Source organism: Azospirillum sp. TSO35-2 (genome assembly GCF_003116095.1).
Taxonomy (GTDB): domain Bacteria; phylum Pseudomonadota; class Alphaproteobacteria; order Azospirillales; family Azospirillaceae; genus Azospirillum.
On sequence record NZ_LGRA01000005.1, the window covers coordinates 1 to 99659 of the forward strand.

The window sequence follows — 99659 nt, forward strand, 5'->3', positions numbered from 1 at the left end:
GGCACCGACGTCGTCACGCTGGGTTCGGCCGGCAACACGGTGCTGCTGCGCGGCATCGAGACGCTGACCGGCACGGCCGGCACCGACGTCATCACGCTCGGCAACACGGCCAACTCGCTCCTCGTCAGCGGCCTTGAGACGTTGATCGGTGGCGTGGCTTCCGACATCGTCACGCTGGGCACGTCGGGCAACACCCTCCTGGTGTCGGCCCTGGAGACGATCACCGGCGGTGCGGGCACCGACGTCGTCACCATCGGCTCGGTTGGCGGCACGATCCTCGCCATCGGCATCGAGACGCTGATCGGCGGCACCGGCCTTGAGGTGATCTTCACCGGTTCCGCCGGTGCGACCCTCACCGTGGCGGGTGCGGACTTCGTGGTCGGCAACACCGGCACCGACGTCCTGACCCTGGGTTCGGCCGGCAACACCACCACGATCCGCGGCATCGAGACGCTGATCGGCGGTGCGGGGTCCGACCTGGTGATCCTGGGCGACACCGGCAACACGATGAGCCTGGACATCGGCATCGAAACGCTGGTTGGCGGTTCGGCGACCGACGTCCTGTCGATCGGCACGGCCGGCGCCACCCTGCTGACCCGTGCGATCGAAACCCTGATCGGTTCGACCGGCACCGACGTGATCACGCTCGGCGACACGCCGAACACGATCACGGTGACCGGCATCGACACCCTGACCGGCGGTGCCAACACCGACGTCGTCTTCACCGGTTCGGCCGGCGTGACGATGACGGCCTCGGGCGTCGAGTTCCTGGTCGGCGGCAGCGGCACCGACATCGTGACCCTGGGTTCGGCTGGCAACACCCTGTTCACCCGCGGCATCGACACCCTGTCGGGCGGCGCGGGCACCGATTGGGTGTTCCTGGGCGACACCGGCGTCACCATGGCGCTGGGCAGCGGCATCGAGCTGCTGATCGGTGGTGCGGCGACCGACGTCGTCAGCCTCGGCACCTCGGGCAGCACCCTGGTGACCCGTGCGGTCGAAACCCTGATCGGCTCGGCGGCCGGCACCGATGTGATCACGCTCGGCGATACGCCGAACACGATCACCGTGTCGGGTGTCGATACCCTGACCGGCGGCGCTTCCACCGACATCGTCTTCACCGGCGCGGCCGGCGTGACGATGCTGGCTTCGGGCGTCGAGTATCTGGTCGGCGGCACCGGTTCGGACGTCGTGACCCTGGGTGCGGCGGGCAACACCGTCATCACCCGTGGCATCGACACCATGACCGGTGGTGCGGGCAGCGACCTGGTGATCCTGGGCGACACCGGCGTCACCATGCGGGCCGAGAGCGGGATCGAGATCCTGGTCGGCGGTGCGGCCACCGACGTGGTCAGCCTCGGCGACGGCGGTTCGACGGTCCTGCTGCGCGGCATCGAGACGCTGTCGGGCGGCACCGGCAACGACGTGATCACCCTGGGTGACACCGGTGTGACCATGTCGGTCAGCGGCATCGAGACGCTGACGGGCGGCGCCGGCACCGACACGGTGTCGGTGACGAGCGGGTCGATCCGCTTCCTCGGCGGTTCGAACGACAGCCTCAGCCTGGCGTCGGGTGGCGGGACCGACACGGTCGTGTACTCGTCCTTCACCGACATCAGCGCTCTGGGGGCCAACACCGGGTTCATCTCGGTGACCAACTTCCAGACGGGCACCGACAAGGTGCAGCTGACCGGCACGGCCCGGACCACGGCGGACAAGAACGGCGACGCGGCTCTGACCACGGCGACCGCGGCGACCAACGGGGTGAACATCGCCGGCAACGAGCTGGTGAGCCTCTCCTCGGCGGTCAGCGGCAGCCTGACGGATGCCAACCTCGCCAACTTCCGCACGGCTCTGGGCACGCTGACCAACTCGTCGGCTGGTGCGAGCACCCTGGTTCTGGCCAACAACGGCACGAGCACGGGTCTCTACCAGGTGGTCGACACCAACGGCGACGGCCAGGTGGCCGCCTCCGAGGTGCGCCTGCTCGGCGTCTACAATGGCACGGTGCTCACGCTCTCCGACATCAACCTCGGCTGAGCCCAAGCATCTGGGTAAGAGGGAGGGGCGCCCGTCCGGGCGCCCCTTTCCTTTTGGTCCTGTCGTTTCCGCCGGCGCAAAGCGGTGGGAGCGCCGGCACGAAAAAAGGCGGCGGCCGGTTTCCCGGCCGCCGCCTTTTTTGTTCCGGCGCTGCGCGTGGGGTTGGGGAGGGATCAGTGCGCCGGCGGTGCCGACAGCCGGTCGGCCATCCGCAGGATGCCCTGGGCCAGCCGGACGATGGCGGGTGAGCCGATGAACAGCTCGCGCAACGCGCCCCCCTCGCCAAAGCGCAGCACGAAGCCATTCGGGTTGAAGATCACCGCGACCTTGGCGCTGTCTGAGAGGACATGCTGGGTGCGTCCCTGGAACACGGCGTCCAGGATCGACCGCGCCAGTTCGCGCGCGTCCTCGACGGCCAGGGAGGCTATCTCCGGTCCCAGGCGGCTTTCGTTGAACAGGTAGACGCCCTCCAGCCGCACGGCGTCGCTGTCCTGCCCGCCGGTGTCCGGCACGGCCCCTTCATGCAGAGCGATGTGGGAGAGGAATTTGCCGTCGGGGAACAGAACGGTGCGGTCGTCGACCTCGATGTTGATGACGAGCTTGCTCTTGGCCGACATGGGACGGGGCTTTCGGAAGGGCCGGGGTGATGGAACGGGGTGTCAGGCGGGATCGAGCCCGACAGCGATCCGGTGCGGCGAGGCGGCTCAGCCGGCGACCCGGAGCGCCATCTCGGCGTCAAGCAGTCCACCCACCACCTCGGCCATGCGCCGCTCGGCGCTCCAGCCCAGCAGACGCTTGGCCTTTTCGGGGTTGCCGACGCTGAGCAGGATGTCGGACGGGCGCAGCAGGGCCGTGTTGCTGCGGACATGCTGGCGCCAATCGAGGCCGAAATAGGCGAAGGCCTGCGCGACGAAGGCGTCCAGGCGGTGGGCTTCGCCGGTGGCGATGACGAAGTCCTCCGGCTCGTCATGGGCCAGCATGCGAGCCATGGCGTCAACATACTCCGGCGCCCAGCCCCAGTCGCGGGCGATGCTGAGGTCGCCCAACTCCAGGACCTCGGCCTTGCGCTCGGCGATGTCGGCGGCGCCGCGGATGATCTTCTGGGTGACGTAGCGGACCGGGCGCAGCGGCGATTCGTGGTTGAACAGGATGCCGGAGCAGGCGAACAGACCGTAGGCCTCACGGTAGTTGGCGACCGCCCAGAAGGCCGCGGCCTTGCCGACGCCGTAGGGGCTGCGCGGGTGGAAGGGCACCGCCTCGTCGGCCGGCGCGCTGGTGTTGCCGAAGCACTCGCTGGAGGACGCGTTGTAGAAGCGGGTGTCGAGGCCGAGGAAGCGGATCGCCTCCAGGATGTTGATGGTGCTGTTGATGGTGCTGTTGAGGGTCTCGACCGGCTGGTCGAAGGACAGCCCGACCGAGGCCTGGCTGGCGAGGTTGTAGATCTCGGCCGGGCGGACCCGGTTGATCACCTCGAGCACGCTGCGGAAGTCGGTTAGCCCGGCCGAGTGCAGGATCACCCGATCGACGATGCCGAGCCGCCGCAGGTTGGCGAAGCTCGACATCTCGCGGTCGCGCGAGGTGCCGTGAACGGTGCAGCCCTTGCCCAGCAGGTGCCGGGCAAGATAGGCACCATCCTGGCCCGACACGCCGAAGATCAGGGCGGTCTTTGCATGGCTTTTGGTCGTGCCGCCGATGTTCATGATGGGAGCCTCGCCGGCGCGGGTGGCGACAAGGGGTTTACCGGCGTTCGGTCCCTTCGGAGAGCAGGCGCAGGTCGGCCTCCATCATCTCCCGGACCAGGTCGCGGAAGGCGGTGGTGTGCTTCCAACCCAGCTTCGCGTGCGCCTTGCTGGGATCGCCCAGCAGCAGGTCGACCTCGGTCGGGCGGAAGTAACGGGGATCGATGCGGACCACGACCTTGCCGGTCTGCTGGCAGACCCCCTCCTCGTCCACGCCTTCGCCGCGCCACTCGATGCCGCGGCCGACATGGCCGAAGGCCAGCTCGACGAACTCGCGCACCGAATGGGTCTCGCCGGTGGCCAGCACGTAATCGTCCGCCTCGTCCTGCTGCAGGATGCGCCACATGCCCTCGACATAATCGCGCGCGTGGCCCCAGTCGCGCTTGGCGTCCAGGTTGCCGAGATACAGGCAGTCCTGCTGCCGGTTCTGGATGCTGGCGACGGCGCGGGTGATCTTGCGGGTGACGAAGGTCTCGCCGCGGGTCGGGCCCTCGTGGTTGAACAGGATGCCGTTGGAGGCGTGCATGCCATAGGCCTCGCGGTAGTTCACCGTGATCCAGTAGGCGTACAGCTTGGCGGCGGCGTAGGGGCTGCGCGGGTAAAACGGCGTGGTTTCGCGCTGCGGCGTCTCCTGCACCTTGCCGTACAGCTCGGAGGTGGAGGCCTGGTAGAAGCGGGCGGTCTTCTCCAGCCCCAGGATGCGGATCGCCTCCAGCAGGCGCAGCGTGCCGATGCCGTCGGCGTTGGCGGTGTATTCCGGCGTCTCGAAGCTCACATGAACGTGGCTCTGCGCCGCCAGATTGTAGATCTCGGTCGGCTGGATCTGCTGCACCAGCCGGATCAGGTTGGTTGAGTCGGTCAGGTCGCCGTAATGCATGAAGAAGTTGACGTCCTCCTCATGCGGGTCGCGGTAGAGGTGTTCCACCCGCCCCGTGTTGAAGGACGAGGACCGGCGCTTGACGCCATGGACGACATAGCCCTTCCCCAGCAGCAGCTCGGCAAGGTAGGCGCCATCCTGGCCCGTGGCACCGGTGATGAGGGCAACTTTGCGCAAAGGACCGACCCTTGATCTGTACGGCATTGATGATCGGGCACTATCCTCAAAGGTCCCCGGCAAGGCAAGGTTCTTGAGGTTTCGGTCCTAGAGAAGGCACGGGGGCTTCCGAGGTGGACGGTGGCGCACGAACGGAGTTGATGCGCCTATCCGGGGGGGATAGGGTGCGCGCCGAATGGGCCGACCGTTCCCTGCGGGATTCCCAGACCGCCGGGCCTTCCCGGTCGGGGCATGTCGACGGACCACGAGATCGGGGCCGGGGCCGGAACCAGGGGCCCGGCGCCGCACTGCACGGATCATCATGACCACGGTTGCCGAAGCATTGCAGATCGCCGTCGGGCTCCACCGCACCGACCGCCTCGACGAGGCGCGCGCGCTGTATCTGCGCATCCTGGAGGTCGACCCGCGCAACGCCGCCACCCTGCACCTGCTGGGGTTGGTCGAACGCCGGCACGGGCGCCGGGACAAGGCGCTGGAGCTGATCCGTGCCGCGCTGGAGATCGCGCCGGACATGGCCGACGCCTGCTGCAACCTCGGCAGCACGCTGTCGGACCTCGGCCGGGTCGACGCCGCCGCCGCCGCTCACCGCCGGGCGCTGGTCCTCGACCCCGCGCTGGAGGCCGCCCACAACGGCCTCGCCACCCTGCTGTGCAGCCGCGGCGGTCCACGCGACTGGGCGGCGGCGGCGGCCTCCTTCCGCCGTGTCCTGCGGCTGCAGCCGGACCGTCCCCATGTGTACCACGACCTCGGCATCGCCTTGCGCCAGGACGCGGCGGTCGAGGCGGCGTTGGGCAGCCAGCGGAACGCGCTGTCCCTGCGGCCGGACTTCGCCGCCGCGCACATGAACCTGGGCAACCTGCTGGTCGAACTTGGCCGGCTGGACGAGGCGCTGACCTGCTTCCGCCGCTCGCTCACGATCGAGCCGGAGCAGGGTGGCGCCCTCTACAACCAGGGCAACGCCCAACATGCCGCCGGCCTCGCCGATGCGGCGGTCGACAGCTATGCCCGGGCGGCGCGGGCCGGGGTCGCTCTGGCGCTCACCCGGCTGGCCGATGTCCTCACCGGGCTGGGTCGGCTGGCCGAGGCGGAGCAGGTGCTGCGGCTGGCGCTGACCAGTCCAGACAGCGACGTTCCCGGGGCCATCGACATGCTGTCGGCCCTGCTGGTGCGCCAGGGACGTTACGAGGAATCGCGGCGCTTCTTCGCCGACTACCGCTATCCCCACCTCGCCGATCCCAACGCCTTCCGCATCGAATGCCTGACCGCCATCGCCGAAAGCTGGCTGGCGGCCGGCGAGGTCGACCATGCGGTGGAGGTGCTGGCCAACGTGCACGGCCATGGCAGCCGCTTCTTCACCGTGAAGTCGATCGCCGGTCTGCAACAGACCCTGGCCCGGCAGGGGACGCGGCTGGAGCGGCCGGTCAACCCCGACCCGGGGCAGCCGCGCATCTGCTCCTCCACGCTGGCCACGCACGGGCGCTTTGCCCACAATGTGCTGGAATATGTGCTGCTGCGGCTCTACGCCGAGATGTTCGGTTATCGGATGGAGACGCCGGACTGGGTCGGCGGTCATTACTTCGATCTCGATGATCCCAAGCCCAGCGGCGGGCTGAAGCCGATGCATTTTGCCCGGCGCATCCTGAATGATCTGGTGACCGGGCGGCGCGACGACCCCAGGGCCGACGTCGACATCCTGTCGCCGCTGTTCCTGTTCGAGCATCGCGAGGAATGGCGCGAGCGGGTGCAGTCCTGGCTGCGGCCGCGCCCCGCATGGCTGCCGCGGCTCGACCCGGTGATGCAGGCGCTCAAACGCCGCGGCAACACGGTGGTGGCGCTGCACATCCGGCGCGGCGACTTCGTCTGGTTCCGCTACACCATCACCGAGACCTCCTGGTACGTCGACTGGCTGAGGGCGCTGTGGCCGACGCTGGACCGGCCGGTGCTCTACATCGCCACCGACGACCCGGCGACCATCGACGACTTCGCGGCCTTCGCGCCGGTCTCGCTCGGCGACCTTGCGCGGGACGGGCTGGTGGAGCCGTGGACGGGGCTGGAGTTTCTGCAGGATTTCCACGTGCTGATGAACGCCGACGTGCTGGGCGTCAGCGCCCAGAGCGGCTACAGCCAGTTGGCGGCGCTTCTGAACCGCAACGCCTGCCTGTTCGTCGAGCCGGATGCGGCGGCGCGGCAGATCAGGCCCTATTCCCCCTGGACGAGTCCGTCCGGCACCCCTTAAGACCACCACCATCACGACCAATACGACGCCCTCAGCGGGCGGGAGGGCAGCCCCATGGATCTCGCGACCAAGGAATTCTACGACGACTTCTGGCCTCGTTACGTGCCGATCTACGAGGAAACCAAGAAGTACATGCTGGAGACGCTGACGGAGCGCAGCATCGGCCGGGCGCTCGACGCCGGCTGCGGCCACGGCATCTGCTCCGTCATCCTGTCGGAAATGGCGGAACAGGTGGTGTCGGTCGATGTCTCCTCCGACAGCCTCGCCACCGCGCGCCAGCAGGCCCAGCGCTTCGGCCGCGAGAACATCGCGTTCCATCACCAGGACCTCCAGGAGCTGGACCGTGGCCTGGGGCCGTTCGATCTGGTCTGGTGCTGGGGCGTGGCGATGATGGCGCCCGACCCGATGAAGGTCATGCACAACCTGATGGCCGTCACCAAGCCGGGCGGCACCGTCTATCTCGGCCTCTACCTGAAGACCTGGCTATCGCCGGTGCATGAGGCGGTGCGCCATTTCTGCCGCGCCTACATGGACACGCCGGCCCGCCGCAAGCTGGTCGGCGGCTTCTTCACCGGCCTGACCAAGCTCGCCTGCGTCCTCAAGGGGCAGGAGATCAACCGCCGCGCCGACAACGTGTCGATCCAGGCCCAGGTCGAGGACTGGTACTACCCGCCCTACAAGACCTTCTATTCGATCGAGGAGATCGTCGCGCTGTTCGAGCGCAACGGCTTCAAGGCCGAGTGCATCCAGGACCGGCTGGGCCGCATGAAGAGCGCCACGATCTTCGTGATCCGGGCGACCAAGAATGGCTGAGGCGGCAGCGGGGCAGGAGCAGCCAGCCGACGCCCGCGACCGGGCTCCGCCCGATTGGGCGGAACTGGGCCGGCTGTTGTCCCGCGGCTACATCGACAGCGGCTTCATCGGCGGCGTCACCCGCGTGCCGGTGGAAGATGTCGTGCGCGACATGCTGTCGGAGGCGCGCGCCGACGAGCAGGTCGCCGAACTGCGGCGCTGCGCCGCGGCGGCCGGCGTCGATGCCGGCAAGGCTCGCATCCTGGAGGTCGGGTCGGGCTGCGGCATGACCGTGGTGCGCGGGCGCATGGCGCACGGGCTGGACATCCACGGCATCGAGCCCAGCATGGGCGAATACAGCTCGACGCTCGACGTCTGCCGCCGGCTGATGGAGCATTACGGCCTGCCGGTCGACGCGGTGCGCGACGCCACCGGCGAGGCGATCCCCTTCGCCGACGCCAGTTTCGACATCGTCTATTCCTCCAACGTGCTGGAGCATGTCGGCGACCCGGCCGCCGTGCTGGACGAGGCGCTGCGCGTGCTGAAGCCGGGCGGGCTGCTGCTGGTCGTGGTGCCCAACTACGGCTCCTGGTGGGAGGGGCATTACGGCATCCTGTGGCTGCCCGGCCTGTCGGCGCGGCTGGCCAAGCTGTATGTCCGGCTGTTCGGCCGCGACCCGGCCTACGTCGACACGCTCAACCTGATCGACCGCCAGTGGTTCGACCGCTGGCGCGCCCGCCATGGCGCGGGGCTGGAGGTGCTGGACTGGGGCTGGGACCTGTTCGAGACGCGGCTGCGCACGCTGGGATTCGGCGATTGGGCGGCGTTGTCGGTGGCCAAGCGCATTGTCACGCTGGTCCACCGCTCCGGCCTGTTGGAGCCGGCGATCTGGCTCGCGCGGCGCCTGCACTGGGAAACCCCGATCATCTTCGCGGCGCGCAAGCGCTGAGCGGAGGGTGAGACCCGCCGGCAGCACGATCAGCGGGCAGGGCTGTGCAGGCCGATCAAGGATTTCCACTCCAGCACCCGGTTCTCCCACCGGTAGTTGGCGGTGAACACGCGCCGCTGGTGCCGGAGCGCGGTGGCCAGACCATCGGCGCCGTCGCGCCAAGCCTTGATCTCGCGGACCAGAGCGGCGGTGAAGGCCTCCTCGAAGGCGGCCATGTCATCGCCATAGGGGATGATGGTCGCAAAGCCGGCCGTGCTCTCCGGCAGCGCGCCGCGGTCCGTGCACAGCAGGCTGCACCCGGCGGCGAGCGCCTCGATGGGGGCGATGCCCGAGGTTTCCTCGAAGCCGGTGGGGTAGGCGACGATGGCCGTGTTCAGCAGCCTGTCCGACAGGCGGGAGTGATGGAGCGGGCCGCGATACTCCGCGCCCTCGACATCCATGCCGCTGAGGAGGCGGTTGTAAGGGTCGTTCTCCTGCGAGACGCCGTAGATCGACTGCCCGGAATACACGGCCAGCGTCGCGGTCGGGCATTCGGACCGCACCCTTGGCCAAATCTTCAGCAGGGTTTCCAGACCGCGCGTCGGTGCCGAGACGTAGGCGACCTCCAGAGCCGCCCGCTTGGCGTCGAACAGGCCCGCCTCATCCCCGGTTTCCCGGATGACGAACGGGTTGCAAGCGTTTCGGATGACATGGCAGCGCTCCGGAGGGATGGTGTCCTTGAACAGCCTCATGAAGACCAACCTCTGCCATTCGCTGACGAAGACGATGCCGTCGGCGGAGCGCGCGTGATCGGTATCCAGATAATGAGCCAGGCAGTTCAGATCGTGGAACCGCACGTTGTGCTGAATGTGGACCCAGAGAAAGACAGGGGTGTTCTTGAGCACCGCCTTCACCGCGGTCACGTTGTCGGCGTTGTTGCTGATGATGACGGCGTCGAGGTCGGCCAAATCGGCGACCGACACTTGGCCGCAGTCAAGGATCCTGACACCGCTCCGGCGGATCCCGGTCTTGCCGGCGATCGCCAGAAGGACCTGATGATTCTCCGCGGCGAGGCAATCGCACAGATAGAGGACCGACGACGCGATGCCCCCCATCCCTTCCGTGTCTGAATACTCATCGCCCGCCTTCGTCAGCCGGGAGTCGATAACGAGGATCTTCATGGGTCGGAGGCCTTTCCGGAAGGGCGTGTCGCAACTCCCGCGTCGGATCGCGGATCAATGCTGTGCCGGTCGCTTTCTGCCGATCGCTTTTGCCACGACTCCGGGGTGTGCGGAAGAGCGGAGGCGCCCGGACGCTGCCGTCAGGGCGCCTCCGCTGGGGGGAGGGGCCTCAATTGACCGGTGGAACTGGCCCGTGCTATGCCGCCAACCGATGGGAAATCGGGCGGGAAGTCCGGTTTTCCCAGCCTTTCCGTCGCGTGCAGACGTCTCGCCCGCGGTGCCAACCCTTTTTTCAAGAACACGCCATGGCACAAGACACCACGCGCGCCATCGAGCATTACCGGGCTGGCCGCCGCGACGACGCCCTGGCCGAGGCCGAGGCGGTGCTGCAGGGCGCGCCCGATGATTGCCGCGCGCTGAATCTGGCCGGGGCCATCCTGTTCGAGCTTGGGCGCCTGGACGAGGCGCAGGACCGGTTGTCGCGGCTGGTGGCGCTCGATCCGCTGTTCGCTCAGGGCCGCATCAATCTGGGGGTGGTGCAGCAGATGCGCGGCGCCCCGGCCGAGGCGGTCGCCCAGCTCCGCGTCGCCGCCCTGCTGATGCCCGACCGGCTGGAGGTGCAGAGCCGGCTGGGCAGCCTTTTGCATGGTGTGGGCGACCATGACGCGGCGGGGCGCCACCTGGGCCGGGCCGCCCGGCTCGCCCCGGCCGACCCCGACCATCTGGTGCTGCTGGCGGTGTCGCTGCTGTCGAGCGGCGCCCACGCCGAAGCGATCGCGGCGCTGACCACCGTGCTGGCGCTGCGGCCCGACCATGGTGACGCCCGCAGCCATCTGGCCGCGGCCTGGCTGTCGCTCGGCCGGCCGGACCGGGCGGAGGCGGCGCTTCAGGCGCCCAGCACCGGAGTTCCGGAGGGGGACGCCGCGCACACGCTGGCCCGTGCCCAACTCTATCGGCGGATCGCCGGGGATGCCGCCGCTCCGCAGGTGCCGGACGGGCTGGTGGTCCGCGCGCCCTTCTCGGTGCTGTCGGGCTATGGCGACTTCGCCCAGCATTTCGTGCGCAGCCTGATGGAGCGCGGGACGACGCTGCGGCTGGTCGGGCTGAAGGCCGACGAGAGCTGGCGGCCAAGTTTCGGCGATCCGATCCTGCGGGCGGCGTCGGCCCGGCTGGGCGACCCGGTGCGGCCGCGGCTGGCGCTGAGCGTCCTCACCCCGCCGCTGGTCGAGCCGATCCCCGGCGTGCCGACGGTCAACTATACCATGTTCGAGGGGCCGCGCATCCCGGCGAGCTGGGTCGCCTGCAACCGGGCGCATGATCTGGTGATCGTGCCGACCGAGTCCTCGCGGCTGGCCTGGATCGCCTCCGGCCACCCGGAGGACCGCATCCGCGTCTGCCCGCCCGGCATCGCCCCCAACCCGGCCGACGCGGTGCCGGAGATGCCGGTGATCCCCGGCCCGCGCGGCCGGGCGGTGATGGACCACCGGGTGCGCGTCCTCAACATCTCCGACTTCATCGCGCGCAAGAACCTGGATGGGCTGTTGCGGGTCTGGCTGCGGGCCACCCGGGCCGACGACGACGCGATCCTGGTCCTGAAGGTGGGCAAGGGCGGTCGGACGCTGGCCCGCGACGTTGGCCGGCTGGTCGAGCAGAGTGCCCGCGCCACCGGCCGCCGGCTGGAGGAGGCCGCACCCATCGTCCTGCTCCCCCATCGCTACGACGAACGCAGCATCGCCGCCCTCTACGCCATGGCCACCCATTACCTCAGCCTCTCGCACGGCGAGGGTTGGGACCTGCCGATCACCCGGGCGGGCTGTCTGGGGGCTGGGCTGATCGCGCCCTGCCACAGCGCCTACACCACCTATCTGGACGACCGCGTCGCCCACCTGATCCCCTGTACCACCGGCCCGGCGCTGATGCCCTACAGCGATGTCCACTACCCGCCCTTCCACGGGCTGGACTGGTGGCATCCGGACGAGGACGCGGCGGCCGACATCCTGTCCCGCGTCATCCGCGACCCCGACGGTGAGCGACGCGACGCCGCCCGCCACCTGATGGACAACTTCACCTGGGACGCCGCGGCGCGCCGCCTGCTCGACGCGCTGGATGGGGTGGGGCGCTAATCTTCTCATCGAGGACGACGCGGTGGCCGTGCAGGGTCAGGTGCGGGCGGATGCCGTCGGTCCGCACGCTGCGCAGGCGGGGACAGCAGGACCAATCATGCCGGCACCGCTCCCTCTTCCGTCCCGGTGCCGGCTGGCCGCCTCATTGCGTGGCGTCGACGAAAGACTCCGCGAAGGCGCGCCAGGTCCGCTCGGTGCGGATGAAGGTCTTCGCGCGGGCGGCGCGGGCCTGGGCGGCGCTGCGGTCGGCGTGGAGGCGCTCCAGCGCCTCCACCAGCTCGTCGACCGAGGACTCGCCCCAGCCGAAGCGGCTGCCGTCGCGGTCGGCCACCGGCATCTGGTGATCGAGCGTCAGGCACAGATCGTCGCCCTGGGTCGGGCTCTTCAGCAGATCGCGGTGGCCGGTGTTGTTGGACAGCACCACCGGCACGCCGCAGGCCATCGCCTCCATGGCGACCAGGTTGGTGGCGCCCTCGCAGCGGTTGGGGAAGAGCGCGGCGTCGCAGTCGGCCAGCACCCCGGCGATCTGGTTGCGGCCGAGGAAGCCGAGGTCGAGGAAGCCCTCCTCGTCGGCGCCGTTCTCCAGCGCCCAGGTCTTCACGTCGACCATCCGGTTGGGCAGGATGCGCGGCGGCTTCGGCGCCAGCGGCGATTCCGCCATGGTCATGCCGACCTCCGGCCAGGCGTTCTGCCAGGCGGTGACCAGCAGCGCGTCGGGATGGCGTTGGCGGAAGCGCAGGAAGGCGGCCAGCACGATGTCCTGGCCCTTGCGGAACTCCAGCTTGCCGCCGGAGAAGACGACGAAGCGGTCGCCGAAGCGCCCACTGGGGGCGGCCTCCACCATCTCGGTCAGATCGATGCCCTGGAAGGCGAGGCCGACATTGTCGAAGCCCCAGATCTCCAGCAGCTGCTTGTTGTAGGTGGAATGCACGACGATGCGGTCGTACTGGCGGGCGCGGGCCATCACCTCGGGCGTGAAGCGGGTGTCCTCGTAGGCGATGACGCCGACGTTGCGGCGGCCGCGGAAGCGGGACGACGGGTCGCCGGCGGCGAAGCCGTTGCCGAGAGCGTGCAGCACGTCGAATTCCTTCAGCAGCAGCATGTGGCCCTTGGCGTTGTCCGCCATGGCGATGATCTGCTGGCAGGGGCCTTCCAGCGACTGGAGCTTGGCGCGGTTCTCCGGGCGCAGGGTCCCCATCAGCGGCCGTTCCAGCAGCAGGGGCGGCTTGCCCTGATCGGCGAGGTACAGCGCGGTGTGGACGCCCACCAGTCCCCAGCCGTGGACCTCGGTGAGCTGCCAAGTGAAAGCCAAGTTCGGAAGCATATCGAAAACCCTGTTCTGGCGGGCCGGTCCGACCGGGTGGCGGGCGCGGGTGGACGATCCCGCGCCGGTGGCCGGTTTGTCAAGTTGGGCCGCCGGCTTGTCACGCCGCTCCGCCGGCCCGGCCCGGCCGGGCGGAGCGGACTGGATTTGCCGAAACCCAGATGCTAGGACAGGACGGCTTTTCATTTGAGATGGTGCGGCAGGTGCGGACGGAAGCGCTTTTCCCCGTGGAGGGCAAACGGGTCTGGGTGGCCGGACATCGCGGGATGGCCGGCGCCGCCGTCGTGCGGCGGCTGGAGCGCGAGCCCTGCGAGCTGATCACCGTCGGCCGCGACCGCGTTGACCTGCGCCGCCAATCGCACGTCGAGGACTGGATGGCCGAGGCGAAGCCCGATCTGGTCTTCGTCGCCGCCGCCACCGTGGGCGGCATCCTCGCCAACTCCACCCGGCCGGCCGAGTTCCTTTACGACAACCTGGCGATCGAGACCAACATCATCCACGGCGCCTACCGGGCGGGCGTGAGCAAGCTGGTCTTCCTGGGCTCGTCCTGCATCTACCCGCGTCTGGCCGAGCAGCCGATGCGCGAGGACGCGCTGCTGACCGGCCCGCTGGAGCCGACCAACGAGTGGTACGCGATCGCCAAGATCGCCGGCATCAAGCTGTGCCAGGCCTACCGCCGCCAGTATGGCTGCGACTTCATCGCGGCGATGCCGACCAACCTCTACGGCCTGAACGACAATTTCGATCTCCAAGGCGGCCATGTCGCCGCGGCCCTGCTGGCCAAGATCCACCGCGCCAAGACCGAGGGGCTGCCCTTCGTCGAGCTGTGGGGCACCGGCGCGCCCAAGCGCGAGTTCCTGTTCGCCGACGATCTGGCCGACGGGCTGGTCTTCCTGGCCCGGCATTACTCGGACGAGCCGCACGTCAATGTCGGCACCGGGATCGAGGTGTCGATCCGGGAACTGGCCGAGCTGATCCGCGACGTCGTCGGCTATGAGGGCGACTTCCGTTACGATACCTCCAAGCCGGACGGCAGCCCGCGCAAGCTGATGGACGTCAGCCGGATGAGCGCGATGGGCTGGACCGCGCCCACCAGCCTGCGCGACGGCTTCGCCGCCACCTACCGCTGGTTCCTGGAGACGGCCGACCGTGGGGGGCTGCGCGGGCTGTAAGGCGCGGGGCCTTATGGCGGCTGTAAGGTGGGGCCTTGCGGCCCCCGGGCTCACAGGACGGGTTCGTGGTGTTCCGTCGGCCAGCCGGCGCTCACGTCCTCCGGCGTGCTGAACAGCAGGTTCAGGAAATAGCGCGACTGGATCGACGTGCCGGGCGGGATCAGCTTGGGCAGCGACCCGTCACGCTGCAGCAGGAAGGCCGAATAGCCGCACCCTTCCATGAGGGACCGCAGGCTGGCCTGTGAGCACCCCATCCGCTCCAGCCCGAACTCATGCAGCTCGGCGATGACGTAGGGCACCGTGTGGTCCCGGATCAGGGCGCCGGCGCCTTCCAGGATGCGCTGCTCGGCCCCTTCGGTGTCGATCTTGATCAGCCGGGGCGTGGGGAGGCCGGCCTCGGCGACGGCCTTTTCCAGGGTGGTCGCCTGCAGCGTGTGGGCGACCGGGTTTTCGCGCGACCGCCGGTTGGACGGATAGTGCCCGGGATCCCACAGGGCGTTGCCGCCGCTGTCGTCGCTGTTGATGAAGAAGCTGACCGGCCCCTCGCGGTCGGTGGCGGGGCGGTCGGAGACCGTCACATGGTCGAAGCGGTTGAGCGCGACGTTGGCCCTCAGCCGGGGCAGGTTGTTGGCCCCCGGCTCAATGCCGAGCACCCGTCCCGACGGCCCGGTGAGGGCGCCGAGCAGGACTGTGAAGAAGCCCGCGTTCGCGCCGACGTCGACCGCGCAGTCGCCGTCCCGGACCAGACGGATCAGCGCCAGCGACACGTCGGGCTCGTAGAAGCGGCCGTTGCGAACGCAGTCGCCGATCGTCCTCTCGTTGCTGAATCGCTCGTCGAGGTCGAGGGCGATCCGCAGCACCCGGTCGCCGGTCGGTCGATCCGGCAGATCCAGCGTGATGGTGATGACCGGCATGGACGGCGCTCCTGCGGGGATGGCGGGCGGTCGCCCGCCCACCTCTTCATACAGGGCGGTCTCCGCATCGGTAAATGCATCTTCTAGGTTTCCGGAGACGCCATCCGTCGCGCTCAGATGGTGGAGCGTGCCGTCCAATCGCGCCACATGGTGCGGTAGGCCGCCTCGACGCCGCGGGCGAAGCCCTGGTAGTCGGTCAGCGGGGCGGCGTCCAGCCGGTCGCGCATGCTCCGCCGCAGGGCGGACAGCCGCTCCGGATCGCCGGCGAGATCCACCGCCGTGGCGATGTAGCCGGCCTCGTCGGCGGCGATCAGGTCGGTCAGGCCGCAATGGGTCAGCAGGCTGGCGCCGACGCGGGAGACGTGGGTGTTCCCCGCCACCGTCACCACCGGCACGCCCATCCACAGCGCCTCGCAGGTGGTGGTGGTGCCGTTGTAGGGGAAGGGATCGAGGGCGATGTCGATGCGGTCGTAGGCGCGCAGATGCCCGTCGGCGGCGTGGATGCGGGCCAGCAGGTCGATGCGGCCGGCGGCGATGCCGTGCTGGACGAAGCTGTTGCGGTAGCGGTTGCGCGTCTCCTTGTCGCCCATCTGGGCGCTCTTGATGATCAGACGCGATCCCGGCACGCGCGTCAGGATCTCCGACCAGACGCGGACCACCTCCGCCGTCACCTTGGAGGTGTTGTTGAAGGAGCCGAAGGTGATGTGGCCGTTGGCGCGCGACGGCGGCTCGGCCGGCGGCGCCACGTCGACCGGTGGCCGGTAGCTGTGGAAGCCATGGGGCAGGCGGACGATGCGCTCCACGCTCAGCCGGTCGGCGACGCCCTCAGGATCGGCGATGGCATCGCTCAGCCGCCAGTCGATCGCCCGCATGCCAGTGGTGTCGGGGTATCCCAGCCAAGTGACCTGGACCGGGGCCGGCTTGCGGGCGAACAGCGTCAGCCGGTTGCCCGCGGTGTGGCCGGTCAGGTCGACCAGGATGTCGATGCCGTCCTGTTCGATCAAGGCGGCGGCGCGGGCGTCGTCCACCCCGACCAGCGAGCGCCAGCCGCTCGCCAGCCCCTTCAGCCGTTCGGTGACGACGTCGGTGCGGGTGGCGGCGTGGTAGCAGAAGACCTCGAAGCCGCTGCGGTCGTGCGCGCGGATCAGCGGCTCGGCGAAGAAGGCGACGGAATGGGCGCAGAAGTCGGGCGAGACGTAGCCGACGCGCAGCCGCCGGTCCGGGTCGCGCGGGTTCGCGTGCGGCTTGCCGGCGGGCAGCAGCGGGTCGGTGTGGCGCTGCCCCCAGACCGCGTGCGCCTTGAAGATGGTCTCGGCTGGGACCGCCGGGGTGTAGTGCAGCGCCAGCAGCAGGTTGGAGTGCATCAGGGCGTGGTTGGGATGGGCCTCCAGCCCCTTCTGGAAGACGGCGATCGCCTCCTCGATGCGGCCCATCTCCTTCAGCGTCTCGCCCAGATTGTTCCAGGCCTCGGCCGAGGCCGGGTTGGCCTTCAGCGCGGCGACGAAGCATTCGCCCGCCCGGCTGAGCTCGACGGCGCCCTTGTGCAGGTCGCCCAGGTTGCACAGCGCCTCCGCCATGTTGGGCTTGAGGCGCAGCGCCTCGCCGTAGCCAGCCTTGGCGCCGTCGCGGTCACCGCGGTTGCGCAGGATGTTGGCGAGGTTGAAGTGGGCTTCGGCGTAGTCGGGCTTGAGCGTGATAGCGGTGCGCAACGCCGCCTCCGCCTCCGCCGCGCGGCCCATGTCGAGCAGCAGGCAGCCGTGGTTGCTGTGGACAAAGGGGTCGGTGGCGTTGCGGGTCAGCGCCCGGCGGTAGCAGCCCAGCGCCTCCTCCCAGTCGCCGCGGGCGCGCAGGATGATGGCGAGGTTGTTGTTGGCGTTGGGGTGTCCCGGATCGGCGGTCAGCACGGCGCGGTAGCCGGCCTCCGCCTCGGCGGTCCGGCCGGCCCGGTGCAGGGTCAGCGCCTGGCCGAACGCGGCCTCGGCCGACGCCGCGCCCGGCACCGGCCGGACGGGAAGGGCCGGGGCTGCCGGGCGCTTGGCTTTGGTCGGCTTGCGTGAAGACTTTTTCATCGGGACCGCCCGCTTGGCTTTGTGCCGTTCCGTCGAGGAGTTCGTCGAAGGGGTCGATAGCAACGACCGTGCCGTGTCCGCAAGCGGCATATCGCCCACCGGGCCGATTCGGGACAGATGACTTGCCGCTGTCACGCCACTTCTGCTATTTCAGCGGTACCGCGTGAGTAGGCATCGTCCGCCGGATCGTACACACACGCCCCGTCGCGCACCCGGTATGGAGCGCATGGTCGATCGAGACCGGGTGACCGAACGGTATGCAGACCTTGCTTTCGCGACGCTTTTTTCATCCTCTACGGCGGATCCCATGACCCTTGCTGCGGAAGTTCCGTGCGCCCACACCGGGCTGCATTCCCTGGCCGCGGTCGCGCGTCAGCGTGGCCTCGACGTTTCGGCCGAGCGGCTTCAGCACAGCAACGTGATCGGGAATGAAGAGCTCGACACGGCGCGGCTTCTGCGCGTGGCCAAGTCGATCGGCCTGAAGGCCGAGGCGACGACGCTGGACTGGGAGGATTTGGGCAAGCTGCAGGACGCCTTCCCCGCCATCCTGCGCCTGCGCAACGGCAACTCGATGGTGGTCGTCGGCTTCGGCAAGCAGGGCGACACCGATGTGGCGATCCTCCAGGATCCGCTGGCCGGCCAGGAAAGCATCCTGCCGGTCGACCGCATCCGGCTGAGCCAGGCCTGGGCCGGCGAGATCGTGCTGCTGAAGCGCGACTACGCGCTGACCGACGCCGAGCAGCCCTTCGGCCTAAAATGGTTCGTGGTGGAGATCCTGCGCCACAAGCGCATCTTCCGCGACATCGGCATCGCGGCGATCCTGATGAGCCTGTTCGCGCTCGCGGTGCCAATCTTCTTTCAGCTGGTGGTCGACCGCGTGCTGGTCCACCGCAGCCTGGGCACTCTGACGGTGTTGATGGTCGGCATGGTCGGCGTCATCCTGTTCGAGACGGCCTTCTCCTATCTGCGCCAGTACCTGATGCTCTACGCGACGAAGAAGATCGACGCGAAGATGAACGTGCAGGTCTTCAACAAGCTCATCAGCCTGCCGATGCATTATTTCGAGCGGACGCCGTCCGGTGGCATCGTCAAGGGTATCCAGCAGGCCGAGCGGATCCGCAATTTCCTGACCGGCCAGCTCTTCATGACGCTGCTGGACACGGTGTCGCTGATCATTTTCCTGCCGATCATGTTCATGTACAGCGTGTCGCTGACCTTCCTGGTTCTGGTCTTTTCGCTGCTGATGGCGCTCAACATCGGCATCATGATCCCGCTGATCAAAGGCCGGATGACGGAGCTGTACGAAGCCGAAGTGCGCCAGCAGTCCTTCCTGATCGAGAACATCCACGGCATGCGCACGGTGAAGTCGCTGGCGCTCGATGCCCGTCAGAAGCAGGAGTGGGACCACCGCGTCGCCCGCGCCGCCGAGCAGCGCTTCGATGTCGGCCGCATCATGATCATCGGCCAGTCGGTCGCCATGCCGCTCAACCAGCTGATGATGGCCTGCCTGCTCGGGCTTGGCACCTATCTGGCGCTGAACGGTTCGCTGATGATGGGGGCGCTGATCGCCTTCTACATGCTGGCCGGCCGCGTCACCCAGCCGCTGATGCAGATGGCCCAGCTGGTGCAGCAGTTCCAGGAAGTGTCACTCTCGATCAAGATGCTGAGCGGGATCATGAACCACCCGCCCGAAGAAGGGCGCACCGGCCGCGGCCTGCGCGCGCCACTGCGCGGCACGGTCGAGTTCCAGGACGTCCGCTTCCGCTACGCCGCCTCGGCGCCGCCGGCGCTCGACGGCGTGAACTTTACCGCGGCGGAGGGCACAATCCTCGGCGTGATGGGGCGCAGCGGCTCGGGCAAGACGACGCTGACCCGCCTGCTGCAGGGGCTGCACCGGGCACAGGAAGGGCTGATCCGCATCGACGGCCGCGACATCCGCGAATACGACCTCGACCATCTGCGCGCCTCGATCGGCGTGGTTCTGCAGGACAATTTCCTGTTCACCGGCACCATCCGGGAGAATGTCTCCGCCGCCAAGCCGGGGGCGACCACCGAGGAGATCCTGAAGGTGATCCAACTCGCCGGCGCCGACGAGTTCGTCGAACGGCTGCCCAAGGGGCTGGACACCATGCTGGAGGAAGGCTCGGCCAACCTGTCGGGCGGTCAGCGCCAGCGTCTGGCCATCGCCCGGGCGCTGCTGACCAACCCGAAAGTCCTGATCATGGACGAGGCGACCTCGGCCCTCGACGCCGAGAGCGAGGCGATCGTCCAGGCCAACCTGATGGGCATCGCCCGCGGCCGCACCGTGATCATGATTTCGCACCGCCTGTCGTCGCTGGTCCCGTCGGACACCATCCTGGTGATGGACCGCGGCAAGGTGGTCGACAGCGGCCGCCACGACGAACTGCTGGGCCGTTGCGACATCTACCAGCATCTCTGGCACCAGCAGAACCGGCACATCTAGGAGAGCGCCCCCGTGACCGCCCAGAAGCTCGCCTCCATCCAGCCGGTGCGCGTGCCCGCCAACGATGCCGGTTCGCAAAACCGTGACGTGCCCCAGAGCAAGCGCGACAAGGCGCGCGGCAAGGCGCTGGTCGGCGCGTTCCAGAAGGACACGGAGGCGATCCAGAACGCCCCCGATCCCTTCCTGGCGCGCGTCACGCTCCACCTGCTCGGCCTGTTCGTCATCGGGCTGATCGCCTGGGCCACGCTGTCCTACCTGGACAAGATCGTCGTCGCCCAGGGCAAGATCGTCTCGACCGAGGCCAACGTGATGGTCCAGCCGCTGGAAATGGCGGTGATCAAGAAGATGCTGGTCCGCGAAGGCGACGTCGTCCGCAAGGGCCAAACCCTGGCGACGCTGGACCCGACCTTCACCCAGGCCGACGTGCAGCAGCTGGAATCCCGTCTCGCCGCCGCCGACGCGCAGATCGCCCGGCTGCGGGCAGAGCATGACGGCAAACCCTACACCGTGACCGAGGACCGCTACGGCTACGGCACGCTCCAGCACGCCCTGTGGCGGGAGCGGCAGGCGCAGTACACCTCGCAGATGCAGAACTTCGAGGAGAAGCTCGCGCGCCTGCAGTCCAACGTCGCCAAGTACGAGATGGACCGCCAGCATCTGAACGAGCGGCTGAAGGTGGTTCGCGAGATCGAGACGATGCGTTCCACCCTGCTGGCCAGCCAGGTCGGCAGCCGGTTGAACCTGTTGCAGGCGACCAGCGACCGCATCGACATCGAGCGCAACCTCGTTCTCAACCAGAATGAACTGCAGGGCAACCGCCATGACCTGCAGGCGCTGCTGGCCGAGCGCGACGTCTTCATCCAGCAGTGGAACGGCAAGATCATCGAGGAGCTGACCACCCAGAGCAACGAGCGCGAGGCCTTGCGCGAGCAGCTGATCAAGGCGCGCAAGCGCCAGTCGCTGGTCCAGCTCGACGCACCGACCGACGCAATCGTGCTGGAGGTGTCGCCCAAGGCCGCCGTCGGCTCGATCGCCAAGGAGGCCGAGCCGCTGTTCACCCTAGTGCCGGTCGGCGCCACGATGGAGGTCGAGGCCAGCATCGACGCCCGCGACCTCGCCTTCGTCCAGGTCGGCGACAAGGTGCGGGTCAAGCTTGAGGCTTACCCCTATCTTCAGCACGGCGCGCTCGACGGCGAGGTGGCGACGATCAGCGAGGACTCCTTCACCAGCAAGGATGACCAAGCCAGGTCGCTCTTCTACCGGGTGCGGGTCAAGCTGCTGACCACGTCGCTGGAGAATGTGCCGTCGAACTTCCGTCTGATCCCCGGCATGCCGCTGGCGGCCGACATCAAGGTCGGCGAGCGCCGCATCATCACCTATTTCCTCCGGCCCATTCTACGCGGGGTCGATGAAAGCCTGCGGGAGCCTTAAATCGTGTTCGGCAAGCGGAAACGCACCACATCTATGACCTCCAAGAAGCCGGACTTCCAGCGCGGGCTTGCCGCCTTCGAGGCGGAGGACTACGCCGGCGCCGTGGCCGACTGGCTGCCGCTGGCCGAGCGCGGCGACGCCGAGGCGCAGTACCGCATGGGCCAGCTCTACGCCCGCGGCCAGGGGGTGGTGCGCGACTTCGGCGACGCCGCCCACTGGTTCCGCAAGGCGGCTGAGCAGGGCCACACCGAGGCGCAATTCTCGCTCGGCCTGTGCTACGCCAACGGCGAGGGGGCGGCGCAGGACAACGCCTTGCCGGTGCGCTGGTACAAGACCGTGGCCAAGGTCAGCCCGTCCGCCGCCGAGGCCAACCTGGCGCTGCTCTACCCCAACGGGCTGGGCATCGGGCCGGACATCGCCCAGGCTCTGCATTGGTGCCGGCTCGCGGCCGAGGGCGGCCACGCCGAGGCCCAGCACCATGTCGGGCTGTTCCACGCCTTCGGCCAGGGCGTGCCGCAGGACCTCGCCGCCGCCGCTGACTGGTACCGCAAGGCCGCCGAGCAGGGCTACGCCGTGGCCCAGCACGCGCTCGCCTCGCTCTACGCCAACGGCCAGGGGGTGGAGCGCGACCTCGACCAGGCGGTCGCCTGGTACGGCCGCGCCGCCGGCCAGGGCTACGTCAACTCCCAGTTGGCGCTTGCCATCATGCACGAACATGGCACCGGCGTGGAGGTCGACCCGGCCAGGGCGGCGGATCTGTACCGTCAGGCGGCCGAGCAGGGCCATCCGGTGGCTCAGGTCAATCTGGGCCTGCTGTACGCCCGCGGTCACGGGGTGCCCAAGGATTACAGCGAAACCCTCAAATGGTGCCGCCGGTCGGCCGAGCAGGGCAACGTCAACGCCCAGTTCAACCTCGGCCTGATCCATTCCAACGGGCTGGCCGGCCCGCCCGACTACACCGAGGCGGCGGTCTGGTACCGCAAGGCGGCGGCGCAGGGCAATGTTGGCGCCCAGGTCAACCTGGGTTTGATGCTGGCGCACGGCTGGGGCGGCCGACCGGATCTGGTCGAAGGGGTGGACTGGCTGCGCAAGGCGGCGGCGCAGGGGCACAGCGGTGCCATGACCAACCTGGGGGCGCTGTACGCCAGCCGCGACAGCAAGGCCTACAACCCGGTCCAGGCCTATGTCTGGACCATCATGGCCGCCGCCGCCACCCAGCCCGGCCCCGAGCGCGAGGGGCTGGAGGCCAAGGCCCATGAACTGGGGGCCGACCTCAGCAGCGAGGATCGGCACAAGGCCCAAGTCGTCATGGAAGAGTGGAAGAAGAACCCAAAGTCGGTGGCGATGGCCTGACCGGCCCGGAAAAGCCGATCCCGATGGCCCGGGGCAATGGCCAGGACCGTCGATATTACCCTCCCTCTTCCCGTTGCAACCGCTCCACGACCTCCATGATCAGGCGTTGGGCCTCGACCATGCGGCGCCGGCCGGATGTCATTTCCTGTTCGGCCAGTTCGGAGAAGGACGGATCGTCGCGGGGAGCATAGTCCGGCATGCGACCCTCGGCCATGCCGTATTGCACGAAATGGCTGTAGCCATCGGGAAAATTCCCAGCCAGGACGGCGCTGCGGACATCCGGATTGGCGGTCAGGTAGGCCTCCTCGTCGAACGGCAGACGGCGCCCCGCTTCCTGGTGGATCTGCCGGTAGGTCAGCACTCCGTCGAGTGGGGCGGGGGTCGGTAGTCCGATCCGTTTCAGCAGCGTGAGCAGGCAGAGATCGGCAATGCGGTCGGTCGACCGCTCCGCCCGAATCGCGTCGACGTCCGGCATGCCAGCCACGTCCGTTCCGCCATGCAGGCGCCCAATGGCATCCAGCCAGGCGGCCTCGCTGTTCTGCACCAGCAGTCCGGCCGGCAGCGTGCTGGAGGCATGGGCGGAGCAGGCGGAGTAAATCCCGCGATGGCCGGACGCGCCGAACAGCATCATCCTTTCGTCGCCTGGAAGCGTGCCGTTGCACTCGACCCCGTCATCCACCGGAGCCAGGGCGATCAGCGGCCCGCACTGCAACAGCGAGTTCAGGATCGCCGACGGTGTCGTCGCCGCCTGGACCCGGATATCCGGAATGAAGCGGAAGAAATCCGGGTCGGGTGGACCAAACCACAATATCGGCAGTCCATAGCGTGCGGACGCCTTGGCAATCGCGGTCAGGACCGGTCCCTTCGACGCGGCGAGAGGCAATCCGGCGGTGGCGTCCATCACCATGGCGACGGGCCGTCCGATTGGCGGTGGTGGTGCGCTCGGCAGATCGAGGGCGGGCGGCAGCAAGACGCCCCGCCGATCCGGATCCATCCGGTCCAAGAGCCCGAAGAACGACGCGCACAGGGTCGTTTGCTCTCCCAGCAGGCGGCGTAGCGTGTTCCCGACCTCGCCCGGCGCGCCGCCCACGGCTCCCTCCAGATGCAACCCCCGCCGTTCGGTCGTCAGCAGAAGTGCTTCCGCCATGGATCGGCTGGGCGTGCCGCAGACCAACACGGCATCATAGAGGTTCCCGGATGACGGTCTGCCGTAAAGCTCGGCCACTGGAGGGGCGACCGCTGTAGTTTCCCGCAGCACCGTCAGGCCATCCAACCGTCCACGGCGGATCAGTGAAGCGAACAGGGGAAGAAGCGCGTCCACCCGCCGGCGGCCCGCTTCGCCCCCGGCCACCAGCAGAACACTTTCCACAGCCGGCCCGGTGGAGAGGCCGGAGAGACGGAGGGGAGCCGGTCTGGTCAACGCGCGCAGGGCGAGCGTGGCACTCGGCGGTCCTGCCGGGATCGACAGGGACACCTGCCGGGCGGTCAGATCGCGCAGGATGGCCGCTCCGTCCTCCTCGCCGTTCCAACTCAGCAGCCCGATGCCGTTCCGGGCACAGATGGCGCGCCGCATCGCGGTGGCCAGGAAAGGCTCGCCGCAGACGGGAAAGGGGTCAAGCATCACGGCGGTGTCGCACAGCAACGTCCTGAGCGTCTCCGGGATGGGATCCGCCAGAAGAGACGTGTGCGCCGGCAGCGACTGGGGCAACGGAGTGACGGAGCGGAAGGGCAGATGCACCAGAGCGATGGAAAGCCCGGCCTGCATCAACGCGCCGGTGAGTTCTCCGAGAGCCTGTGCCTGGGGAGCCAGAAGGGCAAGATCGCCCATCAGGAGAACCGTGCGGGCCTTTGGCGAGCGGTCGACCCGCAACGCCGCCGGGCAGTCGGCCGGCAGGCGGTGCAGGGGGGTGCCGGCGGGCAGGATGACATGGGCCAGGTCGGCCTGCCCGGCGTTCAGGATGAAGCCGCCGGCGGCATCCGCCGTCTTCCAGGCGGCTCGCGCCGCGTCCATCCCGCCGCCTGCGGTGTCCAACCCCGCCACGTCGCAGAATTTGCGGACCAGGGGATGGGCATAAGGCGGCAGGGCGAACTGTTCGGGCGTCAGCCACACCGCCGCGCCAGGGCGGTGGTCGCGCAGAAGAGCGGTTTGCGTTCCGCCCGCGTCGGTCCTTTGGCAAGCGTCCGGCAGGGTGGATATGGTCGCGTTCAGCTTCAGGGCCAGGAGCGCTTCCGCGATCTGGCTGCTGCGGCAGGACGCGACGGTGACGGTCTGGCCGTCCTTCAGGCGCAAGCCGCTGGCGAAGACATGGACGGTCGGCATAGCTTTCCTTCGACGGCAAAACGGCGGGCCGATCTCCGGATCGGTGCCGGCGACGTCAGGCCCTTCTGTCAGACAAGGCAGGGAGAGTCCACATTCGGCTGCGGTTCGTCCTGCGGATATCGGAACGGCGTCCGGCGCGGTGGGAAGGCCAAGGCGGCATCCGTCGTCTCCAGCGTCAGGTTGGGATTGTAGTAGGGGTCCTCGGCCAAGGCATCGCCCCAGCGCGCCCGCAGGGCCTCAGCCTCTGCTTCAGGCGTCGGTGGGGCGGCATCTCGGCAGACCATCTGGGCGAGCGGCGTGTATAGGCAGCGGAAACCCAGGACCGCCAGACGCAGGCAGAGGTCGACGTCGTGCAGCGCCTGCGGCAGATTTTCGTCGAAGCCGCGGGCCTCCATGAAGCGATCCCGCCGCATCGCCATGCAGGAGACCGACACGGACGACACCGTCTGACGCAGCACGGCCCGCCCGCCGGGTCCGACCATACCGATATACTGGCCCGCATAGGCCGCGGTTCCGTGGCTCTCACCGCCGAGCCGGTAGCCGGCATAGCGGACAAGGCCGTTCGCCGTGACCATCCGTGCACCGACGGCGCCGATCCCCGGTGCCATGGATTGACGCACCAGTTCGGGCAGCCAGATGCGGTGCATCGGCTTGATGTCCTCGTCGAGGAAAACCAGAACCTCGCCGGTCGCCGCCCTGGCTGCGGCGTTGCGCAGGCTGGCCGGTCCCCCATCCAGCGGGAGCAGCCGCAGGTTCCGCCACCCCTTTGCCGCCTTGGCCAGGGCGGAGGACGAGGCGACGGGGCAGGTCACAATCACCTCGGCGAAGGACCGGGCGGTGGATCGGCGCAGGGATGCGAGGGTATCGGAGAGCTTGGCCGGTTCACCGCGAGAGGAAAGAATCAGCGTGACCTTCGGCCATGCCTCCAGCCTGGGCCGCAGGTGCAGGAAGGGCGGCTGCAGGCTGGGACAGGCGCGGGCCTTCAGCCCCCGCCGCTTCAGCGATGCTTCCAGGCCCTTGCGCATGGCGTCGGCCGCATAGTCCTTCTCGTCGATCCTCAGGGCGGTGGAACCCGGAACGGCCCGCCAATGGTAAAGGACATGCGGGATGTGGCGCACCGACGTCGGCGGGCTGTGTTCGATCACCCGCAAAGCGAGGTCGTAATCCTGCGACCCTTCCAGCCCGATGGTGAAGCCGCCGAGACGGCGCATCAGGTCGATGCGGTAGACCCCGAGATGGCTGATGCAGTTCTGCGCGGCCAGGAGATCCGGGTTGAAGCCACCCTTGAAATAGGGTTCGAACCGCTCGCCGGTCTCGTCGATCTTGTCCTCGTCGCTGAAGATCAGAGTCGCTTCGGGGTTTGCCAGGATCTCCTCGGCCACCAGAAGCAGGGCGTGCTCCCTCAGCAGGTCGTCATGGTCGAGCAGGACCGCGAACTCGCCCGTCGCCAGTTCCAGCGCGCTGTTGCTGGCGGCGGAGATGTGGCCGTTGACGGGGCGGCGGACGATGCGGATGCGGTGGTCGGCGCGGCTTTCCTCCTCCAGCACCGCGGCGACCGTCGGATCGGTGGAGGCGTCGTCGGCGATGCACAGCTCCCAATCCGGGTAGATCTGCCGGCGAACCGAGGCGATGGCTTCGCGCAGCAGGGGCTCCGGCGTGTTGTAGACCGGCATCAACACCGACAGCAGCGGCCGGCGGGGCAGGGCGTCGCGGCGCGCCCGCAGGGCCTCCCGGTCGGACGGCGTCAGGGTGTCGTAGCGCTCGACCCAGGCGCGGTAGGTCCGGCACAGGTCGACTTTCATCGGGCTGCCCGGCAGCTCCTGGCCGGTGCCGGCGATCCGGACCCGGATTTCCGCCACCGCGGACTCCGTCCCGGGCGGCGGCGGCGGCGGCCGGCAGCGGAAGCCGCTGGCAAGGCGCACCGCATTGATCGCTTCCAGGTCGGGGCGGTGGACGTCGGCCGTGAGAGTCCTGTAGGGACGCCTGTCCACCAGGATGTCGACACGGACCGGTGTGTCGGGGGTCCTCTCGTCGTAGGCCCAGCCGACGATGTCGCCATCCGCCGCGAACGTCACATGCCCGCGCCAGGACGGCCCTGCTTCCGGCTGGATGGACAGCGGCGACCCCGGCACATGCTGGCCGGTGGCGGCGACGACGAAGGCGATCCGATGCGGCTTGCCGTCGCACAGGGCGTCGGGGATCGGCCAGGAGAACCCGTGCCGCTCGGACCCGATGCCGACCAGCTTCAGGCCGGATCGCAGCCGGTCGGCGGTCACCATGGCCCAGACCTCGCCGTCCACCAGCACCGCCAGCTCGACCGGCCGGGCGGCCCGCGCGGTGTTGCAGCACCAGCCCGAAATGGTCCGCCCATTCACCCCGTCCATCTGGCCGATGCAATGGCCGGCCGGATCGGGCTGTTGGAAGCGCAGGGGCTTGGCGTTCAGCATCATGCCGCCGTCGGCGATGGCCAGATCGATGCGATGCGGCTTGCCGTCGCACAGCTCGGCCGGCAGGGTCAGGCAGAAGCCGCCGCGACGGGGTTCCCCCGCCCCGGCCTTCGGCCGCTCCAGGTTCGCGGCGAGCCGGTAGCGTGGACGACCGTCGACCAGAACAACCACCCGCTGCGCCTCGTCCGGCCGGGTGGGATCGAACGCCCAGCCGGAGATCTGGTTCTGGACCATCCAGTCCACCCCACCCTGGGGACGCGGAGTGGCTGCGGACACGGGCGTGCCAACGGGGACAGGGGCCGCCGCGGGCGCGCTTGTGGAAGCCGAAACGGGAGCCGGAACAGGGGTGGCAATGGGAGAGGGGGCGGGAGTCGAAGCGGGCTGCGCCGTCTGCGGAACCGCCGCCGGCGCGTCCTGGGGCGCCTCTTCCGCTTCCGCCGCCCTCTCCTTGGCGGAGGATGCCGCTGGGGATGGCGCGGGAGCCGGCGCCGGCGTTTCCACGGCCTTCCGGGCGACCGTGCTGGCGGATGCGGCGGTGCGCACCGGCTTGCTCCGTTCCAGCGTCTCGTCGAGGAGGGCGCTCCAGGCCGCCAGATAGCGGTCGTGGTTGAACAGGTCGAGGGCGGTCAGCCGCGCCCGTTCACCGATCCGCCGGGCCGCATCGCGGTTGCGGCAGAGATGAACCAGGTAATCCGCCAGCTCCTCCGGCGACTCCCCGCAGAAGCCGTTGACGCCGTGGCGGATGAACAGGTCCACGTCGTCGCTGCGCAGGCACACCGGGACGACGCCGCACAGCATCGCTTCGGCGCGCGACCGCGGCATCGGCGAGCGCCGCGTGGTGTCGAGATAGGCGGTGAAGCTGCGGATGCGGTCGATGTAGCCGCGGAACTTGGATCGGGCGTAGTCGTTCGTTTGCCGCGGCCACAGGCCGCCGTCCTGGTTGGCCGCGGTTTCCACCTGGATGTCGGCCGGCAGGCGGCCCATGACCCGCTCATGCTCGTAGGCGCCCCGGTAATGAGGGCGCTCCCACATCGACGCCCCCAGGGCCAACACGTCCCGCTCGTAGACGGCGGCGGGATATTCCTGAGGGTCGAAGCCGTGCCAGATCACCCGGCTGTCCGCAAACCCCCATTCCGCCTTCGCCTGCCAGGCATTGAGCACGACCGGGATGCTCCGTTCCGCCAGCAGGTCGACCAGTGCCTGCCGTTCGGTCTCGTGGATGCGGAAACGGTCGATCGGGCCGCGCGCCCTGCCATACTGTCCGACGAAAGCCGGGGTGCCGTGGCAAAGGGCGATCTTGGGCAGCGGCACGTTGGCCAGGAACCAGCGGAAGGCGTTCCCCCAATCGTCGGGAAGGGCGCCGGCCCCCAGTTGCGGAGCCAGGACATTCTCGTCGAAATGCAGGATGGCGACGTCGTATTTCGACGGGTCGAGCTCCTCCATGTCGATGAAGTGGACATTCGGGTGCAGGGGGCGCTGCTCGTAATCCCAGCGGTCGGTCAGGCCTGGTCCCAGGCCGCGCACCAGGGTGAACTCGTGCGGCAGCTTGTACAGCTCGTACTGGTGCCCGCAATGCCAGCGGTAGGACAGCACGCGCAGGGGCTTGTGCGCCGCCCGGCGCAGGGCCGGGGAGGCGACGGCCACGCCGAAGCGCGACTTCAGCTCCGCATAGGCAGGCGTGTGCAGGCAGTCTCCCTGGCGGTCTTCCGCGCGGATGGCTTCCAGGATGCTGCCGGCTTCGGCCACCGCCCAGCGCCGTGCGACCAGCGCCAGTTCGGGATAGGGCCGGAACAGGCTGTTGAAGCCCTCCATCCGGCGCTCTTGCGGGGTGAACCCGTCGGCGGGGGTTTCATCCGCGGCCTTGGCGCCGTCCGCCGCCCCTTCGCCTGTCGTCGACCGGACGGCGAAGGCATGTTCCGTCCGGCCGAAGCGTGCACCGGCCCGGTAGAGCAGGTAACCCAGGACCAGATCGCCGAAGCGGTTTCGGCTGTCCCAGTCCTGGCCTTCCACCGCGGTGGGGGCGCCGTCCTCCTGCGGAACGGCGAGGCTGCGCAGCAGGGCCGACTTGACCGACAGGGTCCCGGCGGCGACGTTGAGGAAGCCGTCCGGCTGCACCGGATCCTGCATTCTGATGCGGTCGCGGGCGTGGTTGGCGTCGGCCTCCAACTCCTCCAGCAGGCGGGCGGGGTTGCGGCCCTCCGCCGCCACCGGCGGGGCTCCCATCACGGCGTCGAAATCGGGATGGCGGTGCGCGAAGGCGTGGGCCGCCAGGAAGTCGCGGTTGATCTGGAGACCGGCATCAAGGACGAGGCAGACGTCCGCGCCCGTCAGGACGGCGGCCTGGATCAGGCGCCGGCCCCGCGACGCCCCGCCGCCGGCCGGTGCGGTGTCGTCCACCGCCCGGTCCACCACCCGGATGTCCAGCCGGGTGTGGCGGTCGCGCTGACCCCACAGCTGGGTCCGGATGCGGAAATCCTCCGACGAGCCGGGATCGCTCAGCAGGAGCAGGCTGACCGGGCCGCCATAGCTCTGGCCGGTCACGGTGTTGAGAACCGTCTCGAACGCATCCTCGTCACCGGGCAGGTCGCAGACCACCGCGATGTGCGGCAGGGCGGCGGCAAGCGCCGCGTTGCGGAGGCTGCGCAGATCCGGCACCGGGTCGGGGCGGCCGTCCGCCCAGGTGGCCCGGCCGTCCGATCCGGCGACGAAGGCGTGGCGGCAGCGTCGGGCGGTCTGGAGCGGTGCGGTCAGCGCCCGCTGCAGCCCTCCGTCCAGCCGCAACCGGGCCGCAGGCTGGCCGCCGCCGGTGCCGAGATGACCGGTGTCGATATGGATGGTGCAGACCAGTCCGGCATCCAGCAGGGCAACCGTCTCGTCATAAAGGCGGGTGGCTTCGCCCGCCTGCGGATGCAGGTCGACGAACAGGACGACATCCTGCGCGGACAGCCGCGGCAGGAGCCTGGCCCAGCCCCCGTCCGGCAGGGTCTGCAGATCGATGGTATGATCGGGAAAGGCGCGGCCGAGAAAGGCCGTCACTGATCCCGGTCGGGGATGGTCGTCCGGCAGCAGCGCGCAGATCCGCAGATACCCTTGCCCATGCGGGGTCATGCCCCGGGCGGCACGCGACCGCTCCACATATTGCGCCAAGCCGGTTTCCGCGCCCCGAAGCCCCAGGACGGGGGTGGGTGGACGGGCGGGAAGGCCCTCGCGGTTGACCAGCACGCAGTTGCAGTCGTCCGCCGCCGCCGTGGGCGAGGTCAGGCTGACGCGATAGGTCTCCCCGACCTGGAGCGGGATTCCCGAAAGATCGAAATCGACATACTGAGCCACCGGCCGGGGCATCGGCCGGATCGAGCGCATCAGCAGAAGATTGCCGTCCTTGTCGTGCAGCTCGAGCTGCAGCGGCACAGTGCCGCGTGCCATCCGCGGGGCGACGCGGATGCCCAGCGCATCGACGCCGACGGCCGGAGCCTCGAAACCGAACTCCAGGCTGGAATGGGAATAGACGGGCAGCGGAATCAGGCCGAAGCGCTTCTCCAGCCACTCTTCGGTCGTGACCTGCATGTGGGCGCCATGCTCGAGCCATTGCAGGCGCCACATCGGCTCCCGGCGGACGGCCGGGGTGACTTCGATGGACGGTTCCGGGCAGGCGGCGGCGGTCAGGCAGCCCCAGACGCCGAAGCCGCCCTGCGGGGCGTCTCCGTCCGGCCGCAGCATGACGCGATAAAGGCGCTTTTCCCGCAACGGCGCACCGATCAGGTCGAACAGGGCGGCTCCGTTGCCCTTGGATGGCGGCACGGTCAGCTGGGCGGTGTGGAGGATCTGTTCGGCGATCCCGTCGCCCGACGGCTCGAAGGAGCTGATCGTCAGGGTCAGCCCGCATGGATCGGCCAGCCCCCGGCTGTCCAGCTCCAGCGCCAGGGCGTGAATCCCGCTCTGCCCGCGGATGGTGAAGGCCAGCCCGTCCGCGCCCAGGGGCTGCTGGACGGGGGCGCTCATTCCCGCCGCCACTCCCGCGGTCGCCGCGTTGACGACATACCGGATGACTTGGCCATCCTCGTGGCGGATCAACTGATGGAGGGGAAGGAACTCTGCGCGCTTCGCGACGTGGGACACCGGAGGAAACACCAGGGAAGAGGCGGGGATGGGAGCGTCGTTCATGTCCGGGCGGCTTTCGGTCATCGCCTGCGCTTTTTCCGTTGGGGCGGGCGCTGGGCTGCCGGAATGGATGCGGGGCGTGCCTTGTGCTGCGGAGCGGACGGAACGGCCCTGACCACGGCTGCCTCCGGGGGCTTGGCGAGGGCAGGGGCAGGGCCGGCGGCGGCCGGTGGGGGAAGCGCCAGGGCGTCCAGGGTCCGCTCGACGAGCGCCTCCACCGTGAAGCGGCGGTGGACATCGGCCTGCGCCTCCGCCGCCAGCCGGCGGCGTTCCTCATGGTTGCGCAGCATGAACAGGCAGGAGCGCGTCAGCCCGTCGAGATCGTCGATCTCATGCATGTAGGGCTGCAGGCTGGGGCTGAGGGCGGACGGGGTGCCGCCCGCGCGGGTGCAGACCACCGGCAGCGCCTGCCACTGCGCCTCCATGATGACGTTCGGCAATCCCTCGGCCTTGGCCGTGTGGAGAAGCAGGTCGGCGGCCCCCAGCAGGACGTTCACGGACTGGCTGCGACCCAGGAAATGGATGGCGTCCTCGATGCCGAGTGCCCGCAGCCGCCGTTCCATCGCCTCGCGAAGAGGCCCAATGCCGGCGACCACCGCCTTGACGTGCGGGATCTCCCGGCGGATGCGGGCGATCACCTCGACGAACAGAAGGGGCTGCTTTTCCGGGGCGAGCCGGAAGACGCCGGCGATCAGCGGGCGGGAGGAGCCGACCCCGACCGACAGGCGCGTCTCGACCCGCTGCGCCAGCGTCGGCTGCGGCAGGTCCTCCACGGCGATGCCGTTGACGATGACTTTGACCGTCTCCGGCTTCAGCATCAGCCAGGTGGCGTAGGATCGGGCACCGGCCTCGGCATTGGCGCTCATCACCACGCGCGGGGACCGCAGGAGCATGCGGTACAGGCCGTAGAACCAGGGGCGGTAGAGGTTGGGGAAATGGGTCGGGTTGACGTTGCGGCCGGACAGAAGGATGCGGGGCACCCCGACCAGAAGGGCGGCGAGCCCGCCGACCACGTTGACCATGTCGAGATAGCAGATCACGGCGGCCGGCCGCAGCCGGTGCATCCGGATCATCGCCTCGATCACCGGCAGCCGGACTTCTTCCGGCAGGCGCCGCAGGGTCGGGGCCGCCGCCCACAGGATGCGGCGGAACTCCTCGTCCCCGGTCGCCTGGACGAAATCGCCGTGGGTCATCACGTCGAGCGACAGGATGGGGATGTCGCTGCTGTGCAGCAGCATGTCGGCGTAATGCCGCCCCTCGTCGCGGATCGGCGACATGGTCATCAGGGACGGCGCGTATCCCTGCGTCAGCAGGCCGCGCGCCAGATTGCAGATCTGCCGTTCCGCGCCGCCGGGGCCGAGATAGCCGATCATCAGCAAGATGCGCTGTTCCGACGGCTCGGGAGGCAGCAGCCGGCCGCCGTCCCGTTTCAGCCACTCCTCGAACACCCGCTCGGCCGGGCGCAGGCTGGGCAGCCGGCGCGCCCACCCGCGATCCTCGGCCTCCAGGTCGGCCGGGCTCCAGGCGGATTCTCCGGACGGCAGGACGCCGCTGATCCGGGCTAGACGGCGCTCCATCCCCGTCGGCTGCTCCGGCAGTTCGATCCAGGAATAGGTGCGGCCGTTCTCGTTGGGATTGCTGTTGTCCGAACTGGAGAAGAAGACCCGGCTCTCCCAATGCGAATAAAGTCCGCGCCCCACACCGCGCAGCGCCGTGTGCAGCGCATGCGCCGAGCCCAGCGGCCGGCCGTCCTCCAGCAACACCAGCCGCGAACGGCTCTCCTTGCCGTTGGCGTCGGCGCGGGCGGCAAGGTTGGGGCAGTAGGCGCTGAAGCCGTGTCCCCCTTCGGGGTGATAGCCGCCGGGCTTGCCCAGCGGGTGCTTGCGCGCGCTGTCGACGCAGAAGCGCTGGACCGCCTCGTCGACCATCCGCCGCCGCCGCGCCCGGTTTTCGTCGCAGCGCACCACGACGGGAGCCCCGCCGACGATGGCCGTGACCGTCTTATGGCCGAGCAGGGCCAGCCGCAGGATGGCGGTCGACGGGATGGCGCTCTGCCGGCAGAGGAAAAGCAGCTCGACCCGCTCCCCTTCGGCCAGAAGCTGGGGAAGCGGAGTCCGGTCGGATTCTGCCGCCCACAGAGCATCGCTCCAGGTCTCGTCGGTCAGCCAGGGAAAGGGGATGGCATCATCGGCGGCCGGATGCTCGCCGTGCACGACGCAGGTGCGCAGGTTGGGCAGTCCCCGGAGCTGGGCCAGATCCTCGGGATGGCAGAAGGCCACGACGCCGCCCGGTGCGCGGCAGCCTGCGGCTTCCACATACAGCAGAAGGCTGATCGACAGAGTCACTGAAGCACCATGGAGGCTTGGGGCCGAACGGAGGCGGCTGTGCCCGGGGCCTGTGCGGGATAGCCCGGACGGGCGCGCAGCCAGCTTTCCAGGATGAAGAGCAGCCAGAGCTGATAGGCGCTGTACGACTGTTCCTGATGGTCGAGGAAGGCGGCGATCCGTTCGACCGGGATCCAGTCCTGCAGGCGGCTTCCGGCATCGAGCGTGAGCGCCCGGGTCCGGGGCAGCAGCTGGTCCTTCCCCCACAGCGCCATGGGCAGGCCGAAGCCGCGCTTGGGCCGTTCCAGCCACTCGCGGGGAACGTAGCGGGCGGCGATCTGCTTCAGGACGCGCTTGCCCTGTCCTGCGGCATAGCACTCCTCGGGGCGAAGGCCGCTGGCGAAGCGGGCGACCTCCAGGCCGAGCAGAGGCGCGCGCACCTCCAGGCTGTTCTGCATGCTCATCCGGTCGACCTTCGGCAGGACGGCGCCCGGCATGTAGTGGGCCGCGTCCAATTCACGCAGGCGGTGGATCAGCGGCTTTCCGCTACGGCTGATGGTGGAGCGCAGGTGGCGCAGGAGGCTGGCGTTCTCCGGCGGCATCCGGCCCAGCAGGCGGGTCACGTCGCTGTCGGCGTAAACCAGGATCCGGTACGAATAATAGGCATCGCCCGGATCCCAGCCCGCCATGCCGGCGGGATCGCGCTCCAGGCGGGCGGCGTCCTCCAGAGTGGAGAAATAGCGCCCGTAACCGCCGAACAGCTCATCCCCGCCGTCGCCCGACAGGGCGACCGTGACATGCTCGCGGGCGAACTGGGTCAGCAGGAAGGTCGGCAGGCAGGAGGTGTCGCCGTTGGGTTCGTCCAGCACCGCTCCGACATGTTCGCCGAGCGCAAGCATGTCGGGTGAGATGATGCGGTCGCGGTGATCCGTCCCCAGATGGCGGGCCATGGCCCGCGCGTCTTCATGCTCGGATTCCGGCGTGTCCGCGAAACCGATCGAGAAGGTCATCAGGTTGCGGTTCAGCCGCTTGGTGGCGATGGCCGCCACCAGGGTGGAGTCGACGCCGCCCGACAGGAAGGCTCCCAGCGGCACATCGCTGATCAGCTTGCGCCTGACGGAGCGGACGAGGATCTCTTCCAGCTCGTCGGCTAGCTCGTCGATGCTGCGGTTCTTCCCCTGGTACGGCTCCGCCTCGAAGGCGAAATGGCGGCATACGGTCGCATGACCGTCCGCGCTCAGCCGCAGATAACAGCCAGGCGGCAGGCGGCGGACGTCGCGGTAGATGGTGCGGGTGCCCGGTACATACTGGAAGCTGAGATAGCCGGCGATGCTTTCCAGGTCGATCGCCGCGTCGAACCCCGGCAGCACGGTCAGCGCCTGAAGCTCCGAAGCGAAGGCGAACAGGCCGTTCCCCTGCCAGTAATAGAGCGGCTTTTCCCCGAACGGGTCGCGGGCGAGCAGCATCGACTGGTTGTCATGGTCGAACAGGGCGAAGGCGTACATCGCATCGATGCGCGACAGCAGCGCCGTGCCGTACTCGCACAGCCCGTACAGCAGGACCTCGGTGTCGGAGCGGGTGCGGAACCGGTAGCCGCGGGCCTCCAGATCTTCCTTCAGCTCCAGAAAGCTGTAAAGCTCGCCGTTGAAGCAGATGGAGTGGCGGCCATCGGGGGGCTGCATCGGCTGATGCCCGCCCGAGGACGTGTCGATGATGCTGAGGCGCCGGTGCGAAAAGGCACAGAAATTGGTGTCGTCAACCCAGACACCGCCATCGTCCGGGCCACGATGGATCATGGTATTTGCCATCGCCTCGGCGATGTTCGCCAGTTCCTCCCTGCTGAACCGGCCGCCGAAATTCACCAATCCTGCAATGCCGCACATAATCGACGTTATGCCTCCTAATAACCTGTCCAATAACCTGGGACGATCCGGATCGGGCCTTGCCTAGTCACCGGTGAGGGCGGATGGCTTGCCGGAGCCGTTCGGACAGAAAGGCGACCAGCCCCTTCAGGCTCTCGATCATCGCCGACTGGGCCCGGATCTGGATCAGCATCGCCGCGCGCTCACGCAATCCGTTCTCCTCCCCCTCCTTCAGCCGGCCGATCGCCTGCCGGATGTCCCATCCGGAGGCGGGGGCGTCGGTTGTCGAGGAGCCTGCGGGCAGGGCGGTCTGTTCTCTCATGCGTTGAATCATGGTGTGGCAAGCACTTCCCAGACGCGCAGCCAGCGGGTTGCCGCTTTGATCGAGCGCAACTCTGAGCCTGCCGATTCGTTGTGATGCTTCGTCATGGTTGTTTAAAGCAATGGCCACCTCCACGAGTCCAACCTGGGCCGACAAATCGTCCGAATTAACTCGTAAGGCTTCTTCGTATGCAAAACCCGCCGCAACGATGTTGCCACGCGCCATCTCTGCATGCGCAAGCTTCTTCAAAACTTCAGGTCGCCTTTTTGATGCTTTCTCCGCCTTTGAGTAAAATTCTACGGCTTCATCAAAGCGCCCGCCGGCAGCAAAGAAATCGCCTGATTTCTCATAATCATCGCTATATGATATTTGGCGTATTACCGTGGAGCTTTGCTCATCTCTCTGAATTAATGATGAGTAGTCAGAGTGGTTTTCTGAATATACGCTCATCACTTCATCCAAAGAAAATTGAAACTTCGTTCCACGGGAAGAATATATCCAATTGACGTGAAAGCTTTCTTAATGTTTCTTGATGCGTATCTCTTTCAAAGAAGCCCGTTAATCGTACTCCAGAGATCATGTGGGATACAATGCCAAAAGGGCATAACATCGCGGAACGCGCGTCCTCCCAAGCCCAGCCGTATCGCCTGGAGGGGCCGTTCAAGGATGATGGGGGATATGGCTGGCATGCCTCGCTGCCGGAGTTGAGTGTTTACGGGGCCACGCCGGAAATGCCTCGTTCGTCCTTGTCATTGCTGGAAAACGGCCGCCCCCTGGGGCCGCCGGACCAGCTTCACGATGATGTCCGTCAGAAGGGTGGCGGCCGCTACAGCCATTGGGGAGACGGATTGTGGTTCTCCGCCTCCGACAACAGCGACCCGAACACGAACGGCCGTGATTACACGATTATTATCGACAAAGACATTAATTCTAGCGCAAGCAAAGTCGAGGAACCCGAAGGGGGATCTCCGTCCGCAGTCGTTCTGCTGCCCTTCGAGTCCGATATTCAACCACAGGTGGGAGCGGTTTATCCGCTGCCGAAGCCCTTCGCGGCCGACAACGGCTTCGCCTGGCTTGTGAAGCTGCCCCAATTCGAAGCCTGGGGAAAAGGCGGGACAGGTTTCAGGCTGCAGTTCATGGAGGACGGCCGTCCCCTGGGACCGCCGGACCAGCTTCACGACGATGTCCGTCAGGAAGGCAATGGTCGCTACAGCCATTGGAGCGACGGGTTGTGGTTCTCCACCTCCGACAACAGCGATCCGAACACCAACGGCCGCGATTACACGATTTCCGTCGTGCCGGTCGAACAGGCCGTGCCGGCAGCCCCTGTCAAGGAAGGCTACGCGCGCCTGTTGTTCGAGGAGGGGGTCTATACCGTCGATCTGCCGGGGCGGTACGGCAATGCCGGCGGCTTCGCCTGGACCGCCTACATCCCGGAACTCGCCCCCCTGGCATCCGATGGGCAAAGCCGCTACTCGGAGCTTTTCCTGATCGAGGACGGCGTGTTCCTGCCGCGGGCGGACATGCTCCACGACGACATCCGCCAGAAAGGCGAGGGCCGCTACAGCCACTGGGGGAACGAGCTATGGTTCGCCACCAGCGACAACAGCGATCCGAACACCAACGGCCGCCACTACCAGATCGGATACAAGCTCCACAAGACGCTGGACGACGGGTCGATCGTCTACCACGCCGCCCGGGGTGCCTATGTTCTGTACCGCAACGGCAGCCGCTTCGCTTTGCCGCAGTACTGCAACATCGGCCTGACCAACAAATGCAACCTGCGCTGCGAGATCTGCGGCAGCCAGAAGTTTCTCGACAACGAGAAGATTCCCCGCCGCTTCATGGATATCGGGCTGTTCCGCAAGGTGGCGGACACCATCCTGCCCTTCATGACCGAAGTGGAGCTGAGCAGCTACGGCGAACCATCCCTGCATCCCGACTTCGAAGAGGTGCTGAGGGCGATCCGCGACCATGATTGCGTATTCAAGCTTCAGACCAACGCCACCCTGCTGACCGACCGGCTGGTCAATCTGCTGGCCGGCATGGTGGGCACCGTCTGGATGTCCATCGATGCGACCGGCCCGCTGTTCAACGACGTCCGCCGGAACGGCAAATGGGAGAATGTCGAGCGTGGCGTCCGCCGGCTGAACGAACTGCGCGATCCTGAAAAACTGAAGCTGTGCGTCAACCCCACGGTCACCCGCCGCACCCTGCCGGCGATGATGGACGTTCTGGAGTGGGCCTATGCGAATCAGGTCGATTCGGTGAATTTCCGCCAGTACGATCCGATCGCGGATTCGTTCGAGGAGCAGCCGAGCCCCGAGGAGCTGGCTCCCCAGATCGCCGCACTGGGTGAATGGGCGGCGGCGCATCCGGACGGCCCCGACATACGGTTCGAGCCGAACTGGATCCGCTTCACCAACAAGGAAGTCGTGGACACCGTCCATTACAAGGCGCGATCCGGCCACGCCAACTACCCGATCCTGTCGGGCCGGCCCGATGCCCATCCCGTCTACGCCTGTATGGCGCCGTTGCAGTATGTGGACATCGGGCTGGACGGCGAGATCTACGCCTGCTGCCGCACCCAGCGGACGGTTCTCGGCTTCGCCACCAGCCTGGACGCGTTCCTGGAGACCTGGTGCGGCAAGCGCTATGAAAGCCTGCGCCGCTCCCTGCGCCATGACGGCCTGAATCCCGTCGTGCTGCCGGAATGCGCGGGCTGCGTTAAAAGCTACGGCGGAAGCTGACGCCGGGCGCCTCTCATCGGCAGGATCGGACCCGCCGCCCCGGATCGTGAAGACCGGGACGGCGAGCCGTCCGAGCAGCGGGCCAGAATCAGCGGGGCCGGGATTGGTGGCGAGGGTTCAGTCGGGAAGCCCGAACTCCTCGCGGATGCCGCAGACGAACTGCGGCTCGGGAACCGGTGGTGCCGGCGGAATGACGAGATCCACGGGAAGGTCGAGGCGCATCGACGCGGGCGGCCCGTAGGCATGCGGCCCCGTCACCGCCCGGACGCGCCAGAAGATGTCGGGGATGCTCGCCAAATGCCTCAACGGTACCGTCAGGCTGGCCGTGTCGACGATGCGCATGTATTGGGGCAGGACCGGCTCGATGAAGCGTTCGTCGCAACAGAGCATGATTTCATACGTGAAGGCCGGATCGCCCTCCCAGCTCAGTTCAACGCTGCCGTCCTGTCCGGGCTCTTCGCCGGGCCGACGGATCACTGGCGGATGCAGGGTCAGCGCCGGCACCGGCTCGCCGTCGACGGCCCTCGCCGAGCCTTCGACCGTCAGTTCCAGCGTCTCGAATTCGCCGAGAACCTCGATCGTGCTGTCCCCATGGCAAAGCTGGGGGATCGCTGCGGCTAGGACGGAGCCGATGACCGTCAGCTTCGCCTCGACGGCGAGCGGGTCCAGGAATTGCGGCAGAACCACCTGCAAATCCATGAAGGGTTCGTGCGCACGGCCCGGAGCGACGGCTTCCCCTAGCGGGACCTCGAAGTGATTGGGGCCGATGAAGTGGCGTTCCTCGACGACCAGCGAGCCGATCTCCTGCCCGGATGCGGCCAGCCCGATCCTGAAGGTCTCGGGCCATTCGAAATCCGAGAGGAGGGAAACCTCCAGCATGGCGTCCAGGATCGGAAACGGAACCGCCACCGTCAGGTCGAGGGGAGCGTCCGCTTCTTTCTCCATCCGCCGGATCAGCCGGTAGCTGGCCTGCGACGGCGCATTCAGGGTTTCGCCATCGCAGAAGAAGGGAGGCGACATGCCGTTGAGATCGGCATGGAAGCTGAGATCGTCGCCGGCTGCCAAGCACAGGGACAATTCGTGCCACGCCGGTTCCTCGGGCTGGGCCAGGGAGAAGCGCCGCGTCGCGAAGATGGCGTTGTAGTGTTTCCACTGGTGGGACAGCAGCGGGGTATCCGCGTTCTCCAGGGTGGCGACGGGATAGCCGTAGCGACTTTCCTCCAGCCGCTCCCTGGTGACGCCATCGGCGCCATCCAGCAGCCCGGTGCGCGGATCACGCGTGAACGTCACCAGGTTCGGGTCGAGGATGACCCATCGCCCGTCGATACAGACCTCCGGTGCGCCATGCCCGGCATAGACGGCGATACGCGCCTCCAGCCCGCAGGCCCGGGCGATGGTGCAATAGACCGTTGCGAAGTCGTTGCAGTCCCCGCCGTAAAGGCACAGGAACGGGATCGGGTCCCGCCGGTGCTTCTGTCCGATGCTCGGTGATCCGCGCACGCCCGAACGGGCGACATACTGCCAGATCACGAAGGCGGCCAGATGTTGGGACAGCCCGTCTGTGCCAATGCTTTCCAGCAGTTGGCGGCGTGTCCAAGGGGTGGTCCAGCCGCCGGATCGGAATCCCGTGATTGTGGCCGTGCAGGTGGACAGGTTGCGCAATCGAACGGTGAGCAGGCGGGGCGTGGGGTCGGCGATGGCGATGGGAAGGCCCGGCTCCGCCGCCGTCACCACCCGCGTCCAGTTGCGGAGGCCGGCATGGGGAGGGGGTGGTTGATGCCGGATTTGCTGCCGGCCGCCGCGCAGCAGGTGCTGGCGGGCCTGGAGGCTGAGCAGGAAAGCGATCGCCTGGACGATCTGATGATCGTCTGGGTCGTGGTTCTCCTCAGGATGGAACTCTGCGAAGTTATGCTGGATCGCAAGACTCCGCCGGATGATGCCAAGCACGAACGAGGCCGAGGTTTCGCCCTTGTCCAGGATCAGACATTGATAAGTGCGCCCGTTGTGCCGGGGGTCGGAGCCGTCACTGCTGCTGAACAGCAGACGTCCGCTCCAGTGGGAATAGCGCCCGCCACCCTGTTCCCGAATGTCCTGGTGAAGGCAATGGCGGGGTCCCAGAACGCTGTGATCCTCGAGCAGGATCAGGCGGCTGCGGCGTGGGAAGGTACCGTCATCCGAAATCAAATCGGGGTTCAGGTGAACCTCATACGCCAATCCGGACTCGTGCGATATGGAGGACGGAGCGACGATGCAATCGAACATAATCTGGACCCGATATCCTTTTTCAAGGTCTGTCCAGCCAATCCAGCCGTCATCCGGCATTTGAAGGCCAGCACCTAGCCGGTCGCTGCGACGCGACGACCACGACACCCCGTGGAACTCCGCGGGAAGTTTCAACTCTAAATCAGAGGCGATGCGTTCGCCATTTGACAATCGTGCGTCAAAAGGCCAAATGCACCTTCAGCATATTGCCATCCCCGCCCCAACACGAAACCACCTTAGCGGGGGCATATGAGCTTGGGATTAACCTTGATGGTTTAGAGCAAAATCGCTATGGTTTTCCTGCCGAAGGCGAAATGAAACCAGTTCGTCGTTCTTCGCAACAATAGAAAACGAAAGCAAGAATATTAGTTATCGGAGTCGTTGGAAATGAGTAAAACTCTTCCGGTTCATGCGGAGCCTCTTGATGAGCTTGGACTGGAAAATGTATCAATAGATGGATTTTTCTCTCCATCTGGTAAAAATAGCCGTTTTGATTTCTTGAAGCCGGAACCGGTTAGCTTCAAGGAAGGATATTTTTTAGAAGATTATCTTCCCGATACGGATTCTCCCGGAGCTCAATGGGCCAGAAAGGGAAAATCTTATCTCAGCTCCGAGCTCTTTTTCATCAGACTGAAGAATGTTTTTGTGTTCCCGAACCGCAGCGCGATCATGCTGGAGCCGGGTGTTTTTTTAAAGGAATCCCTGAACAGCGTTTGTTACGGCGATCAGGATAGAAATTTCGATTATTTGGCCCGTTTTCTGCCGAACATTACGAAGACGGATGATGGTCTGAGCTTTGATCCGGAAATCTGCGACCGTGCAGAAGTGATCGAAGATACGGTCATGCTGGTCAACACCGTCCAGGACAATTACGGCCACTGGCATCTTGACAGCTTGTTGTCAGCTTACGGGATCCGTGACTGGATCCTGGAAAAGGACGTCAAGTTCCTGATGCCCAGCACCAAGAACGAACCCCGCCGCTATCGCAACCGGGGCTGGATCCATGATAGCCTGACGGTGCTGGGGATGGGGGGCCGGCTGCTCGGCACGCCCGAACCGATCGTGTTCTGCCGCGACCTGATCTATTCGAGCCGGATGTTCACGCTCGGCACCAACCAGCCGCCGCCGCTCTTCGACACCATGACGTCGGAGATCGCGCAGCGGGTAGCCCGCGACAGCTCGGTTCAAATCCGCCAGCCCGAATACATCTTCCTGATGCGCAAGGGTGGTGGCGCCGGACGCTACATGGTCAACGAGGAGTCTCTCTCCGCCGGCCTCCAGAGCTATGGCTTCGACTGCCTTGTACCCGATAATTTCGGCTTCGCCGACGAGGTGAAGTTCTTCGGCCAAGCCAAGATTCTCATCTGCCAGACCGGCTCGGCGATCCTGAACGCCGCCTATGCGCCGGAAGGCTGCATCATCTGCGAAATCGGAACGGGCGATGTCCTCTTCTCCGCCTTCGTGCATGTGCCGGGAGTCACCGGGAAGCGTTACGTCATGTACCATGTGCCGGAACTGGTCCGGAAGGATCCAAGCCGGGCGGTGGAGGCGGCCAACCGCGACCAGTGTTCCTTCGAGGTCCCACTCGACAGCTTCCTGCCCTTCGTCGCGCGGTTGATGGAACTGACGGGCGTCACCGTTAACCCAGAGACCGCCCTGATCCGCGCCATGGCCGAGACGAAGCCAGAGATCGAGCGGGGAGCCTGCTATCAGGTTCTCACCCCCCCCTTCGCACGCGATCAGGTTGGGGCATCCGCCTACGCCTACCATTGCCCGGAACTGGCCCGTTACGCGGATGGCATCGGAACGGGTCCGCGGTCGCCACTCCGCCTGCTGGAGAACGGCCAGCCGCTCGGCCAGCCGCACAGCGCGCATCACGACATCCGGACCATCGGCGGTGGGCGCTATTCCCACTGGAACAACCACATCCTCTTCGCGACCAGCGACAACTCGGATCCGAACACCAACGGCCGAACCTATTCGATCTACCTCGACCGCTGATCGACCACCCCCTTCCCGGCCCCCACCGGGCCTGCGCCGTGCCCGCTCACGCGGGGGCGGCGCGGGACGGCGCATACGCCAAAGCCGCTGTTCGGCTCATTTTTTCAGGCAAGGAACGCCGCATGGACAGACAGGATCTCCTCGACGCTGCGGGACGCTGGTGGGAAGACCAGGCGAAGCCCGCCTTCGTTCCGGGGGAAAGCTATGTGCCCGTCACCGGCAAGGTGGTGGACGGTGATGACCTGCGGCATCTGATCGATGCGTCCCTGGACATGTGGCTGACCGAGGGGCGCTTCGCCGACGGCTTCCGCAAGCGGCTGGCCGAGCGTTTCGGGGTCAAGTACGCCAGCCTCACCTGTTCCGGGTCCGCCTCCAACCTGGTGGCGGTGAGCGCCCTCACCTCCCCGTCGCTGGGGGAGCGGCGGCTGGCGCCGGGCAGCGAGGTCATCACCGTGGCGGCCGGTTTCCCCACCACCGTCGCCCCGATCGTCCAGAACGGCTGTGTTCCGGTCTTCGTCGACGTCGATCTGGCCACCGCCAACATCACGCCCGCCCGGGTCGAGGCGGCGCTGACCGACAAGACGCGGGCCATCGTCGTCGCCCACACGCTGGGCAACCCGTTCGACGCCGCGGCGCTCGCCGACATCGCCGAGCGCCACAACCTGTTCCTGGTGGAGGACTGCTGCGACGCTTTCGGCGCCACGCTGAACGGCAAGGGAGTCGGCACCTTCGGAACGCTGGCCACCGTCAGCTTCTATCCGGCCCACCACATCACCACCGGTGAGGGCGGCGCCGTCTTCAGCAACCGCAAGGCCTACGAGCGGCTGGTGAACTCCTTCCGCGACTGGGGGCGCGACTGCTGGTGCCCGCCGGGCCGCGACAACACCTGCGGCCGCCGGTTCGACTGGTCGTTCGACGGGTTGCCGCCGGGCTACGATCACAAATACGTCTACTCCCATCTCGGCTACAACGTGAAGATGACGGACATGCAGGCCGCCATCGGGTTGAGCCAGCTGGACAAGCTGGACGGCTTCGTCGCCCGCCGGCGGGAGAATTTCCGCTTCCTGCGCGACGGTATGATCGCCCTGGGGCTCGACCGCTGTTTCGTGCTGCCCGAGGCCATTCCGGGGGCGGAGCCGAGCTGGTTCGGCTTCCTGCTGACGGTGCGCGACGACGTGTCCCTGGACCGCGGCGTCCTGGTCCGCCGGCTGGAGGAGCGCAGGATCGGCACCCGCCTGCTGTTCGGCGGCAACCTGACCTGCCAGCCGGCCTTCCGCGGCGTGGACTATCGCACGGTCGGCGATCTCACCAACACCGACACCATCATGCGCCGCTCCTTCTGGCTGGGCGTCTGGCCGGGCCTGACCGAACGGCACCTGTCCTATGTGCTCGACACCCTCAAGAGCATCGTTACGGAGGAACTGGGATGAAGGCGGTCATTCTTGCTGGCGGACTTGGATCGCGTCTCAGCGAGGAGACGGATCGCGTTCCCAAGCCCATGGTCCGCATCGGCCGCATGCCGATCCTCTGGCACATCATGAAGATCTACAGCCATCACGGCATCAACGACTTCGTGATCTGCCTCGGCTACAAGGGCGAGGTCATCAAGCAGTTCTTCCTGGAAATGCGCAGCACCCTGTCGGACTTCACGATCGACATCGGGAGCGGGGCCATCAGCTACCACGACAAATCGCACGACGACTGGCGTGTGACGCTGATCGACACCGGGGATGCGACGATGACGGGCGGCCGCGTCAAGCGGATCGCCCCCTATCTCGACAACGAGGCCTTCTGCCTGACCTATGGTGACGGTGTCGCCGACGTCGATGTGCAGAAGGTGATCGCCTTCCATCACGAGCAGAAGCGCCTGGCCACGGTGACGGCGGTGGAGCCGCCGGGCCGTTTCGGCGCGCTCGAGCTGACGGGCGACCGGGTGGGCAGCTTCTCGGAAAAGATCGACAACAAGAACGCCTATGTGAACGGCGGCTTCTTCGTGCTGGAGCCGGGCTGCCTGGACTACATCACCAACGATGCCACCGTCTGGGAGCAGGAACCGCTGGAGCGCCTCGCCGCCGCGGAGCAGCTGGCCGCCTATCGGCACAAGGGCTTCTGGAAGCCGATGGACACCATCAACGACAAGCGCTTCCTGGAGGATCTCTGGGTGAAGGGCAATGCCCCCTGGAAGGTCTGGCCGTGATCCCGCAGGCGCACGGCTTCTGGCGGGGCCGGCGGGTCTTCCTGACCGGCCACACCGGGTTCAAGGGGGCATGGCTGTCGCTGATGCTGCGCCGGCTGGGCGCGGAGGTCACCGGTTATTCCCTGCCGCCCCACACCACTCCCAGCCTGTTCGAGCTGGCCGGCGTCGCCGATGGCATGGCCTCCATCATCGGCGACATCCTGGACGCTTCCTCCCTTGCGGGCGCCATCGCCGACTGCCAGCCGGAGGTCGTCCTGCATCTGGCGGCCCAGCCGATCGTCCGGCTGGCCTACACGGATCCGGCCGGCACCTACGCCACCAACGTCATGGGCACGCTGAACCTGCTGGAGGGCACACGCCGGGTTCCTTCGGTGCGATCCGTCGTGGTCGTGACCACCGACAAATGCTACCTCAACCGCGGCTGGGTCTGGGGATATCGCGAGAACGATCCGCTCGGCGGCAACGATCTCTACAGCAGCAGCAAGGCTTGCACGGAGATCCTGACCGCCTCCTTCCGCCATTCCTTCTTCCCGCCCGAACGTCATGCCCAGCATGGCGTCGGCATCGCCACCGCCCGTGCCGGCAACGTGATCGGCGGTGGCGACTGGGCGCCCGACCGGCTGGTTCCCGACGCCATCCGGGCCTTCACCCGCGGCGACGCGCTGCGGCTGCGCTATCCCGGCGCGATCCGTCCCTGGCAGCATGTGCTGGAGCCGCTGGAAGGCTATCTCCGGCTGGCGATGCACCTGTGGCAGGATGGCGCCACCCATGCCGATGCCTGGAACTTCGCGCCGCTTCCCAGCGGGGAACGCCCGGTGGGCTGGATGGCCGACCGTCTGGCTGCCCTGTGGGGCGATGGCCGGGTGGAGGTCGAGCAGGCCGACCACCCGCACGAGGATACCGTCCTGCGGCTGGATGCGACCAAGGCCCGCGTATCCCTGGGTTGGGAGCCGCTGTTCGATCTGAACGAGACGCTGGAGCAGACGGTGGCCTGGTATCGGGCGCAGGCTGACGGCGCCGACGCCGGCACCCTTACCCGTGACCAGATCGATGCCTATCTGGTCCGCGGGGCCGCCAAGGCGGCGGTGTTCCTGTGACGGAGATCATCGGGCTGGACCTTCCCGGCGCCTTCGAGATCCGTCCGCCCGTGCACCGGGATCCGCGGGGGACCTTCCGCAAGATCATGCACCGCCCGACCTTCGAGCGGCATGGGCTGTCCACCGATTTCGCCGAGGAGTATTTCACGGAGTCAAAGGATCGGGTGCTGCGCGGCCTGCATTTCCAGCTGCCGCCGCATGACCATGTGAAGCTGGTCTATTGCGTGACGGGCACCGTGCTGGATGTGGCGGTCGACCTGCGCCGCGATTCCTCCACCTTCGGGCGGCACGTCATGGTGGAACTGTCGGCGGAACTCGGCAACGGCGTCTATCTGCCGCCGGGACTGGCGCATGGATTCTATGTGCGGCGGGGGCCGGCCATTCTGGTCTACAAGACCAGCACGGTCCATGCCGCGTCCGCGGACAGCGGCATCCGCTGGGACAGCGCCGGCATCGCCTGGCCCGATCAGGCCCCGATCCTGTCGGATCGTGACCGGAACCTGCCGGTCCTGGAAGCCTTCGACAGCCCGTTCCGGATGACCGGCTGCGGAGAGGCGGAATGACCTGCGCGTTGCTGTCCGGTGCCTCCGGCTATCTCGGCGGCATCTGTGCCGACTGGCTGAAGCGCCGGGGCTGGTCGGTGCTGACGGCTGGGCGCTCGGCCGGAAGCGACTGCCCGTTCGATTTCGACCGGCCCTATCCGGTGCCCGCCGCTCCCGCCGGCCAGCCGAAGATCGACCTGTTCGTGCATTTCGCCGCTGCCAACGAGGTGATCTGCCGCGAGGATCCGCTGCGCGCCTACCGCATCAACGTGTTGGGGACGCAGGCGGCGCTGGAGTTCTGCCGGAACAACGGCATCGGCACCTTCATCTACGTCTCGACCCGCCATGTCTTCGGTGCAGCCGGCGGCACGGTGACCGAGGAGGACGTGCCGGACCCGATCGGCCATTACGGTCTCAGCCACCTGCTGGCCGAAAAGGCGGTGCAGGCCGTGCCCGGCCTGCGTGGCCGGGTCCTGCGTCCCGGAAACATCTACGGCATGCCGGTGGACGTCGACCGCTGCGACCGCTGGTCGCTGGTCCCCCTCGGCTTCTGCCGGGAGGCGGTCACCACCGGCCGGATCCGGTTGAACACGCCGGGAACCCAGCCGATCAACTTCGTCTCCGGCGCCTCCGTGGCCCATCTGATCGAAGGGTTCGAGGCGTTGCCCCCGGTGATGCACGCGGTCGGGCCGACGACCCTGTCGGTGCGGGAGTTCGCGGGGCTGGTGCGCGACGTGATGCGCGACCGGTTCGGCCGCACAATCACCGTGGAAGCGCCTCCGGTGCCGGATACCGCCGGGCCGTATCCGCTGCTGTTCGCCAGCCGTTATGGGACGGTGGAGATCGACGGGCCGCTGGAGGATTACGTCGCTTCCATGTGTTCGGTGTTGTGTTCGGCATCGAGCGACGCGGGCGACAGTCCGGCCATTTGAGCGCCGCGCAGGGTGCAGTCGTCGGACCACAGATATTTCCACTGGGCAAAACGGCCGCCGAGCAGGAGGGGGCCTGACAGGGGGCGTGCACGCTCCCAGTCGACCACCGGGTCCAGATCACCCTCCTCCCGCTCCAGCCCATAGCCGGACAGCCAGTCGAGGATGCTGTCCAGCGCCGCTTCGCGGGCATGGTCGAACAGCACGTTGGCGTAGGGCTGCGACACCAGCGTGGCCCGGATGCTTTCCCGGTCGGTGCCCGGCGCGATCAGTCCCATCGCCGTCAGTTCCTCCACCACGCGGTTGACCAGCGCTTGGCCGTCCAGCGGCAGCGGCCGGGTGGGGCCGGCATACACCTCGACCTGCAGGCCGCAACTGCCGGGGGGCGTGACCTCCGGCGACAGGTTGGTGGTCAGGGTGATGCGGGTGGACAGGCAGTCCTCGTCATAGACATACAGCCAGCTCTCCGGGCGGGTGGGCGGATGGGGAACCAGGACGTTGATCAGCGACAGGTCGGTGCGGGCCAGCCGCCTTGCCGCCGCACGAACCTTGTCGCCGGCCTGCAGCGTTGCCTCCACGAAGCGGTCGAGCGGAATGGTGCTGACCAGCCGGCTGTAGGGGTGGACCGATCCGTCGGCGGTGGTCACCTCCCGCCGCTCCAGGTCGATCCGCTCGACGCGGGCGCCGTAGCGGATGTTCGCCCCCTTCGCCAGATGGGCGAAATAGCTGGCATAGCCGCCCACCTGGGGATAGCGGATGCTGGTGATGTAGTGGGTATCGTAGGGCAGGGGGCCTTCCGCTCCCCGTTCGATCTGTTCCAGATCGGGATAGAAGATGCGGCGCCCGATCCAGGACACCGTCATCTCTTCCGGTTCGACCGTCCAGTATTTGCGGGTGTAGGCCGCCGCGAAGACCCGGGTGAATTCGGGACCGAACGCGCGCTCCAGCCAGTCGCCGTAATGCGCCGGCTCCTTGGCCGGCAGGGCGCGGATCGCCTGGACCGACGACAGGCAGGCCTGACGCAGATCCGGGTCCAGCTGGTAGAGGTGGCTCTGTGCCGGATGGGAGATCCAGCTGCCCCGGTAATGGTTGCTGATCAGGGCCTGGAAGCTGCGCTGCCGCCCGGCGCAGCCGGCCTGCTGGAGATGGCGGACATAGGCGTGCTTCGTGAAGGACACGTGGGGGCCGATGTCCCAGAAGGCGCCGTCCGCCCGTTCGGTTCGGACCAGCCCCAGGGGGCGTGTGCTTTCCTCGAGCACCAGACAGCGGTCATGGCCCGCATGGTGGCTGAACGACAGGCCGGTCAGGCCTGCTCCCAGAACGACGATCATGACTGGTCCACGCAAGAACGGTGAGAATGGAGAGGAGATCGGGTTCGGCCCGTCTTCCGAATGGACTATACCCATTGCCCGGACGGAAACCAGCGGCGTTGCCGCCCCCGCCGTCACCCGGACGGGTTGTCCAAACAGGGATTGACATAAAGGAAAATTTTCCTCTATTGTCAGCTCCATCAACACCTGCACTGCGCCCACGCCGGTTCCCGCCGGCGTGGGCTTTTTCGTGTCCGGACCATGGAGGTGCTGCCGATGAACCCTGTTGTCATGATCCCCGATGCCTATGGGCACAAGACCAACATCCTGACGCCGCCATCCCACCGCCAAGTCCATTCGCTGACGCCGGCCACCGCCGTCACCATTTCCATTCCCGCTGGCGCCCAGACCGTCCTGATGGCGGCCACCACCGATTACTGGGTCCAGTATGAAGGAGATGCCGTCCTGCCGACGGCGTCGGTCACCGGAGGAAAGGCGCCGGAGTTCAATCCGATGGCCCGTTCGGTGGCCGGGTTGGCGGCGCTCTCCTTCGTCTCGGAAAAGGCCGGGTTCCTCAGCCTCGGATTCTATGGGTGACGCAATGAATGGACGGTATTCCTACGCCCCCCAGCCTGATCTGAGCGGCCTCGCTCCCGCCGCCCATGGCCATGGGATGGAGGCGGTGGCCGGGCTGACCCCGGCGCTGAACGGCAAGGCGCCGCTGGCGTCTCCCTCCTTCACCGGTGCCGTCGCGTTGGCCTCCGGATCGGCTGCCGCTCCGGCCCTCACCTTCACCGGCGACACCAACACCGGCCTGCACCGGCCCGCTCCCGATACGCTGGGCTTCGCCACCGGCGGGGTGCAGCGCACCACCCTGGACAGCGGCGGCACCCTGGTGCACGGCCACACCGCCGGGGTGAGCATCGGTGGTGCCGGTGGGGCCTCGCCGGTCGTCCAGGCGCATGGAACATCCTGGTCGTCCGGGATCGGCGCCTGCCGCTGGGATGGCGCCAGCGTCTATGGCGCCCAACTCTCCATCGCCAAAAGCCGCGGGACCGCCGTCGGAACGCGCGGGGCGGTCCAGAGTGGTGACGAATGCGGCCGGGTGTGGTTCACGGCCGACGACGGCAGCGCGTTCCTTCCGGCGGCCGATATCCGGTGCTGGGTCGACGGCACGCCGGCAGCCGGCAGCGTGCCGGGCATGCTGGCCTTCGGCACCACTCCCTCCGGTGGAACCACGCCGGTGGAGCGGCTGCGCATCGGCAATGACGGCACGGTGACGCACCGGTCCAACGCGACCGTCGTCATCGACGCCAACAGCCATCTCGGACTGCGCAGCTACACGGTGGCGACGCTGCCGAGTGCCGCCGCGGCGGGACGCCTGATCTGCGTCAGCAACGGCACCGGCAATAAGAGGCTGGCGGTCAGCGACGGGACCGGCTGGCGGTGGCCGGACGGCGCCCTGGTTTCCTGATTTGGCCCCCAACTGGGAGAGAACGATGCAGACGATGAAGCTTCCTTATGAATTCCTGGTGCGCTGGGACCAGCAGGGCAATCTCGCGGGTGCCCATGCCCAGTTCCGCTATGTCACCACCGACGAAGCCGGAACCGTGATCGGCGAGTTCGTCGGGCCGGCGGAACCGGTGGTGGTGGCCGGGGCGAACGGCTTTCCCCTGGCCGCCGTCCTGACGCAGGAGCAGATCGCCGCCTTTGCCGGTGCGGAGCCGGAGCCGGTGGAGGGGAGCGGGCAGCCGCTCTGATCCGAGGCCGGGACAGCCTACCGGACGATCAGGAAGGTTCCGCCCAGGGTGGACAGCAGAGCCGGGTCGATGTCCCGGAAGGGGCTGTCTGTCGCGGCGCGCAGGCGCGGCAGGAATTCGGTGAAATAGTTCTGATCGACGGTGGCTTCCCGCAGGAAATCGACCGAGGCGAAGTCGATCGCGCGGAAGAGGGCCTCCATGACGCTCGCCCGCATCCGGTTGCCATGCTGGTACTTGGCATCCCCGCTCAGTTCATCGTAGCTGGCCTGGCTGAGCAGGAGGAATTCCAGCGGGCGGGCGAAATTGCGGTGGTCGCGGAAATCGACCCGATGCACGCCCCGCCCCCCCGGCTTCATGCAGCGGGCCAGCGACAGCAGCGCTGGCTTCATCGCATAAAAATGCTCGAACGCGGCGTGGGAGACCGTCAGGTCAGCCAGTTCGCCCCCCGTTCCGAGGTCGGCGGCCGTCACATCCTCCAGGGAGAGCGGCACCGGCCGGATCCGCTCGGGATCGAACGCCTGGGCCGCCAGCGAGCGCTCGACCGGCTGCGGATCGACCGGCCAGCCGCGCTTGCGCATCTCCTCGATCAGCACGGGCAGATACTTGTCGTGCCATCCCGCCCGCCAGCTGGCCAGATAGCGGTCCACCACGCAGACCCGCGCGCCCAGGCACGCCATTGCCAGCACGCTGCCCATGTCCGGACCGGGGCCGATTTCCAGAACCAGGCGATCACGGAAGCCGTTCAGTCCGCCCTGCACATGCGTCGCGTAAAACTCGACGATGCTGAGGGCGTAGTTCACGCGCTCCGAGAAATAAACGGTCTCCGACGGCTCGACCATATAGACGCGCCCGTTGGTGTTCGGGTCGCTGTTGTCGCTCGTGGAGAAGTACAGGACGTTGCGCCAATGCGAATAGCGCCCGCTGCCCCGGGTCCGGATTTCGTCATGCGAGGCATGGCCGGGACCGAGCAGGCGGTCATCCTCCCGCAGCGCCAGGATCGAGCGTGTGACGAAGCCGACATCGTCGGTCAGCGGAAAAAGAGTGGAGTCTATCGAAACCGTCCATGCGGCTCCACTTTCCTTCCGGAAAGGCGGAGACAGTATGACGGGAACGGAGGTCTGCTCGTCACCGCCGAACATGGCTGCCCTTAACTCTGATTGCCCTGCGGCTAGCTATTGAATAGCTCTGCTAGAAAGTCAATGAATTGCTATGATAAACGGCATGCGCTTCTCCTGAACGCAGCCTTGCATGCGAACGGATGCCTTGCGGTATTGCTATAAGGCGAGGGGGAAATTCTCACAGCGTGCCTATGAAGCACGAGGTGCGCGAAGCGGCACCATAGAGTGTGAATGTGGCCGGCTTGTGAGGCGGCCTTGAATAGCTTGTCGAAGTTGCTTCCGACGTGCAAATGTTCAACCCGTGTTGTCAGGCGGTCCGATGACGCCTTGCAAGCCAGCCAGTGCCATCACCAAGATCGGGTTCGGACTCCATGAGCTTCATCGCAGGATGCCTCCACACGTCTCCCTCAGTGGACAAGGCGGCGCGGTCGATCGTGTCCACCGCCGCGGCCAAGGCGGAAGCACGGGGGCTGTTGCGCTTCGGTTTTGAGGTGGGTCCGCGGATCAGCGTTGCCGTTGCGCAGCCCGATGGTCCGGACGATCCGTTTCAACCCTTCGTTACCGGCGATGGGAGATGTGGCCTCGTTCTGCTCGGCGACAGCCGATCCGGTGGCGTGGGGGCCTGCGCCGCCTCGCAGGAGGGGCGACGGCTGCTGGAACGGTACCGAACCGATGGCGAGGCGGCCCTGATCGGGCTGCCGGGCGACCATCTGCTTTGCCTGTGGGATGAAGACCGCGACCTTTGCGTCGTGTCGCAAGGCTTGGCGGGCACCCGGCCCCTGTTCGTCAGGATGCACGGCACCGACATCGCGTTCGCGTCCGAGGCCCGGCTGCTGGCAGACATGGATGGATGTCCGCTGTCCCCGGATGCGGCCCTGCAATTCCTGCTCACCGGCATCGCTGTTCCCGGCCTGGACCAGAGCCGTCCGAACGATGGCGTGCGGCGCCTTGATCCGGGGATGACCTTGCGCTGCCAGGGTGGCGTTCTGTCCCGCTGGCTGCCCGATGCGCCGGCAGGGACGGAGGATGGAAGCCTTCTGGACCGGCTTGCCGATATTGCCGCTCCCGGATCGGGCCGCAAGGTCCTTCTGCTGAGCGGCGGGCTGCACGCGGGCATCCTGGCGGCGGCACTGGGCAAGGCCGCCACCGGAGATGGGGCGCCGTCAGTTGCCTGGACTTTCGGCTTCCCCGGATTGAACGAGTTCCCCCTTGCTGGCGCCATCGCCGACCGGTTCGGCCTGAAGCTGGAAACCTGCGAACTGTCGCCCGAAGCCGTTTTCGACGCGGTGGATGGCGGGCTGGCCAGCCACGGGCTGCCGGTTGACGATCTGCTGCTTTTCCTGTTGTGCGCCGGGATCGGACAGCTGGGCGATGGGGCCGGCCAGATCCTGGCGGGACTCGGCGGTCGCGCCCTGTTCGGCGAAGCCGGCACTGCGGCGATGCTCGACGCCGCAGCCTGTGTCGGGCTGGTGCGCGGAGCGAACATCGTCGGAACCGTGCATCGGATCGCTTTGTCGATGCGCGGCTGGGACCCTACGGGCCCGCTACCGGCTTCGGACGAAAGCACCCGCCTTGCCGCGGGGACGGCTCCGCTGCTGGCCAGTGTGCTGGGCGAACGCGGTTGGGATCTGAGGGTGCCTTTCCTCGGCGGCGGCGAACTGGCCGGCTGGGCGGAAACCCTGCGTCGGCGCGCCCGTGCCGATGGGGTGCCGGTGCGGCGCCGACTCCTGGCCGAGGTGCCGGTGTCGCTGGCCGAGGCGATGGGACAGCGGGAACCGGGTGCGGAGCTGGTGACGCCCGGCATCCTGCTCGACGGTCAGCGCGATCGTGTTCTCGACCGTCTGGCGGCCGCTCGTGGCGGCTCGCTTGCCGGAATCCTCGATCTGGATGCGGCAGAGCGGCGGATTGTTGCCCATTATGATGGAACACCCGATCCGCTGCTGGTCTGGCGGCTGTTCCTTCTCTCCACATGGTCCGCTTCGGCGTAAAGCCGAAGCGGATCCGGTTAGGGCATTACTCAGCAGAAGCCGGCGTCGGCCGACCGATGGAGCTGTAGGTGAATCCGACCTTTGCCATGTCCTCGGGGTTGTAGATGTTGCGCAGGTCGACCATCACCGGCCGCTTGAGCATCGTCTTCACCCGACGCAGGTCGAGGGCGCGGAACTCGTTCCACTCCGTCAGGATAGCGACGCAGTCGGCGCCCTCCAAGGTGCCATAGACGTCCTTGGACCATTCCACGCCGGGAAGCAGCTTTTCGGCCTCGTGCATCGCCGCCGGGTCGAAGGCGCGCACCGTGGCGCCGGCCGCCTGCAGGGCGGGAACGATGTCCAGCGACGGGCTGTCGCGCATGTCGTCGGTGTTCGGCTTGAAGGCGACGCCCAGCACGGCGACGATCTTGCCGTCCACCGTTCCGCCGCAGGCGGCGATGATGCGCTCCGCCATCTGCTTCTTGCGCTTGTCGTTGATGTCCACCACCGTCTCGATGATGCGCAGCGGGCTGCCGACCTGCTGGGCGGTGCGGACCAGCGCCAGCGTGTCCTTCGGGAAGCAGGACCCGCCATAGCCGGGGCCGGGGTGCAGGAACTTGCGGCCGATGCGGCCGTCCAGCCCGATGCCGCGCGCCACGTCGTGGACGTTGGCGCCGACCTTCTCGCACAGGTCGGCGATCTCGTTGATGAAGGTGATCTTGGCGGCCAGGAAGGTGTTGGCGGCGTATTTCGTCAGCTCCGCCGTCTCCAGCGAGGTGATGACGATCGGCGTCTCGATCAGGTAGAGCGGCCGGTACAGCCGGCGCATCACATCGCCCGCGCGGTCCGAGGTGGCGCCGATGACGACGCGGTCGGGCCGCATGAAGTCGCCGATGGCCGAGCCTTCGCGCAGGAATTCCGGGTTGGAGGCGACGTCGAACTCGGCGTCGGGCCGCACGCGGCGGATGATCGCCTCGACCTCGCGGCCGGTGCCGACCGGGACGGTCGATTTGGTGACGACCACGGTGTAGTGGTCGAGATGCTGGGCGATCTCTTCCGCCGCGCCATAGACGTAGGACAGGTCGGCGTGGCCGTCGCCGCGGCGCGACGGGGTGCCCACCGCGATGAACACGGCGTCGACGCCCTGCATCGCTTCCCGCAGGTCCATGGTGAAGGACAGCCGGCCGGCGGCGACGTTGCGGGCGACCAGATCGTCGAGGCCGGGTTCATAGATCGGAATCTCGCCGCGCTTCAGCCGCTCGATCTTGCCGGCGTCCTTGTCGACGCACGTGACGTGCACGCCAAATTCCGAAAAGCAGGCGCCGGAGACCAGGCCGACATAGCCCGTGCCGATCATCGCTATGCGCATAACATCAAAACTCCAAACCTTCGTCCAAGCCCGCCGGGAGGCTGTTCTAGCACCCGGAACTTCATCTCTCTACGACGCGATTACAGCGCGATCCTTCTGAAGGGTTCGTCCAAGCGATTGAAAGCCGGGCTGTAGAAGGGGTCGTCGAGTGCCGCCCCCCAAGCCGCCACGATCCTGTTCAGGTTGTTCCGGTGGCTGTCGAGCCCGGCCTGACCGGACAAGTAACCGCGGGTTTTCGATTCCAGATGGTACAGGCAGACCGCGGGGTCGTAGGCCACCCGCCAGCCGGCACGCCGCACCGTCAGGCAATAAACGATGTCGTTCCAGTCGACCGGCCAAGCCGGATCAAAGCCTTTCACGCCCTCGAACACTGACCGGCGGGTGACCATGCAGGCGCCGGTCACAGCGGCGGCGGTGCGCAGCACAAGGTTGCGGCCGAGATAGCCGCCCTCCTCCCCGCGCATCCCGCGCCCGTCATGGACCGCCCCCTGCTCAAGGCTGGTGATCACGCCGGCGTGCTGGATGCTGCCGTCGCCGTAAAGCAGGCGCGCGCCGACGACTCCGACCTCGGGCAGCTCGAGCGTCGTGACCGCCTGGGTCAGCCAGCGGGGATCGGCGGCCATGGTGTCGTCGTTGAGGAAGACCAGCACCTCGCCGCTCGCCTGTTCAGCGGCGAGATTGTTCATCTGCGCCCAGTTGAAGGGACCGCGGTAGGGCAGGACGTCGACGCCGCGCTGGGCCTGCATGGCGGCGATCAGGGCGACGCTGTCGGGATCCTCATTCTCATGATCGATCACCAGGATCTGCATTGGTCCCGGATAGGCTTGGCGCGTGCGCAGCAGCGAGTCCAGGCAGTTGCGCAGCAGGATCGGCGCGTTTCGGGTCGGCACGATGACGCTGACTGCGGGAAAGTGGACCGGACGGAACGCGATCTCGCAAGGCTCGACCAGCGTCTGGCCGGTTTCCTCATGCTCGCTGGCCACCCGCGTCCGCCGCACCTCGGCCGCCAGCCCCCACCGCTCGGCCCAGGCCTCCACCGCCTCGGAGTCACCCACCAGCAGCCGGGGCAGACCGTCAATGTCGCGCAGGTCGACCGGTTGCTCCAGGCTGTAGAGCACGGACGGGATGTGGCGGATGGCGCCCGCCACGGCGCAGTCGGACAGACGGAGCATCAGGTCGTGCAGCCCAGTCAGGGGTGCCCCGTCGACCAGCGCGTAGGCCTTCAGCAGCGCGTCCGCCGTCACCATGACCATCGGGCCGGCATAATCATAGGCCAGCAGCATCACCGGGTCGAAGCCGGGCTTGAACACCGGAAGAAGCTGCGCCGGCTTGCCGTTGTGCGGGGCGAGCCTGACGTCATGGTCGCTGTAGGCGACCGAGCCCGGACTGGCGGACGTCGGCTCCGGGGTCGGCTCCAGGGCTGCCAGAAAGGCGGCCAGGGCATCCGACCGCAGGGTGCCGGCACGGCCGACCACCAGATGGGCAGCGGCGGCGCGGGCAGGATGACCGGCGAGGAGACGCGGCACGGAGGCCGGTGCGGCCATCGTCAACCGGCCTTCGGCCTCCAGCGGGCGGAGCAGCACGCGCACCTCGTCGCCGAGACGGTCCTCGTCGGCCAGCACGGTCAGCGTCCAGCGATCGTGCGACTGCCCCTCCAGCGAGGCGAGCAGGCGGCGCAAGGGAGCCGGAGCAAGAGCCGTCTCCAACAGGATCACGTTGACGGTGACGTCCGCGGCGGCGCGGGCCGCCGGCCCGGCCAGCGGGCGATGGCAGGCGAGAATCCCTTGAGCCGCCAAGGTTCCATAGGCCGACAGCGGCGGACTGATGTGCCGGAGCGTGTACGGCATCTGCCGTTCGAGATTGGTGAGCAGCTCCTTCACCGACTGGATGGCGGTCAGCATCCGGCTGAGATCGTCGAGGGCCGCCGGCAGGTTGGTCTTGACGTAGATCTCCGAGCCGAAGGGCGCTTTGGACTGGGCGTCGCACAGCCGCAGCATCGCGCCGCGGGCGGCGAGCTCGGCGTAGGCGGCGGAAATGTTGAAGGCAAAGCCGCAGTCGCCGCTGCCGCCGATGCGGTCGCCCAGGCCGGAGACAAAGCGGTCGCAGCGCACCGCCCCGATGAAGCGGCCGCCAAGATGCAGCTCCAGCACGACGCGCTCGGAGGCATCGCTAGCGTTAGCGCACCAGCCCGACACGGTACCAGCACCGTCGTGGGAGGCTTCGCCGATCAGCTGGCGGGTGGGGGCCAGCGCCAGGGCGGTGAGCCGGCCCTGCAGGCCGGAGCGCGCCAGCCACTCGGCTACCGCTGCGGGCAGGCCGCTGCGGAAGGCCTCGTCGCGCAGGATGGTCAGCAGCCAGAAGCGCCAGGAGCGGCTGCTGGCAAGCTGCTCTTGGGATGCCGCCGACAACGGCAGGCGCTCCAGCGCCCAGCGCGCCAAGGCGTCGTCCGGCGCCGGCGCCAGGGCGACGTGCGGCAGCATGCGGTTGCCGGACAGGCTCTCGACGACCCCGGTCAGGAACTCCCCACGCATCAGGTAGCTGGCGAGGAATTCGGCCGGCATGCAGTCGGTGGCAGCCGTCAACTCCTGGATGCTGTGCGGGTGGCGGCCCAGGAACAGGCGGTAGCCGTTGAAGGCGTCCTCAAGGTTGGTGGGTGCCGGGACGTCCGGCGTTCGTGAACGCGCCGCGCCATCCGGGACGAGAGTGAGACCGCCATCCATATCCGTGCCCCCAGCCATCCGCCCACTGACGCGCCATCAACCGCCACGCGGCTGTGCCGGTGCTTGCCTGTGCCCCGCACCCGCCTTTCGAACGCGGCTCCCCTCGTCCCCACTGTGCCGCGATCCCGGTACGGCGGACGGCATCCTTCAAAAGTCTGAAGTTAGCCCGCCAAATCTATATCGAAAACAATTAAACAAAATCAACCCTCATGTGTGCGTGCGCAGACGATGTCATAGCCTGGGAGGGGCATGTTCTGGTTGGTTGTCTGGAAGCAACTATGGAATTTCATTCCGCATCTTGGAGTATGCTTGTTCAGCGCCAAGCGCAACCAAAGAGTGGGCGCATGAAACATCCCGTAGGTCTTAAAAGGAAATTTCTTAGGATTTTTTGACATTACTCAAAGTTCATATGCGTTGTTGTTAGGACGGCTGCAAACTCGCCAACCACAACTCAATGACCGGGTGCTTTAAATGGTGCCGCCTAAGATTGCGTTTAATCGGTCGGCGTAAAGCCCCTGCAGCGCCGTGCGGCCAAAGCGGCGGCGCACGAAGGCCGCTCCGGCGGCAGCCCGCCTGTCGGCCTCGCCGCGGTCCTCCCACACCCGCCGCATAGCATCCGCCGCCGCCGCAATGTCGGGCTCGAACCATTTGGCGCCGGGCGTCACGTTGATGTATTCGTCGATCTCCAGGTAGCGCTCCCGGCCGTCTACCAGAAAGGCGGTCTCGTCGGTCATGTAGTCGAGGTTGGCCGAATAGCGCGACGCGATCACTGGCTTGCCCATCATCATCGCCTCGGCCATCGTGTAGCCGAAGCCCTCGGCCCGGTGCAATGAGACGTAGCAGTCGCACACGCGCATCTCGGCCAGGGAGGCGGCGTAGGCCAGCTCGCGGTCGTGCACCACGATGCGGCGGTCGCCGCGGACGAGATGGTCAAGGGCGAGCTTGTGCGCCTGGTCGGCGACGCTCCGGTTGGTCTGGCGGTGGCGGATGTGCAGGACCAGCCGAACCCCACGGTCGCGGGGGAAGGCGCGCTGGAAGGCCCGGGCCACCGCCAGCGGATTCTTGCGTGTGTACCAGCTGCGGGCGTCGAAGCAGAAATAGAAGGTGAAGGGCACGTCCGTCGGTCGTTTCCCGGCCGGCTTTCCCGGCGCCAGTCCTCTCAGTACCCGCTCATCGACACAGTTGGGCAGGACGTGGATCGGCCCGTCGAATTGGGCCGCCAGGGCCCGGGCGCAGAACTCCGACATCGTCCACACCTCGTCCACCATCTCCAGCGCCAGCCGGGCCGAACAGGGCAGGGCGCTGGTCTCCCACAGGAAGAAGCCGATGTTGTAGGCGCCGGAAAAGCGCTCCAACCCATGGTTGACCATGTCGCTCGGCACGCCGAGCAGGCCGAAATGGATCAGGTTGACCGGATAGAGCTCCTCACCAGCATGGCGGCCGGGCAGCGTCATCATCGGCATCGTCACGCCGAAGCCGGCGTCCTGCAGGATGTCACGGGAGAACAGGGCGTTGCGGCTGATGCCGGTGCCGCCGTCGAAATAGCCGAACAGGTTGACGCCTTTTGCCTGCGGCGAGCGCGGCAACTGCCGCACCAACGGCGCGCGCTGGCGCTGGCACAGCGCGCCAAGGCTCAGTGTCTCCGCCGCCGGCACCCCCAGGCGGGCGTAGAAATAGGCGAGCCCGGTCAGGAACCGGCCTTCATGACGGACCGGGGCGTCAAGCAGGGCGCGCACCGGCTCGGTCAGGAACAGGTCGTCGAGATTCCAGCGGATCAGCCACAGCGAGATCGCCAGCAGCAGCGGGAACAGCGCCCGCTCGTCGCGCGCATCGAAGGCGGCGGCCAGCGCGGCGTCCTGGGCGTGCATCCCGGCATAAAAGCGCGACAGCAGCCCAAGGCGGTCGATCATCGCCGGCGCGTTCAGCTCCTCCACATGGCGGGGGGCGAGCGCGTCCTTGGGCAGGCGGGCCTTGCCGAACATCCAGTGGGTCAGATCGCACAGGGCGTCGATCTCGTTTCCTGCCGTTCCGCCCGCCCGTGTCTGGTAGGCCGAGGAGAGACGCGAGCGGAAGACGCCGACGGCGTCCTCCTCGCCTGACGCCAGATGGGCCCGGACATCGGCCGGCAGCGGGCACCAAGCATGGTCGGCGAGGTTGAAGCGGTCGGCACACTGCACCAGGAAGCGGGTCAGGTCGGCGGCGGTGCGCAGGTGGAAATTGCGCGATTCCTGCAGCCGGTGAAGCTGGTGCGCTACGAAGGCGCCGACGGTCAGTTCGGCATCCTCGAAACCGTCGGCGGAGCGGATCAGCCGCGCGTCCTCCAGACGATCACGGCCGCGCCTGGTCTGGCCCGTGGTTTTGGCGAGCGCGCTCAAGCACAGGGCTTTGCGCTCGGGCGTCATGCCGGACAGCGCGGTGTCGATCACCGCCCGATGGCGGCTGGTGACAAGGGGGGCGCCCGGGATCGACGTCGTCGTCCCATGGATCCGGACGTCGACGATGCAATTTTCCGCCGACAGCAGGCCGCCGGGCAGGGGAATGTTGAACGCCAGAAAGCCGTTGCGCTCCGGCAGTCCGGCCAGGGCCTCGTGATGCTCGTCGCAGGCATGGGTGCCGAGAAACCGTCCGTCGACATAGAGGTCGACCAGGCACTCCGCCGCCGGGGCGGTCTGGTTGTGCAGCCAGCCATAGACCGCGCTGGTGCTCACGAGTTCCAACCGGCCCTGATAAGTGGTGATCGCATCGGTGGCGGCTGTAATCGGGCTGATCGCGTTCACCGCACTTCTCCCAATTCAGCCAGCATGCTGTGCATCGCACGACATCCGGTTGGAGCCGGTCCATAAGCATGCAACCCAAGGAAAATCAAAGGGGGGTAAATGGTCTCAAAAAGGTTAGATCTCGAATTAAAGGTCGCCATATGATCAGCCGCGTCAACAAAGAAACACCTTTAAGGACAAATGTTACCAAAATTATTGAAGGGCGAGTTAGCCCTTTTGCGCTCTGCTACAATCCTGAAATAGAAAGTGCGGCGGATCGGCGCGTCATAAGGATGGATGGAAACGGCGCCGGAGGTGCTTCGGCCTCCGGCGCCGCTCCTCATACGGCCGGCAGGATGAAACCCTGTGGCGGCTGGCCGGCGCAGTGCAGAGACCACATGACCTGATAGGCGCGCTCCAGGTTGCGGGTGAAGCGGCGGCTGTCGAACAGCGGCGCCGTCATCCGCCCGTCCTCCAGCCGGCGGCGCAAGCCGGTGCGGCGCTCCGGGTCGCCGGCGAGCGCCACCGCCACCTCCTCGTACTCAGCCAGCGACCGCGTCACCGTGTCGGGCAGGCCGGCGGCGTTCAGCAGGCTGGCCGCCACCCGCGAGGCGAAGCTGTCGCCCAGGCAGGTCACCACCGGACAGCCGGCCCACAACGCGTCGCTGGTGGTGGTGTGACCGGTGTAGGGCAGGGTGTCGAGGCCGAGGTCGGCAACGCGGTAGCGGGCGATGTGCTCGGCCAGTGGGCGTCCGGGGGCGAAGACCAACCGCGCTGGATCGACGCCGTGGCTGGCGGCGGCCCGCTTCAGGTTGGCGGCGGCCAGCGGGTTGGCCTCGAACAGCCACAACACGGCTCCGGGGACGCGCTTCAGGATGCGCATCCACACCGCGAACATCGCCGGGCTGATCTTGTAGGCGGTGTTGAAGGCGCTGAACACCACGCCGGTCTCGGGCAGGCCGCAGTCGGCGCGGCTGGGGATGCGGTCGGGCAGCGGGCGGTGGCGGTCGTTGATCTGGTAGGCGTCGGGCATCAGCACCAGCCGCTCGGCGTAGAAGGGCTGGTGTTCCGGCGGGGTGACGAAGCGGTCGCCGATCACATAATCCATGTGCGGGCAGCCGATGGTGCCGGGATATCCGAGATAGCTGACCTCGATCGGCGCCAGCCGGCGTGACAGCAGGTCCAGCCGGGTCTGCTTCGTGTAGCCCTTCAGGTCGACCATGATGTCGACGCCGTCGTCGGCCATGCGGTGGGCGACGGCGTCCAGCGGCACGCTGCGGATGTCGCGGAAGCGGTCGAAGGCCTGGACCAGCCGCCGTCGCATCGGGCTGCCGTCGTCGGGGCCGTAGGAATAGGCCAGCACCTCGAAGCGCTCGCGGTCGTGCAGTTCGAACAGCTCGGCCGCCAGATAGGCGGTGGCGTGCTCGTGGAGGTCGGCCGAGACGTAGGCGACGCGCAGCCGGCCGGCGGAGGCGGCCGCGCGCGCCGGCATCGGCGGGGATGCGGCGCGCTTGACCAGCCGGTCGAAGAACAAACGGGCGGAGCGGTGCTGCTGGGCCGGCGTGGTGTCGATCGACAGGGTGGCGAGCGGGATAACGACACCGGCGTCGCGGTCGATGGTCTCGCGCACCCGGGCGCACAGCCGGTCGTAATCGTCCCAGGCGCAGAGCGTCTGCTGGAGATAGAGGTGGTAGCACAGCGCCTCGGTCTTGACCGGATCAAGCGCCACCGCGCGGGTGTAGGCCGTCTGCGCCTCGTCCAGCCGCCCCAGCTCGCGCAGGACGTGGGCATGGCCGAGCAGCGCCTCGCCGTGGGCGGGAGCGGCGATGAGCGCCCGGCGCAGGGCGCGGGCCGCCTCGGCCACCCGGTGCCCCTCGCGCAAGGCGACGCCGAGGTTGGCGGCGGCAAGCGCGTCGACGGGCCGCAGCCGCAGCGCGCGGGCGAAGTCGGTCGCCGCCCCGTCGCGGTCGCCCAGCGCCAGCCGGGCCGAGCCGCGGTTGACGTAGCCCTCCGGCGTGGCGGGGCCTAGCTGGACACAGCGGTCGTGCGCTTCCAGGGCTTGCGGGATGCGGCCGAGATGCTGGAGCACGGTGCCCAGGCTGCCGTGGCTGTCGGCCAGATCCGGCCGGGCGGCGATCGACCGCCGCAGGATGGCTTCGGCCTCCTCCGGGCGGTTCTGCTGCATCACCACCACGCCCAGCAGCTGGGTGACCTCGCCCTGATGGGGGAGCGTGTCCAGGATCGCCCGGCACACCCGCTCGGTCTCGGCCAGCCGGCCGGCCCGATAATGCTCCAGGGCCAGACGCACGGCTTCGTTGAGCGTGATCATCGCGCCCCCCCAGCCAGCGCCGCGACGTCCGCCGTCACCCGCCCCATCGCCTCGGCCCAGTCGCCGGGACGCGCCTGCCGGAACAGCCGCATGGTCGGGTACCAGGGGCTGTCGAGCCGGTCCCGCATCCAGCGCCAGTCGGCGAACCATTTCAGCACCACCCACACCGGGCGGCCCATGGCGCCGGCGAGGTGGCAGACCGAGGTGTCGCAGGTCACCACCAGATCCATGTTGGCCATCACCGCGGCGGTGTCGAGGAAGGCATCGGGACCGGCGTCGAAATCGGCACCCAGCTCGGTCACCCGCACGCGGTCGCGCAGCCGCTCCAGATGGTCGAGCCCCGACACCTTCTGCAGGCTGTAGAGCCTCACGCCAGGCAGCCGGCTCATCGCCTCGAAGCATTCCAGCGGGATCGACTTGCCGGTTTCGTTGCCGTGCCAGTTGATGCCGATGCGCAGGGCGGCGGGCTCGTCGCCGTCCAGCCGGTCCAGCCGGGCTTTCCAGGACGCCGCCAGTTCCGGCTCGGCCCGCAGGTAGGGGACGCCGCCCGGCACGTTGTCCGGCGTGGTGCCCAGCCGGTGCATCAGGCTCATCAGCGAGACGTGGTAATCGTAGGCCGGCAGCGGTTCACCGAAGGCGACCAGCCCGTCCAGGTCGGGGGCGGTCGACAGCACGCGCTTCAGCACCGGCTGGCATTCGTAGACGACGCGGGCGCCCATGCCCTTCAGCACGGTGGCGTAGCGGATGAACTGGAAGGAATCGCCCAGCCCCTGCTCGAAATGCACCAGCAGGGTCTTGCCCGCCAGCGGCTGGCCCTGCCACAGGGTGCCGGGCATGTTGCGCTTGCGCCAGACCGGCTGTTCCAGCCGCCCTTCGTAGGCGACGGTGCCGTTGGGGTAGTCGCCGGCCATCAGCAGGCAGGTGCCCAGGTTCTTGCGGTATTCCGGCTTGCCGACGTCGATGGTCAGGGCGCGGCGGTAATGGCCCGCCGCTTCCGCCGGGCGGCCCAGACTGAGGCTGACGGCGCCCAGGTTGTTGTGGTTGGTGGCGACATCGGGTTCGACCAGGATCGACAGCCGGTAGGCGGCCCGGGCCCGTTCGCCGTCGCCGGTGAACATGAAGACGTTGCCCAGCATCAGCAGCGCGCCGGGATAATCCGGCTTCAGGCGGGCCAGTTCCTTGTAGGCCAGCAGCGCATGGTCGAGCTGGCGGCGGTCGAGCAGGATGTTCGCGAAGGCGTTCAGCGCGTCCGGATAGTCGGGCCGCAGCCGCAGCGCCTGGCGCAACGCCTCCAGCGCCTCGTCGGTGCGGCCGGCGGAGCGCAGGCACAGGCCGAGGTTGCCGTGCAGGTTGGCGAGGTCGGGGCGCTCGTCGATCAGGCGGCGGAAGATGGCGGCCGCTTCCTCGAAGCGGCCGGCCTGGAACTGGGTCGCCCCGGCGTTGAAGGCCTCGATGAAGGCCGGTGAGAACTCGGAAATGACAACCCCCAACGCTTCGCCGCGCGGATGAACCCGTCGCACGGAACCGCGGCTTCTTACCCCAAGACGCCGTCCGTCAGCAATGGACCGTTGCCCGCGGCCGGCCGGGAAGCGCCGGCGTCTCAGCCCTGCGGCCGGGTGCCGATGGCGGCCCAGGAGATCTCGTTGACCCAGGCCAGCCGCACCTCCTGCAGCCCGGCGCCTTTCATCAGCGCCTCGACCTCCGCGCGCGTCCAGTAGTTGGCGATCTTCGGCAGCATCTGGTCGAAAACGATGGAGCGCAGGTGGGCGAAGTCGAAGCGGCGGATCAGGCGGAAATACTCCAGCCGGTCCAGCCCGAGCCGCAGCGCCAGCCACAGCACGGCGGTCGGCGCCAGCGACAGCGCGTGAACCAGCCCGATCGGCAGGCGGCTGAACAGCGCCTTGCGCAGCGGGTCGGCAAAGCGGACGATCCAGCCGTTGTTCTCGCGGCCATAGACCCAGACCATCACCCGCCCGCCCGGCTTCACCGCGCGGACCATGTTGGCGAGCGCCAGGTCGGGATGGGCCAGATGGTGGATGACGCCGATCGAGAAGGCGAGGTCGAAGCGCTCCACCTCGTCCAGCTCGTAGGCGCTCTGCCGGCGCACCTCCATCGTCGGATGGGGCGCCAGCGTCGCCCGCGCCGAGGCGAGGCTGCGCTCGTCGATGTCGATGGCCAGCCCGCCGGCGGCGCCGTAGCTCATCGGCCAATGGCTGTTGCGCCCCATGCCGCAGCCGACGTCGACGAAGCTCATGCCGCGCCAGTCCTGCGGCGCCATGAAGGGCGTCCAGCGGCGGAACTGTTCCTCGTAGATGCCCTTCAGCTCGGCGTAGCGGCCCCATTCGTAGCCGAAGCGGTCGGCCGACCCGCTGTGCACCGCGGAGACGGTGTCGGGGGCGGCGGAAGGGGGCGGCGCTTCGCTCATCGCGGCGGTCCGGTGTCGTGGTGGGGAGGGGGCGGGCGGGAACGAGTCGCTATCGGTAGAAGCCACAGGGCGGGCTTGTCAAGCAAGGCGGCTGCGAGACAGGCGGCGACGGGGCGGGTTCCTCCCGCCGCCGGGGGCGGCTACCATGCAGTCCCTTTTGCGAGATGAAGCGGCCCCCATGCTCGTACACGCTGCCCGACAAGTTCGGTATTCCCGCCAAGCAACGGGCTGGGAGGAAAGTAAGGGGGGAGCAGCAGGCACCATTTGAATTGAACGAATCATGAACAAAATGTAGACTTCTGGCATGGTCCAGCGGAGCTACACATACCGGCTTTATCCGAGCAAGATCCAGAGCGCGGCCCTGACGGAGATGCTGGGCGTCTTCTGCGATCTCGACAACGCCGCCCTCCAGCAGCGCATCGAAGCCTGCAGGCGTCAGCACAAGACGCTGCGCTATCTCAACCAAGCCAGCGAGCTGAAGGCGGTGCGCGCCGTCGACGAGCGCTTGGCTCAATTCAGCTATTCCGCCGCACAGCAGGTGCTCCGCCGCCTGGACAAGGCCTTCACGGCCTTCGCCGTCTGAAAGCCAAGGCCAAGGCTGGCTTCCCGCGGTTTCGCGCCAAGAGCAGCTTCGACAGCGCCGAGTTCCGCGTCGGCGACGGGCTGACGATCCGGAAGAGCAAACGCCGCGGCGTCACCGGCATTTCCGGTGAGATCAAGGTGAAGTGGCACCGTGACCTTCCGGCCTCCGCCAAGATCCGCTCCCTGTCCTGTTGCGCTCCATCAGGTCGACATCCGGCGCTACACCGGGTCCTACGCCCGCTTCGGCGCGGTCTACGAGCATATTTTGGTGAACCAAGAGGGCTAAGAGGCGATGTGCTACGGGTGCGCGCGACTTTGCTGTGCGGCACGGGCTTGGGCCATTCTGCGTGTTCGACAGCGACGTGATGCTCCACCGGCCGGCGGAGCGGTTCGCCAACGCCTTTGCCGGGCGCATCGCCGGAAACTGGAGCTGGGCCAATTGGTTTGCCGGACCGGAGGTGCTGGAGGAGCTGTGCGACCGCTTCATCGCCACCTTCGCCGACAAGCCGCGGCTGCACGCCCCTGGCCGACCGCTTCCGGATCAACGGCCGGCCCCACCTCAGCAGACATGCATCTGCTGCTGGAGATCGCCGCCGGCGATCCGCGCTTCCTCGACCAGGGCACGCGGGTCGACGATGGCTTCGACCACAACATCCGGGTGTCAAACAACCGCTTTGTCCTGCGCGACGGGATCAAGGGCGTCCGCTTTGGGCCGGACGGCGTGCCGTCTGCGCGCGCACCGACGGGGTACCCGCCCCCCTTATCACCTTCCTGCATTTCCAGGGGTCGGCGAAGGAGCGGATGCGGGATCACGCCTGGCCGGTGGCCGGGGCGGTGTCAGGGCCAGTGACAGGGGCAGTCATGGGGCCGGCGGCGGCACCGGCGTCCGCCCGAGCGCACCAGCGCCGCCACAGCAGCCGGTAGGCGGTCTCCAGGTTGCGCATGAAGCGGGCCTCGTCGCAGAGCGCCGACGCCGTCACCCGCGCCCGCATCCCCATGCGCAGCCGCATCAGCCGGGTGAGGTCGCCGGCGAGACCGGCGGCGATGGCGGCGTAGCCATCGGGGGTGGTGGCGACCAGCTCGGGCAGGCCGACGGCGGTCATCAGGCTGGCGCCGACGCGGGCGGCGTGCCGGCCACCGGCCAGCGTGACCAGCGGCGCCCCCATCCACAGCGTGTCGCAGGTGGTGATGGTGCCGTTGTAGGGGTGCGGGTCGAGCGCGATGTCGATGCGGTTGTAGGCGGCGAGATGGCCGGCTGCATCCTGGATGTGGCCGACCAGCTCGAGCCGATCCGGCTCAATTCCGGCGGCGGCGAAGCGGGCGCGCAGCGCCTTGGCGGTGCCGGCATCGGACAGCGGCCGGTCCTTCAGCAGGAGGCGCGAGTCCGGCACCCGCCGCAGCACCTCGGCCCACAGGGCGACGGTACCGTCGGTGATCTTGGAGAGCTTGTTGAAGGAGCCGAAGGTGACCGATCCGGTGGCGCCGGCCGGCAGCGGCACCACGGCCGGGGCATTGGCCGGCGGGCGGAAGCACAGGAAGGGCACCGGCAGCCGGACCAGCGTCTCCGCCGCGTGGGCGTCGGTCGGGCCCGGCGGATCGCTGATCGCGTCGACGATGCGGTAGCCGACCGCCTCCATGCCGGTGCCGTTGGGATAGCCCAGCCAAGTCACCTGCACCGGCGCCGGACGGTGGGCCAGCATCGGCAGCCGGTTCAGCCCGGAATGGCCGGCGAGGTCGACCAGGATGTCGATGCCGTCGGCGCGGATCTGGGCGGCGAGCGCGGTGTCGTCGAGATCGCCCACCGTGCGCCAGCCGTCGGCCTGCGCCTTGAAACGGGCGGTGAAGGCGTCGGCGTGGCTGTCGGGCAGGATCGAGTAGCAGACGATTTCGAAACCCTGCCGGTCGGCGGCCTCGAACAGGGGCGTCAGGAAATAGGCCCCCAGATGCTCGCGGAACTCCACCGACAGATAGCCGATGCGCAGCCGCTTGTCCGGATCGCGGCGGTTGGCATGCGGCGCCGGGGCCGGCACCGGCGGCTGGCCGAAGCGCTCATCGAAGCGGCGGTGCTCGGTCAGCAGCCGCTCGCCAGGCAACTCGAGGTAGTTGAGACACAGCAGACGCTGGCTGGCGACGCGTGGGTTGTCGGGCATCAGCGCCTCGGCCTGGCCGAAGGCGGCGGCGGCAGCGGCGGCCTCGCCGCGCATCTGCTGGGTGACGCCCAGGTTGAACCAGACGCTGGCGCTTTGCTGTGGCTGGAGGCGGATCGCCCGGATCCAGTTCTGCACCGCCTCGGCCAGCCGGCTGCCGCCGCAAGCGCTGCTGCCCAACCCGACCCACGGCTTGTCATAGTCCGGCCGCAGGGCGAGCGCGGCCCGGAAGGCGGCGGCCGCCTCGGCCGGACGGTCCCGGTCGCTCAAGACAAAGCCCAGGTTGTTCCACAGCTCGGCGGCCAAGCCGTCCAGCGCCAGCAAGTCGCGGTAGAGCGCCTCGGCCTCCTCCAGCCGCCCGGCGTTCAGGGCCTCCAGGGCGCGGCGCTTCAGCGCATCGTGCATGGAAGGCGCCTCAGGCCAGCCGGGCTTCGACCTGCTCGCACAGGTAATGGTAGAGGCAGATGTGGACCTGCTGGATCAGCGGGGTGGAACGCGACGGCACGTCGAGCAGGATGTCGCTCAAGCCGGCCATCGTGCCGCCGCCCTCGCCGGTCATGGCGATGGTGGTCATGCCCAGCCTCCGGGCGACCTCGAAGGCGGCGATGACGTTGCGCGAATTGCCGCTGGTCGAGAGGCCGAGGATGACGCCGCCCGGCTCGCCATAGGCTTCGGTCTGGCGTGCGAAGACGCTGTCGTAGGAATAGTCGTTGCTCCAGGCGGTCAGCACCGCCGGATTGGAGCTGAGGCAGATCGCCTTCAGCCCCCGGCGCTCCTTCAGGAAGCGGCCGACCAGCTCGCCGGTGATGTGCTGGGCGTCCGACGCCGAGCCGCCGTTGCCGCAGACCAGCAGCGCCCGGTTGGCCCCCAGCGCCGCGGTGACCGCCGCGACCGCCGCCTCGACCCGGGCGGGATCCAGCGTGTCGACGGTGCGCCGCAGGACCTCGATGGCGCTGTCGAGATGGCCGCGCAGCGAGGCAGCGGCGGGGGCTTGAGAGTCCATGGACGGAGCACCTTGTGCGTGAACGACGGGGGCGTGCCGGGGAAGGCCGGTCGCGCGGGGAACCGTGTGGCGCGCAGTGCATCCTATGGAACGCGGGGGTCTGTCAACTCCGAGCCGCGCAATCACCGCTTTCCCGCACCATGCGGAAGCCGTATTTTCGATGCACTCTCCGAAATCCGGGGTTTGAGAAGGCAGGGCTGGTCATGACACCGCGAACGGTCCGACTGGGCCCCCTCAGTGTGAAGATGTACTGCGCGATCGGCATGATCGCGGTGTCCTGGGCCCAGCTGGAGGACATGGTGTCGCTGTGCATCTCGCGGCTGCTGGGCACCGAGCACACCGATTTCCTCCCCATCGCCTCCAACATGCAGATCAAGGCCCGTTTCGACGCACTGAAGACCCTCGCCACCCTGCGCTTGGCGCCCGACGAGGCGAAGGCGCTGGTCGCCCAGTGCGACGAGGCGCTGGAACTGGGGCGGGAGCGCAACAAGATCCTGCACGGCTCCTGGATCCAGGGCGAGACCGACGACGTCGCCATCCGCCTGAACTACCGCGCCCACGGCCGCGTCTCGGCCAACGCCCCCGTGATCTCGGCCCGTGAGATCGCCGAGATCAGCGACCGCATCGCCATGCTGACCGAAGGTTTCGCCCAGACCTTGCAGCGCCTCGGCCTGCTCGACCCCAAGAACCCGATGCGCAACCCGACGCGCTCCCCGGGCAAGCCGCCGGAAACGGCCGCCGGCTGACGCGGTCCTCCCAACTTTTGCCCCGCTTCCGACTCCCGCTTGCGGCAAGGATGCACCCTCTGGAAGGCATGGCCGCCATCGGGCGGGACAGGATGCCTTGTTGCAAGCCTGTGGGAGTTCACCGATCTTCCACGCGTTCCCGGCATCCCGTCCGGCGTTTCCTCTCCGGTTCCCCCTGGCTTCAAGACAGCGACGCTTCATGACCTCGATCCACGACATCCTGACGCAGGCCGTCGGCCTGCATCAGGCCGGCAAATCCGATCAAGCGGCCACGCTCTACCGCAGCGTCCTGGCTATCGAGCCGGCCCAATCGGACGCCTTGCATCTGCTGGGGCTGCTGACACGCCGTGGCGACCGCCCGCAGGATGGGGTGGCCTTGATGGCGCGCGCGCTGGTGCTCGACCCGACGCTCACCGCCGCCCTGTTCAACCAGGGCTGCGCCTTGCGGGATCTGGGGCGGTTGGACGAGGCGGCGGCGCATTTCCGCCGCAAGCTGGAGGTCGAGCCGGATTGCGGCATCAGTCTGTTCCGGCTGGGCACCGAGGCCCTGGCCTGCGGGCGGATCGACGAAGCCGAGCGGCGGCTGCGTTGGACCGCGGCCGTCGACACGACCAACCCTCGGCTGCGCAACGCGCTGGAACGCTGCGCCACAGCGCGCGCCTTGCGCGACGACGCCGCCGATCCGTCCCTGCCGCCGGGGCTGGTGGTACGCGGCGTGTTCCGCGACAGCAGCGGCTATGCCTACAAGGTCCGTCGGCTCGTCCGGCATCTGGTGGAGGCCGGGGTCCGGGTCCGGCTGATCGACCTGAACTATGGTGACACCGACAACCTGCCCGACGAGCAGATTGATCCGCTGCTGCGCACGCTCGACCGGCCGGTGCGGGCCAAGGCCGTGCTGACCATCACCACCCCTCCGGCGGTGGAGGCCATTCCGGGGCTGAAGACGATCAATTTCACCATGTTCGAGGCGGTCGGCATCCCCGCCCTGTGGGCGGGGCACAGCCGGCGTCACGACCATGTCATCGTGGCGACCGAATCCTCGCGTCAGGCGTGGCTGGGCGCCGGCCATCCGGCCGGCCGCGTCCATGTTTGCCCCGAAGGGGTGGAGACGGTGGAGGTGTCCGGCGTGGCGCCCGCCGTCATCCTCGACAGCGCCGGGCGGCGGCTGTCCGACCACCGTGTCCGCGTCCTCAACATCTCCGACCTCAACAGCCGCAAAAACCTGTCCGGGTTGCTGCGGGTCTGGCTGCGCACGACGCGGACGGAGGACTCGGCGGCTCTGGTTCTAAAGGTCGGCAAGAGTGGCGGCATCACCGACAGCATCCGCGAGATGCTGGCCCAGGTGTCGACGGAGACCGGCCGGACCCTCGCCCAGGCGGCACCGGTCTTCCTGGTGGAGGGCAAGCTGTCGGATGCGGAGATGATGTCGCTCCACGCCGCCTCCACCCACTATTGGAGCATGTCGCACGGCGAGGGCTGGGACCTGCCGATGGCACAGGCCGGCGCCATGGGGCTGACCCTGCTGGCCCCCGATCACAGCGCCTACCGCGCCTATCTGGACCACCGGGTGGCGCACATGATCCCCAGCCGTGTCACCCCCGCCTCCGACAGCTATCGCGGCCAGGATTGGTGGACTCCCGACGAGGACATCGCCGCCCAACTGCTGCGCGCGGTGATCGACGATCCGGACGGCACCCGCCGGTCGGCGCAACGGCATCTGCTGGACCATTTCAGCTGGACCCAGGCGGCGCAGCGCCTGATCGCCCTGCTGACGGAGCTGGATGCTCTGTGACCCGCCGCTCGCACCCTCCGTCCTTCGGAGCCTGTGTCAATCTTCATCGTGCATCGGTCATGGCCCTGCCTTAAGAAGGCTTGTGCCATGCTCTTGCGCTTTTCATCCTGGACGTTCCTGCGGGTCTCCCATGCCAACCGTCGAAGAAGCTTTCCAGATCGCCGTCGACCACCACCAAGCCGGCCGGCTGGCCGAGGCGGAGGACATCTACGGCCGCATTCTGGCTGTCGCGCCCGAGCGGGTGGAGGCGATCTACAACCGGGGCTATGCCCAGCAGATGCAGGGCAAGCTGGTTGCGGCGATCGCGTCCTATCGTGCGCTTCTGGAAAAGGCACCGGATTGGGCGAAGGCGCATGTCCGGCTGGGCGAGATCATGCTGTGGATCGGGCGCGTGGGCACCGCCCTCGACCATTATGAGACGGCGGTGGCGCTCGCGCCTTCGGACGACACGCTGCGCGAGCCGTTGAACCGCGCCCTCGACATCCAGGCCCGCCGCCGCCCTTTGCTCGACACGCTGCACCGGGGTGGAAAGCTGGACCTGCGCGACGTCACCTTCATGGTGCCCTGCCGGATCGAATCCCCGGATCGCCGCCGCAACCTGCGCATTCTGGTGTCCTACCTGCGCCGGTACCTGGACACCAACATCCTGATCTGCGAGGACAACCCGGAGCGGCAGGACGTTCCGGGCCTGATGACGGAGCTGGGCCTGTCGCCGGCGGACTATGGCTACACCCATCTGACCGGAAACGACAGCCCCTACACGCACAAGGCGAAGCAGATCAACATCATGGCCGCCGCCGCGACGACGCCGATCCTGGTGGTGCAGGACACGGACGTGGTGGTGGAGCCGACCCAGTATGTCTTCGCCCAGCAGGCCGTTCATGACGGCGCGGCGTTTTCCTGTCCATTCAACGGATTGTTCTTCGACATATCGTCCAAATACATCCCAAGCATCGAGCGGGGGTTGTCGGTCACCCAGGTCGACCTTTTGGACCCGCTCAACGAAATGCTCTATAAGAATTCTTACGGCGGCACGGTCTTTTTCGACCGGTCCGTGTTCGATCGGCTTGGCGGCTTCAATGAGAATTTCATTTCCTGGGGCTGGGAGGATTTCGAGATCCGCAAGCGGTTGGAACGGCTCGGCGAGCGGGTGGAACGCCTGTGGGGGCCCGTGCTGCATCTCAGCCACGCACGGGCAACCAACTCGCTCCGGAAGAATCCCTGGTATGCCCACAACACCGTCGAGTATGACCGGGTGATTCATATGAGCCGCGAGCGGATTCTGGCGGAGATCGCCCAAGGCGGCTTTCGCCGTCCGCTCGTCAACGCGCAGGCCGTCCCGAGCTGCGTGGAGGAGTCCGCCCCCGTCCCGGATCAGGCGTGATCCGGTCTGCCGTCGCACGCAACAAAGCCCAGGCTCCGAAGGGGCGCCCGGGTACCCCTTCGGAGCCCGTATGCCGTCCTTCCTGCCCAGCCCGCGCACGCTGTTCTGCTGTCTGGCGCCGCCCGACTATTACCGTCGGCCGCTGTTCTCCGAGCGGGAGGTCTTCTGCGGCCCCGACTGCCCGACGGTGGAGACCGGCGACGGCTTTTCCTCGCTGGCCACCCCGGCCGGTGAGTTCGACCTGCCCGCCATCGTTGCCCGGCTGCCGGCCCACCAGCGGCCCGAGATGATCGTCGTCAAGGCCGACGCCACCCGGCGCAACCTCGCCCGCGGCCTCGACCGGCTGCCCGGCACCAAGGTGCTGCTGGTCGGCGACACCCACCATTTCGCCAGCCCGCTGCGCACGCTGCTGGCCTACGGCGCAATGGAGCGGTTCGACGCGGTGATGCTGGACCACACCCGCCAGCACGCCCACCTCTTCCTGGAAGCCGGCTTCGAGCGGGTCTACTGGATCCCGGCGGTCGACTACGCGCTGCGCCGGCGCGACATCCCGGCTGCCGCCACCCACCCGCTGACCTTCGTCGGCCAGATCGGCCCTTTCCACCCCTGGCGCCGCCACGCGCTGGGCGCGCTGACTGCGGCCGGGCTGCCGTTGCAGGCGTTGCGGGCCTCGCCGGAGCAGGCGGCCGACGTCTACGCCTCCTCCGCCATCACGTTGAACGTCTCGCTCAACGGCGACCTCAACCTGCGCGTCTTCGAGGCGCTGGGCGCCGGCGGTTTCCTGATCACCGACGCGCTGTCGCCCGAGGCCGGGCTGGAGCGCTGCTTCACCCCCGGCACCCACCTCGTCACCCAGCGCTCGCCGGCGGAGCTGGTAGAACTGGTCCGCCACTACCTCGACCACCCGGCGGAGGCGATGGCGATCCGCCGCGCCGGGCAGGCCCATCTGCTGGAATTCCACAGCCCGGAGGTCAAGCGCGCCCAGTTCTTCGACGCGGTGTTCGACGACCGCGTCAACCCGGCGTTGGAGGTGCGCGGCGAGCGGCGCGGCCTGCCGCCGTTGCCGGCGCACGGCACCGGCCTGCGCCGCCGCATCGAGGCCTACGAGGCGGTGCAGCGCCTGCACCTGAAGGCGGAGCGGCTGACCGTCCACACCGACGCCGGGGACAGCCTGAACCTGCGCGCCCTGCTCCGCGACCTGCCGCGCGCGGCGGTGGTCGGGCCGGCCGAGGGGGTGGACGACCCGGTCGCCCTGCCGCTGCCGCCGCCCGCCGACGCGGTGCGGGTGGAGGCGGCGCTGCTGCTGCCCTGGCCGGGGCTCGTGCCGGCGGAGGTCGACCGCCGGATGGCGACGCTGCCCGGCGCCTCCGTGCTCTGCCCGGTCGCGTCGGCGCGCGACCACGCCGCGGCATCCGCCCATCTGGCCGGCTGGGGCTTCGCCCCGACCGAGCCCGGCGGCGCCCTGTTCCAGTGCGCGGATCCGTTCCGCTATGCCGAGCGGTCGCTCGCCGCGCCGGATCCGGCGGCGGCGTTGAAGCGCGCCCGCGTCGCGGCGCTGGAGCCGCTGGTCCGCACCGCCGATCAGGCGATGGCCGCCGCCCGGCTGGCCGGGGCGCTGGGCGATGCCGGGCTGGCGGAGCGCTTCCTCCAGCGTTGTGTGGGGCTCGACCGCCAGCGGGCGGACGCGCTCGCCGGGCTCGCCCGCCTGTGCGCGGCGACCGGCCGCCCGGTCGAGGCTGCCATCTACGCCAACGAGGCCAACCGTGCCGTGCCCGGAGCGGCAGCGGACCTCGACGGGGACGCGCTCGCCGCCGCTGCCGCCGGCAACCCGGGGCTGGAGCGCTACCGCTCGCTGTTCCGGCAGGCCACCGCGCCCGCGACCGGGCGGCGCCGTCGCATCCTGGTGATCACCAACCTGTTCCCGCCGCAGGAGTTCGGCGGCTACGGCCGCAAGCTGTGGGAGTTCTCGGCCGAGTTGATCCGCCGCGGCCACGAGGTCCGGGTGCTGACCGCCGACCTGCCCGAGCTGGCGCGGCCGGGCATGGCCGGCACCGAGGACATCGAGGGGCGGGTCGACCGCTCGCTGGCCCTCTACGGCCGTTGGAAGGACGGGCGCGGCGTCGCCTTCGACGACCCGGAGCGCTGCGCCGCGCTGGTCCGCGCCAACATCCGCCGCGTGCTGGAGACCGCCGAAACCTTCCGCGCCGAGGCCTGTCTGGTCGGCAACCTCGATTTCGTCGGGACCGAGTTCCTTGACCCGCTGACCCGGCGGATGGGCGTGCCGGTGCTGCACTGCCTGGGCAACCAGCACCCCGGCTACGGCCGAGAGGCGGCGCCGCGCTCGCCGCTGTACCGCGCCGGCCCGGCGAGCGGCTGGGTGGCGGAGCGGTTGGTCGAGGGTGGCTATGGCCTGCCCGCCACTGTGATCCACCCCGGCGCCCGCGTCGATTACTTCCACCGCGCGGTGATGCCGGTGCCCGACCGGCTGCGCATCGCCTTCGCCAGCCTGATCACGCTGTACAAGGGGCCGCAGACGCTGATCAACGCGCTGGGCGTCCTGCACCGCCAGGGCATCGACTTCGACTGCACCATCGCCGGCGAGGCGCCGGACGCCGACCTGCTGGCCCGCTGCCGCGAGTTCATCGAGCACCAGGGCATGGCGGACAAGGTGCGCTTCACCGGTTTCCTCGACCGCCGCGGCCTGTCCGACCTGTTCGCCCGCTCCAACGTGCTGGTCTTCCCCAGCGTCTTCCAGGAGCCCTTCGGCATCACCCATGTCGAGGCGATGGCCGCCGGTCTGGCCGTGATCAGCAGCGGCACCGGCGGCAGTGCCGAGATCCTGCGCGACGGCGTCGACGGGCTGCTGTTCCCGGCCGAGGACCACGAGGCGCTTGCCGCCCGGCTGCGCCGCTTGGTCGAGGACCGCGCCGCCTGGGCCCGCCTGGCGCTGTCGGGCCGCGACCGCGCCCGCGACTTCACGGTCGCCCGCTCGGTCGACCGCATCGAAGCGGTGTTCGAGGAACTGGCCGCCCTCAAAGTCGCGTCCCTGCGCGACGCGACCGCGCTCGACGCACCATGAACGGGCAGACCCGCAGCTTGCGCGGCCGGATGCTGTCGTCAAGCCTTCGCACCACATCGTCCGATGAGCGTGTTCCATGGTGACTCTCACTCGGCTTCGGCCGGTCATCGACGGCATCATCGCCGCCTCCTCCTGCATCGACGTCCCCCTGGTTGACAAGGAATTGTCGGCCGCGGAGGCGGGCGGGGATTGGTATCGGCTCTACAGCATCCTGGCGGCGCTGATCTCCCGTCTTGCCGACGGGCCGGAAAAGACGCGTCTGACAGAGGTCATGATCGCGGGCGATCCGGAATGCGAAGGCCTGTATCTGGCCTTGGCCGAGAGGCTTTCCTTTGCCGGCATGGGGATTCTCGAACGCGACGAAGCGATCCCGCGCCAGGGCATCGCCCTTCTGAGCCGTGCGCTGGAGCGCGCGCCGGCATCCCCCCTGCGGCCGCAGATCCACGCCAACCTTGCGTTCCTGTTCAACGAGATCGGGCAGCACGGTATGGCCGAGGCGCATGGCCGCGCCGCCGCCGGCTATCGCAACGCCATCTTCCATCTCTGGCTTGTCGAGGCCCTGTTCCATCAGGGCAAATACCGCCGCGACGCGCTGTGCGTGGTCGACCTGTCGTCCCTGGCCATTCGCCGCGTCACCGCGGCCTTGGCGCAGGCGGACGCGCTGGAGGCCGGAACGCCGGACGGGGCAGGGCCTTTCGCGCCAACCGGGTCGCACGTCGTCCTCGTCTCGGTGGACGGCGCTTATTTCAAGCGCTACGCGCCGGCGCAGATCCTCAACCTCCACGCTCTGCACTCTTCGGCAACGGTGCACTACCACATCATAAACGGCGACGACGAGGTTGACCGGCTGATCGGTCGTCTTCGCGACACCGTCGGGGATATGCCGGTCTTCTTTTCCCGTGAAGAGAGGGCGCTGCAGGGCGACGCTATCGACAAGCCCTATTACGCCTCCTCACGGTTCATCATCGCCCACGAGGTGATGATGCGGCACAAGGCGAACGTGATCGTGTGCGACGCCGACATCCTTTTCCAGGACAAGCCGGAAGACATCGTCACTTTCGCTTCGGACCATGACATCGCCCACACCGACTACCGCGGCGAGCCCCTGTGCAGCCGCTACAACGCTTCGTTCGTCTATTTCCGGCAGAGCAAGGGCGGGTATCTGACGCTTCTGATGATGGCCGACTTCCTGAGGACGAACTTTGAACGCTACTACCTCTGGATGATCGATCAGGTCGCGCTGTTCGCCTGCGTTGAGCGGGCGCGGCAGATCCTGGGAAGCGAGTTGACGCATGTCGCGTGGCCCGACACCATCCTGCCGCCGCGGCCTGGGGCCTCCCTTCCGCTCGTGCTGACTGGGGCATTGTCCGGGAAACACGGCAACAGCCCCTACAGCGTGAAGAGGGACGACATCCTGCGCGCCTACGGCTTTTGACGGAGGCTTCTGATGGGAGAGGGCCGGCGACGGAAGACGACGCGGTGAGAAAAAAGGTACGGGCCGGCCTCCCCTTTCGATCGGGGGATGGAAGGTTGTAAGCTGCGGGGGCCGCATTCCGCGCCGCGACGCCCCTGACCATGACGATCCCAAGCCTCGACCCCCTGGACGCCCCGGCCGTCACCCCGACCGACGCCGTGCCCTCCTGTTCCTGCCTGCTGTGCAGCGCCGCCGGCTGGAGCACCGCGCCGCTCGCCGGCGGCCTCGACGCGGCGGCGGCCCCGCTCGGCACGGTGTCCAGCACCGTGGCCGCCCTGCTGCCGTCGGGGACGCCGCGCTGGGGCAGCGGCGGCGTCGGCGGCGGGGCGTCCGTCAGCTACAGCTTCATGGAGCAGGCACCGTCCTACGCCTCCACGTCGGACGCCAGCGGCTTCGCGGCGCTGTCCACGGTCCAGCGCAACGCGGTGCGCCAGGCGCTCGCCGCCTGGAGCCTGGTCGCCAACGTCTCGTTCGTCGAAACCTCCGACAGCGCCAACAGCGGGCAGGGCGGCTCGATCCGTTTCGGCACCAACCGGCAAAGCTCCAGCGCCGCCTACGCCTACTACCCGACCGGGTCGCTCTACGGCAGCGGCGGCGACGTCTATCTCGCCAACAACGTCTCCAGCAACAGCAGCCCGACCGCCGGCAGCTACGGCTACCTCACCATCCTGCACGAGATCGGCCACGCCATCGGGCTGAAGCACCCCGGCAACTACAACGCCGGCGGCGGCGGCAGCGAGGGGCCCTACCTGTCCAGCGCCGAGGACAATTACCGCTACACGATCATGTCCTACAACCAGCACCCCAGCCTGGGCCTGAACGGTCTGGCAACGGGGCCGGCGCTGTACGACATCGCGGCGGTCCAGTACCTCTACGGCGCCAACGGCCAGACCCGCACCGGCGACGACCGCTACGTCTTCGCCAGCACGGCCACCGCGGTCAGCCAAGCCATCTGGGACGCCGGCGGCACCGACACCATCGACGCCAGCGGCCAGACCGGCGCGGTGTCGATCAACCTGACACCCGGGTCCTTCAGCTCGATCGGTCCCAACGGGTCGGGCGGGGCGGCGGTCGACAACATCGCGATCGCCGACGGCGTCACCATCGAGAACGCCAGCGGCGGCGGCGGCAACGACATCCTGATCGGCAACGACGCCGCCAACGTCCTGATCGGCGGCGCCGGCAACGACACGCTGACCGGCGGCGGCGGCAACGACACCCTGATCGGCGGCGGCGGCATCGACACCGCGGTCTTTTCCGGCAGCCGGTCGTCCTACACCGTCACCATCACCGGCGACAACGCCACCATCGCCCACAGCGGCAGCGACGGCACCGACAGCCTGACCGACGTCGAATACGCCCTGTTCGCCGACATCCGCATCAGCCTGCAGCCGGCAACGCTCACCGTCCGCTCCGGCCGGGTCGACATCGGCTCGACGGTCGGCATCGCCAGCCTGGTGTCGGCGAGCGACCCGGCCGGCGGCGCCGTCACCCAGTACGAGCTGGTCGACAACACCAACGGCGCCGGCCGCATCCTGGTCGGCGGCGTGGCGCAAGCCGACGGCGCGGTGGTCCCGCTGACCGCCGCCGCCTTTGCTGCGACGACCTACGCCGCCTCCAGCCTGCCGGGGATCGACGAGCTGTCGGTGCGCGCCTACAACGGCGTGACCTGGAGCCGCTGGCTCGGCTTCACCATCGCCTCCCGCCCGGCCAACCGGGCGCCGATCGTCCAGGGCGACAAGACCGTGGTCGCGCAGGATGGCGGGCCGGCGGTGCCGCTCGGCGTCGACCGGCCGCAGGACCTCGACGAGGGCGACGTCATCGCCGTGACGCTGACCCGGCTGCCCGACCGCGGCACCGTCCGGCTGGCGAACGGCAGCGCGGTCACCGCCGGCACCGTGCTCGGCGTGGCCGACCTCGCCGGGCTGACCTACAGCGCGGCCTCCGGTACGTCCGGGTCGGCGGGGGCCTTCGCCTACACCGTCACCGACGCCCAGGGGGCGGTGACCAGCCAGACGGTGACGCTGCGGGTGACCGGGCTCAGCGACACGCTGTCGGGGTTCGACCCGCTGGTCTACCTCGCCTCCAACCCCGACCTCGCCGCCGCCTTCGGCACCGACGAGGCCGCCGCGCGCCAGCATTACCTGAGCGCCGGCCGTGGCGAGGGACGGACGATCGCGTCCTTCGACCCGATGGCCTATCTGGCGGCCAATCCCGATCTGGTCGCCGCCTTCGGCTTCGACCGCGCCCAGGCCACCCGGCATTACCTGACCTTCGGCCGGCGGGAAGGACGGACGACCACCGGTTTCGACCCGCTGGCCTATCTGGCGGCGAACCCCGATCTGGCCGCCGCCTTCGGCACCGACACCGCGCAGGCGACCCGCCACTACCTCACCTACGCCGGCAGGGAGGGGCGCAGCGCCCGCTTCGACGGCTACGCCTATCTGGCGGCGAACCCGGATGTGGCCGCCGCCTTCGGCTTCGACCCGGCGGCGGCGACCCGGCATTACATCACCAGCGGCCGTGCCGAGCCGCGCAGCGCCGGCCTCGACCTGCTGGGCTACCTCGCCGCCAACCCGGATCTGGCCGCCGGCTTCGGCACCGACACCGCCCAGGCGGCCCGGCACTACATGCTCTACGGCCGGCGGGAGGGGCGCAGCACCAGCTTCGACACGCTCTCCTATCTGGCGGCGAACCCCGATCTGGCCGCCGCCTTCGGCAACAACCCGGCGGCGGCGGAGGAGCATTACATCCGCTTCGGCCGGACGGAGAACCGCCAGACCGTCTTCAACACCCACGACTACCTGATGGCCCACCCCGACGTGCTGAGCGCCTTCGGCACCGACGACGGGCGGGTGAAGCGGTATGTCGTCCTCTACGGCAACACGCCGCGGCGCGACGCCGGCGGCTTCGACGCGCTGAGCTATCTGGCCGCCAACCCGGATCTGGCGGCGCTCTACGGCACCGACACCGCGGCGGCCACCGCGCATTACCAGAGCCGGGGGCAGTCGGAGGGGCGGTCGACCCGCTTCAACGCCCTGGCCTACCTGATGGCCAACGCCGACCTGTCCGCCGCCTTCGGCACCGACCAGCAGCAGGCCCTGGTCCATTTCATCCAATACGGCCGCAACGAGCCGCGCCCCAACCCGATCGGCTACGTCCGCCCCGCCGCGTCGGGCGGATTGGTCGCGGCGAACGCCGGGATGCTCGCCGCCGCTCCGGTGTGAGTGGCGGCTCCGCCGGCCTCAGAACCCCGTCTCGCGGATCAGCACCGAGGCGGCGACGCGCCAGAAGCGTTCGGCGACGCTGCGCGCCTCGCCGGCCACCCGGACGATGCCGCGCGTGACATGCGCCGGCCCGTCCCCGGTCCTGGCGTCCCCGGCCTCGGCGTCTGGGGACGGCACTCCGGCCGGATCGACGTCGAGGGCGATGCGGTAGACCGCCTCCACCGGGGCGAGCGCGCTGCGCCCGTTGGGACCGCCTCCGGGGCCGCCGTGCGGGCCGGCCGGACCGGCCTGCCCCTCGACCGCCACCGGGCCGCCGTTGATCGAGGCGAGCGCCGGCACGTCCAGCACCGACACGGCGACCGGGTCGACCGCGCGCACCCGGGCCTCGCGCCGCGGGGCGAGCGGGTCGTCGGGGTGGAAGCGCGCCGGCGCCCCCGGCCGCAGGCGGTCGAAGTCGCCCTCGCCGACATAGCCGACCAGCTCGCCGTTGCCGGGCGCCACCAGCATGGCCAGCGGCAGCTTCGGCCCGATCCAGCGGCCGGGCAACAAGGCCTCCTCCATGTCGCGCACGGTGCCCGACAGGGGGGCGCGCACCACCAGCCGGTCGCGGCTGTCGAGCAGCCCCTGCCGTTCGGCGAGCGCGGCGGCCAGATCCTCCTCCATCGCCCGCACCCGGTCGAGTTGCTCGCGGCTGGACGACAGGCGGGCGATCTGGTCCTGCATCCAGTCGATGCGCAGCTCGGTCTGGCGCAGCTTGCCGTCCAGGTCGGGGGCGGTCAGGCGGAACAGCGGCTCGCCCTCCACCACGCCCTGGCCGCGCTGGACCAGCACCTCCTCCAGCCGGGCGGGGAAGGGGGCGTAGACGGTGGCGAAGCCGGACGCCCGCCACACCACCGGCACCGACACGGTGGTGGTCACCGGCAGCAGCGTCAGCCCGACCGCCGCCGCCAGCCCGGCCAGCGTCAGCCCGGTGCGCAGGTTGGGGCGGAAGCGTTCGCGCAAGGACCACCACGCCGTCGCCTCGCCGATGAAGGGGCGGGCGACGAACCAGCCGATCTCGATGGCGAACAGCAGGATGCCCAGCACCTTGATCGCGACGTGATAGACCAGCAGCGCGATGCCGAGGAACAGCACCAGCCGGTAGACCCAGGTGACGTAGGAATAGGCCAGCAGGATGCGGCGGCGGTGGGCCGGCATCTGCTCCGGCGGGGCGATGCCCAACCCGAACAGCCACTCCCGCAGCTTCCAGCGCGCCATGGCGAAGGCGCGCTCCTGCAGGTTCGGCACGTCCAGCGCGTCGGACAGCAGGTAATAGCCGTCGAAGCGCATGAAGGGGCTGAGGTTGATCGCCAGCGTCGTCACCCAGCTGACCGTCGCCAGGAAATAGGCGGCGCTGCGCAGCGGCCCGTCGGGCAGGAAGCTCCAGGCCAGCGTGGCGAAGACCGCGATCATCAGCTCGGTCAGCATGCCGGCGGCGCCCACCGCCAGCCGCTGCCGGCGCGACACCAGCCGCCACGCGTCGGTGGTGTCGGTGTAGAGCACCGGCCACATCACCAGGAAGGCCACCCCCATCGTCGGCACCCGGCAGCCGAAGCGCTTGGCGGTGTAGGCGTGGCCCAGCTCGTGGCAGATCTTGGTGCCCAGCAGGGTGACGCCGTAGAGCGCCAGCCCCTCCGGCGAGAAGAAATGCTGGAAGGTGTTGAGGAAGGCGTCCCACTGCCGCGCCACCAAGAGCCCGCCGGCCACCGCCGCCAGCAGCACCACCCCCAGCCACACCCGGCCGTAGAGCGGCGCCACCCAGCCCAGCGTCGCCGCCAGGAAGCGGTCGGGCCGCACCAGCGGGATGCGGAAGAACAGGTAGTTGTGGACCAGCCACCAGAACCAGCCGGTGCGCCGCGCCGCCGCCTGACGCGCCAGATAGGCGGTGTCGACGGTGACGGTCAGGTTGTTGGCGGCCAGGAACTGGTAGAAGCCCATGACGTCGTCGACCGTCGGCTCGAACAGGCTCTCCTCCGCCACCGCCGCAGCGATGACGCGCGGGTTGGCGAGGTGCCAGTGGGCGATCAGCGCGAAGGCTTCCGGTCCGATGCGGAAATAGCGGTTGCGCACCGGGTCGTGGATCGTCCAGCCCGGCGCCCCGTCCTGCCCCGCCGGCGCCGGCAGCAGCGCCAGATCGTCGCGCAAACCCGGCAGCCGCAGGGCCGCCAGCGGATCCTGCGCGGGGCCCTGGCCGGCGGTTCGTTGGGCGGCGGCCGGACCGGCCCCGGCGGGGGTGAGGGCGATGGACAAGAGGGCGTCCCCTACGGAGCGGTGATCAAACCCCCAGCCCCTGGCGCAGCAGGGCCAGCGGGCGGCGGAAGAGGTAGAGGGCCAGCGGCACGCGGTCGCCCAGGATCTTGGCGGTGCCGCGCAGGCCGATGCGCGGCGGCGGTCCCGGCTCCTGCCCGGCCTGGGCGGCCGGCTCCAGCGTCGCCTTCACCCGGTAGGACAGCACCCCGGCGGGCGACAGGCCGGCCTCGTAGCTGGCGCGGGTCAGCCGGGCCTGCAGCGGGTGCAGCGGGTCGACGTTCAGGAACAGCTCGACCGGCGATCCCGATTCCAGCACCAGCGCGTCACCGACCGGCACCATGATGTCGATCTCCGGCGCCTGCGGGTCGGCGATGGTCAGCACCCGCTCGCCCACCGCCACCGGCTTGCCCAGCCAGTCGTTGACGTCGGTGAAGACGGCGATGCCGGCGCGGTCGGCCTTCACCGTCACCCGCTCCAGCAGGTCGCGGGCAAGCGCCAGCTCGGCGCGGCGCAGCTCGACCTGGGCGCGCAGCTGGGCGACGCGCGCCTTGGTCTGCGGGTCGGCAAAGGCGGCCTGGGAGGCGGTCAGCAGCTCCGCCTCGGCCTGGGTCAGCCCCTTGCGCGCCACCTCGAAGCGGCTGCGCAGGACGGTGGCGTCGAAGCTGAACAGCGGCTGCCCCGCCGTCACCACCGCGTTGGGTTGGACGTGGAAGCGCTCGATCACGCCGTCCAGCGGGGCGGCGACGATGACCGGGTCGCTGGTCTGGATCTCGGCCGGGGCCAGGGTCGACATCGGCACCGGGATGGCCAGCCCGCCGCCGGCCAGCAGCAGGAGGACCAGCGGCAGCGCCGCGCGCCGCAGCCCGTGCCGGCGCGGGCGTTTCCCGGCCAACGCCCACCAGGCGTGGCCGTAGCCCTCGGCCAGATGGCCCAGCAGCAGGATCTCTCCGTCGGTCCACGGCTCGTCGCGGCCCAGCCACAGGCCGGCCGGCGGCGGGGCGGCGGGGGTCGCCGGCGCCCGGGCGCCGGGCAGGGGCTCCGGGGTCGATTCCGGCTTGCGCAGCGGGCACCACAGCACCTGCGCCGGCCCCCATTCGCCCCATTCGGCGCGCACGGCGGCGGGCAGGGCGGCGGGATCGACGACGTGGACGCTGTTGCCCTCGGGCCCGGCGGCGACGGCGCGCACCGCGTCCGCCAGCCATTGGCCGAAGGGGGTGTTGGGCTCCAGCACGGCGATGTTCGACACCGCCTCCAGAACCGGGCGGCCGCGGCCGGGCAGGGTCAGGAAGGCGGCCTGCCGGTACTGGATCATCCGGCGGGTCTGGTTGACGATGTGGTAGCGCAGTTCCGCCGCCGTCGCCATCCGCCAGGCCTGCCGCTGCAGCTCCAGCAGCATCAGCAGGCCGTTGACCGGCTGGGGAGCGGGGTGGGGCGGGTTGGGCGGCGGGTTGGAGGGCGTGTTGGTCTGGGCCATGGCCGCGCTCATGGCGCGGCGCCGGGTTTGGATCCGCCGGTTCCCCCGGTGGGGGACGGCAGCGACGACAGCGTCGGCGCCGGGAAGATCGCGGTGCCGCTCATCCCGGCGATCATGCCGGGGGGAACGCCGTCGCCGGTCAGCTTGGCGGTGACCTTCACCGACTGGCTGGCCGGGTCGACCTTGGCGCCGGGCAGCAGCACCTCGCCGGGCAGGGTGGCCCCGGTCTCGTCGACGCGCAGGTCGAAGCGCTGCCCCGGCCTCAGCCACACCAGCCACGAGGACGGGACGATCAACTCCACCTTCAGGTCGCGGTCGGACAGGATCTCCAGCAGGGGCGCGCCGGCGGGGACCGACTCATGCTCCTGGATGCGGCGTTCGACCACCCGGCCGTCGAAGGGCGCCTTGATGTCGCAGCGGCGGGCCTGGACCTCGGCCTTGCGGACCTCGGCGCGGCCGACTTGGGCCTTCGCCTCGGCCAACTGCACCTCCGCCTCGCCGATCGAGCGCAGGCTGTTCAGGCGGCGGTTGACCCGCGCCGTCACCTCCGCCGCGTTCAACTGGGCGCGGGCGGCGTCCAGCTCGGCCTGATAGCTGGCGCAGTCGAAGGCGACCAGCAGGTCGCCGGCCTTGAAGCTCTGGCCGGCATCGACGCTCATGCGGGCGATGCGGCCGGGGATCTCGGCGGACAGCACGGCGTGCCGCCGCGCCTCGATCAGGGCGCGGACCTGCCCCTGGGCGGCGTCCTGGGCCAGCGCGGGGGAGAGGGCGGCCCCTCCCCCCAGCAGGCCGAGGAGGACGGCGACCAGGGCGGTGGCGCGGACCGCCGGGGCGGGGCGGGTCACAGCGACGCGAGCCTGCCGGACGACAGGGCGTCCTGGGCTGAAACGGTACGGACGGTGCATTCCCGCTGCTTATCCTTCACTTGCCGGCAGAAGCGCTCCGCCGCGGCGTGATCGGTGAAACCACCGGCGCGCAACTGGACGATCATCTTGCCATCACCGCTGCGCCGGGTGGTGACGTACAGCGCATCGGTGCCGGCCGCCGCCGTTCCCAGGCGCGTCGCGATGCTATCCCATTCCCGCTGCGCCAACCTGTGGCTTGCGTAGGCCCCGAGATCCGCCTGGATGACGGGAGAGAAGGACGCCGTCGCAACCGGGGCGGTCGGGGCCGGGGCGGTGGGCGTCGGCGCGGGGGTGGCCGTCTTCACCGGCTCCTTCGCCGGCTCGCTTTTCATCGGCTCGTTTTTCATCGGCTCCGGGGCGGGAACCGGGGTGGGGGCGACGCTCGATGCCAGAACGAACGGCGTCGACGCCGGGGTGTCCACGATGGCGACGGCCTTCGGCTCTGCCGGGGCCAGGGCAGCAACCGGGGCCGCGGCGCCGGGCGGGGTGGGCGCGTCCACCGGCTTGGCCGCCGCGACCGGAGCCGGCACGGCGGCCGGGGTGGGGGCCGGGGCGGGCTTGACCGCCTCCGGCTTGGCGGCCTCGGTCTTGGGCGCCTCCTTGGCGACGAGGTCGCGGACGCGGAGCGCGCTGTTGGCGCGCTCCTGCCAAGTGGACAGGCCCTTGCCCACCGCCTGGGTCAGCGTCTTCAGGTCGGTGTCGGGCACCGTGTCGGGCAGCGGGTCGACGCCGGCCGACACCATGACGCGGGCGTAGGCGTTGTGCAGGTCGGCGAAGACCAGGTCGCGCCGCAGGTCCGACAGCAGCGCCGTCACCTCCGACTGGATCACCCCCAGCTCGCCCACCTGCCCGGCGTCGCCGACGTTGGCGTACTGGGTGCGGATGCGGCCGTCGAGGTCGGCCTGCTCGGCGGTCAGCGCGAACTCCTGCTTCAGCTCGCGGAACTGCAGCATCGCCACCTGCACCTGGCTCAGCACCGCCATGCTCAGCGCCTGACGGCGGAAGGCGACCAGATCCTCCTGGGCGTCGAGGTAGGACTTGGTGGCGGGGGCGGAGACCAGGTTGATCAGGTTCCAGCTGACCCGCGCGCCATAGTCGGCCCAGCGCTGGTTCAGCAGGAAGCTGTTGCTGTCGTAGCGCAGCCCGGCGTTGAGGTCGATGCCCGGCAGCAGCTTCAGCAGCGACCGCCAGGTCTCGTCGGCGGTGATGCGCTGGTTGTAGCTCTCCTCCAGCAGCTCCGGCCGGTTCAGCAGCGCGTAGGTCTCCAGCGCCTCGGCCGCCACCTCCAGCTTGGGCGGCGCCGTCATCGCCGCCGCCGTCGGCATCTCGAGCTGGAACGGCTCGCCCGGCGGCAGGCCCATCAGCGCGCCCAGCTGCGACTTCGCCGCCGCCAGCTCACGCCGCAGCGATTGCAGCTGGCGCAGCGTCTCCACCAGGGTGCGGGTGTAGGTCAGCGCCTGCAGCGGCGCCTGGACGCGCAGCGCCTCCAGCGTGCGGGCGTCGCGCCGGGCGCCCTCCACCCGCTTCTCCAGGGGCGCGATCCGCGCCAGCAGCCGTTCGGCCGCCACCGCGCGCCAATAGGCGGTGCGCACGTCCTGCATGATGCCCTGGACGACGCGGCGGCGGCGCTCCTCGGAGATCAGCACCAGGTTGGCGTTCTGCCGCGCCCGCAGATAGCTGACGCCGAAGTCCAGCACGTTCCAGGTGAAGGCGAGGTCGCCGGTCCGGCGGTGGCGGTCGGTGGCGGTGGTGCTCTCGCCGGTGCGCCGGCCGGTGGCGAGGTTCAGGCTTTCCGACCCGGCGTCGTTGTTGCGCCCGGTGTAGCCGGCGGCCGCGACGACGCGCGGCAGCATGTCGTAGTGCGACAGGTCGAGCTGGTCGCTGGCGACCGCCGTCTCCATCACCTTCACGCGTTCGTCGAGGTTGTACTTGATGGCGCGCGCCATCGCCTCGTCCATCGACAGCGGCTTGGTCAGCGGTTCCTGCGGGGCAAGCACGACGCTCAGGTCCTTGCGCACGCGGGCCAGATTGTCCTCCGCCGACATCGGCTCGGGTTTGACCGCGCAGCCCGCGGCCAGCAGGGACGCCGTCAGCGCGGCGACGGAAACCACCGAAGAGAGCAAGCGGCGGCGGAGTGGGGCGGTCGAGGTCATCATGGGGTGAGCGATTCCGTTCGGCGGAAAAGGATTGGGACGGTTGGGAACGGCCGGTGGCCGCCTGGAAGGGTGGTCGGTCGCAGCGGGCCGCCGTCAGGCGGCCCGGCTGTCGGGCAGGATGTGGTTGGCAAGCGCCGCCAGCAGGGCCGACGCGCCGGCCGGGCCGCCATGGGCGCGGGCGACCTGACGGGCGAAGCCGGGCGACGCCGGGACGACCTCGGCGCGGGTGTCCGCCCCGTCCGGCGGCGCGCCGCCGCCATCCTGGGGAGCACCCTGGGGCTGGCCCTGCTGGTCGTCGCCCTGCGACGGCTGGCCCTGACCCTGGCTGCCCTGGTTCTGCTGGCCCTGGTTCGGAGAGCCCTGGGTCTGGGATCCTTGGGTCTGCGGTCCCTGCGGCCCGGTCGCCGGACCGCGGGTCTGGCCGTTCAGCAGGCCGTTGCCCGGGCCGTTGCCCGGGCCATTGTTCAGGCCGTTGCCCTGGTTGGGGCTGCCCTGGCCCTGCTGACCCTGCTGGCCGGAGGTGGAGCCGCGCGTCTGGCCGCCGGTGCCCTGGCTGCCGGTGCCGCCGGTCGTGGTGCCGCCGGTGCCGGTGGCGGGTCCGCTGCCGCTTCCCGTGCCGGTGCCCGGTGTGCCGCCCAGACCACTGCCCAGGTTGCCGTTGCCCAGGCCGCCACCGGCCAGACCACCGCCCAGACCACCACCAAGGCCGCCGCCCAGCCCGCTTCCCACACCGCCGCCGAGGCCGCCGCCCAGCCCGCCGCCGAGCGCGCTGCCGCCGGAGCCGCTGCCGCTGGAACCGCCGCCGCCGGAGCCGCTGGACCCGGTGCCGCCGAGGCTGTTCAGCGTCACCGAACGGCCGGCGTCGCTGCTCGACGAGGAGCCGCCGACGCTGCCCAGCGTCACCGAACGGCCGGCATCGGTGCTCGACGAGGAGCCGCCGACGCTGCCCAGCGTCACCGAACGGCCGGCGTCCGTGCTCGACGAGGAGCCAGGCGTGCCGCCGCTGGAGCCGCCGGAGTTGCCGCCATTGCCACCCGGCAAGGACGGGGCGGAGGAGGAGCCGAGGCCGTTGCTGCCCGATCCACCGTTCGACCCCACGCCGGAGGATGGACCGTTGGCGGACGACCCGCTCGACCCGCTGCCCGACAGCGACGGGCCGTTGCTGCTCGTCGTCGTCGTGGTCGTGGTCGGCGTGGTCGGCGTGGTGGTGGTCGTCGTCGTCGTGGCGGCGCGGGCCACCGCGACCGTCACCGACGCGGCCGACGAGCTGTTGCCGGCGGCGTCGCGGGCCGACACGGTCAGCGACCGGCTGAGCGCCGTCCCGGCGAAGCTGGGGTCGGTGGCGCTCGACCGCAGGCCGATCGCCCGCACCGCCGCCTGATAGTCGGCGGCCGACGCCACGCCCGACAGCACGATCGTGGTGCCGTCGCGCGTCGCCGTGATGCCGGCCGGCAGCGTCCCGATCACCAGCTCGTCGCCGCTGCGGGCGTCGGTCAGGGCGATCGTCACCCGGCCCAGCGCGTTGGCGTCGGACAGCGTGACGCCGGCGCCGATCGCGGCCGTACCGCCGGCGCTCAGCGTCGGGCTGGAGCCGCCGACGCTCACCGCCGGACCCTGGGTGTCGACCGTCAGCGTCAGGATCGCCGAGCGGCCGATGTTGCCGGCACGGTCGGTCGCCGTGGTCTGGACGCTGTGGGCGCCGTCGGCCAGCGGGGTGGCGACCGCGAAGCTCCAGCCGCCATCGGCCCCGGTGGTGGCGGTGCCCAGCACGGCGCCGTCCAGGATGACGGTGACGGTGCTGTTCGGCTCGGCCGTGCCGGTCAGGGTCGGACGGGCCGTCGCGATGATGTTGGCGGCGTTGTCGAAGCCGCCGGCGATGGTCGGGGTCGACAGCACCGGCGCCGTGGCGTCGATGGTCAGCGCCAGGGCCGGCGAGCTGCCGCTGGCGTTGCCGGCGCGGTCGGTCGCCGTGGTGGTGATCGCGTGGGTCCCGTCGGCCAGCGGGGTGGCGAAGGTGAAGCTCCAGCTGCCGTCGGCGCCGGCCACCGCGCTGCCGCGGGCCACGCCGTCGACCAGGACGGTGACGGTCGACCCGGCCTCCGCCGTGCCGCCGACGGTCGGGCGGCTGATGTTCGTCATCCCGTCGGTGGCGGAGCTGCCGGTGTCCTGCCCGGCCGCCAGCGCCGGGACCGACGGCGTGGCCGGGGCCACCGTGTCGATCAGCACGCTCTGCGTGCCCGGCATGTTGTTCAGTGTCGCCGGCAGCGGGATGCGGGCGCGGTCGGTGATGCTGCCGCCGTTGTCGTTCAGCCCGGTGACGGCGATGCCGTCGGCATCGCTGTCGCCCGCCTGCACCACATAATCGAAGCGCAGGATCGCCCCGCTGCTGGCCGCGGCGTTGTAGACCGCCTGACGGGTCTGGCCGCCGATGTCGAGCGTGATCGTCGGGGTGCCGTTGACGATGACCGTCTCGCTGAGCTGGACGTAGAAACTCAGCGTCTTGCCGACGCCGTACAGGCCGTCGGCCGGGGTGATGACGCTGCGGATCGACGGCGGCGTGGTGTCGATGGCGATGTCCTTGTTCAGCCCCAGCGACCGGACGTCGCCCGGCGCCGTCAGGGTCAGGACGCCGGCGTTGCCGGCGATGTCCGTGATCGACCCCGCGAGCGCGCCGGTGCCGACGGCATCCAGGTCGGCGGCGGTGTCGCCGGCCTGCACCGTGTAGGTGAAGGTCAGCGTGCTGGTGCCCGACCCGCCGCTGTAGCTGGCGGTGCGGCCGGTGTTCAGCGCCAGCGTCGGCGTGCCGCTGACGGTCACCGCCTCGCTGAAGGTCACCTGGATCGAGATGGTGTCGCCGGTGGTGTAGGTGCCGTTGTCGGTGCCGGCGGTGACGTTGGTGACGGTGGGGTTGACGCTGTCGATGCGCACGCCGCCGGCGTTGGCGACGTTGTTCAGCGTGCGGATGGCGCTGTTGCCGACCAGGTCGGCGATGCTGCCGCCGCTGATCGAGGCGCCGATGCCGACACCGTCGCGGTCGGTCAGGCCGTTGCCGACCGTGTAGCGGAAGGTCAGGACGCTGCTGCCCGAGCCCGAGCGGTAGCTCGCCTGCACCACCTCGCCGCTGTCCAGCGTGATCGCCATCGTCGGCGTGCCGCTGACCGTCACCGCTTCGGAGAAGGTGACGGTGAAGTCCATCGTCTCGCCGGTGCGGTAGGTGGCGCTCGCCGGCACGCCGACGGCGGTGACCGTCGGGGCGGTGGTGTCGATGACGATGTCCTTGGTCCCGGCCAGCGACGACCCGCTGCCGGTCGCCGGCAGGGTCAGCGTCGCGCTGTTGCCGGCGATGTCGGCGATGGTGCCCGCCAGCGCCGCGGTGGAGGCGTAGTCGAGGTCCGACGCGGTGTCACCGGCCTGCACCGTGTAGGTGAAGGTCAGCGTCGTGCCGCCCGACCCGCTGACGTAGGTCGCGGTCCGGCCGGTGCCCAGCGCCAGCGTCGGCGTGCCGGTGACCGTCACCGCTTCGGAGAAGACGACCTGGATCGACACGGTGTCGCCGGCCTTGTAGGTGCCGTTGGCGGTCGAGGCGGTCACCGACGACACCGTCGGCGCCGTGGTGTCGACCGTCACCGACAGGCCGGACGAGGCGGTCGAGGTGTTGCCGGCGGTGTCGGTCGCCTTGACGCTGAGGCTGTGGGTGCCCGACGCCAGGGTGGAGCTGGTGATGGTCCAGTTGCCCGAGCCGTCGGCGGTCGTCGTGCCCAGCACGGTGGTGCCGTCGGTGTCGTACAGCGTCACCGTGGATCCCGCCTCCGCCGTGCCGCTGACGGTCGGGGTGGTGGTCCGGGTGATGCCGTCGCTGCCCGACGTGCCGGTGTCGCTGGCCGTCGCCAGGACCGGGGTGCCCGGCGCGCTGGGCGCCGTGGTGTCGATGGTGATCGGCAGGCCGGTCGAGGCGGTCGAGGTGTTGCCGGCGGCGTCGGTCGCCTTGGCGGTGATGGTGTGGCTGCCCGACGACAGGGTGGAGACGGTGATCGACCAGTTGCCGCTGCCGTCCGCCGTGCCGGTGCCGATCAGCGTGGTGCCGTCGGTGTCGTACAGCCGGACCGTGCTGTTCGGCTCCGCCGTGCCGGTGAAGGTCGGGGTGGCGTTGCCGGTGATGTCGTCGGTGCTGGATGTGCCGGTGTCGGTGCCGGCGGTCATGTCCGCCGTGCCCGGCGCACTGGGCGCCGTGGTGTCGATGATGATCGCCTTGTTGGCGCCCAGCGAGTTGGCCGCCCCCGGCGACGCCAGCGTCAGGATCGCGGCGAGGTTGGTGGAGCTGTCGAGGATGGTGCCGCCGCTCAGCGCCAGCGCCGCGGTGGAGGCGTAGTCGAGGTCGGCGGAGGTGTCGCCGGCCTGCACCGTGTAGGTGAAGCTCAGCGTGGTGGTGCCCGAGCCGCTGGCGTAGCTCGCGGTCCGGCTGTTGTTGCCCAGCGCCAGCGTCGGCGTGCCGGTCACCGTCACCGCCCGGTTGAAGGTGACGGTGATCGTGATGGTGTCGCCGGCCTTGTAGCTGCCGTCGGCGGTGCTGGCGCTGACCGACGAGACGATCGGGTTGACGATGCCGTTCAGCACCAGGTCGTTGCCGGTGCCGCCGACATAGTCGACGGTGTAGAGATCGCCGTTGCTGGTCATGGTGTCGCCCTGCGCCAGTCCGGACAGGGTGTTGGTGATGGTGCCGTTGCCCTGGCTGTCGATCACCCGGTAGGTGGCGTTGGTGGCGGCGTAGCCGTTCACCCGGCTGACCGTCACCGCGCTCGACCCGCTGGCGAGCGTGACGCCGCCGCTGACGATCACCTGGTCGTAGTCGGTGCCGGCGGTGGTGTTGCCGGCCAGCTCGACCGCCATCGTGCCGTTCATCGCCAGGGCGCCGTTGACCGTCAGCGTGCCGATGCCGTTGTTGGTCCCCGCCACGCCCGGCGCCAGGGTGGCGCCGCTGTTGATGGTCAGGGTGTTGGCCGAAGCGGTGGCGAAGATCGAGCCGGTGCCGCCCAGCGTCGCCCCCGACGCCACCGAGACGGCGCGGGTGCCGTTGAGCGCCCCCGTCACCAGAAGCGTGCCCGCCGACACCGTGGTCGGTCCGGCGTAGGTGCTGGTGCCCGACAGGGTCAGCGTGCCGCTGCCGGACTTGGTCAGGCCGTCGCTGCCGCTGATGGCGCCCGACAGCGTCACGGCGACGCCGCTGTCGATGGTGGCGCCGTTGACCCCGGTGTCGAAGGCGTTGTCGATGGTGCCCGCCCCGGTCACCGTCAGCGTGCCGCCGTTCAGCGTCACCGTGCCGGCGCCCAGGTTGGCGTCGCCGGCCACGCTCAGCGTGCCGCCGTCCCGCACCGTCATGGTGCCGGTGAAGCTGCTGCTGTTGGTGCCCGACAGGGTCAGGGTGCCGCTGCCCCGCTTGTAGAAGTCGCCGGAGCCGCTGAAGCTGCCGGCGAAGCTGGTGTTGGCGTTGTTGCCGCCGGCCGACAGCGTGTTGGCGCCGATGGAGACGGTGCCGTCACCCGCCAGCGAGCCGATCGTCTCGGTGGCGCCCAGCGTCAGGGTGGCGCCGCTGTCGACCGTCACCGCGCCGGCGTCGGCGATGGCCGAGCCGCCCGACAGCGTCAGGCCGCCGGCCGACACGGTGGTGGCGCCGGTGTAGGTGTTGGCGCCCGACAGCGTCAGGGTGCCGCTGCCGGTCTTGGTCAATCCGCTGGTGTTGGTGGAGGAGATCACGCCGGAGAAGGTCGTGTCGCTGTTGTTGCCACCGACCGTCAGGCGGTAGCCCAGCACCACGTTGCCGGCTCCGGTCAGCGACCCGATGGTCTCGCTGCCGCTGCCCAGCGACAGGGTGGCGCCGCTCGACACCGTCACCGCGCTGGTGTCGCCGATCGCCGAACCGCCGGCCGCCGCCAGCGTGCCCGCCGAGATGGTGACGGCGCCGGTGTGGGTGTTGGTCCCCGACAGGGTCAGCGTGCCGCTGCCCGACTTGGTCAGCGCCCCCGACCCCGACAGCTCGCCCGACAGCGTCGCGGCGGCCGAGTTGCTGATCGTCGAGCCCGACGACACCGCGATGGCGTTGGCGATGGTGGTGGCGCCGGTGATCGACAGGGTGCCGCCCGACAGGGTCGTCGTGCCGGACCCCAGGCTGGCGGCGTCGGCGACCGACAGCGTGCCGGACGACACCGTGATGCCGGTCATGCTGTTGGTCCCGCCCAGCACCAGCGCGCCGGTGCTGGTGCTCGCCACCGTCAGCGAGCCGTTCGACACCACGCCGCTCAAGGTCAGGGCCTCGGTGATGGTGTTGTTGACCGTCCGGGTCGTACCGCCCAGATCCACGGTGCCGGTGAAGGTCAGCGCTGCCGAACCGGACATCGTCATCGTGCCGCCCAGCACGAGGTTGTTGGCGAGCGTCCGCGCGGTGGAGCCCGACCCGCGCACCTTGCCGCCGTTGATCGTCAGCGTCCCGGTTCCCACCGCGGTGTCGCTGCCGAACTGCAGGATGCCGCCGCCCAGCGTCGTGCCGCCCGTGTAGGCGTTGGTTCCCGAAAGACCCAGGACATTGCCGGCGTTGGTGCTGGTGACGCTCAGCCCGCCGGTGCCGGAGACGATGCCGCTCAGCGTGACCGAACCGGCCGAGACGTCGATGGTGCCGCCGCCGCTGCCGAGCGCGACGCCGGTTGCGCTGCTGAAGGCCGCCGTCGAGGCCAGCGTGCCGCCGTCCAGCGTCAGCGTCGTCTGGCCCAGACTGGCGGGCGCCCCCACCGCCAGGGTTCCCGTGGTCACCGTGATGCCGCTGACGCCGGAGCCGGAGGTGTTGTTGGTCCCGGACAGCGTCAGCGTCCCGTTGCCCGACTTGGTCAGCGTGCGGGTGTTGCCGGTGATGTTGCCGCTGATCGTGACGGCCGCGTCGGTCTGGACCGTGGCGTCGCCGGTCAGGGCGACCGCGTTGTCGATGGTGGTCGCGCCCGTGACCTGCAGCGTGCTTCCGGCCGCCAGGTTGACCGCGCCGGTTCCCAGATTGCCGTCGGCGGCGATGCTGACCGTGCCTGCGGAAACCGTGGTCTGCCCGGTGTAGGTGTTGGCCCCCGACAGGGTCAGGGTGCCGCTGCCCGACTTGGTGACGGTGCCGGTTCCGCTGACCACGCCCGACAGGGTGGCGCTGTTGGTCGTGCTGACCGTGGCGCCGCTGCTGCCGGCGGTGACCGCGTTGGCGATGGTGACGCCGGTGCCGGTGATCTGCAGCGTGCCGCCGTTGATCGTCAGCGCGCCGCTGCTGATGTTGGTGGCGTTGGTCACCGACAGCGTGCCGGCGGTGATGCCGGTGGTGCCGGTGTAGGTGTTGGCGCCCGACAGGGTCAGCACGCCGGCGCCCGACTTGGACAGGTTGCCGTTGCCGGAGAGCACACCGGAGAAGGTCGTCGACGTGTCGTCGCCGCCGCTGGTCAGCGTGTAGCTGCCGAGCGCCACCGAACCGGCGCCGCTGAGCGAGCCGATGGTCTCGGCGGCGCCCAGCGTCAGGGTGGCGCCGCTCGCCACCGTCACCGCGCTGCTGTCGCCGATGGCGCTGCCGCCCGAGGTGGCGAGCGTGCCGGCCGACACCGTGGTGGAGCCGATGTAGGCGTTGCCGCCCGACAGGGTCAGCGTGCCGGTGCCGGCCTTGGTCAGGCCGCCGGCGCCGGAGAGCACGCCGGAGAAGGTGGTGGTGGTGTTGTCGCCGCCGGCCGTTAGCGTGTAGCTGCCCAGCGTCACCGCGCCGGAACCGGTGAACGACCCGATGGTCTCGTTGCTCGACAGGGCCAGCGTGCCGCTCGCCCCCACCGACACGGCGTTGCCGTCGCCGATGGCGCTGCCACCCGACACCCTCAGGGTGCCGGCGCTGATCGTGGTGGTGCCCGTATAGCCGTTGGTCCCCGACAGGGTCACCGTGCCGGCACCGTCCTTGGTCAGGGTGCCCGACCCGCTGACCACGCCGGACAGAGTGAGGGCGTTGGCGGTCTTCACCGTGCCGCTGCCGGTGAGATCGATGGCGTTGGTCAGCGTCTGGCTGGTCGCGGTCGTGGTCAGCGTGCCGCCGTTCAGCGTGATGGTGCCGCTGCCGATGGTGCCGGCCGTGCCCAGCTCGATCTCGCCACGCAGCGTGGTGCCGCCGGAATAGCTGTTGCCGGCACTGCTCAGCGTCAGCTTGCCGGAGCCGAGCTTGGTCAGGCCGCCGGCGCCGGTGATGTCCCCGGACAGGGTGACGGCGTTGGCGTTGGTGATCGAGCTGTCGGACGACAGGGTGATGGCGTTGTCGATGGTGGTGGCGCCGGTGACGGTCAGGGTGCCGCCGCTCATCGTCACCGTGTCGGTGCCCAGGTTGGCGTCGCCCGCCACCGACAGCGTGCCGCCGCTGACGGTGATGGTGTTGATGCCGGTGTTGCCGCTCGCGGTGTTGTTGGTGCCGCCCAGCACCAGCGTGCCGGTGCCGCTCTTGGTCAGGGCCGCGGTGTTGGTGCCGTTGTCGGCCAGCGTCGAATTGATGGTCAGCGTGTCGCCGTCGGCGATGCTGACGCCGAAGCTGTTGCCCAGCGTGAAGCCGTTGCCGGTGATGGTGAGCGACCGGCTGTCGGTGTCGCTGTCCATCGCCAGGGTCACGCCGCTGCGCACCGTCAGGGTGCCGGGCAGGGTGATGGTGCCGGCCAGCGTGCCGGAGAAGCGGATGGTGACGTTGCCCGACACGGCATTGGCCAGGGCGATGGCCTCTTTCAGGTCCAGGCCGCCGCCGTCGGCCCTGTCGCCGCTGTAGGTGCCGCTGGTGGTGCCGTCGATGGCGGTGACGTCGACCACCAGGTCGTTCGTCACGCTGATGCTGAAGACCTTCTCATAGGTGGCGGTGCCGTCGCTGACCTGGACGCGGACCGAATAGCTCTGCCCCGCGGTCAGGGTGGCGGCGTCGTTCGCCCGCAGCGCGGTGCCGGAGATGTTGAACAGGCTGTTGTCGGTGCTGCCGGTGCCGCTGACCAGCGTGTAGGTGAAGGTCTGGCCGGTGTCGGCGTCGGTGTTCGACAGGGTGCCGATCACCGCGTTGGTGCCGTCGAAGATGGTGACGGAGCTGTTCGACAGGGCGACGTCGGTCGGCGCGTCGTTGATCGAGCTGGCGGTGACCACCGTGCTGGTGTTGGCGCTGCTGCTGGTCGTGCCGTCGCTGGCGGTCAGGGTGAAGGTGCTCTGCACCGTGCTGCCGGGCACCACCTGGTTGTTGGTGGGGGTGAAGACCAGCGCCTGCAGCAGGGTCTGCAGCCCGCTCGGCGTGGTGGAGGTCAGGGTGTAGCTGCCGGCGCTGCCGATCAGACCGCCGCCGGCGCTGGTCAGCGTGCCGTTGGCCGCGGTGTAGGTGATGGTGACGGTGAAGGTGCCGGTGGTGTCGTCGGCGTCGGTCACCGTCACGCCGCTGAACGGCGTGGTGGTGGCGTTGTCGTCGACCGTGCCGGCGGTGGTGAAGGTGCCGGCCAGCGCCGGCGCCTGGTTGACCGGCCCGGTCAGCACGACGTCGTTGCTGTTGGTGCCGCCGGCATAGCCGATGGTGATCGACCCGCTGTTCAGGGTCAGCGTGCCGCTTCCGGTGAAGGTGCCGGTGACGGCGTCGCTGCCGTCGTTGGCGACGATGACGAAGCTGTCGCCGCTGGCCGTCTTGGCCGGGGTGTAGCTGCCGCTGGCGCTCAGGGTGGCGCTGCCGACATTGACCGTGCCGGTGACCGCCACCTGGTCGTGGCTGCTGGTGCTGACCAGGTCGACCGCCAGCGTGCCGCCGGTCTGGATGGTCAGGCCGCCGTTGACGGTCAGGGTGCCGACGCCGTTGTTGGTGCCGGAAACGCCGGGGGACAGCGTGCCGCCCGACTGCACGGTCAGCCCGCCGTTCACCGTGCCGGATCCTGCCAGCGTGCCGCCGGTGCCGACGGTGACCGCGCCGGCCGCCGCCCCGTTCAGGGTGCCGGTGACGATCAGGGTGCCGGCGCCGACGGTGGTGGTGCCGGTGTAGGTGCCGGTGCCCGACAGGGTCAGGGTGCCGGCGCCCGACTTGGTCAGGTTGTAGGATCCGCTGATGACGCCCGACAGGGTCAGGGCGTTGCCGGTGCCGACGCTGACGGTGCCGTGGCTGCTGCCCAGGGACAGCGCGTTGGCGAGCGTGACGGCGCTGCCGGTGGAGGCCAGCGTGCCGCCGTTCAGCGTGACGGTGCCGGTGCCGAGATTGCCGACCGCGCCGATCGACAGCGTGCCGCCGGTCACCGTCGTGGTCCAGGCGGTGGCGTTGTTGGTGCCGGACAGGGTCAGCGTGCCGCTGCCCGACTTGGTCAGCGCGTTGGTGCCGGCGGAGATGGTGCCGGACAGGGTCAGTGCGTTGGCGGTGCTGACCGTGCCGCCGCCGGAGCCGACGGTCAGGCCGTTGGCCAGGGTGACGCTGCTGCCGGTCACGTCCAGCGTGCCGCCGTTCAGCGTGACGGCGGCGCTGCTGATGTTGCCGGACCCGGCGATGGACAGCGTGCCGGCGCTGACGGTGGTGGTGCCGGTGTAGCCGTTGCTGCCCGACAGGGTCAGCGTGCCGCCGCCCGCCTTGGTCAGGTTGTAGGCGCCGCCGAGCGTGCCGCTGACCTCCAGGCTGCCGGCGGTGACGGTCAGCGTGGTGTCGGCGCCCATGGTGACGGCGCCGCTGATCGTGTTGGCGCCGCTGCCGTTGACCAGCGCGCCGCCCGACGACACGCCGGTGCCCGACAGGGTGATCGCCTCGGCGACGCTGATGCCGCCCGACAGCGACAGGGCGGCGCCGCTCGCCACCGTGGTGCCGGCGGCGGTGGTGCCGAGAGCGTTGGCGTTGCCGATCGCCAGGGTGCCGGCGCTGACCGTGGTGGCGCCGGTGTAGCTGTTGCTGCCCGACAGGGTCAGCGTGCCGGTGCCCGCCTTGGTCAGGGCGTAGCTGCCGCTGACCACGCCCGACAGGGTCAGGCCAGTGCCCGACACGCTGACGGTGGTGTCGGCGCCCATGGCGACGGTGCCGCTGACGGTGGCGCTGCCGCTGCTCACCTGCAGCGCGCCGGCCGACGACACGCCGGTGCCGGAGACGGTCAGGTTTTCCGCCAGCGTGATGCCGTTGGCGATGGCCAGGGTGGCGCCGTCGGCCACCGTGGTCCCGGCGGCGGTGGTGCCCAGCGCGTTGGCGTGGCTGGCCGTCACCGTGCCGGCGCTGATCGTGGTGGCACCGGTGTAGCTGTTGTTGCCCGACAGGGTCAGGCCGCCGGTGCCGGTCTTGGTCAGGGCGTTGGACCCGCTGACCACGCCCGACAGGGTCAGGGCGTTGCCGCTGCCGACGTTGACGGTGCCGTTGCCGCTGCCCAGCGCCACGGCGTTGGCCAGGGTGACGCTGCTGCCGGTGCTGTCCAGCGTGCCGCCGGCCAGCGTCAGCGCGGCGCTGCTGATGCTGCCGGCCGCGGCGATCCCCAGCGTGCCGCCGCTGACCGTGGTGGTGCCGGTGTAGGTGTTGGCGGTGTTCGACAGCGTCAGCGTGCCGCTGCCGTCCTTGGTCAGGTTGAAGCCGGTGCCGCTGACCACGCCCGACAGGGTCAG

General features: G+C 69.0%; 55 protein-coding genes. 27 read left to right on the forward strand and 28 right to left on the reverse strand.

Annotation, left to right across the window (positions count from 1 at the left end; translation table 11 throughout):
• Positions 1-2040: calcium-binding protein (locus tag TSO352_RS01015; RefSeq protein WP_146210682.1), on the forward strand; the 2040-nt coding region annotated here is incomplete at its 5' end.
• A 173-nt stretch (positions 2041-2213) separates the two neighbouring features.
• On the opposite strand, the gene TSO352_RS01020 is transcribed toward TSO352_RS01015, so the two are convergent.
• The 3 genes from TSO352_RS01020 to gmd form a co-directional block, all read right to left on the reverse strand.
• The gene (locus tag TSO352_RS01020; protein ID WP_109105547.1) at positions 2214-2657 is read right to left on the reverse strand and encodes a hypothetical protein; all 444 of its coding nucleotides are present in this window, start codon (positions 2655-2657) and stop codon (positions 2214-2216) included.
• An 87-nt stretch (positions 2658-2744) separates the two neighbouring features.
• The gene (locus TSO352_RS01025) at positions 2745-3740 is read right to left on the reverse strand and encodes a GDP-mannose 4,6-dehydratase (protein ID WP_109105548.1); all 996 of its coding nucleotides are present in this window, start codon (positions 3738-3740) and stop codon (positions 2745-2747) included.
• A 37-nt stretch (positions 3741-3777) separates the two neighbouring features.
• Positions 3778-4860, reverse strand: a complete 1083-nt coding sequence (gene gmd, locus TSO352_RS01030; RefSeq protein WP_109105549.1) for a GDP-mannose 4,6-dehydratase — start codon at positions 4858-4860, stop codon at positions 3778-3780.
• Positions 4861-5134: 274 nt separating this feature from the next.
• On the opposite strand from gmd, the gene TSO352_RS01035 reads away from it, so the two are divergent.
• Genes TSO352_RS01035 through TSO352_RS01045 form a run of 3 tightly spaced genes read left to right on the forward strand, consistent with a single transcriptional unit; the run spans position 5135 to position 8810 of the window.
• On the forward strand, positions 5135-7069 hold the full coding sequence (locus TSO352_RS01035) for a tetratricopeptide repeat protein (RefSeq protein WP_109105550.1): 1935 nt from the start codon (positions 5135-5137) through the stop codon (positions 7067-7069).
• A 54-nt stretch (positions 7070-7123) separates the two neighbouring features.
• Entirely contained in the window at positions 7124-7882 is a 759-nt protein-coding gene (locus TSO352_RS01040) for a class I SAM-dependent methyltransferase (protein ID WP_109105551.1), read from the forward strand.
• Entirely contained in the window at positions 7875-8810 is a 936-nt protein-coding gene (locus tag TSO352_RS01045; protein WP_109105552.1) for a class I SAM-dependent methyltransferase, read from the forward strand. The genes TSO352_RS01040 and TSO352_RS01045 overlap by 8 nt, the downstream gene beginning before the upstream one ends.
• Positions 8811-8839: 29 nt before the next feature.
• On the opposite strand, the gene TSO352_RS01050 is transcribed toward TSO352_RS01045, so the two are convergent.
• The gene (locus TSO352_RS01050; RefSeq protein ID WP_109105553.1) at positions 8840-9970 is read right to left on the reverse strand and encodes a glycosyltransferase family 4 protein; all 1131 of its coding nucleotides are present in this window, start codon (positions 9968-9970) and stop codon (positions 8840-8842) included.
• Between the two features lie 305 nt (positions 9971-10275).
• On the opposite strand from TSO352_RS01050, the gene TSO352_RS01055 reads away from it, so the two are divergent.
• Positions 10276-12093: a tetratricopeptide repeat protein gene (locus TSO352_RS01055; RefSeq protein ID WP_109105554.1), complete on the forward strand. Its 1818-nt coding sequence runs from the start codon at positions 10276-10278 to the stop codon at positions 12091-12093.
• Positions 12094-12235: 142 nt separating this feature from the next.
• Here TSO352_RS01055 and TSO352_RS01060 read toward each other — a convergent pair whose 3' ends face one another.
• On the reverse strand, positions 12236-13417 hold the full coding sequence (locus TSO352_RS01060) for a glycosyltransferase family 4 protein (protein WP_109105555.1): 1182 nt from the start codon (positions 13415-13417) through the stop codon (positions 12236-12238).
• 191 nt (positions 13418-13608) lie between these two features.
• Between TSO352_RS01060 and TSO352_RS01065 the strand changes: the two genes are divergently transcribed.
• Positions 13609-14589: a GDP-L-fucose synthase gene (locus tag TSO352_RS01065; RefSeq protein WP_109105556.1), complete on the forward strand. Its 981-nt coding sequence runs from the start codon at positions 13609-13611 to the stop codon at positions 14587-14589.
• Positions 14590-14639: 50 nt separating this feature from the next.
• On the opposite strand, the gene TSO352_RS01070 is transcribed toward TSO352_RS01065, so the two are convergent.
• A complete protein-coding gene (locus TSO352_RS01070; RefSeq protein ID WP_109105557.1) occupies positions 14640-15503 on the reverse strand; it encodes an FkbM family methyltransferase in 864 nt (287 codons plus the stop codon).
• A 113-nt stretch (positions 15504-15616) separates the two neighbouring features.
• Positions 15617-17572: a tetratricopeptide repeat protein gene (locus TSO352_RS01075; protein WP_109105558.1), complete on the reverse strand. Its 1956-nt coding sequence runs from the start codon at positions 17570-17572 to the stop codon at positions 15617-15619.
• 307 nt (positions 17573-17879) lie between these two features.
• Between TSO352_RS01075 and TSO352_RS01080 the strand changes: the two genes are divergently transcribed.
• From TSO352_RS01080 to TSO352_RS01090, 3 genes are read left to right on the forward strand one after another with little or no spacing between them, the layout of a single operon-like run.
• Complete coding sequence (locus tag TSO352_RS01080) at positions 17880-20036, forward strand: peptidase domain-containing ABC transporter (RefSeq protein ID WP_109105559.1); 2157 nt, start codon at positions 17880-17882, stop codon at positions 20034-20036.
• 12 nt (positions 20037-20048) lie between these two features.
• A complete protein-coding gene (locus TSO352_RS01085) occupies positions 20049-21467 on the forward strand; it encodes an HlyD family type I secretion periplasmic adaptor subunit (RefSeq protein ID WP_109105560.1) in 1419 nt (472 codons plus the stop codon).
• Between the two features lie 33 nt (positions 21468-21500).
• Complete coding sequence (locus tag TSO352_RS01090) at positions 21501-22820, forward strand: tetratricopeptide repeat protein (protein WP_247871821.1); 1320 nt, start codon at positions 21501-21503, stop codon at positions 22818-22820.
• 55 nt (positions 22821-22875) lie between these two features.
• Here the strand turns inward: TSO352_RS01090 and TSO352_RS01095 are convergent, their stop codons facing one another.
• From TSO352_RS01095 to TSO352_RS01115, 5 genes are all read right to left on the reverse strand, one after another.
• Positions 22876-25140 carry a hypothetical protein gene (locus TSO352_RS01095; RefSeq protein WP_109105562.1) on the reverse strand — a complete coding sequence of 755 codons (2265 nt, stop codon included), beginning with the start codon at positions 25138-25140 and terminating at the stop codon, positions 22876-22878.
• A gap of 68 nt (positions 25141-25208) precedes the next feature.
• Positions 25209-31586 carry a glycosyltransferase gene (locus TSO352_RS01100; protein WP_146210684.1) on the reverse strand — a complete coding sequence of 2126 codons (6378 nt, stop codon included), beginning with the start codon at positions 31584-31586 and terminating at the stop codon, positions 25209-25211.
• Between the two features lie 179 nt (positions 31587-31765).
• Positions 31766-34090, reverse strand: a complete 2325-nt coding sequence (locus TSO352_RS01105; protein WP_109105564.1) for a glycosyltransferase — start codon at positions 34088-34090, stop codon at positions 31766-31768.
• Positions 34087-35952 carry an asparagine synthase (glutamine-hydrolyzing) gene (gene asnB / locus TSO352_RS01110; protein WP_109105565.1) on the reverse strand — a complete coding sequence of 622 codons (1866 nt, stop codon included), beginning with the start codon at positions 35950-35952 and terminating at the stop codon, positions 34087-34089. Before asnB ends, TSO352_RS01105 begins: the two co-directional genes overlap by 4 nt.
• 67 nt (positions 35953-36019) lie before the next feature.
• Positions 36020-36703 (reverse strand): tetratricopeptide repeat protein, encoded by a 684-nt coding sequence (locus TSO352_RS01115; protein WP_109105566.1) that lies wholly within the window; start codon positions 36701-36703, stop codon positions 36020-36022.
• Positions 36704-36843: 140 nt separating this feature from the next.
• On the opposite strand from TSO352_RS01115, the gene TSO352_RS01120 reads away from it, so the two are divergent.
• Positions 36844-39003: a radical SAM/SPASM domain-containing protein gene (locus TSO352_RS01120; RefSeq protein ID WP_146210685.1), complete on the forward strand. Its 2160-nt coding sequence runs from the start codon at positions 36844-36846 to the stop codon at positions 39001-39003.
• 117 nt (positions 39004-39120) lie between these two features.
• On the opposite strand, the gene TSO352_RS01125 is transcribed toward TSO352_RS01120, so the two are convergent.
• A complete protein-coding gene (locus tag TSO352_RS01125) occupies positions 39121-41325 on the reverse strand; it encodes a transglutaminase-like domain-containing protein (RefSeq protein WP_109105568.1) in 2205 nt (734 codons plus the stop codon).
• Positions 41326-41652: 327 nt separating this feature from the next.
• Here TSO352_RS01125 and TSO352_RS01130 point away from each other — a divergent pair, with 327 nt between their 5' ends.
• The 6 genes from TSO352_RS01130 (at position 41653) to TSO352_RS01155 (ending at position 48034) form a co-directional block, all read left to right on the forward strand.
• A complete protein-coding gene (locus TSO352_RS01130; RefSeq protein WP_109105569.1) occupies positions 41653-43266 on the forward strand; it encodes a glycosyltransferase family 61 protein in 1614 nt (537 codons plus the stop codon).
• 122 nt (positions 43267-43388) lie between these two features.
• The gene (gene rfbH / locus TSO352_RS01135; RefSeq protein WP_109105570.1) at positions 43389-44696 is read left to right on the forward strand and encodes a lipopolysaccharide biosynthesis protein RfbH; all 1308 of its coding nucleotides are present in this window, start codon (positions 43389-43391) and stop codon (positions 44694-44696) included.
• The gene (gene rfbF / locus TSO352_RS01140) at positions 44693-45463 is read left to right on the forward strand and encodes a glucose-1-phosphate cytidylyltransferase (protein ID WP_109105571.1); all 771 of its coding nucleotides are present in this window, start codon (positions 44693-44695) and stop codon (positions 45461-45463) included. The genes rfbH and rfbF overlap by 4 nt, the downstream gene beginning before the upstream one ends.
• Entirely contained in the window at positions 45460-46560 is a 1101-nt protein-coding gene (gene rfbG, locus TSO352_RS01145) for a CDP-glucose 4,6-dehydratase (protein WP_247871822.1), read from the forward strand. Before rfbF ends, rfbG begins: the two co-directional genes overlap by 4 nt.
• Positions 46557-47123, forward strand: a complete 567-nt coding sequence (locus tag TSO352_RS01150; RefSeq protein WP_109105573.1) for a dTDP-4-dehydrorhamnose 3,5-epimerase family protein — start codon at positions 46557-46559, stop codon at positions 47121-47123. The genes rfbG and TSO352_RS01150 overlap by 4 nt, the downstream gene beginning before the upstream one ends.
• The gene (locus TSO352_RS01155; protein WP_109105574.1) at positions 47120-48034 is read left to right on the forward strand and encodes an SDR family oxidoreductase; all 915 of its coding nucleotides are present in this window, start codon (positions 47120-47122) and stop codon (positions 48032-48034) included. The genes TSO352_RS01150 and TSO352_RS01155 overlap by 4 nt, the downstream gene beginning before the upstream one ends.
• On the opposite strand, the gene TSO352_RS01160 is transcribed toward TSO352_RS01155, so the two are convergent.
• Positions 47965-49362 (reverse strand): FAD-dependent oxidoreductase, encoded by a 1398-nt coding sequence (locus TSO352_RS01160; RefSeq protein ID WP_158284497.1) that lies wholly within the window; start codon positions 49360-49362, stop codon positions 47965-47967. The two genes, TSO352_RS01155 and TSO352_RS01160, sit on opposite strands and share 70 nt — an antisense overlap.
• Positions 49363-49617: 255 nt before the next feature.
• On the opposite strand from TSO352_RS01160, the gene TSO352_RS33080 reads away from it, so the two are divergent.
• From TSO352_RS33080 to TSO352_RS01175, 3 genes are read left to right on the forward strand one after another with little or no spacing between them, the layout of a single operon-like run.
• On the forward strand, positions 49618-49938 hold the full coding sequence (locus TSO352_RS33080; protein WP_158284498.1) for a hypothetical protein: 321 nt from the start codon (positions 49618-49620) through the stop codon (positions 49936-49938).
• Between the two features lie 4 nt (positions 49939-49942).
• Complete coding sequence (locus TSO352_RS01170) at positions 49943-50815, forward strand: hypothetical protein (RefSeq protein WP_146210686.1); 873 nt, start codon at positions 49943-49945, stop codon at positions 50813-50815.
• Between the two features lie 25 nt (positions 50816-50840).
• A complete protein-coding gene (locus TSO352_RS01175; RefSeq protein ID WP_109105578.1) occupies positions 50841-51101 on the forward strand; it encodes a hypothetical protein in 261 nt (86 codons plus the stop codon).
• Between the two features lie 17 nt (positions 51102-51118).
• Here the strand turns inward: TSO352_RS01175 and TSO352_RS01180 are convergent, their stop codons facing one another.
• On the reverse strand, positions 51119-52240 hold the full coding sequence (locus TSO352_RS01180) for a methyltransferase domain-containing protein (protein WP_109105579.1): 1122 nt from the start codon (positions 52238-52240) through the stop codon (positions 51119-51121).
• A gap of 350 nt (positions 52241-52590) precedes the next feature.
• Here TSO352_RS01180 and TSO352_RS01185 point away from each other — a divergent pair, with 350 nt between their 5' ends.
• Complete coding sequence (locus TSO352_RS01185; protein WP_146210687.1) at positions 52591-54207, forward strand: hypothetical protein; 1617 nt, start codon at positions 52591-52593, stop codon at positions 54205-54207.
• Between the two features lie 25 nt (positions 54208-54232).
• Here the strand turns inward: TSO352_RS01185 and TSO352_RS01190 are convergent, their stop codons facing one another.
• From TSO352_RS01190 to TSO352_RS01215, 6 genes are all read right to left on the reverse strand, one after another.
• Positions 54233-55555, reverse strand: coding sequence for a UDP-glucose/GDP-mannose dehydrogenase family protein (locus TSO352_RS01190; RefSeq protein ID WP_109105581.1), 1323 nt, complete (start codon positions 55553-55555; stop codon positions 54233-54235).
• Positions 55556-55635: 80 nt separating this feature from the next.
• Positions 55636-58275, reverse strand: coding sequence for a glycosyltransferase (locus tag TSO352_RS01195; RefSeq protein WP_158284499.1), 2640 nt, complete (start codon positions 58273-58275; stop codon positions 55636-55638).
• Positions 58276-58742: 467 nt separating this feature from the next.
• Positions 58743-60983 carry a glycosyltransferase gene (locus TSO352_RS01200; RefSeq protein WP_146210688.1) on the reverse strand — a complete coding sequence of 747 codons (2241 nt, stop codon included), beginning with the start codon at positions 60981-60983 and terminating at the stop codon, positions 58743-58745.
• A 388-nt stretch (positions 60984-61371) separates the two neighbouring features.
• Positions 61372-63360 (reverse strand): glycosyltransferase family 41 protein, encoded by a 1989-nt coding sequence (locus TSO352_RS01205; protein WP_109105584.1) that lies wholly within the window; start codon positions 63358-63360, stop codon positions 61372-61374.
• Entirely contained in the window at positions 63357-64880 is a 1524-nt protein-coding gene (locus TSO352_RS01210; RefSeq protein WP_109105585.1) for a tetratricopeptide repeat protein, read from the reverse strand. Before TSO352_RS01210 ends, TSO352_RS01205 begins: the two co-directional genes overlap by 4 nt.
• Positions 64881-64960: 80 nt before the next feature.
• Complete coding sequence (locus TSO352_RS01215) at positions 64961-65785, reverse strand: class I SAM-dependent methyltransferase (RefSeq protein ID WP_109105586.1); 825 nt, start codon at positions 65783-65785, stop codon at positions 64961-64963.
• A 304-nt stretch (positions 65786-66089) separates the two neighbouring features.
• Between TSO352_RS01215 and TSO352_RS01220 the strand changes: the two genes are divergently transcribed.
• Positions 66090-66368 carry a helix-turn-helix domain-containing protein gene (locus tag TSO352_RS01220; protein ID WP_109105587.1) on the forward strand — a complete coding sequence of 93 codons (279 nt, stop codon included), beginning with the start codon at positions 66090-66092 and terminating at the stop codon, positions 66366-66368.
• An 808-nt stretch (positions 66369-67176) separates the two neighbouring features.
• Here TSO352_RS01220 and TSO352_RS01225 read toward each other — a convergent pair.
• A complete protein-coding gene (locus TSO352_RS01225; protein ID WP_109105588.1) occupies positions 67177-68919 on the reverse strand; it encodes a glycosyltransferase family 41 protein in 1743 nt (580 codons plus the stop codon).
• A 10-nt stretch (positions 68920-68929) separates the two neighbouring features.
• A complete protein-coding gene (locus tag TSO352_RS01230) occupies positions 68930-69517 on the reverse strand; it encodes an SIS domain-containing protein (RefSeq protein WP_109105589.1) in 588 nt (195 codons plus the stop codon).
• 203 nt (positions 69518-69720) lie between these two features.
• Between TSO352_RS01230 and TSO352_RS01235 the strand changes: the two genes are divergently transcribed.
• From TSO352_RS01235 to TSO352_RS01260, 6 genes are all read left to right on the forward strand, one after another.
• Complete coding sequence (locus tag TSO352_RS01235) at positions 69721-70263, forward strand: hypothetical protein (protein ID WP_247871823.1); 543 nt, start codon at positions 69721-69723, stop codon at positions 70261-70263.
• Between the two features lie 199 nt (positions 70264-70462).
• Positions 70463-72055 (forward strand): tetratricopeptide repeat protein, encoded by a 1593-nt coding sequence (locus tag TSO352_RS01240; protein WP_109105591.1) that lies wholly within the window; start codon positions 70463-70465, stop codon positions 72053-72055.
• A 130-nt stretch (positions 72056-72185) separates the two neighbouring features.
• A complete protein-coding gene (locus TSO352_RS01245; protein ID WP_348770527.1) occupies positions 72186-73439 on the forward strand; it encodes a galactosyltransferase-related protein in 1254 nt (417 codons plus the stop codon).
• Positions 73440-73509: 70 nt separating this feature from the next.
• Complete coding sequence (locus tag TSO352_RS01250) at positions 73510-76518, forward strand: glycosyltransferase (protein WP_109105593.1); 3009 nt, start codon at positions 73510-73512, stop codon at positions 76516-76518.
• Positions 76519-76594: 76 nt separating this feature from the next.
• Positions 76595-77953, forward strand: coding sequence for a hypothetical protein (locus TSO352_RS01255; protein ID WP_109105594.1), 1359 nt, complete (start codon positions 76595-76597; stop codon positions 77951-77953).
• A 140-nt stretch (positions 77954-78093) separates the two neighbouring features.
• A complete protein-coding gene (locus tag TSO352_RS01260; protein WP_109105595.1) occupies positions 78094-81219 on the forward strand; it encodes a M10 family metallopeptidase C-terminal domain-containing protein in 3126 nt (1041 codons plus the stop codon).
• 18 nt (positions 81220-81237) lie between these two features.
• Here TSO352_RS01260 and TSO352_RS34190 read toward each other — a convergent pair whose 3' ends face one another.
• From TSO352_RS34190 to TSO352_RS01285, 5 genes are all read right to left on the reverse strand, one after another.
• Complete coding sequence (locus TSO352_RS34190; RefSeq protein WP_109105596.1) at positions 81238-83508, reverse strand: site-2 protease family protein; 2271 nt, start codon at positions 83506-83508, stop codon at positions 81238-81240.
• A 25-nt stretch (positions 83509-83533) separates the two neighbouring features.
• A complete protein-coding gene (locus TSO352_RS01270; RefSeq protein WP_109105597.1) occupies positions 83534-84994 on the reverse strand; it encodes an HlyD family efflux transporter periplasmic adaptor subunit in 1461 nt (486 codons plus the stop codon).
• Entirely contained in the window at positions 84991-85827 is an 837-nt protein-coding gene (locus tag TSO352_RS01275; protein WP_247871825.1) for an efflux RND transporter periplasmic adaptor subunit, read from the reverse strand. The genes TSO352_RS01270 and TSO352_RS01275 overlap by 4 nt, the downstream gene beginning before the upstream one ends.
• The gene (locus tag TSO352_RS01280; RefSeq protein ID WP_247871826.1) at positions 85824-88043 is read right to left on the reverse strand and encodes a TolC family protein; all 2220 of its coding nucleotides are present in this window, start codon (positions 88041-88043) and stop codon (positions 85824-85826) included. The genes TSO352_RS01275 and TSO352_RS01280 overlap by 4 nt, the downstream gene beginning before the upstream one ends.
• Positions 88044-88136: 93 nt before the next feature.
• Positions 88137-99644 carry an autotransporter-associated beta strand repeat-containing protein gene (locus TSO352_RS01285; protein ID WP_247871827.1) on the reverse strand — a complete coding sequence of 3836 codons (11508 nt, stop codon included), beginning with the start codon at positions 99642-99644 and terminating at the stop codon, positions 88137-88139.
• Between the last annotated feature and the right edge of the window lie 15 nt (positions 99645-99659).

Bases quoted from the DNA above. Each gene is read 5' to 3' on its own strand.
- TSO352_RS01020 (WP_109105547.1), bottom strand. From the start codon at position 2,657: ATGTCGGCCAAGAGCAAGCTCGTCATCAACATCGAGGTCGACGACCGC.
- TSO352_RS01025 (WP_109105548.1), bottom strand. From the start codon at position 3,740: ATGAACATCGGCGGCACGACCAAAAGCCATGCAAAGACCGCCCTGATC.
- gmd (WP_109105549.1), bottom strand. From the start codon at position 4,860: ATGCCGTACAGATCAAGGGTCGGTCCTTTGCGCAAAGTTGCCCTCATC.
- TSO352_RS01035 (WP_109105550.1), top strand. From the start codon at position 5,135: ATGACCACGGTTGCCGAAGCATTGCAGATCGCCGTCGGGCTCCACCGC.
- TSO352_RS01040 (WP_109105551.1), top strand. From the start codon at position 7,124: ATGGATCTCGCGACCAAGGAATTCTACGACGACTTCTGGCCTCGTTAC.
- TSO352_RS01045 (WP_109105552.1), top strand. From the start codon at position 7,875: ATGGCTGAGGCGGCAGCGGGGCAGGAGCAGCCAGCCGACGCCCGCGAC.
- TSO352_RS01050 (WP_109105553.1), bottom strand. From the start codon at position 9,970: ATGAAGATCCTCGTTATCGACTCCCGGCTGACGAAGGCGGGCGATGAG.
- TSO352_RS01055 (WP_109105554.1), top strand. From the start codon at position 10,276: ATGGCACAAGACACCACGCGCGCCATCGAGCATTACCGGGCTGGCCGC.
- TSO352_RS01060 (WP_109105555.1), bottom strand. From the start codon at position 13,417: ATGCTTCCGAACTTGGCTTTCACTTGGCAGCTCACCGAGGTCCACGGC.
- TSO352_RS01065 (WP_109105556.1), top strand. From the start codon at position 13,609: ATGGTGCGGCAGGTGCGGACGGAAGCGCTTTTCCCCGTGGAGGGCAAA.
- TSO352_RS01070 (WP_109105557.1), bottom strand. From the start codon at position 15,503: ATGCCGGTCATCACCATCACGCTGGATCTGCCGGATCGACCGACCGGC.
- TSO352_RS01075 (WP_109105558.1), bottom strand. From the start codon at position 17,572: ATGAAAAAGTCTTCACGCAAGCCGACCAAAGCCAAGCGCCCGGCAGCC.
- TSO352_RS01080 (WP_109105559.1), top strand. From the start codon at position 17,880: ATGACCCTTGCTGCGGAAGTTCCGTGCGCCCACACCGGGCTGCATTCC.
- TSO352_RS01090 (WP_247871821.1), top strand. From the start codon at position 21,501: ATGACCTCCAAGAAGCCGGACTTCCAGCGCGGGCTTGCCGCCTTCGAG.
- TSO352_RS01095 (WP_109105562.1), bottom strand. From the start codon at position 25,140: ATGCCGACCGTCCATGTCTTCGCCAGCGGCTTGCGCCTGAAGGACGGC.
- TSO352_RS01100 (WP_146210684.1), bottom strand. From the start codon at position 31,586: ATGAGCGCCCCCGTCCAGCAGCCCCTGGGCGCGGACGGGCTGGCCTTC.
- asnB (WP_109105565.1), bottom strand. From the start codon at position 35,952: ATGTGCGGCATTGCAGGATTGGTGAATTTCGGCGGCCGGTTCAGCAGG.
- TSO352_RS01115 (WP_109105566.1), bottom strand. From the start codon at position 36,703: ATGAGCGTATATTCAGAAAACCACTCTGACTACTCATCATTAATTCAG.
- TSO352_RS01120 (WP_146210685.1), top strand. From the start codon at position 36,844: ATGCCAAAAGGGCATAACATCGCGGAACGCGCGTCCTCCCAAGCCCAG.
- TSO352_RS01125 (WP_109105568.1), bottom strand. From the start codon at position 41,325: ATGCCGGATGACGGCTGGATTGGCTGGACAGACCTTGAAAAAGGATAT.
- TSO352_RS01130 (WP_109105569.1), top strand. From the start codon at position 41,653: ATGAGTAAAACTCTTCCGGTTCATGCGGAGCCTCTTGATGAGCTTGGA.
- rfbH (WP_109105570.1), top strand. From the start codon at position 43,389: ATGGACAGACAGGATCTCCTCGACGCTGCGGGACGCTGGTGGGAAGAC.
- rfbF (WP_109105571.1), top strand. From the start codon at position 44,693: ATGAAGGCGGTCATTCTTGCTGGCGGACTTGGATCGCGTCTCAGCGAG.
- TSO352_RS01155 (WP_109105574.1), top strand. From the start codon at position 47,120: ATGACCTGCGCGTTGCTGTCCGGTGCCTCCGGCTATCTCGGCGGCATC.
- TSO352_RS01160 (WP_158284497.1), bottom strand. From the start codon at position 49,362: ATGATCGTCGTTCTGGGAGCAGGCCTGACCGGCCTGTCGTTCAGCCAC.
- TSO352_RS33080 (WP_158284498.1), top strand. From the start codon at position 49,618: ATGAACCCTGTTGTCATGATCCCCGATGCCTATGGGCACAAGACCAAC.
- TSO352_RS01170 (WP_146210686.1), top strand. From the start codon at position 49,943: ATGAATGGACGGTATTCCTACGCCCCCCAGCCTGATCTGAGCGGCCTC.
- TSO352_RS01175 (WP_109105578.1), top strand. From the start codon at position 50,841: ATGCAGACGATGAAGCTTCCTTATGAATTCCTGGTGCGCTGGGACCAG.
- TSO352_RS01180 (WP_109105579.1), bottom strand. From the start codon at position 52,240: ATGTTCGGCGGTGACGAGCAGACCTCCGTTCCCGTCATACTGTCTCCG.
- TSO352_RS01185 (WP_146210687.1), top strand. From the start codon at position 52,591: ATGAGCTTCATCGCAGGATGCCTCCACACGTCTCCCTCAGTGGACAAG.
- TSO352_RS01190 (WP_109105581.1), bottom strand. From the start codon at position 55,555: ATGCGCATAGCGATGATCGGCACGGGCTATGTCGGCCTGGTCTCCGGC.
- TSO352_RS01195 (WP_158284499.1), bottom strand. From the start codon at position 58,275: ATGGATGGCGGTCTCACTCTCGTCCCGGATGGCGCGGCGCGTTCACGA.
- TSO352_RS01205 (WP_109105584.1), bottom strand. From the start codon at position 63,360: ATGATCACGCTCAACGAAGCCGTGCGTCTGGCCCTGGAGCATTATCGG.
- TSO352_RS01215 (WP_109105586.1), bottom strand. From the start codon at position 65,785: ATGAGCGAAGCGCCGCCCCCTTCCGCCGCCCCCGACACCGTCTCCGCG.
- TSO352_RS01220 (WP_109105587.1), top strand. From the start codon at position 66,090: ATGGTCCAGCGGAGCTACACATACCGGCTTTATCCGAGCAAGATCCAG.
- TSO352_RS01225 (WP_109105588.1), bottom strand. From the start codon at position 68,919: ATGCACGATGCGCTGAAGCGCCGCGCCCTGGAGGCCCTGAACGCCGGG.
- TSO352_RS01230 (WP_109105589.1), bottom strand. From the start codon at position 69,517: ATGGACTCTCAAGCCCCCGCCGCTGCCTCGCTGCGCGGCCATCTCGAC.
- TSO352_RS01235 (WP_247871823.1), top strand. From the start codon at position 69,721: ATGACACCGCGAACGGTCCGACTGGGCCCCCTCAGTGTGAAGATGTAC.
- TSO352_RS01240 (WP_109105591.1), top strand. From the start codon at position 70,463: ATGACCTCGATCCACGACATCCTGACGCAGGCCGTCGGCCTGCATCAG.
- TSO352_RS01245 (WP_348770527.1), top strand. From the start codon at position 72,186: ATGCCAACCGTCGAAGAAGCTTTCCAGATCGCCGTCGACCACCACCAA.
- TSO352_RS01250 (WP_109105593.1), top strand. From the start codon at position 73,510: ATGCCGTCCTTCCTGCCCAGCCCGCGCACGCTGTTCTGCTGTCTGGCG.
- TSO352_RS01255 (WP_109105594.1), top strand. From the start codon at position 76,595: ATGGTGACTCTCACTCGGCTTCGGCCGGTCATCGACGGCATCATCGCC.
- TSO352_RS01260 (WP_109105595.1), top strand. From the start codon at position 78,094: ATGACGATCCCAAGCCTCGACCCCCTGGACGCCCCGGCCGTCACCCCG.
- TSO352_RS01270 (WP_109105597.1), bottom strand. From the start codon at position 84,994: ATGAGCGCGGCCATGGCCCAGACCAACACGCCCTCCAACCCGCCGCCC.
- TSO352_RS01280 (WP_247871826.1), bottom strand. From the start codon at position 88,043: ATGATGACCTCGACCGCCCCACTCCGCCGCCGCTTGCTCTCTTCGGTG.